Raw genomic sequence first — 87362 nt, forward strand, 5'->3', positions numbered from 1 at the left:
GGGGGGCGCCGCCACGAACATTCGATATGACCCAGCGCCGGTGGGGCCTACGGCGCCTTTGCGATGACGCCGCAGGTCTCGGGAGGCGCGGTCCAGGTCTTGTCCACCAGGTGGGCGAGGGTTCCGCAGGGCGAGGACGCGATGTGGTTGAGCGGCCAGCGCGTTTCGGGCAGCGCTCCTGGGACGTAGTTGGTGTAGTTGTCGTTGAGTACTTTCAGGAAGCTGTCGACGGTGAGGTTACGCCCGACCTTCCGCAGCGCGCTGATGACCAGGTCCGCTGACCAGTAGCCGGCCATGACGGGCGTGCTGAGCGCGACCCCGGGGGCGTAGGTGGCGAAGTCCTTGACCATCTGCGCGATGGCGGGGACGTCGGTGGAGATACCGGGCTGCCACCCCACGATGGCGTAGGTGCCGTCAAGCTCGGCCACGCCGGCGAGGCGGGGGTCGTAGATCGGGGTGATGAGAAGGCCCTTGTAACCGGCCGCCTTGAGCGCGGAGACCATTTTGACGGAGTCGGCGAACTGGAGGACGGTGAACACGGCGGCCGGCGGCTTTCCCCCGTCCGCCGTCATGATCGCACTGACGATGGGGGTCGGATCGGTGAGGCCGGACAGGGGTATCGGTGTCTTCTGGTAGACGACCCTGAATCCGGCGGACTCGAAGCCCTGGCCGATGGTGATGTTGCCCTGGCGGGCGGCCTCGATGTCATTCCCGACCACGGCGATGGTCTTCGCGGCGCCGGCGGGCAGCAGCTTCGCGACGCCGACGGGTGAGCCGGTGTTGACCGTGCGCTGGGCTTTCGGCGCCGGTGTCTGGCAGCCAGTGATGCCGAAGCCGATGACGTTGCCGCAGAAGGCGGTGTTCGTTCCCCAGCCGAAGAACGGGACGACCTGCTTGCAGAACGTGTCCAGGAAGTTCGGCGCCGAGACGGCTACCGGGGCCACGGCGAACACCTGCTCCTGCTCGACGAGGGCACGCGCCTGTTCGCCGTCCCGAGCCGCGTCGGAGCCGTCGTCGCGGACTCCGACGAAGTCGATCTGGCGGCCCGCGACACCGCCTTCCGCGTTCGCCCGCGCGAAACGCGCCTTCGCGCCCGCGTCAATGTCGCCGAACGCCGCGCCAGCCGGGCTGGTCAAGGACGCCAGTCCGCCGATCTTGATTGAGGTGTCCGTGACACCACGGCTCGGGTTCGGCGCCGCCCCCTGGCAGGCGAGCGTCTTCGGATCGAGCGCCACGTTCGTCTGGCTCCAGCCGTGGTCGGGCCCCTCCTTGCTGAAAGCGGGGTCCGCCGAGACCACCCCGGAGCCACCAGATCCTCCGTCCACCCCACCACCACCGCCGCCACAGCCGGCGATCCCGACCAAGGAGACGATGGATAAGACAAGGGCGGTTCGAATTCCACGCTGCATGAGCTTCTCCTTCGAGACTTGATCCGCTCCATCCGGACGCGGCCGGAAAACCCGCGACTGGGCCGGGCGGAGACAGTTGTTGGTCGATCCGCCCTGGTCTCGGCCGTCCTCGTGACCAGGACGGCTCAGGAGACCTCCTTCAGGTACTCGTCACGCAGCTGGCCCTTGGCCAGCTTGCCGGTCGCCATCCGGGGCAGCTCGTCGCGGAAGCTGAACACCCGCGGGACCTTGTAGTGGGCGAGGTTGTCGCGCGCGTAGCGGTGCAGCTCGTCCGCGAGTTCCTCGTTCGCCTCGACGCCGGGCGCCGGCGCGACGACGGCCTGCACGAACTCGCCCATCTCGGCGTCGGGTAGGCCGAAGACGGCTACGTCGGCGACCTTCGGGTGCATCACGAGGCAGGCCTCGACCTCGGCCGGGTAGATGTTGACGCCACCGGAGATGATCATGAAGCTCTTGCGGTCGGTGAGATAGAGGTAGCCCTCGTCGTCGAGGCGGCCGATGTCGCCGACCGCCGTCCAGTTCGGGTGGTCGGGATGCCTGCTCGCCGCGGTCTTCTCGGGATCGCCGTGGTAGCTGAACGGGGCGTCGGGCTGCTCGAAGTAGAGCAGGCCGGGCTGGCCGGCGGGCAGCTCGGCGCCCTCGTCGTCGCAGACGTGGGCGATGCCGTTCAGCATTTGCCCGACCGAGCCGGGGTGCTTCAACCAGTCCGCCGCGCTGATGTAGGAGATTCCCGCGCCCTCGGTGCTGGCGTAGTACTCGTCGACGATGGGTCCGAGCCAGTCGATCACCTGGCGCTTGACGTCGGGCGGGCACGGCCCCGCCGAATGGATCAGTCGCCGCAGGCTCGACAGGTCGTGGCGCAGCCGTCGTTCCCCAGGCAGCTTGAGGACCCGGACCAGCATCGTGGGCACGACCTGCGTGTGGGTCACCCTTTCCCGCTCGATGACCTCGAGCAGACCCTCGGCGTCGAATTTCTCCATGAGCACGAGGGTGGCGCCGAGCTCGTGGACACCGGTCGACCACTGGATGCCTGCCGAGTGGTAAAGCGGCGTGGGACACAGGTAGATCGAGGTCTCGTCCATCCCGAACAGGTGCCGGGCCAGGATCGACGTGCCGACGTCCTTCGGGTCGTCGACGGTCCGGCCGCTCAGGGGCCGACGCACCCCCTTGGGCCGACCCGTCGTACCGGACGAGTAGAGCATCAGGCCGCCGCGCGGCTGCTCGTCGAGTGGCGTCGCGGGCTGGGCCGCCACCGCGTCGTCGTAGGGCTCGAAGCCGTCGGCGGCGCCGTCGACCACGAACCGGTGGACGCAGCCGGGCGCGGCGGCCACCGCGGCGACGGCCGTGGGCGCCAGGGCCCCGGTGGTAACGATCGCCTTGGCGCCGGCGTCGTTGAGGATGTATGCCGCCTCGGCCGGTGACAGGTGTCGGTTGATCGCCGTCAGGTACAGTCCGGACCGCCTCGCCGCCCAGACCACCTCCATGAAGCGCAGGTGGTTCTCCGCCAGCAGAGCCACGGCGTCGCCGGGCCGCAGACCGTGTTCCCGTAACAGCCGTGCCAGCCGGGTCGACCCGGCGTCGAGTTCGGCGTAGGTCATCCGGGCTCCAGAGCCCGCCATGATGACGGCCGGCTTGTCCGGTGAGGTGCGCGCGTGCGCACCGGGATAAACCATGTCAGCCCTCCAGCAGAGGCAAGTGGCGTTCCTTCGCGGTCGCGCCGCGCAGGACGGTGTGCGTTCGGCGGCGAGCCCGCGGCCGGCACCGCGCGAGCGCCGCCGGCCTCGGTGAGGCGGTCAGCGACACCGAGGCCGACCAGGCTGAGCCCGGTTACGCCCGCGTGGACAGGCCGCCGGCGCCGACGTCCGCGAGTGCTCAGCCAAGGTGCGTGACGCCGTGGTGACTGTGCCCGCCCGAGGCGGCGGACATGAACGCTTCGAGTTCGTCGATGACGTCCGGGGCCGCGGGGGCGTAGACGATCTCGGTGATGCCTGATTCGCCCGCTTCGTGGATGCGGGTGGCTACCGTCGCGGCGTCGCCGGTCCAACCGGTGCTGAGGATGGCGGGGCCGGCCGCGGCGACGGCGGGGTGGTCCCGCTCGGTGATGACCGTGATGTGGCCCTCGTGGACGGCGAGGTGGCGCTGCTCCGGCGGGCGTGCGGCCAGCATCGCGTCACGCCAGACCGTGCCCCCCGGAACCTGCTCGATCAGATCAGGAGACATGTCCCAGAGCCCGTGGAACGAGAGCGTCGCGAACCACGGGCCCGCGGCGCCGACCAGGCGTGGGGTGGTGTGGTCCTCGCCCGGGCGGACGATCGTCCCATGGGTCAGCAGTGCCGTCGGTCTCCCGGCGCGCTGATGTGGCTCCGGCACCATGGGGACGATGACGCCGGCGACGTCCAGCTCCTGGGCTGTCACGTGGCCTTTGGGCCCGCTGGGGGCCAGCCACAGGGGGGTGGTGATGGGGCGCGGCGGCGCCCAGCCGGCCGCGTGCATCATCTGGCAGGGCACGCCCTCGATCTCGACGACCTCGCCGGCCAGCAGGCCGCGCAGCTGGCGGACGTACGTTGCCACGTCCGCCCACTTCATCGCGGGCTTGCCCATCGCCTTGCGGCCGGTGAAGCCGGTGCCGAAGGCGGCGACCAGCCGGCCGGGCGCGAGGTCCTCGACGGATGCGATCGCCGACGCGGACACCATGGGATGGCGCAGGCTCGGGATCGCGACGCCTGTGCCGACGCCGATGCGCTGGGTGGCTTCGGCGATGCGCGCGAGCGCGATCCAGATGTCGCCGTAGAGCGCCGGCGAGTCATACACCCACACGCGGTGGTATCCCAGTTGTTCCGCCGCCCGCGCGTACTCGACGATTCTCGTGCTCGGAGGTAAGGCGAGGGAGATTTCCGGTCGAACCATGGCTGTCTCGACGTGCCTTTCTCGTTGGCTGGACCGGCCGGCGTGGACCGCTCGGTGATCCTGAGAACAACGGCCGCCGGGCATGCGAAGGAAGATCATTTTTGCATGCCCTTTGGCCCGTTAGGGCCGGCCCGCTCCTGGCACTTCCACCCGCAGTTGGACGATCGATCCGGTCGGCTCGGCCCGTCGGTCGCGCTTGAAGGTCACCGTGTTCATGCAGACGAACAGAGTCCGCCGGTCGTCGCCGCCGAGCACGCAGGCGAGCGGAATGTCCTCGAAGGGAATCTGCTGGTCGACGCCGCCCGGGCCGACGCGCAGGACGCGCCGGCCCCAGGGGTCGGCGACCCACACGTCGCCCCGCTCGTCCAGGCAGATCCCGTCGGGGGCCACCAGTGCGTCGCCGCTTTTCGGCGTCAAGGGGACGTGGGTCCGGTCGACGAGCTCGCCGTTTTTGACCGAGAACCGGGACAGCCGGCGGCCGGCGGACTCGGCCACGACCAGGGTGTCGCCGGTCGCGGTGACGGCCGCCCCGTTGGGGCACAGCATCTGGTCGGCGGCGACCGACACCTCGCCGTCCGGGGAGACACGGACCAGGACCGTGGGCTGCCCGGTCGGGGTGCCGCCTATCGGGAATCCCATCTGGGTGACGTAGGCCGTCCCGTCCGTGGCGACGATCATGTCGTTGATCCCGTGCGGGGCGAGGTGGGAGACGTCCGCGTGCGGGTGGGCGGTGCCGTCCTCGATCCGGTAGACGACGCTGTGTTCCATTCCGGCGACCAGCATGCGGCCGTCGGGCAGCCAGCCGATGCCGCCAGGGTCCTCGTCGTCGGGGAAACGGTGCACGGCGGTACGGCCGCCGGCGTTGTCGAACCGGTAGACGGTGTGTGCCCACATGTCGGATAACCACAGCGCGCCGTCGTGCCAGCGAGGGCACTCGACAAACTCGAGGTCACGGGCAAAGAGCTCCATCTGGGACTCCCATTCAGGCTCCGGGCGCGGTGGGCGCGCGCTATGACAGCGGCACTAGGACAGACAGCGGCACTAGGACAGCAGGGGGTCTCGGGGCAGGCCGAGAATCCGTTCCGCGATCTGGTTCCGGGCGATCTCGGACGTGCCGCCAGCGATGGTGAGCGCACGGGTCGCCAACAGCGACCTTCCGGCGGTCCCACCGAAGCCGTCGTCGAGGGCGACGTCCTGGCCGGCGAACTCGGTCAGCAGGGTCGCGGCGCGCTGCCCGTTCTCGGCCGTGACGAGCTTGGTGACGTTGCCCTCGGGGCTGGGTCCGCTCCCGTCCAGGGCGCGGACCACTCGCCGCAGGTCAAGCAGCCGCGCGGCGATCGCCTCGGCGACGTGTTCACCCAACCGGGTCTCGGCTCCTGGCACCCGGTGCCCGTGCTGCCGGTACAGGGCGAACATCTGGTCGGCGGTGGTGCCACCGAGGTTACCGCTGAGGGTGATCCGTTCGTTGCCGAGCGTGGCGCGGGCGACGTTCCAGCCCTTGCCCGGTTCCCCCACCACGTCCGCGTCGGGGACGAACACGTCGGTGAGGACCACCTCGTTGAAGTAGTGGTCGCCGGTGAGATGGCGCAGCGGGCGCACCTGCACACCCTCGGCGGCCATGTCGACGGCCATCGTGGTGATACCGGCGTGCTTGCTCGCCGACGGGTCGGTACGCACGGTGGCAAGGCCGTACCGGCACCGGTGGGCGTCACTGGTCCAGACCTTCTGGCCGCTCAGCACCCAGCCGCCCTGGACCTGCTCGGCTCTGGTCCGCACGGCCGCGGCGTCGGACCCGGCGCCGGGCTCGCTGAACAACTGGCACCATTGCTCCTCGCCGTAGAGCGCGGGCCGGACCCAGCGCGCGACCTGGTCCTGGGTGCCGTGCTGAACAAGGGTCAGAACCACCCAACCGGTGATCATCAGGTTGGGGACCTTGAGGCCCGCGGCCCGGAACTCCTGCTCGATGACGAGCTGGAGGCCCGCGGAGGCGCCGAGCCCCCACGGACGCGGCCAGTGCGGCTGCAGGTAGCCGGTGTCGGCCAGCCGGCGGCGCCGCTCGTCATCGGGGAGCGCCGCCAGCTCGGCGGCGAGCGCCCGGATCTCGGGCCGCGCCGCCTCGGCCTGCGCGGGCAGGTCGAACGCGGGTGCCGTCCGGGAGACGCCCGCGCCGCCCAGACGGGTCACGTCCGCGGCGGCGGTCCCCGGCGGCACGATGGCCTTGCTGGTGATCGCCCGCCGGTAGAGCAGGTGGGCGTCGTGCTCCCAGGTGTAGCCAATTCCGCCGTGTACCTGGATGTTGAGTTCCGCGTTCCTGACGAAGGCCGGTACCGCGAGGGTGGCCGCCACGGCCGCGGACAGCTCGAACTCCTCGGCTGGTCCCGCCGCGGCGCGTGCCGCGTCCCACACCGCCGCGGTCGCGAGCTCGGCGGCGACCAGCATGTTCGCGAGGTGGTGCTTCACGGCCTGGAACGACCCGATGGTCCTGCCGAACTGTTCGCGCACCTTCGCGTAGGCCGCGGCGACCTCGACGCATTCGTGCGCGCCGCCGCTCGCCTCGGCCGCGACGAGTGTCCGCATGATCGCCTGGGCGTAGGCCAGTGCTCCCGGCAGCACGTCGCCTGGCGCCACCCGCGCCTCGGTGAGGCGGAGCCGGGCGGAGCGCCGCGACCGGTCCAACGATCCGAGGGCCTCGTCCGTCACGCCGGGGTCGGCCGTCGACACCACCACGAGGTCCTCGCCGACCGCGAGGAGCACGACGTCGGCGAGCGCGCCACCCGGGACGACACCGGACCGACCCGACATCCGTCCGTCGCCGTCCAGGCGCAGGTCCCCGCCGAGACCGACGGCGCCGACGGCCGTGCCCGCGGCGAGTCCTGGCAGCAGGCGGGCACGCGCCTCCGGTCCTCCCCTGGCCGCGATCACCGCCGACGCCAGGACCGTCGGGAGAATGGGCCCAGGCGCGACCGCCCTACCGGTCTCCTCGAGGATCACCACAAGCTCCGGCAGCCCGAAACCGCCGCCCCCGAACTCCTCCGGCAGATGCACCCCGAGCAGACCGAGATCGGCGAACTCCTTCCAGAAGCCCGGCAGATGTTCCTCGTCGGCGTCCAACAGGGCCCGGCCGGCCGCGCGTGCCTCGCGCGAGGACAGCAGTGATCGGGTAGTCCGGGCGAGCGCCCGGTGTTCCTCGCCGATTGCTATCCCCATGTCTCCTCCATCCGCTGACGGGCCAGTTCCGTGGGCAGGGGGGTCGGTCAGGCACGCGGCGGGCAACGCCGCCTGAGGTCGGCCCGCCGGCAAGGGTCCTGGGAGCTGCGCGCCCCGGCGCCAGGGAGCGGGATGGCCGGCCGCGTCGTCAACCTGTCGCCAGAGCCTGCGGCCGATGTTGACAGATCTCACCAAATGGCACAAGGTCCCAATTGGTACGTCGGTCCGGCAGGTGGGAGATGGTGGTGCTGGCCAACAGCGATCTGTACCTTCGGAGCACGCCGGAGGCGGGGCGGACCGTCCTGGCCGACACCCCTGCCCCGGGCGTCCGGTTGCTGACGCTCAACCGGCCGGAACGCCTCAACGCGATGTCCGGTGAGCTGGTCCGGGACCTGCACGCGGCGCTCGACGAGGTGGCGGCGGACGACGAGTGCCGCGTCGTCGTGCTGACCGGTGCTGGCCGGGGATTTTGCGCGGGGCTCGACCTGCACGAGCCGCCGAAGCCGAGCAAGGCAGGTTCCGGCCCGCAGACGGGGATGCGGGTCCAGCAGGCCATAGCGTCCCTGGTTCCCAAGCTGCGCAACCTGCGCCAGCCCGTGATCGCGGCGATCAACGGCCCGGCGTCCGGCGGTGGCTTCGCGCTGGCCCTCGCCAGCGACGTGCGGGTCGCCGCCACGTCGGCGAGGTTCAACGCCGCCTTTGTGCGCGTCGGGCTGTCGGGCTGCGACATCGGCGTCAGCTGGCTGCTCCCCCGGCTGATTGGGGCCAGCCGTTCCCACGAGCTGCTGCTCACCGGCCGTCTCGTCGACGCCGACGAGGCGCTCCGTATCGGTCTGGTCAACCGCGTCGTCGACGACGGCAAGGTGGTGGACGCGGCGCTGGAGACGGCCGCGCTGATCTGCGCCAACAGCCCCATGGGCGTATGGATGACCAAGGAGGTCAGCTGGAGCCAGCTGGAGGTCGGCAGCCTGCAGGCCGGCATTGACCTGGAGAACCGCACCCAGGTCCTCACGTCCTACACCCAGGACCGGCAGGAACAGGTCAGCGCGTTCCTGGGGCGACGTTCCCCGAACTACACCGATTCATGACGGCCGGGCCGACGTGACGCCCGATGTGAGAGTCTCCGGACCGATGGACGCGCCAAAAAGATCGCTTCGCGATCGGAAGAAGGAACGCACCTTCGAGCAGGTCGCCCGGACCGCGGTCAGGCTCGCCATGGAGCACGGTCTCGCGGCGGTCCGGGTCGAGGACATCTGCGAGCGAGCCGAGATCGGCCGGTCGACCTTCTTCCGCTATTTCGACTCGAAGGAGAGCTGCTTCGTCGCCGGCGTGCATCAGGGGCACCTCGAGACGGTCCTGGCCGCCATCGAGGCCCGCCCGGCGGACGAGGGACCGCTCACGGCGTTGTGCAACGCCTTCCTGGCGATCCAGGAGGACTGGCGCAGGCAGCGCGACGTCCTGATCCTCGACGCGCGGCTGCGGGCCGAGGTCCCGGCGGTGCGGGCGCACGCCAGCGCCAAACACCTGGACTGGGAAACCTCGATCGCGGCGGCGATCGCGCCGCGGTTCGCCACCCCGGACGTCGATCTCTTCCAGGCGCGCGTCATGGCCGGAAGCGTGCTGTGCGCCGTTCGGCTGGGGACGGAGAAGTGGCTCGCCGGGGAGGCGAACTATTCCCCGGCCGTGGAAATCGCGGCGGCCTTCACCGTTCTCCGCTCGTACGTGGCCGTCGAGGCCCCAGAGGCGGGCGAAACCGGAGAGGCGGGCGAGGCCGGCGGCGGTGAGCCGGGGAGTTCCGGCCACCGTTAGCTCTCTCGCCACGCTGGCCAGGAAAGCCTGACGCCTGAAGGAAGACAACATGAAGGTTGACGCGATCGTTCATGACGATCTGGCGTTGGTGGGGGAGCGGGCCCGGTTGGCGGAGGAGCTCGGGTTCGACGGGATGAACGTCGCCGAGGTCGCGCACGACCCATTCCCGCCACTGACGCTGGCCGCCGTGGCGACAGAGCGGATCAGGCTGGGTACCGGGATCGCCGTGGCGTTCGCGCGCAGCCCGATGACGCTCGCCGTGCTTGCCTCCGATCTGCAGCGGCTCTCGCGCGGCAGGTTCGTGCTGGGCATCGGCAGCCAGATCAAGCCGCACATCACCCGACGGTTCTCGATGCCATGGTCGCGTCCGGCGGCACGGATGCGGGAGTATGTCGCGGCCATGCGGGCGATCTGGGCGTCCTGGGCCATCGGCGAACCGCTGCGTTTCGAAGGCGAGTTCTACCAGCACACCCTGATGACGCCGATGTTCAGTCATGGCCCGTCCGAGTACGGGGACCCGGCGGTGTTCGTCGCCGCGGTCGGGCCGGCGATGACCGCGGTGGCCGGCGAGGTGGCCGACGGCCTGCTGGCGCATGCCTTCACCACCTCCGACTATCTGCGGGAGGTGACCCTGCGCCACCTGGAGCGGGGGCTGGCGGCCGCCGGCCGGACCCGGGCCGACCTCCAGGTCTCCGTCCCGGTTTTCGCGGTCACGGGCCGGGACGAGGCGGAGCTGGCGGCGAACCTGGGCGCGGTGCGCCATCAGCTCGCCTTCTACGGGTCCACCCCGGCCTACCGGCCCGTGCTGGAACACCACGGCTGGGGCGAGCTCGGCGACGAGCTGCATCTGCTGTCCAAACGGGGCGAGTGGGCGCGGATGGCGCAGGCAGTGCCCCGCGAGGTGGTGGAGGCGTTCGCGGTCGTCGCCGAGCCCGCCGCGCTCGCCGGCGAGATCGCCCGCCGCTGGAGCGGCCTGGTCGACCGGGTACAGATCGGTCTGCCAGACAACGACCCGGAGCGGATGGTGGCCAGCGCGGCCATGATCAAGGAGCTGGCCCAGAGGTAGCTCGTGCCCCTCGTGCCACCGACATTGCCCACGGGAGGACCATCATGACCACCGTCGAAGGCCGGCCATCAGTGCACCTGCCAGCGCGCGACATTCCCATCCCGTCGTCGGTCAGCCCCGAGGCGCGGGCAATCCTCGCCGCGCCACGGCAGGCGGAGGCCGGCTACCCGCCGCTCGGTGACGTGGCTGCCTGGAAGAAGATGATCGCCGGCCGGGATGAATCGCTGGCCGCGATGGTGGGCAGTCGGCCGGTCGACGCCGCGGTGACCGTCGAAGATGCCGACGTCGACGGCGTGCCGGTCTATGTGGTCACGCCTTCCGGCGCGCCCGACGGCCGGGTCTACCTGGACGTCCACGGCGGCGCGCTGATCGTCGGCGGTGGGGCGGTCTGCCGGGAGATGGCCGTGCGCACCGCGGCCCGGCTGGGCACGCGGGTCTGGGCGGTCGACTACCGGATGCCGCCCGACCACCCGTACCCGAGGCCGCTGGACGACTGCGTTTCCGTTTACCGGGCGCTGCTGGGGGACTACCGTCCCGAGCAGATCATCGTCGGTGGCGCGTCCGCCGGCGGCAACCTGGCGGCGGCGCTGCTGCTGCGGGCACGCGACGAGGGGCTGCCGCTGCCGGCCGCCGCGGTGCTGAACACCCCGGAGGTCGACCTCACCGAATCCGGCGACTCCTTCCAGACGAACCTGGGCCTCGACCCAGTGCTGCCGGGGAGCCTCATGCCGGTGAACCAGCTCTACGCCGCTGGCCACGACCTGGCCGCCCCCTACCTCTCCCCGCTGTTCGGCGACTTCGCCAAGGGCTTCCCGCCCACCCTGCTCACGACCGGCACCAGGGACCTGTTCCTGTCGAACACGGTGCGGATGCACCGCGCGCTGCGCGCCGCCGGTATCTCCGCCGAGTTGCACGTCATGGAGGCGGCCGGCCACGCCGGCTTCCTCGGCATGGCCCCGGAGGATGCCGATCTAAACCGTGAGGTCCGCCGCTTCGTCGACGCCCACTGGCCCGGCTGACGGCTCCCGGCCTCGGCTGAGCTGGCGCCGCGCGGTCGCACGGCGAGGTCAGCAGTACCCACCACGCCGACGCCGGACTTGCCGGCGAGACCGGTCCGCGCGGGATCGGGTAGCGGTTCGCATTGTGGTCACCCAAGTCCACAAGATTAAGTATATTCAAACCCCGCTACGGGAGCGGCGGGGGTTGTCGTCAGGGCGAGGTCGTACGCCGCCTTCCGACATTTCATGACTGGTCGCTCCGTCCGGAGCCGGTAATTGGGCAGGGTCGGCGTAAGCTCAGGTCGCTGGGAAGCAGCCGGCCTGCCGCGCGTCAGCGTCGTGGCTCTACGAGCCTCAGGCTCAGCCCGGGCACGTCGGTGATCTCCCTTGGAGAGGCACCCTATGTCCGCTGAGAATGGTTCCGCCTCCACGCCGTCCACGTCCGCGGGCGTGCTAGGTAGCCGGTACGGCACGTGCGATGGCAAGTCCGCGTTCGCCAGGGAGACCAGCCCTGGTAGCTGGCAGGTCAAGGTGCACGATCCCACCAGTCCGCGCGCGGGCCACGACGGTTGGGTGATGATCGGCTCCGGCTGGCCGACGTTGGCCGAGGCGGCCGCCGCTACCGGCCTGTCCTGAGCCCGCGCCGTGCCGCCCAACGACGGTGGCGGCGCGACGGTAGTGGGCGTGGCGGTCGGCCTATGACGCGTCTGGCTGTTCTGTCGGATATCCACGTCTGTCGGATATCCACGGCAACACCCGGGCGCTGGAGACCGTGCTGGCCGAGGTTGCCGACGTCGATCTGGTCCTCAATCTCGGGGACATTCTGTCCGGCGCGGTCGATCCTCGCGGGACGCTCGACCTGCTCGCGGCCCGGCCGGACATTCTGACTATCCGCGGCAACCACGAACGTCAGATCCTCACGTTCTCGGCGGAGCGGATGAGTACCTCTGACCGTCATGCGGCGGATGTGCTCACCACGGCGGACCGGGCCTGGCTGGCGGGCTTGCCGGAGACGGTCGAGCCGGCGCCCGGGGTGTTCGCCTTCCACGCGAGCCCCGGTGAAGATCTGCGCTATCTCAACGAGACGGTCACCGCGGCTGGCCTGCGCCCGGCGACCGTCGCGGAGATCGTGGAACGTCTCGGCGACGCCTGACGATGACCCGCCTCGCCCGGCGTCGGTCATCCGGATCCGGATGACCGACCCTCCCGTTGGTCAACCAGATCCCCCGACGCTGACCGTCCAGCCCGCGGGCCTGATCGGGGCCGGGACCGTTGCCCGGCGGCTCGGTTGGAGCCCTCGGTACGAGATCCCGATACCGGCCGCGCGCCCAGACCTCGACGCCACTAGTTGCGAAGATATCGCAACAACGACATAGTGGCATGGTGACTGTGCTGGCAGGGCTTCGAAGTCCTCCCGCTAGTGATCCTGGGGACAACGGCCGCCGGGTGTGCGAAGGAAGATCATTTTCGCACACCCTTTGGCCCGCTAGCCGGAGGTATCCCGCCCGGCCCGCTCGGTGACCGCGGGTGCCTGGCCGCCAACAAGCTCCAGCAAGATCAGAAGACCGTCTCGCGGACAGGTCCCAGCGGGGCCGGGTTCTTCGCCGGTCCGCTCCTGAGAGCCGCGCACCCGCGCCTGCTCCCCGTAGCAAGGAGACACCACGTGGCTCAAGCAGCTCCCAGCGCCAGCGAGCCCTCCCTGTCGGCACGGCTGACACAGTTCCGGCAGAGCCTCAGCAGTGCGGACAAACGGTCCCTGGCCGGGATGACCGCCTTCATCGTCCTGCTCCACGTGCTGGGCTTCGTCGTGCTGCTCACCCTGGTCACCCCGCGCGACTACCACCTCGGTGGCGATCACCCGATCTTCACCGCCGGCGTCGGCGTCCTCGCCTACACCTTCGGGCTGCGGCACGCCTTCGACGCCGACCACATCGCCGCCGTCGACAACGCCACCCGCAAGCTCATCGCCGACAACGTCGCCAAGGAAGCCGCCGGCGCCGGCCGCCAGCGCAGGCCCCTCTCCGTCGGGTTCTGGTTCTCCCTCGGCCACTCGACCATCGTCTTCGTGCTCGCCTTCCTGCTCTCCGTCGGCGTCAAGTCCCTCGTCGGCCCCGTCGAGGACGACTCCTCAAGGCTGCACACCATCACAAGCGTCATCGGCCCGTCCGTCTCAGGCGTCTTCCTCTGGGTCCTCGGAATCCTCAACCTCGCCGCCCTGATCGGCATCATCAAGGTCTTCCGCGAGATGCGGAACGGGCGGTACGACGAACAGGAACTTGAGCGCCGCCTCGACTCTCGCGGCTTCATGAACCGTTTCCTCGGCGGGCTGACCAAGGCCGTCACCAAGCCCTGGAAAATCTACCCGATCGGCGTCCTGTTCGGACTCGGCTTCGACACCGCCACCGAGGTCGGCCTCCTCGTCCTCGCCGGCGGCTCCGCCGCGTTCAACCTGCCCTTCTACTCGATCCTGGTCCTGCCGATCCTGTTCGCCGCCGGCATGTGCCTCATGGACACCATCGACGGCGTCTTCATGAACGCCGCCTACGGCTGGGCGTTCGCCCGCCCCGTCCGCAAGGTCTTCTACAACCTGACGATCACCACGATCTCCGTGATCGTCGCCCTCGTCATCGGCACCATCGAACTCGTCGGCGTCCTCGCCGACCGGTTCACGATCGAGTCCGGACCGCTCGCCTGGATCGCCGGCATCAATCTCGACTACACCGGCTACGCCATCGTCGGGCTCTTCTTCGTCGCCTGGGGCGTAGCCCTGGCCATCTGGTATTTCGGCCGCGTCGAGGAACGCTGGTCCGCCAACCTGACCTCCGAGCCCGCCCCCTCGACCGAATCGGTCTGACCGCACCGCCGGGCCGTCGTGAGGAGGATCTCGCCTGCTCGCCTGACGGACGGCCTCGCCTGGCCAGGCCTGGCCGCCTGACGAACGGGCTGGCCTGGTCCGGCCCGCGAACACGTGGATGGCGGCCGGCCGCGGCGGGGCTCCGGGCTCCGGCGTGTCGGGGATCTGACCAGTTGCTGCTGTCGGTGTCGCAGTTCATGATCTGGTGGGATTTTGGGAGCTATTGCTCCGGGGATTCCACCAGATCATGAGCGGTTCGCGCGTTTGAGTCCAAGGTGCGCGGCGCGGCGCAGACATCCGGCCGGTCGTACCGCATCAGGTGTGTGCTGACAGACTCCAGGTATGGAGTGGTCCTGGCTCACGGGCTCGTACCATGATCAGTTTGTCAGGACTGGCCGTCAGCCGTTGCTGCTTCTTCTCGTGGGTCTGGTCGGCGGGTTCCTGTTCATCAGAACCTCCGCCCGCCTCATCCGGGCGAATGTACGATGGTGGCCGGGAAACATCTCGGCCGGCGGAGTGCACGTGCACCATGAGTTCTTCGGTGTTCTCATGATGCTCACGGCCGGCACGATCAGCTTCGCTACCGGGGACGTCGACCCGTGGCGCGACATCCTTGCTCTCATCTTCGGGATCGGTGCCGGCCTCGTTCTCGATGAATTCGCTCTCCTGCTTCATCTGAAGGACGTCTACTGGACCAAGGAGGGCAGGTCCTCCGTTGATGCCGTGATCGTGGCCACGGCTCTGACCGGACTCCTCCTGGTACGTGCCGCACCCTTCGGCCTGGATGACATCAGTGACGACGAACGCTCCGCCCGCTGGACACTTGTGGCGGTTGTGCTGTTCAACCTCTCCCTTACCGTGCTGACCGCGATCAAGGGTAAACCCTGGGTGGCGATGGTCAGCGTCTTCGTGACCGTCGTCGGGATCTGGGGCGTCCTGCGGCTCGGCGCCCCCGGCAGCCCATGGGCGCGGCGCCGCTACGACCAGCGGAAGATGGCGCGAGCCAGGGAACGGGCCGCGCTCTGGGGCAGACGACGCGAGCGCGCGTTCTCGCTCATCGCCGGCGCCGACACCCGTGACTCCTCCTCGTAGCCAGGAACAGTCGCCGTAGCCAGGAACAGTCGCCCGGGCCCGGCGTCGACATCCGCCCGCGCTCGGCGGTGTGCCTCCCCCGCGGAGCCATGGCGGGCTAGTTTGGTCGTATGTCCACGAACCAGGGCATTCGGCCGGCTCGCAGCGGAGAACAGGCAACGACGCCGCCGGCCGGGAGGCGTCCGCGGCTGCCGGGCCGGGTGCGCGACGACGCCCGGTCGACCGTGTACTGGGGCGCGGCCCATGGGCTTCCCCGTGTCGCCGTGCGGACCGCGGCGCGGCGGGGGGACCTGCAGGGCAGACTGATCGTCGCGGGTGCCGGTGGGGGAGAGGTCTGGGACGCGGTCGAGCAGGTGCGCGCCGCCGGGCCGCTCTACCGCGGCCGGTTCGCGTTCCTGACCGTGGACCATGCCGTCACGCGGGAGGTTCTCGCCAGCGGTGACTTCCGGGCCGGCAGCCCGGTCAGGACCGGTGGCCTGCTCGGTGGCCTGATGGCCCGGACCGCGCCCGACCTGCTGCACCCCATGGAGCCGCCGTCGCTGCTGGTCACGGAACCACCCATGCATACCCGGCACCGCCAGCTGGTCAGCCGGGTGTTCACCGCGCGGGCGGTCCAGAACCTGCGGGCGCGCACCGAACAGATAGCGTCCGAGCTCCTCGACGGCCTCGTCACCGCCGAGCCCGTGGACCTTGTCGCCGCGTACTGCGCCCTGTTGCCGGTCACCGTGATTTCCGAGATTCTCGGGGTCCCGCCCGGTGAGCGGCCTCGAGTGCTGGCGCTGGGATCCGCCGTCGCGCCGAGCCTCGACTTCGGGCTGGGCTTCCGGCAGTTCCGGTCCGTCACCGCCGCCCTGCGTGACTTCGAGTCGTGGCTGACCGGGCACCTTGCCCGGCTGCGGCGTGAGCCGGGCGATGACCTGCTCAGCCAGCTCATCGTGGCCCGCGACCAGGACGGCGGGCTCGACGAGAGCGAGCTGAAGTCGATCGCCGGCCTGGTGCTCGCGGCCGGCTTCGAGACCACGGTGAACCTGCTCGGCAACGGCATCGCCCTGCTGAGCCGGTTCCCGGAGCAGCTCGGGCGGCTGCGCGGCCAGCCGGAGCTGTGGCCGGGCGCGGTCGAGGAGATCCTCCGGATCGATCCTCCGGTGCTCCTCACAGGGCGCATCAGCATCCGCGACCTCGACGTTCGCGGCGTCGCCGTTCCGGCGGGGTCCTACGTCGTGACCGTCCTCGCCGGCGCGAACCGGGACCCGAAGGTGTTCGCCGAGCCGGAGACGTTCGACGTCGCCCGCGCCAACGCCCGTGACCACGTCTCCTTCTCCGCCGGCCGGCACTTCTGCCTGGGAGCCTCGCTCGCCCGGATGGAGGGCGAGGTCGGTCTGCGCGCGTTTTTCGACCGGTACCCGGACGTGACGATGCTCCCGGGCGCCCGTCGCCGCGCCAACCGCGTCCTGCGCGGCTGGAGCCGCCTGCCTGCCCGCCTGTCCTGATCTCTCGCCCCCGGCGACCACCGCACTGGTCGAACGGTTCCTGGCCAGCTCCGCAGCCCATCTCGACGACGCGCAGGCAGGTGCCCTGGCAGCGCCGGTCACCCCCGCCGGCAACGACTTCGGACTAGCGGCGTCGGGCCGGGCTGGCCATGCCGGTGACCAGGTCCTGGCCGGGGATCCGGCCGCGGGCCCGGCGGTCCCGCCGGAAACACCGTCTACGGAACAGTCCGGCCTATGCCGACCCGGCGATCGCCACCCGCCGCGGTTTCGTGACCCGTCAGGCCGGCGGCCATTGGTCGACCGGGTTCGTCCGACTTGACACAATGTCGGTCCGTGTGCCCGATTCGGTCTGGGTGCTCGACTCGGTACGCCCGGTGCGGCATGGAGGTCCACGCATGAAGGTGCTGGCCAGCGGCCTACGGTTCCCCGAAGGGCCGATCGCGCTTGACGACGGCTCGGTGCTCGTGGTCGAGATCGAAGGCGGTGCGCTGACCCGCGTCGAGGCGGACGGCACGGTGTCGCCCATCCACTGCGGCGGCGGTCCCAACGGCGCGGCGCTCGGGCCCGACGGAGCCGTCTACGTCTGCAACAACGGCGGGCTGGCGTTCAAGACGGAGGACGGGATCCGGTTTCCCTACTGGATGGCCGAGGGCAACGAGGGCGGATACGTCCAGCGGGTCGACCTGTCCACGGGAGGCGTCGACGTCGTGTTCACGCACGTCGACGGCACGCCCATCGGCAATCTCAACGACATCGTGTTCGACGAGCAGGGCTCGTGCTACATCGTCGACACCACCCGTGGCGTGCTGTACTACGCCGACCCCGTGGCGGGAACGATCGGGATCGCTGAAGAAGGGCTTGAGTATCCCAACGGGATGGGACTGTCGCCGGACGGCACGAAGCTCTACGCCTCGGAGACCTACTCGGGGCGGGTGCTCGCCTGGGATGTGAAGGCGCCCGGCACCCTCGGCGCCAGGACCGAGCTGTACTCCACCGGCGGCGAGCATCACTGGGACGGCTTGGCGGTCGACGGGGCCGGCAACGTCTGCGTCGCGAACCTGGAGAAGTCGGGGATCACGGCGATCAGCCCGAATGGAGAGGTTCTCCAGGAGTTTGTGACGTCTGAGCACGACCCGTACGTCACCAACATCTGCTTCGGCGGCCCGGATGGCGACACCGCGTTCATCTGCTCGGCAGGACGCGGCATTCTCTACTCGCTTCAGTGGCCCTGGCCAGGCCTTCGGCTCAACTTCGCGCGCTAGAGGGCCAAAGGGTGTGCGAAAATGATCTTCCTTCGCACACCCGGCGGCCGTTGTCCCCAGGATCACTGAGCGGCCGAACGACTGAGTGGCTGAGCGGCTGGGCGATGGAGCCCGGCGAGGCGGTCAGACGACGCCGTGCTCGCGGAGGCTGCGGGCACAGTCGAGGACGGCGTCGGCCGCCGGGCGCGGCTGCCAGCCCAGGAGCTCGTGAGCCTTGGCGGTGCTGTGCCGGCCGCGGCGGCCGAGCGCCGGGGCGATCTCGCGCAGCGCCGGGTCGCTGCGGGCCGCCAGCCGGACGGCGAAGTCGGGAACACCCTTGGTCGACACCCGCGCGGCCACGGGGCCGAGGTTGGAACGCAACAGCTCCGCCATCTCGCGCATCCAGATGAACTCTCCGGTTCCGAGGAAGCGCTGCCCGGCCGCCGCCGGGCGCTCCAGGGCGCGCAGGTGCAGGTCGACGAGGTCGCGGACGTCGACGACCTCGAGACCGATCCTGGGGACGCGGGGCATCGCGCCGCTGAGCATGCGGGCGATGATCCCGACCGAGCCGATCGTCGCGGGGGACAGGATCGGGCCGAAGACGGCGCCGGGCAGGACCGTGACGAGCTCCGGAGCCGTGGCCCGCGAGGCGGTGAAGCCCCAGGCCGCCTTCTCCGCGAGCGTCTTGGCGCGCCGGTAGGGGATCAGGGTGGGGTCGTCGGGGTCGGTCCACAGCGTCTCGTCGGTGACGCCCTCGGTCGTGTAGGACGACGGGCTGGCCGCGTTCGCCGCCGAGGTCATCACCACTCGGCGCACGCCGGCGTCCGCGGCGGCGCGCAGGACCCGCAGGGTGCCGCCGACCGCCGGGCGGATGAGCGACTCGGGGCCCGCGTCCGAGCTGATCCCCATCGGGGACGCGACGTGCAGGACGCGCTCGGCCCCGGCCATCGCCTCGGCCCAGCCGGCGTCCGCGGACAGATCGGCCGTGGCGAAGGTGAGGCGGCCGGCCGAGCCGGTGGCGGGGGCCGTGGCCTTGGCGACCTCGGCCGCCCGGCCGGGGTCACGCAGGGTCGCGCGGACGTCGTGGCCGCGGCGCAGAAGCTCGGCGATGACCCAGCCGCCGATGTAGCCGCTGCCGCCGGTGACGAGGACAGGTCCAGTCATGTTCGGTTCCTTCGAAGTGATCTGGCGAGGTGGTGTGACAAGATAAGTGGAGGGGTCTCCGCTGACAGCTCGACTGTAGTGGAGGGCACTCCACTTTGTCAGGTCTGGAATTCGCCCTGCCTCGAAGGACCTCGCATGAGCTCGCAGCCGACCCGCGCCGACGCCCGCCACAACCGGGAGCTGATCCTGACCGCCGCGCGGGCGGCGCTCAGCGAGGACGGCTCGGCCTCGCTGAGCGCGATCGCCCGGCGCGCGGGCGTGGGGATCGCGACCCTGTACCGGCGCTTCCCGACCCGGGAGGCGCTGGTGATGGAGCTCTACCGCAACGACATCGGCGAGCTCATCGACCTGGCGCCCGCGCTGCTGGCGGAGCATCCGCCGCTGGAGGCGCTCGGGCGCTGGTTCGACGAGGTCGCCCGCTATGCCCGGCTCAAGTTCGGCGTCTCCGAGGTCGTCCACGCCGCCACGAACGGCGGGCTCGACGACCCGGCGTACGAGCCGTTCGTCGCCGCCATCGCGACCCTGCTGACGGCGGGCGAGAAGGCCGGCGCCCTCAAGCCCGGCCTCGACCCCGAGGATGTGCTCCTGCAGCTCAGCGTGCTGTGGCGGATCGACCCGAAGAGCGGTGACGCGCGCATCGACCGGATCCTGGCGCTCATCCTCGACGGTCTCCGCGCGCGATGACGACCGCCTGAGGAGCGACAACCTGACGGACGGCACTCCGAGGGGGCGATACCCGAGGCCGGCCCGCCCGCTTCGGTGACCAGGGCTCGGGCCGGCCTTCCACCGGTGCCCTCGTGGGTGTGTATATGCACGGTCATTTGGCCGGTAAGCGGCCTCCTGGCCGGCTCCGCCTATTGGTTGTCCGGGACGAGACACCGGTCGTATTCTTCCGGCACGGGTCGTCGACCAGCTTCAGGAAATGGGGGAACTCCTGGTCGCCACGCTCGTCGAGATCCCGTCGGTGGGTGGCCTGGGGGGTTGTTGAGGAGAGCAACAATGGCATCTGAGCCGTCTGACTGTGCCGAGGCTGACGAGTTTCTCGCCAAGGTGACGTCCCGGTTGAGGGAGCGTTTCGACGCCGATATCGCCCTTGCCGGGCGCGTCCATCCCCGCACCAGGATGCTGACCATACGATGCGCCGACGGTGCACGAACGGACCAATATCTGGGGGCGACCGCGGCGCCGGATCAGGGTATTGGCGGTCGGGTCGTCGCCCTGGGCCGGCACGTGGTGACCGCGAGCAGAGACGGGCGCGCACATGCCGATGCCGCCGGTCAGAGCCTGGCGGACTGCCACGAGGGCATCCGTTCCGTGCTCGCTGTTCCGCTGCGGTTGGACGGCCGCTTGATGTTTGTCTTCTACCTGGCCTGGCGCGCAGGCAGGCCAATGGAAGCTGTGGCGACGAACGCCGCTTTGTCGTTCGCGCGGCAGGTGGAGTCCTTCGCCGCCCAGGCCGCCAGGACGCACGGGATCGACGTCCCGCAGCGGTGGAACGTGGACTCGCGGGTGCTGCTCCAGATCGACAGCGAGCTGGAACGACTGACCCTCGAGGTCTCAGCCCCGCCCGCCCGAGCAAGGATCGCCGCTATCCGGAACCTGCTCGAGGACAGCGTCCTGGAGTCGATGGCTGGGGCGGAGGAGGCGACGGTCGCGCTTACCCGGCGCGAGCTGGACGTCCTGGGGCTGGTGGCCGAAGGGCTGTCCAACGCCGAGACCGCGGAGCGGCTGGTGGTGAGCCCGGAGACGGTCAAGGCCTACCTGCGCACCATCCGGAGCAAGCTCGGAGTGCGTAACCGGACCGCGGCCGTGGCCGTGGCCCGAAGGTCCGGCCTGTTGCAGTGACACGGCGCCGCCGCGCCGCCGCGCCGTCGTCGCCGTTCCCGCGCCCCGGTCGCCTGTTTGCCTGGCGTCTGGGCGGCGGTGGCCTTATGAAGGTGGAAAGGGCATCGTCCCCGCCCCGGGGGCTCATCAAGACCGGACGGGCGGCGAGCCGTCCTGGGCGACCTGATGGCGGTGAGCTGACATGACTGCGCGGCCCGATCCCGATCCCGATCTCTTAGCAACGGCCGAGGCGCCGGCTGGCCGTCCACTGGCCGGCCTTCGCGTGGCCGAATGGTCCCGCTCCATCGCCGGCGGTTATGCCGGCCGGACGCTCCACGATGCCGGCGCGCACGTGACCCGCCTCGGTGACCCGGGCGCGTCGTCGCTCAGGCCGGCGCTCAGCGGCTACCTGCATCTCGGCAAGGTCGACCAGCCCGGCACCCTGGCCGACGTCGCCGCGCTCGCCGCCGACATCGTCATCCTGGAGCTTCCCGACGCGCCCGACGAGGAGTTCCTCGCGGGATTCGGCGACGCGGCCGTCGTAGTGATCACCCCCTGGGGCCTGCGCGGGCCGTGGGCCGGTACCGGCCGGCCGTGGAGCGAACTGACGATCCAGGCCGAGTCCGGCTCGCTGTCCATGCGCGGGCTGCCGGGCCGGCCCCCGCTCATGACCGGCAGCTCCGAGGGCCTCTGGGTCACGGGCACGATGGCCGCGGCGGCCGCCGTCGCCGCCGTCCAGGGCGGCCGCGCCCACCGGCTGGTCGACGCCCCGCTGCTGGAGGTCACCGCATACGCCACCAACCTCTTCCAGGACGTCGGCGCCGCTATCACGGGTGCCTCGCCGGCGGCACCGCCGTACCGCAACCGGCTGAACCCCTCGGTGGAGCCGGCCTCGGACGGCTGGGTCGGCTTCAACCTGGCCTCCGCCCAGAACCACGAGGACTTCGTCGTCCTGATCGAGCGCGCCGACTGGCTCGGCGACCCGCAGATGACGACGCACTTCGGCCGTTACGAGCGGTATGAGGAGTTCACCGCCGCGGTGCGGGCCTGGACCACGCGGCACACCGTCGCCGAGGTGGTCGAGCAGGCATCCGCCTTCCGGATCCCGTGCGCGCCGGTGCACAACGGCCGGACGATCCTGGCGGACCCGCACGTCATCGACCGCGGCTTCTACCAGCCGAACGCGCACGACCCCGGCTTCCTGGAGCCGGCACCGCCGTTCCTGTTCGACGGCGTCCGGCCGCGGCGCGACAAGGAGTCACCGCCCGAGGCGCGGGTGGCGACGAAGACGGGGGCGGGGGCCGGCGTGCCGGACGACGCCCTCCCGTTCGCCGGCCTGCGCGTGCTCGACCTCGGCACCTGGTGGGTCGGTGGCTTCGTCGGTACCGCGCTCGGCGCGCTCGGCGCGGACGTGCTCAAGGTGGAGAGCACGCGGCGCGTCGACGGCGCCCGCCTGGTCGGCCCCGCCCCCGCGACCCAGGACCACTGGTGGGAGCAGGGCGCCTTCTACCTGGGCGGGAACAGCGACAAGCGCGGCATCACCGTCGACTTCTCCGTGCCCGCCGGCCGGGAGCTGCTGGCGCGGCTGATCGCCGGGGCCGACGTGCTGATCGAGAACTACTCGCCGCGGGTGCTCGAGTCGGCTGGGCTCGGCTGGGACGCCGTCCACGAGCTCAACCCGCGGCTGGTCATGCTCCGGATGCCCGCGTTCGGGCTGACGGGGCCGCGCCGGTCGATGATCGGCTACGCGCAGACCGTCGAACAGTTCTCCGGTCTGTGCTGGCGGACCGGCTACCCGGACGCCGCCCCGCACAACCCCAGCGGCCCCGCCGACCCGATGGCCGCGGCCAACTCGCTTCTCGCGCTCTCGTCGGCGCTGTTCACCGCCCGTCGGACGGGCAGGGGAACGCTCGTCGAGTCACCGTTGGCCGAGGCCGCGCTGGTGATGGCCAGCGAGCAGGTCCTCGCGTGGACCTCCGAGGGCGTTCTGCTGGAACGGCTCGGCAACCGGGACGCCGTCGCGGCCCCGCAGGGCGTGTTCCCGACGGCCGAACCCGACCGGTGGGTTGCCCTCACTGTCGCGGATGACGAGCAGTGGCAGGCGCTCGCCGGGCTGATGGACCCCGGCCGCCGGGCCACCGGGGACCCGGAGCTCGCGACCGCCGACGGGCGGCGGGCGCGGGCCGACGAGCTCGAGAAGCGGATCGCCGCGTGGACTGCCGGGCAGGAACGCGGGGCACTCGTCGAGCGGCTGCTCGCGGCGGGCATCCCGGCGGGCGAGGTCCGGGACGGCCGGTTCGTCCACGACCACCCGCACCTGGCGGCACGCGGCTTCTACCGGTTGGTCGAGCTGCCGTGGGCGGGAAGCATCCCGCTGCCGCTGCTGCCGGTCCGCGCCGTCTCCGGCGGCTGGGCGCACCGCCGCAGGCCGCCGACGCTCGGCGAGCACAACGCCGAGGTGCTCGGCACCGAGCTGGGCCTCGACGAGGCGCGGCTCGCTGAACTCGCGGCGGACGGCATCATCGGAACGGTGCCTCTAGGCGTCTGAGGCGGTCCCGTGACGGACGCTTCGCGCCCGCCACCGGGCACCGCCTGTCGGGCGCTGAGCCTAACCTCCCAGATCGCTTCGCGATCCGGCAGGAACCCTGCTCCTCGCGTGGTTCCGGGCTGAGGCATATGACGGTGGCCCAACCGGTGTCGGGCCGACGAAGTGGTTGCGTCGACACTGCGCCGAAGCGCCGTCACTATCAGTGGTCGGGTTGCGAGGATAGCTCGCGCAGCTCGCCGCCAGTGAGCGCAGGACGGTGGTCAGTGCTGTGGCGCCGGCTTCGCAGTCGGTTGGCTCGGCGCACTCCACCGGTGAGTGGGAGACACCAGTCGGGTTGCGCACGAACAGCATCCGCTCATCGGACCTGGCCTATCGCATCTCGCCGGCGCCCACGTACGGGTACTGGCTCCTCAGCGGGTTCCCTTCGGCGAAGCGCTCGAGGCGGAAGTCGGCCGCCGGGATGTCCCGGTCGTGGCTGTCACCGTCGAGGACCAGGTCGGCCATCAGGGTGCCGACCGCCGGGCTGATCTTGAAGCCGTGGCCGGAGAAGCCGGCCGCGAGGAACAGCCCGTCCGCGCCGGCCGGCGCGATGACCGGGTTCCAGTCGGGTGTGACGTCGTAGCAGCCGGCGTACGTATGGGCCACGGCCGGCTCTGGGAACTTGTCGAAGCGGTGCAGCACCTTCTCGGCCGCCCGCTCCAGCCCGGCCTCGCCGGCCTGGTTGGAGTAGTCGTCCGGGTCGGCGAACGTCGGCTGGCTGTGGTCGCTGTTGCCGACCAGCAGCTCGCCCGAGCCCTCGATGCGCGCGTACTGCAGGCTGACCAGGTCGGAGAGCACCGGCAGGTCCCGCAGCGGCTCGCCGGCGTCGACGACCAGCAGCTCCGAGCGCAGCGACTGGACGGGCAGGTCGACACCGACGCCGGCCATCAGCGTTCTCGACCACCAGCCCGCGGCCACGACGACGACGTCGGCGTCGACCACCTCGCCGACGGCGAGCTCGACGCCGGTCACCCTGTCCCCGCGGGTCAGGATGCGCGTCACGGGCGTGCCCTGCCGGATGCGGGCGCCGCCGTCGCGGGCCTCGAGGCCGAAATGGTTCGCGAGCTGCGAGGCGTCGGCGTACCCGCCGCGGGGCTCGTAGGCGAAGGCCGCGAGGTCGTCGAGGCGCAGGTACGGCCACAGCCCGGCCGCCCGGTCGTGGGAGATCATCTCCGCGTTGATCCCGAGCCCCTGGTGGGTCTCGGTGTTGGCGCGTAGCGGTTCCACGTTCTCGGTGCCCACGGCGACCAGGTAGCCGACCTGCCGGAACCCGACGGCCTCGCCGAGCTCCTCGAACACCGGCAGGCTGCGCCAGGCCATCGCGGCGATGGACGGCACGCCGTAGTGGCACCGCACGATGCCGCTGGACTTGCCGGTCCCGCCGCTGGCCAGCGTCGCCCGTTCGAGTACGAGCACGTCGCGCACCCCGCGCGCGATCAGGGCACGGGCGATCGCGAGACCGATCAGCCCCCCACCGACGATCACGATACGCCCGCCGGCCACGACACCCTCCGATCCACCGGGCCGCGAGGCCCGCCACGTCGACGCTAGCCAGTGGCATCCGGAGAGCCTGTGGCCGGTAGCGGAAGAGGGCCGAGGATCACGGGGCCGGTGCCCATTGCCGGCGTCGATGCGGTCCGCGCCGGCCGCCAGGTCCGCTGATCGGCACCGGCGGTGTCCACCGTCGTCCCGCCTGGTCCGCCGGCCCGGCCCACGCCCGGACACGTCACCGTGAGTGCCATCGGATTGCGGTGTCCGGATGGATGGGCGGGGCTGGTGGTGAGGCGTTCCCGGCGTCACTATGTGAAATCCTGACCGCCCGGATCTGGATGACCTTGATGGTGCGGCGGTCCGGCGGGGCGGAGGGCGACTGTGCCGAAGCGGTTCTCGCCCACGCGTTCTGCGCCCCAGGCCGCTCGCCGCGCGACTCGTCAGCTGCCGGCCGATTCCGGCGGGGGCGGAGCGCATCGCGGTGACCGGCGGTTTCCAGGCGACGCTGACCGGCCTTCTCGCCCGCCGGGGCCGAGGCCGGGGGAGAGGAACGAGAATGCTGCTGCGGAACAAGACCACTGTTGTCACCGGGGTAGGGAGTGGTCTGGGCCGGGAGATGGCCACGGCCATGCTCGCCGCCGGCGCGAACGTGGTCGTCGCCGCCCGGTCGGCCGACGGCTTACGCCAGACCGCGAAGGAGCTCGACCCGACGGGTGAGCGGATTCTCGCGCACCCGGCGGATATCTGCGACGAGGAGAGCTGCCAGTCGCTCGTCGCCGCGGCCGTGGACCGCTTCGGCTCGGTCGACGGCGTGGTCCAGGTCGCCGCCTTCGAGGACGCGTTCGGCGGGCTGTTCGACGCGGACCTCACCAAATGGAGCAGGGCCTTCGACACGAATGTCCTCGGCAGTCTCCGGCTGCTGCGAGCCGCCGTCCCGGTCATGAAGGAGCGGGGCGGCGGCTCGGTCGTCCTGGTCGGCAGCCAGTCGGCGTTCAAGGTGGCGATGCCCCAGGCGGGCTATGCGGCGTCGAAGGGCGCCCTGCTGTCGGCGATGTACTACCTCGCCGACGAGCTCGGCCCCGACGGGATCCGCGTGAACACCGTCGTGCCCAGCTGGATGTGGGGGCCCAACGTCCAGCTGTACGTCGACTTCCGTGCCCAGACGGAGGGGAAGACGACCGAGGAGATCCTCGCGGAGATCACCGGCCGTTTCCCCCTGCGCCGCATGACGGAGGACCGCGAGGTGGCCGACACCGCGGTGTTCTTCTGCTCGGACCTCTCCAGGGCTGTCACCGGCCAGTACCTCCTGGTCAACAGCGGCGAGCTGATGCGTTAGTGCCGTCTCCGGCCACGTTTACCCGCCCGGGGCACGGAAGATCGCCGGGACTGTATCCGGATCCGAACTCCAGGCCCTCGCCGGTTCGGATCCGGCTACAGAACCGCTGATCAGGCTCACGGCGTGGGCGATGCCGCGGGCCAGGAGGAGCTGGACAGCACCGCCGGACAGAGCCGCCGAACCGGCCGGGTGAGAGGCGGGCTGGGACGTGCCGGCGACGGCGGTCGGGTGGTGAGAGTGCGTAGGGTGGTGGCCAGGGCCGGTTCGGAGGGGTTCTGTAAGGTCTTGGCTACCTTGCGAGTAGGAGTGCCCCATGCGCCGGTTATTCGCGATGACGACATGTGCCCTGGTGGTGGCGAACGGGGTTCGGCTGCGAGGACGGCTGAAGGAGCTTGCCAGGGCCGCCGAGAGCAACGACCCGGTCGACGCGGCGCACGCCTTTCTCGTCGTGGACGGCGTCGGGCTGCCGGAGGACGCTCGCCGGGCCGCGAGCGCGCACGCGCGGCGCCACGGGCTCGACGTGCTTGACCTCGTGCCGGAGGACCTGGTGTCAGATCGGGTGCTCGACCTTGCCCGGCTGGTGGACACGTCCCGGTACCGCGCGAACCGCTTCGCGCCCGGCAGGGGAGCAGGCCAGGCGCTGCTCGTCGACCGGGAGGTTCTCGCCCGCGCGAACGTCGAGGAGCGAGACGACTACTCCGCGCTCGAGCTGGCGAAGCTGACGCGCCGGCTCAAGCAGTACGCGCCGTCGACGACCGATCTGGCGGTCGTGCCGGGCCTGACGGCCGCCCCTGACGGTGGCGCGGCGGAACGGGTCCAGCTGCGCGTAGCTGCCTGCCACCACCCCTACCAGGCGATGGCGGTCCTGCCAGCGGCACGCACCGCCGCGGTGGCGGCCTCGTGCCTGGCGAGCCCGGCGTGGGGCCTCGCGGCGCTGGTGGCGACCACCGCGCAGCCGGCCGCGGTCGCCGCCGGGCGGTTCTCCCCGGCGGCTGGCGACATGGTCGCCGTCTCGGCCCGCAGGCTCGCCGGATGGCCGGTGTTCGCCGTCCACACTGCGCGCGCGGCGGCCCAGAAGGCGGCCCTCGCGCGTCGGGAAGGAACGGTGCCCGACTCCGAGGAGCGCCGCCGCCGGGCGCTCTACCAGGAGGAGATCGCCACCGGAGTGGCGACGATGCTCGAGGAACGGCGCGAGTCCTGCCCGTGGTGCGGATCGGTGGCGCTCGTGTCGCGTGCCGAGACCGCCGATATCACCCTGCGCAAGCCCGGCCGCTTCCGGTACGACCAGTGCCGCGACTGCCAGCACGTCTTCCTGAACCCGCGGCTCGCGCCGGCCGGTCTCGACTTCTACTACCGGGACTTCTACGACGGGCTGCAGACGGAACAGATCGAGGGCATGTTCGCCGCGTCCGACCTCGGCTACCGGGCGCGGGCCAAGCTGCTGCCGCCGGAGGCCAAACCGGCCAGCTGGCTCGACGTGGGCGCCGGGTACGGGCACTTCTGCCTCGTCGCGGCCGGGCTGCTGCCCGGCGTCACGTTCGACGCGGTCGACATGGGCCACGGGATCGACGAGGCGGAACGGCGCGGCTGGGTGGGCCGCGCGTACCGGAAGATGTTTCCCGACCTCCTCGACGAGATCGCCGACCGCTACGACGTGATCAGCATGTTCCACTACCTGGAGCACACGCCCGACCCGCGCGCCGAGCTCGACACGGCGGCCGCGGCCCTGCCCGCCGGCGGGCACCTGATCATCGAGGTCCCGCACGCGCAGGGGCCGTCGTTCCGCCTTTTCCGCGGTTTCTGGGTCGGCCTGTGCCCGCCCCAGCACCTGCACCTCATCCCGCCCGACGAGCTCGTCAGGGCGCTCGCCGAACGCGGCCTGCGGACGGTGAAGGTCGATTTCGGCCCGGCGCACATGTTCGGCGACGCCGTCGGAGCGGTCTTCTACCTGGCCCAGAAGCTGCAGCCGGACCCCACCCTGCCCTGGCTGCCCTACGAGGCCACCGCCTGGCGGCGTGCCCGCCGGCTCGCCGCCCAGACGGTCACCGTGCCGCTCTTTCCCCTCGCCGCCGTCGTGGACGCGGTGATGCTGCCGTTCCTGCTGACCGGCCGGCGATCGAACGTCTACCGCGTCGTCGCCCGCAAGGAGCCCGCCGCCCAGCCAGCCGCGCGCGACAAGGCCGCCTGACCGACGCGAACCCGTCAACGCCGGCCTGCGCTGTAACGTCTGGCCGGTAGCGGCTGGCGGGCGGCACCCTTCACGGGTGGGTCGGCGCGGGTCGTGGGCGGCGGTAGTCACCCGGAGGGCCGTATGGCTGACCACGTAGTGATCGGCAAGTCGGGACGGGTGACGGGGAAAATCGCGCCGGGCATAGTCGGTGAGGTCATGCTGCCGGTGCGGGGCGGCTCGGAGGCCTTCCACGCCTATGCCGAGAACGGCGAGGCCACGATCACGGTCGGTTCGCGGGTGCTCGTCGTCGAGTATTTCCCGCCGAGGACCGTGGTGGTCGTACGGCTGTGACAGCCCGCCCCCGGTCTCGGGTTGGCGGCTGAAGACCCTTGTTTTCCGGCGGACATATGTAACAATTCCGCTCCGGAAGCGCCCGCGCGGCTCCTGGTCGGAAACGTCGGTAAGGCTCCGCCCAGTCAGTCCAGAAAGCACTTCCGTGTAGAAGAGGAAACCGGGCGGGCAGGCCGGCCGGCGAGCCCGGACTCGGCCGGCACGCGGGAAACCTGGAGGGGTCGTGCTGCTCATCACCATCGTTGCGGTCGCGGTTGGCGTCCTGTTGGCGGTGGGACTGTTCAAACTGATGTGGCGGGTCGCCGAGCCGAACGAGGCGCTGATTATCTCCGGCCTGCGTGCGCGCAGAGGCCCGGCCGACGCCGTGGCCGAAAGTCTCGGATTCAAGATCGTGACTGGTAAGGGTGTGCTCGTCCTGCCCGGGGTCCAGACGGTCCGCAAGATGTCCCTCGACCTGCGGGCCGCCCAGCTCGGCATCGACTGCGTCACCCAGCAGGGCATTCCGGTCGGCATCCGGGGCGTCGTCATCTTCAAGGTCGGCGACGACTACGTCTCGATCGCGAACGCGGCCCGTCGTTTCCTAGACCAGCAGGACAAGATGGACACCCGGGTGCACAACGTTTTCGCCGGCCACCTGCGGGCCATCGTCGGCCAGCTCACCATCGAGGACCTCATCCGCGACCGCGAGAAGCTGACCCAGCTGACCCGGGCGAGCTCAGGCACCGAGATGGAGAAGCTGGGACTGATCGTCGACTCGCTGCAGATCCAGGAGATCGACGACCCGACGGGCTACATCCACAACCTCGGCCGCCCGCATGTCGCGGCCGTGGCCGCCCAGGCCAGGATCGCCGAGGCCGAGGCCGACCGGCAGGCCGCCGAGCAGGAGCAGATCGCCCTCGCGCTCAAGGCGGAGGCGAGCCGGAACAGCTCGATCAAGCGGTCCGGCTTCCAGGCCGAGGTCGACGAGGCCGCCGCCCGGGCCACCCAGGCCGGCCCGCTGGCCGAAGCCGTCGCCAACCAGCAGGTTGTCGTCGAGCAGACCAAGGTCGCCGAGCTGGAGGCGAACAGGGAGGAGCAGCGGCTGCAGGCCATCGTCCGCAAGCCGGCCGACGCCCGCGCGTACGAGAAGGCCACCCTGGCCCGCGCCGACCGCGACGCCAAGATCAGCTCGGCCGAGGGGGACGCCCGCCAGATCCAGCTGGCCGCCGAGGCCAACGCGACGAGGGTCCGCGCCGAAGCGGGCGCGAAGGCGCAGCAGATCCAGGTTCTGGCGACGGCCGAGGCCGAGTCGACCCGTAAGGCCGGCGAGGCGAGTGCCCACGCCAAGCGGTCAGTCGGCGTGGCCGAGGCGGACGCGCTGCGCGCCCAGGGCCTGGCCGAGGCGGAGGCGATCAAGGCACGCGCCGACGCGCTCGCCGTCAACCAGGACGCCGTCATCGGCCAGGAGCTCGCCCAGCAGTGGCCGGCCATCGTGGAGGCCGCGGCGAAACCGTTCGGCGCGATCGACCAGCTGATCGTGCTGAACGGGGCGACCGGTCTCTCCGACGCCCTGGCCCAGGCGCTCTCCCAGGGCACGAGTGCCTTCCAGATGGCCCGCACCATGCTCGGCGGCGGCGGCGGTGGCGGCGGCACGCCAGGCCACGCCAGGCCCACCCCGCCGGACGGCGCCGCCGCGCCCCCGCCCGGCAAGCTGAACGGCACACCCGCCACCGGCGAACGCGACCGGTGACCCTACGCCGATCCGGGTGAGCTTCCCGGGACCGGTGGCCGTCCGGGTTCCTTGTCGCCTCCGGTCTCTGGTGGTGCCTGGCGGGTCGACGGGGCCGGGACGGGCGGGGCGGGCGATGGGCCGGGTCAGGCCGCCTCCAGTCGGGTGGCATTGGCCGCCTCGTCGGGCTCGGTCGCCGCGACGCCGGCGGGCAGCCGCAGCGCGAGCAGGACGGTCGCGACGGCGGCCCCGGCGGCGGCGATGAACGCCCACCGCATCCCGGCGACGAATGCGTCGGACTCCGCCACGCCCGCGTTCGTCAGCTGGTCGGACCTGGTCTCCAGGATGACGACCATCAGGGCCGTGCCGAGGGCGCCGGCCACCTGCATGATCGTGCCGAGCAGCGAGCTGCCGTGCGAGTAGAGCTGGGACGGCAGGGCGCCCAGACCGATGGAGAACACCGGCGTGAGCACCGCGGCCAGCGAGGCCATCAGCACGACGTGCGCCGCCAGCAGCAGCGCATACGGCGTGTCGGTGCCGGTCCGGCTGAGCACGCCCAGGGCGATGGCGGCACCGGTCGCGCCCGGGATGACGAGGGGCCGCGCCCCGAACTGGTCGAAGAGGCGGCCGACCACCGGGCCCAGCAGGCCCATGGCCAGGCCACCCGGCATCACCAGCAGCCCGGTCTTGAGCGAGCTGAGGTCGCGGACGTCCTGCAGGTACAGCGGCAGCAGGAACATCGAGCCGAGGAATGCCATGTGCACGGCCGCCATCAGCAGCAGCGACACCCCGAACGGGCGGTAGGTGAGCGTGCGCAGGTTCAGCAGCGGGCTGCCTGTCCGCGCCAGGCGCACCTGCAGCGCCGCGAAGGACGCGATCAGGGCGACGCCGCCACCGGCGATCAGCGCCACGACGATCCCGCTGCGGGCGCCGACCTCGCTGAGCCCGAAGAGCAGGCCGCCGAAGCCGAGCGCGGCCAGGGCGACGCTGGTCCAGCTCACCGAGCTCTGCTGGGTCTCGCCCACGTTCTCCAGCTGGCGCAGCCCGGCGACGGCGACGATGAGCGCCGCCGGGAGGACGAACACGAAGATCAGCCGCCACGACCCCAGCTGGAGGATGGCCCCGGAGACGGCGGGGCCGAGCGCCGGCGCGCACGACATCGCCATCGTCACGTTCCCCATCACCCGGCCGCGGTCCTGCTCGGGGACGACGGTCATCAGCGTCGTCATCAGCAGCGGCATCATCACGGCCGTCCCGGCGGCCTGCACGACCCGGCCGGCGAGCAGGACCGCGAAGACCGGTGCCACGGCGCCGATGAGCGTGCCGGTGCAGAAGGTCGCCATCGCGATCCCGTAGGCCGTCCGGGTGGTCACCCGCTGCAGGAACCAGCCGGTCACCGGGATCACCGCGGCCATCGTGAGCATGAAGACGGTCGAGAGCCACTGCGCGGTCCGCGGGGTGATGCCGAAGTCGGTCATCAGCCGCGGCACGGCATTGATCATGATGGTCTCGTTGAGGATCGCGACGAACGTCGCCCCCACCAGCAACTTGATCACCAGTGGGGTCCCGCGCCGTGTCGCGCCACCGGAGCCGGCAGCTGGTTCGCGCCCGACGCCGGTCTCGCGCTTGCCCAGGGAAGTGGTGGCGCTCGCGCCGTCCCAGGAGGACGTGTCGTCCGATTGGAGGGTCGCGGTCATCTCGATCCTTCGGGTCGCAGGTCTCGGGGCTCGGAGGTGCTGAGGCCCAGTGGGCTGTCGGCCGGCCCACCACGCGCCCGCTCGCGGCGGCCCGACCAGTACGACTGGTACGACCGGGCCTGGGCGAAGAACTCATCGGCGCGGCGGCGACGGACGACTCCGCCCGGGCCGTGGTGGATCCTGCCATCACTCTCGCGCGGACCACCGACAATTCCGAGCGGGCCCGCCGGACCTCCGACGCACGTGTCCCGGCGGCGACCATGGGCGGTCTGGGCCCGGTCGCGGTCGCCGAGCTGGGGGTTTGGGGCTGGGAAGGCGGCGGTTACGTGGCTACGGTGAGGTCATGGCGAGCTGGGAGGACGTGAGCAGGATCGCGCTCGCGCTGCCCGAGACCACCGAGGGCACGTCGCACGGCCAGCGTGCCTGGAAGGTGAAGACGAAGGGATTCGTCTGGGAACGGCCGCTGCGCCGCGGCGACCTGGAAGCGCTCGGGGATGCCGCGCCGGACGGACCGGTTCTCGGGGTCCGCGTCGCCGACGTCGGCGTGAAAGCGGCGCTGATCGCCGACAACCCGGACGTCTACTTCACCACTCCGCATTTCGACGGCTACCCGGCGGTCCTGGTCCGCCTTGACCGGATCGGCGTGACCGAGCTGGCGGAGCTCGCCGAGGAGGCGTGGCTCACCCGAGCGCCCAAGCGCCTCGCCCAGGGGTTCCTCGCGGACCGCGACTGACCTGTGCTGGCGGAAACGCCGTCAGGACGTCACGAGGCCAGGCCCGAGCAGCGTCGAGTTCGCCCACGCTTCCGGCCCGGTCAACGGAGATCGACTACAGGCTGAGACGCCAGGCTGACTAGCCGAGGTCGGCGTTGGGGACGTAGCGGTCGGCGTCGAGGGGGCTGCCGGGGGTGGCCATGAACGTGTCCTGGTCGGTGATACGGAACCCGGCGCCCACGAGGACGGCGGCGAGCGGGTGAGCGGCGAAGACGGCCAGGTGCACGGAGTGGCCGTCGTCGCCCGCGACATGGCGGGCGGCGGCGAGCACGGCCCGGACCGTGGCGTCGGCGTCGTGGCCGCCGGCCGGCCCGACGGCGCATGTGTCGCCGCGGACGCGGGTGACGGCGTATCCGCTGGGCGTCGTCCAGGCGGCCACGCCCGGCTGGCCGAGGTACCAGGCGAGGTGCTCGACGCGGTGGCCGCCGCTGACCTCGGCGTCGAGTTCGGCGATGTCGTCGGCGCTGGCGGGGCGGGGACGGATCTCGGCCGGTGCCTCGGGCAGCGCCGCGGCGAGGCCATGCAGGTACCAGAGCGGCTGCCTGGGGCGCAGGCCGTGGCGCATGTAGAGAGCCAGTGCCCGTGGATCGGCGGACGCGAACGTCACGACGGGGTGGCAGGGGCCCGGGAGCACGGCCGCCAGCAGCCGCCGGCCGAGCCCGGCGGACTGCGTGCCGGGGTCGATGAACAGGTCGCCCAGGTGGGTGAGGCCGCCGCGAGTCAGCGTGCCCGCGAACCCAACCACGCCGGCCAGGTCGGCCGTACCGGCCGAGTGCGCCGTACCGGCCGAGTGCGCCGTACCGGCCGGGTCGACCGTGCTGTCCGCGGCGGCCCGGCCGACCCCGCCGGACGAGCCAACCGCTTCGGCCAAGCCGTCGGCAGGGATATGGACGCGGGTCCTGCCCTTGACGGAACCGGAGGATTCGGCGCCGCGGTCCGCGACGACAAGCCGCCCGGTCTCCCGTTCCAGGTCCAGGAAGTCCGGCTGGCTCGGCCAGGTGCCCAACAGGTCGAAGCCGGCGGCGATGGCCCGGATCGCGGCCATGTCGGCCGGGCCTGCCACTCGTATCAGGGCCACGCCGCCATCCTCGCCCACGCCGGAACCGGCAGCGCTTCCGCCAGTAGCTGTGGGGGAGACGCCGGTCCTGTGGGCCCCACAGTGCCTGACTGAAATCCCCGTGGGCGCCTGCCCGGAGGAGAGCGTCGGCCAAATGGATTAGGGCAAGTACGCTCCGGGCCTCGACCGCCTGGGGGAGTCACCGTGCGCGGACGGATGTCGGCGTGAGGAGCCAACGCGCGAAACAGTTATCGCCCAGGTCGGTATACCAGCAGACCTTCAGCGAATAGCTGGTGTCGCTCTGGCGCGGCCCGTACCGCGACCGGTGTCACTCGTTCGGATCGTGGTGCTGGGCGATGTTGAGCACGGCCCCGCCCGGTGCTCGGACGAAGAATCGGCGGATGCCCCACGGCTCGGTGGTCAATGGGTGGACAATCTCGTAGCCAAGGCGTTGCGCGATGGCGTAGGCCTCGTCGACGTCATCGACCTTGACCGAGAGCAGCGGGTTCTCGGGTCCGGTAGCGTCCCGCGACAGCAGCTGGATGTGTTCGCCCGAGGAGGGCACGACGACGCGCGTGACCCAGTCCAGACCCATGTCCTGCGCGTCGAAGCCGAGGAAGTCGGTATAGAAGGCCTTTGCCTCGTCGAGGTCGGGCACCGTGAGGTCGGCCGTCACCCGGATGACTCGCATGAACAGCTCTCCGTCCGCATCGCCGAGAAGGTTCGTGTCTTTCGTAATGAGCGTCATCCGCTATGTCAACGGGTCTGGTCGACTCAACTTTCGTAGTTACCCGGCAATGTTGATCATGTCGAGGCTCCAGGCCAGTTGGAGGGCGTGGATTTCGGCGGTGGTCTGTGTGGAGGGCCGAGTCGGTCGGAAATGCGTGGCGATGAGGGCGCGGCGGAGCCGGGCGAGCAGGTCGGCGGCGGAGGGCCGGGTCTTGGTGGTGTACCAGGGGGCGCAGGTGGCGTGGTCGGCGGCGCCAGTGGCGGTGGTGGGCGGTTGGCGCTGGCCTCGCCTTGGCGGTATTGGTGTTCGTGGTCTTCTTGCTGGCGCGAGGCGGCAGGGTGGCTTGGCAGATCCAGCGGCCGGTTCCGGCTCGGCGGGCGGCATGTCGACGGCGGTGTCGAGCCCCCTTCCCGCCGAGGGAAACCAGTGCCCAGCGCGCCTGCCCGCCGCTCGACCGCGACCTTCGCGGCTGTCGTGGTCATGAGTCGCGCCCTCCCCGGCTGGTCGCGCATTTTGAATATTGGATATATGATCCGTAAGATGATCGCTAGAGGCGAACCCACCCAGAACCCGGCCGGTGGCACCGGTGCCACCGGCGGCGGCGTGGCGGTGGCGGGGAGCTGCGCCGGATTCCTGTTCGCGTCGAACGAGCTCGCGACGGCCGTCCAGCACGGCATCCACACCGCCACCGTGGTCTTCGACGACGGCGCGTACGGCAACTCCAACCGCTACCAGCGGGAGAACTTCGCCGGCCGCGAGCTCGGCACCGTTCTGCGCAACCCCGACTGGATGGCGCTCGCCCGCGCGTTCGGCGCCGAGGGCGTCCGGGTCGACGACGTCGCCGACCTGCCCGCCGCGCCGCGCGCCGCCTGCGCGGCCGACTGCTCGACCGTCATCGCCGTCCCGATGGACCGCCTGCCGTCCCTGTTCTGACCGTGGCGTTGCACCGCCTCGCCCAGCCGCCACAGCCAGCCGCTAACTCGTCACCAGGAGGTCACCAATGCCGGTCGACCTGGACCGCCACGCAGCCCTCGCGAAGGAGCTGCTGCCGCCGGGGCGGCTGCTCGTCGGCGACGACCGTCCCGACGGCGACGCCGGGACGTATGCGCACGTCAACCCGGCGACCGGCCGCGAGCAGGCGGCCGTCACCCTGGCCGGGCCCGGCCAGGTCAACGCGGCTGTCGACGCCGCGAGGACCGCGTTCGAGCGTTGGCGAACGCTTCGGCCGGACGAGCGACGCGGCGCGCTGCTGCGGCTCGCGGCCCTGGTGCGGCGGGACGCGGAGAAGATCGAAGGCATACTCACCCTGGAGTGCGCGGTCCCGGCAGCGACCACGGCCGCCCTGCCCCGCCGGGCCGCTGACTATCTGGAGTACTACGCCGGGTACGCGGACAAGATCGAGGGGCGGGTCATCCCGATCTTCCCGGAGAACGCGTTCGACTACACGCTCGCCGAGCCGTACGGCGTTATCGGGATCATCTCGACCTGGAACGGCGGTATCTCGTCGGTCGCCCGCAAGGCGGGCGCGGCGCTCGCCGCCGGGAACACGGTGGTCGTCAAGCCGATGGAGCTGGCGCCGTTCTCGTCCCTGTTGTTCGGCGAGCTGGCGCTGGAGGCTGGCCTGCCGGCTGGCGCGGTCAATGTCGTCCCCGGCGACGCGGCCGCCGGCGCGGCGCTCGTGCGCCATCCGGGCGTCGACAAGATCAGCTTTACCGGTGGCCACCGCACGGCCCGCGCGATCCTCGCGGACGCCGCCGAGACGATCAAGCCGGTCGTGCTCGAGCTCGGCGGCAAGTCGGGCAACATCATCTTCCCGGACGCCGACCTCGCCGCCGCCGGCCAGTTCGCCGGCACGGTGTGCATGGTGATGGCCGGACAGGGCTGCGTCTTCCCGACCCGGCTCATTGTCCACGAGTCGGTCCACGACCAGGTGGTCGCGACCGCCGTCGCCACCGCCGCCGCCCTGCCCATCGGTGACCCCCTCGACCCGGCGACCGTCGTCGGACCGGTGGTCAGCGCCGCCGCGCAGACCCGCATCCTCGGCATGCTCGAACGCGCCCTCGCCGCGCCGGCCGGCGAGTTGCTGCTCGGCGGGGGTCGGGTGGACGCGTCGGCGGACCCGGGGCTGGCGGGCGGCTTCTTCGTCGCCCCGACCATTCTCGACCGCGTCGACCCGGCGGCCGAGATCGCCCAGGAGGAGGTCTTCGGCCCGGTCCTGTCGGTGCTGACGTTCCGCGACGAGGACGAGGCGGTCGCGCTTGCCAACGGCACGCCCTACGGGCTCGCCGGCTACGTCCACACCGCGGACCTGCGCCGCGCCCACCGGGTCGCGGCCCGCCTTGACGCCGGTTACGTCTCCGTGGGCGGCTTCGCCGCCCTGCCGGCCAGCGCCCCGTTCGGCGGCTTCGGCCGCAGCGGCTACGGCAAGGAGGGCGGCCGCGCCGGCCTCGACGAGTTCATCCGCACCAAGAACGTCTACCTGCCGCTGTAGCGCCCCAAAGATCGCGACGTGATCGGCCTCGGCACGACGCTCGTGCTGTTCTGCGACATCGTCTGTCTTCAGTCAGCGGCCCAGGCCCGGTCCTCGGGGGCGATCCGGTAGCCGACGCGGGGGGTGGTGGTGATGACCGGGGGGTCGCCGAGCTTGCGCCGCAGGCGGCCGATCGTGACGAGGACGGTGTTGGTGAACGGGTCGGCGTGCTCGTCCCAGACCTGTTCGAGGAGGTCCTCGGCGCTCAGGTACGCGGGGCTCGCCCGCAGCAGCGCCTCCAGGACCGCGAACTCCTTGACGGACAGGTCCAGGGGCCGGCCGTCGCGGGCGACCGTCCGGCGAATCGTGTCGAGTTCGAGGCCGGCGGCCCGCAGCGTCGCCGGCCGGACGGCGGGCCGGCGGCGCGCGAGTGCGCGAATGCGCAGCACCAGTTCGGGGAAGTGGAACGGCTTGGTGAGGTAGTCGTCGGCACCGAGCGACAGGCCGCTGACCCGGTCGACGGGCGCGTCCGCGGCGGTGAGCATCAGCACCATCGCCCGCTCGTCACGCCGCAGGATCAGCTGGCAGAGGGTGTCGCCGTGGATGCCGGGCAGGTCCCGGTCGAGGACGACCACGTCGTAGCTTGTGGCGGCGAGCTTGGCGGCGGCCTCGAGGCCGTCGTGCGCGACGTCGGCGGCGATCGCCTGGTCGCGCAGCCCCTCGGCGAGCACGGCGGCGAGCCGGCGCGCGTCCTCGACGACCAGGACCCTCACGCCGCGACCGCCGGGCCCGGCGCGGTCACCCGTGGCAGCGTGACGGTGACCAGCAGGCCGCCCTCGGCCCGGGCGCGCAGCTCCAGCGTGCCGCCGTGCGCCTGGGCGATGGCGGCGACGATCGACAGGCCGAGCCCGGCGCCGGCCGCGTCCGACCCGGTCCGTTCGACGCCGAGCCGGCGGAACGGCCGGGCCAGCTCGGACACCTGTGCCTGGTCCAGCACGTCGCCGCCGTTCTCGACGACCAGCCGGACCGTCGCGCCGGACACGGCGGTGGCGACGCCGATCCAGCCCCCGTCATGGTTGTGCCGAACCGCGTTGTCAAGCAGGTTGTCGATCATCCTGCTGAGCAGCGGCTGGCTGGCGAGGACCCAGGTGTCGTCGAGGCTGTGCACGCGGTGCAGCACCAGGCCGGCGCCGCCGATCGCGTCCGTCCGCGTGGTGAGCCGCGCCGAGACGGCCGCGTCGAGGGAGACGGTCGCCCGGTCGGGCAGCCCCCCGTGCTGGCCGCGGGCGAGCGCGAGCAGTCCGTCGAGCAGCTCGTCGACCCGGTCGAGCTCGACGCGCACCCGGTCCGCGAGCAGGAGCGTCTCGCCCGGGATCGGGCCCGGCTTGGCCGCGGCGACGTCGACGAGCGCGCGGACGGTCGCCAGCGGGGTGCGCAGCTCGTGGGAGGCGTTGGCGACGAAGCGGCGCTGCGCGGCGAACGCACCGTCGAGGCGTTCCAGCAGGGCGTCGATGGTGTCGGAGAGGTCCTTGAGCTCGCCGTCCGGGCGGGTCATCGCGAGCCGCTCGTGCAGGCTGTCGGCGGAGATCCGCCGGGTGGCCGCCGTGATCACCCGCAGCGGGCGCAGCACCCGGCCGGCGGCGACCCAGCCGACCACGACCGACGCGACCGCCATCACCGCCAGGGCGACCGCCGACCCGAGCAGGTAGCCGTGGGAGGCGGCATGGACAGCGGCGTCCCGTGACGGCGGGACGGGTCTGCCAGCGGAGGTCGAGACGGCGACCGACACCGACGACGAGGACCCGACGCCGTTGGTGATCGCCAGCAGCACGATCGCCGAGACCACGAACAGCCCGCTGTACAGCGCCGTCAGCCGCATTCGCACGGTGCGGCGTACCCGGATCATCGTCGCCTCCCCAGCCATCGGCGGCCCCTGCCGCCCAGGATGGCCGGCCGGGCCTAACACCGAGATAACGGCCATCGTTCGGTCCGTGTCAGCGCCCGCTCCATAGAACTCCGTCATGCCCGCAACGACACGCGGAATGGGAGGGCTATCCGGATGGGAACGAGCATTGAGGTCGACGGCCTGCGCAAACGGTTCGGGTCGACGACAGCGCTGGACGGGATGACGTTCACGGTCTCGCCCGGCCGGGTCACCGGGTTCGTCGGCCCCAACGGGGCCGGCAAGTCCACGACGATGCGGGTGATCCTCGGCCTGGACGCACCCGACGCCGGCACCGCGCTGGTCGGCGGCCGGCGGTACGCGGCCCTGCCGCGCCCGCTGAGCCACGTCGGGTCGCTGCTGGATGCCGCGGCGCCGCAGCCGGGCCGCAGCGCCCGCAACCACCTGATGTGGCTGGCCCACTCGCAGGGCCTCACCGGCCGCCGCGTCGACGAGGTGCTTGACCTTGTCGGCCTGACCGGCGCGGCGCGGCGCAAGGCCGGCGGCTACTCGCTGGGGATGCGCCAGCGGCTCGGGATCGCCGCCGCGCTGCTCGGCGACCCACCCGTGCTGATGTTCGACGAGCCGTTCAACGGGATGGATCCCGAGGGGATCGTGTGGATGCGCGGCTTCCTGCGGGGGCTCGCCGACGACGGCCGGACCGTGCTGGTCTCCAGCCATCTGATGGGCGAGCTGCAGGACACCGCCGACCACCTGCTCATCGTCGGGCGTGGCCGGCTGATCGCGGACACCTCCACAGCGGCGCTGCTCGCGGCCGCGGCCGGAAACAGGGTCCGGCTACGCACGAGCGCCCCACCAGCGGCCGCGGCGGCGCTCGAACGCGCGGGCGCGTCGGTGATGCCCACGGGCGGAGAGACGCTGACCATCGCCGGCCTTCCCGCCGGGGAGGTCGTCGCGGTGCTGAGCGCGGCCGGCGTCCCGTTCGCCGAGGTCGCCGCCGAGCAGGCCAGCCTCGAACGGGCCTACCTGGACCTCACCCGCGGGTCCGTCGAGTACGCCGCGCGGCCCGCGCCCACCGCGTCCGCCGCCTTGGAGGACGCGACGCGAAAGGACCTGGCCCGATGACCAGCACGCTGTCGCCGCCCGTCGCCACGCCGGCCGAACCGCGTGGGCGATCCACCTTCGGCCGGATGCTGCGGGCCGAATGGACCAAGTTCCGGACGCTGCGCGGCTGGGTCCTCGCCGTGCTCATCGGCGCCGCGCTCATCGACGTGGTCGGGCTGTTCGCCGTCCACAGCACCATTTCCTGTGACCAGGGGTCCGGCAAGGCCTGCTACCAGCCACTGCCCACCGGGCCGGGCGGCCAGGCGGTCACCGACTCCTTCTACTTCGTGCGTCAGCCGCTCGCCGGCGACGGTGCCATCACCGTCCGGATGACGTCGCTGACCGGCCACTACTCGGCGGCACCTCCCGCCCCGGCGGAGCCTTCGGCCGGCTCGGCGGTGCCTCCCGCCACCCCGGCGGACCCGGGGCAGCAGGCCGGCGGCGTCGACGCGACCCAGCCCTGGTCCAAGGCCGGAATCATCATCAAGGCGAGCACGACCCCCGGGTCGGCCTACGCGGCGATGACGGCCACCGGCGGCCACGGCACCCGGATGCAGTGGAACTTCACCCACGACGTCGCCGGCCTGGCCGGCCCGGTCGCCGCCGCGTCGCCGCAATGGCTGCGGCTCACCCGCGCCGGCGACACGGTCACCGGCTACGACTCGGCCGATGGTGTCACCTGGACCAAGGTGGCCACCGCTCACCTGGCCGGCCTGCCGGCCACGGTCCAGGTCGGGCTGTTCGCCACCTCACCCGGCGTCCTGGTCGTCACCGAGTCCTTCGGCGGCTCGTCCGCGACCGGCACCTCGAGTACGGCGACGGGCACGTTCGACCATGTCCTGCTGTCCGGTGCGACGACGGGCGCGGGCTGGACCGGCGAGGCCATCGCCGGCGACGGTGCGCCAGGGGCGAGGCCGGGCGGCGACCAGCCGGGCTCCTACGAACGGGCCGGCGACCAGATCAGGGTCACCGGGTCCGGCGACATCGCGCCGGCGGTGCCCGGCATGAGCTCCAGCCCCGCCCCGACCGCGGCGATCGAGGACCATCTGCAGGGCGTCTTCCTCGGGCTGATCACGCTGGTCGTGGTCGCCGCGATGTTCGCGACCGCCGAGTACCGGCGCGGCCTGGTCCGCGTCACGCTGGCCGCGATGCCGGGCCGGGGCCGGGTGCTGGCCGCGAAGGCGGTCGTGATCGGCGCCGCCACGTTCGCCGCCGCGCTGGTAGCGGCGGCCATCGCGGTCCCGGTGGGTGCGCGGCTCTCCCGCGACGAGGGGTCGTACGTGCTGCCGGTGAGCGGACCGACCGAGGCACGGGTGATAGTCGGAACCGCGCTGCTGGTCGCCGTCTGCGCGGTGCTCGCCCTCGCCGTCGGGGTGATCCTGCGGCGCGGCGCCGCCGCGGTCGCCGCCGTCGTCGTCGGGATCGTGCTGCCCTACCTGCTGGGCGTGGTACCCGCGCTGCCGGTCGAGGCCCGCGAATGGGTGCTGCGGGTCACCCCGGCCGCCGGCTTCGCGATCGAGCAGAGCATCCCGCGCTACGCCCAGGTCACGGCCGAGTACTCGCCGCCGGCATACTTCCCGCTCTCGCCGTGGGCCGGCTTCGCCGTTCTGTGCGGCTACGCCGCGGCCGCGCTGGCCGTCGCGTACGTCCTGCTGCGCCGGCGCGACGCATGACGGCGACGGCACCGGCCCTGACGCGTCAGGACCAGCGGACGTCGCCGCGAGACGCCTGGCTCGCCGGCCGGCACGCGCTGCGCGCGGAGTGGACCAAGCAGCGGACCGTCGCCGGGCCTGGCTGGCTGCTCGTCGCCGCCGCCGTGCTGACCATCGCGGTCAGCGCGGCGGCGGCCGCCGCCACCCACTGCCGGCCGGGAGGCGAATGCCCCGTCGACACCGCGAAGCTGAGCCTCACGGGCGTCCAGCTCGGCCAGGCGGTGGTCGCCGTCCTCGCGACGACGGCCGTCGGCGCCGAGTACGGCACCGGCCTGATCCGGGTGACCCTGACGGCGGTCCCCGGCCGGCTGACGCTGCTGGCCGCGAAGGCCGTCACGGTGACGGTCCCGGTCCTGATCGCCTCGACCGCCGGGGTCCTCGGCTCGCTGCTGGCCGGCCGGCTGCTGCTGCCCGGCCACGGCCTCGGCCCGTCGCGCGGTTTCACGGCGCTGACCCTGACGGACGGGCCGGTCCTGCGGGCCGCCGGCGGATCGGTCCTCTACCTGGCGCTGATCGCCCTGCTGGCTCTGGGTATCGCCACGGCCGTCCGCGACACCGCCGCCGCCATCGGCATCGTCCTTGGCCTGCTGTACGTGTTACCGATCATCGCCGCGGCCACCGCCAACCCCCACTGGCAACGCCACCTCAACCAGCTCAGCCCCATGACCGCCGGCCTGGAGATCCAGGCCACCACCAACCTGGACACCCTGCCCATCGCGCCCTGGTCCGGCCTGGGGGTGCTCGCCGCCTGGGCCGCCGCCGCCCTCCTCACCGGCGCGCTGCTTCTCCGCTTCCGCGACGCGTGACCTTCCGTCCACGACCGGAGCGAGGGCCGCGACGCGGTGGCGTCGCGGCCCTGTCCGGTGATGCGATGAGGTTGGCGGCGGCTCAGCCGCGGGTCAGCCGCGGGTCAGCCGCGGGTCAGCCGCTCATGTGTCAGCGGGAGCCGGGGGTGGGCAGGGCGACGTAGGGGAACGCGGTGGCGAACGGCACGTTGTTGGCGTTCACGGCGTCCCCGAGTGCCTTCGCCGCCGCCGGCGGGTTCGGCAGCAGGACGCCCTGGACGGCCTGCAGCTCGATGTCGACGACGTCGTCGATCAGTCGCCGCCCGTTCGGGAACCCGGCGGTGTCACCGCCGACCACGCCGAGGCGGTGCGGGTGCGCCGCGGGCGGGACCGACATGTTCAGCCGTAGCGCCTCGTAGGGGACGATCCTGTTCGGGGCGGCGTCCTTGTTCAGCGTGTGCGCGTTCAGGTCGACGCCGAGGTTCGCCTTGCTCACCCCGGTCAGGAAGGCCGCCACCAGGTCATTGCGCGGTTCCTGAGGCGAGGGAATGTTGTAGATGGCCTGGATCAGCTTGGGAAGCTCCGGACTGGTGACGTAGCGCAGGAACTGGGCATCGCGGTCCGGGTTGGAGTTGTTGAACCGGTCCTTCTGCCCGACCGGAACGACCACCTCGTTGACCAGCGGCGAGCCGAGCCGGGACACCTGCGACCAGCCGCCACCGTTCGTCGGCTGGCCGTTCCCCCCAGTGCCGGGCAGAACGCGCAGGCTGCGCCGGTCGGTGGTGCTCCAGGCCCCGATCACCGGGTTACGGGCCGGGTCCCCCTTCAGCGCCAGGTCCTTCTTCGGCACCTGCAGCACGATCGAGTTCACGTTGTACCCGGCGAGAGTGTCCTTCCCGATCTCCGTCGCATTGCCGCCATAGAGCAGGTCGAACACCCGCAGGTCCAGGAAGAACGGGTCGTCGGCCTGGCCCGCGAAGGTCCTCAGGCCACCGGGCAGGGTGCGCACCGCGTCGGACCGCAGCTTCGCGTAGTCCGGCATCGAGGCGACGCCTACGTTCGACGGCGCCACCGGCACGTTGTCGGCCAGCACCGTGGTCCGCCCACCCCGGACCAGCTCCAGCTTGTACACCTGGGTGAAGTTCAGGTCAGGGTCGTTCAGCGCCGTGACCGCGCCGGTGTTGTAGAGGAACGTGTTCGGGTTCTTGTAGTGCGACGTGAACGTCCACCGGTAGGTCGAGTCCGCCTTCGCGTCGCCGTCCGCGTCGACGTGCAGGTTGTAGCGGGCGTCGGTCGCGAACGGGAAGAAGTTCGGGCCGCCGGCCGGCTCGGAGAACGGCGACCAGTTCGCCACCAGCGTCACTGTGTCCGGCGCGTCCGGGCTCACGAACGCATACGTGTCCGTGTTGTCCACCGTCGGGTCCGCGGCGATCAGCGGCGCCTCCCGGTGACTGGACGCATTGCCGGCGAGCGGCGTCGCGACGACGGCCGCGGCCGCGCCCAGGGCCAGTGCGGCAATCCCCGCCAGGCCGCGCCGAAGGTCCCGGCGCGGGCGAGAAGGCGGGCGGGGTTCCGGGGAAACCTTGCGGACGGTCAGTTGTTGGTTCACGGATCACCTCGGAGGGTCGCGCGGGCCGGCCCGTCGCCGGCCTCGCACGAGCTGTTCGGGGCCGGCCTCTGCGCGGATGGGTGCACGCCCGCGGACGCGCCCTGTCGCATACCTGACACGTCAAGTGACCGGTCCGAGTCCCTGGCGGCCTCGAAGAGAAGGCGGCAGATCGTCGAGGACCGTCGGTTGGCCGGCCGGGCCGACTCGCGCCCGGTGGCCACCGCGGCGGACGTCAAGGGGCGAACGATGAGACGACGAGCGAGCCGCGCCGCACTCGGCGCCATGCTCACAGTGGCTGTGCTGGCCGCGACGGCGACCGTCGCGGCGCTGGTGGGCGTGGGCCCGACCGGGGCCGGCGGCCGGCCGGCCGCCAGCGAGAGCGCCGCCGGCGGGCAGGGCGCCGGTCCGGTGGCCCAGGTCGGCCGCCAGATCGACACGCTGACCACGCGGCTGCGTGCCCTGCCCGGAGACTGGCCGGGCTGGGCGGCGCTCGGCGCGGCCTACGTCGCGCAGGCGAGGATCACCGGGGATCCGACCTCCTACCCGCGGGCCGAGAACGCCTTTGCCAGGTCGCTGCGGGTCCACCCCGACGGCAACGACCTGGCACTTGCCGGGCAGGCGTCGCTGGCCGCCGCCCGGCACGACTTCCCGGCGGCGCTGCGGCTCGCCGACGCCGCGATCGCCGTCAACGAGTTCAGCGCACCCGCCCAGGGCGTGCGCGCCGACGCGCTCATCGAGCTGGGCCGCTACCCCGAGGCCTGGCAGGCGGTGCAGCGGATGGTCGACCTTCGCCCGGACGTCTCGTCGCTGGCCAGGGCGTCCTACACCTTCGAGCTGCGCGGCGAGGTCGAACCGGCCAGGGAGACGCTGCGGCGGGTGCTGGCCGACGCCACCTCACCGGCCGACGCCGCCTTCGCCTGGCTGCAGCTCGGTGAGCTCGCCCGCGGCACCGGCGACCTGGCCGGTGCCGACGACGCCTACCGCCGAGGCCTGGCCGCCGACCCGGCGTCGGCCCCGCTGCTCGCGGGCCGGGCGCGCGTCGCCGCCGCTCGCGGGCAGACCGGCGCGGCGCTCGCCGACTACCGGACGGCCGTCGGCCGCTCGCCGCAACCGGCGCTGGTCATCGAGTACGGCGAGCTGCTCGAGTCGCTCGACCGGCTGCCCGAAGCCCAGCAGCAGTACACGCTCGCCCGGGCGACCGCGGCCCTGTTCCGCGCGCAGGGCGTCGACGTCGACGTGGAGCTCGCGTTGTTCGAGGCCGACCACGGCGACCCGGCCGCGGCGCTCGCGGCGCTCACCCCCGCCCAGCCGCGTCGCGCCGGCGTGTTCGTCGACGACGCGCACGCCTGGGCGCTGCACCGGCTCGGCCGCGACGACGAGGCGCTCGCCTACGCGCGCGCCGCCGTCGCGCTCGGCACGCCACGGGCACTGTTCCGTTACCACCTCGGCGTCATCGAGGCGGCCCTCGGCCAGCGTGACGCCGCCGCCGGCGACCTGCGGGCCGCGCTTGGCCTCGACCCGCACTTCTCCCCGCTGCACGCGCCGCGGGCCGTCGCTCTGCTCGCCTCCCTCGACGGCCAGCGCCCGACGGGCGGCGACCGATGACCGCCCGCCCGCTGCCCGCCGCCGGCTCGGTGCGGACCGACGCCCCGCGGTCGCGGTGGCGCTCCCGTCGTCGCCTGCGCCGTCCGGCCGTGCTCGTCTGCCTGGTGACCTTCTTCCTGGCGCTCGCGGCCGGCGCCGCCTCCGCCCACCCCCTCGGCAGCTTCACCGTGAACACCGCGAGCGTGCTGCGGGTGGCGCCGGACCGGGTCCGGGTCGACGTGGTCGTCGACTTCGCCGAGATCCCGGCGACCCAGCTGCGGCCCGACGTGGACGAGGCCGGGCCGGCGGCGTGGCGGGACCGGGAGTGCGCCAGAGTCGCGGGCGACCTTCGGGTGGCCGTGGCCGGCACACCGGCCCAGCTGGCCCCCACCGGGGGAGCGGTCACCTTCCCACCGGGCCAGGGCGGCCTGTCCACGATGCGGCTTGTCTGCCGGTACAGCACCGCCATCACGCCGGGGCTGCTGGACGCGGGCGGCACCGACGTCGTGTACGCGCTGCGCGCCTACACCGACCGGTCTGGCTGGCGGGAGACGATCGCGGTCGGCGACGCGGCCACGCTTGTCCGCAGCGACGTCCCGGACCGGTCCTCGAGCGCGCTGCTCACCGCCTACCCGACCGACCCGCTCGCCGGCCGGTCCGACGTCACGCGGGCGTCGCTGCGTGCCCGGCCCGGCGGCCCGGTGGCCGCCGACGCGTTCCCGGAGGTCGCGGACGATGGCGCCGCCGGCACGGTGGGCGAAGCGTCCAGCGGCGGTCAGTCCGTCTCCCGGCCCGGGAACGGCGGGCTGACCGCTCGGTTCACCGGACTCGTCGGCCCGGACTCGGCGCTGACCCTCGGCGCCGCCGCCCTCGCCCTCGTCGTGGCGCTCGGCCTCGGCGCGGCGCACGCGTTCGCGCCCGGCCACGGCAAGACCCTGATGGCGGCCATGATCGTCGGGCGGCGGGCGACCGGCAGGCAGCTCGCGGGAATGGCGGGCGCCGTCACGCTGACCCACACCCTCGGGGTGTTCCTGCTGGCCGTGACGCTGTCCGCGTCGGCAGGTCTTGCGCCCGAACGCCTCTACCCGTGGCTCGGCGCCGCCAGCGGCCTGCTCATGATCGGCCTTGGCCTCGGCCTGCTGCGATCCAGGCTCGGCCGCGGCGCCCCCCGACTGGCGGGCCTGCTAGGCCCCGACCACCGCGGCGATGACCACACGCATGGCCACAGCCATGGACATCACCACCGTGATCACGCGCATGGCCATGCCCATACGCACGGCGCGGACCACGACGGCGGCCATCCGTACGGCCAGCACGATCACGCCGACGACCATACGCACGACCATGGGCATGGGCATCACCACCATGATCACGCGTACGGCCGTGCCCATGCGCACGGCGACGACCACGGTGGCGGCCATGCGGACGGGAACCACGATCACGCCGACGACCACGGTCACGGTCATGGGCACGAGGGTGACCACGCCCACGACCAGGTACCTGGCGGCGGCCACGCCGGCCATGACCGCGCGCGCGGCGGTGAGGCTCACCGTCATCGGCACGGTGGCCGGTGGCACAGCCACGCGCCGCTGCTGGCGGCCGACGGGACCCCGCCGCGCCTTCGGTCGCTGCTGCTGACCGGCCTCGCCGGCGGCATGGTGCCGACGCCATCGGCGGTCGTGGTGCTGCTGGGCGCGATCAGCGTCGGGCGGGCGTCGTTCGGGGTCCTGCTGGTCATCGCCTACGGCCTCGGCATGGCCGCCACCCTCGTCGGCGTCGGGTACCTGCTCGACCGGTCGCTGCGCCCGCTGCTGCTCCGGCTGCGGCGCAGAGCGCCGCGGCTCGCCGCGTCCGCCTTGGCCGCGGGGCCGGTGGTGAGTGCTGTGATGGTCATCGGCGTCGGGGCGCTGCTCATGCTGCGCGCGGGCATGGCCCCGCCAGCCTGACCGCGCGACGGTGCCCGACAGCGCGGTTTCCCCGGGAAATTGCGTTGCGGACGGCAGGCTTATCCGGTGAAATTCTGGAGTGCTCGCATGGAGGAGGTGAAGCCATGACGAAGCGAATGAGATAGCCGCCAGTTGGCCAGTCGGGCCATACGGTGCCCGGCGCTGGCGGCCAGGAGGAGTGTGCGTCGTGCGCAACCACGGCGAGAAGACGAAGGATATGGCCGAGTCCGTGCTGCCCTCGACCGCGCGCCGGTCCGCCCGGCAGGAACGGCGCCGGATTCATCAGCGCCAGCGCGCCCGTGAGCGGAACCTTATGGTGGTCGTCCGTGGTAACGCGGAACACGACGACGGCAACGCCGACTTTCGTGAGGTAATCCGTCGTCGGGACATCACACAGATGGTGTGGGACCGCCGGGGCGCCGACAAGATCGGCTCGCTGGTCCGCTGGGCGGGTAGCCGGGTCGACCGCGACGACAGTCTGCGGGAGGCATCGGTCGACGAGCAGGTCCAGTACTTCGCCCGACTGCTGCCCGACAACCTGATCGGCCGGCACGCCGTCCAGCACATCGAGTCCGAGCTGGAGCACCGCGCGCGGTCCGGCGAGTGGCGCGAGCGGCGTGCAACGCTGGCGGACCGCCTGCGCCGGGAGCGTGCCCAGCTCGCCGACGACCTGCGGACCATCCTGGACGCGGGGCGCCACCGGGAGCTCAACCAGGCGCTGCGTGCGGGCTACCTCTGGGAGGCCCGCGGCGGATCCGTCGGGGCTCGGCCCCACGCGCTCGCCGCCGCGGTCGGCCGGCTCGTGCTGGGCGCACACGACGTCGACGACTTCGTGACGGATGTCGCCGGCCGCCATCCCTGGATTCCGGACCTCGCGCGGCGGCTCGCGTCCGAGGTGGGCTGAGCGAGACCGGCGCGGCGGCGGTCGACCGGTGGCCGTGGGCCCGACGGGGCGCGGGGAGTCGGGCGCACCGCCGGGTTCTTGCGGAACGCGCGCTCGACGAGCGGGCGAAGCGGTCCGGTAAGACCGGAGAGGTCCGGGTCCTCGTTGACGGCCCGGTACAGCAAGGAATCCGTTCGTGGGTGGCGGCGCTGGGGCAGGCCGCCCGGGGCATGACACGGCTCTGGCCTGGCCACCGGTGGTGACCAGGCCAGAGACCGTTTGGGGAACGTTCCCGGAAGGGCGGCCCGGATTGTTCGGCTAGGCGTTCTGGCTGGAGCGGACGCCGGCCTCGACGGCGTCGCCGAGGTTCTTGTCGACGTTGCGCCAGTACTCGAAGGCACGGACGAGGACCGGCTCGCTCACGGCCTTGAGCAGGTGGCCGACGATGTTGTTGGCCAGGCGCTCCCGGGCCGCGTCGTCCAGGACGTCGCGGACCATCGTGCCGGCCTGGCCCCAGTCGTCGTCATCCTCGCGCAGGGTGTAAGCGGTGCGCACCATGTCGCCGTCGGAGTACCAGAGGCCGTCGCCGCCGGCCAGCGCCGGGTCGGCCTTCGGGCCGCCGTAGGAGTTCGGCGCGTACACCGGGTCGGCGGCGTTCTGGATGCGCATCGCGCCTTCCTTGGCGTAGCTGTGGACGGGCACGTGCGGGGCGTTCACCGGGATCTGCTTGTAGTTGACGCCGAGGCGCGCCCGGTGGGCGTCGGAGTAGCTGAACCCGCGGGCGAGCAGCATCTTGTCCGGCGAGAGGCCCGTGCCGGGGACGAGGTTGTTCGGCTCGAACGCGAGCTGCTCGATCTCGGTGTGGTAGTCGGTGACGTTGCGGTTGAGCGTCAGCCGGCCGACCTCGTGCAGCGGGTAGTCGCCGTGCGGCCACACCTTGGTCAGGTCGAAGGGGTTGAACCGGTAGGTCTTGGCCTCCTCGAACGGCATGATCTGCATCTTCAGGGTCCAGCTCGGGAAGTTCCCGGCCTTGATCGACTCGTACAGGTCGCGCTGGTGGTAGTCGCCGTCCGACCCGGCGAGCTGGTCGGCCTCCTTCTGGGTGAGGAAGTCGACGCCCTGGTCGGTCTTGAAGTGGTACTTCACCCAGAACTTCTCACCGGCGGCGTTGATCCACATGTAGGTGTGGCTCGAGTAGCCGTTCATGTAGCGCCACGTCTTCGGGATGCCGCGGTCGCCCATCAGCCAGGTGACCTGGTGGGCGGATTCGGGGGACAGTGTCCAGAAATCCCACTGCATGTCGTTGTCGCGCATGTTGTTGTCGGCCCGCCGCTTCTGCGAGCGGATGAAGTGCTGGAACTTCATCGGGTCGCGCACGAAGAACACCGGCGTGTTGTTGCAGACGAGGTCAAAATTGCCCTCGGTCGTGTAGAACTTCAGCGCGAAGCCGCGCGGGTCGCGCCAGGTGTCCGGGCTGCCGCGCTCTCCGGCCACCGTGGAGAACCGCGCGATGGCCTCCGTCCTGGCGTCGGGCTGGAAAATCGCCGCCCGGGTGTAGGCGCTCACGTCCCGTGTGACCTCGAAGGTGCCGAACGCGCCACCACCCTTGGCGTGCGGCTGGCGCTCCGGGATGCGCTCCCGGTTGAAGTTCGCCATCTGCTCGATCAGGTAGTGGTCCTGCAGCAGGAGGGGACCATCCGTTCCGACGGACAGCGAGTGCTCGTCGCTGGGGGCCGGCGCGCCGGCGTCGGTCGTCGTCCAGTGACGTTCCTGTGTGGTCACGCGCGCGCTCCTTTGCGTATGTCGGGACGCCACTGCCCGAAATGTTCGTGGTGCCGGGACGCCGCCGGCCTCACGCCCGCGCGAGCTTGCCGGTATCGAGGATTGCCCGTTGCCGACAGGCCGCTGATGCGGGTCGGACGTTGAGTCCGCGTACCCGTCGTCGCCCCTTGCAAACGCCGGTGGTGATAGGGCCCTCGATCCCGCTCTGGCCGTTTTGGCCGCCCGGGACCGGTTTTGGCGCGTCCTCGCCGTCGCCACGGCGCACGGCCTGGCCCGGCCGGCGGGCCGGCCGGGTCAGCGGGCGCGCAGCGTGATCCGAGTCCAGGAACCGAGGTAGATGCGCGCACCGTCGGCGAGCTCGACCGCGACGCCGCGCTCCACCCGGCGCAGGTCGTCCCCGAGCCAGGTGCCGTTCGCGGAACCGAGGTCGATGACGGTGAGCGGCCCGCCCGGAGGGTGCTCGAGCAGGGCATGCGCGCGGGAGACGCCGATGTCCTCCGGGGGCAGCGACAGGTCGATCTCCGGGAAGATCCCGCGAGACCGGCTGCGCCGCCCGATCAGGGTCCGGCCGCCCAGCAACGCGACGAGCCGGGGTGGCGTGTCGGTCGGGAACGGCGCCGAGCCGTCGTCGCCGCGATCGAAGTAGGCCCGGTCGGGAACGACCTCGGCCAGCCACGCGGCCGGGGCGCCGACGGGCGGCTCCGGGCGTGACGGCGCGCGGGGTGGGGTGGAGGGCGTGGGGGGCGGTGCCGGCGGGGGAGTCGGCTGGGTGGTCAGGGGCGGTGCCGGGCGCTCCCGTTCCGCGGGCACGGTCCGGGTGAGGAAGTCATAGGCGCACTCCTCGCAGTAGCGCTGGCCGGGCTCGCGCGGCGTCTCGCACAGCGGACATACCGCCTCCCGCCCGGCGGGTCCCACAGCCCCCGTGGGCGTCGCGGCGGCCGGAGGCGGGCCGGCGGGGGAGGCGCCGGCACGCGGAACGCCGCCCAGGTGGAGGCTCGGCTGTCCGGCCGCGCCCGAGAGGTGCTCGTCGGCCGGCGGCTGGGTCACCGGCCACGGACCGGTGACCCAGCCGAGCGGTGGCCGCGCCGACGGAGCGGCGGTGCCGTCGGCCGGCATCGGCGCGGTCGCCACCTGCGCGGCGCCGCCCGCACCGCCCGCAGCGGTCGCGCCGGCCGCGTCCGCCGCGGCCTCGATCCGGGCACCGCACTCGTCGCACCAGTCGTCGGTGCTCGAAAGGTGGCCCAGCGGGCAGCGGACGCTCACCGCGGCGCTGGGACCGTCTTCGTCGACTGGGCGTCGAGATCCATCTCGTCCAGCTTGTCCACGTTCGCGCGCAGCTTCACCTTGCCCGTCGCGGCGTCCTCGATCTCGACCACCTTCTCCAGCAGCGTCAGCCTGGCGGTGTCCCGTGCCTTGGTGGCGAGCCGGGCCGCCTGCCCGAGCAGCGTCGCGGCGGTCTCCCCGTCGCCTTCGTTGCGGGCCTCGAGACCCTTCTGTATAGCGTCGGCGAGCTCGGCCTGTCCGGTGTAGTGCGCGACCGTGCCGTCGATCCGCGTGCTCAGCTCGACGTCGTCGGTCCAGGCGGCGAGCACCTTCGCCTCCGCGAGCGGCTCGCCGTCGACGACCAGACGCACCCGGGCCGACAGCTTCTCGACGCCGACCGGGCCGGGGAGGATCTTGATACCCAGGTGGTACACACGCTTTTCCTCGCCCCACGCGCCCGTCGGGTAGTCCCTGGTCAACGCGTCCACCGCGACGGCGCCGCCGGTCAGGTCCGTGACGTCCGGGAGCACCTGCCGCAGGAACAGCACGTCGGCGCCCCGCGGCGTCCAGACCCGCAGCGCCACCTTGTCGATCCCGCGGCCGAGGGCCGCCTCGACGATGGCACGGAAGTCGTCGGCCATCTCGTTTGGCTTGCGGATGAGGCCGACGTCGCCGAGCAGCCGCTTGGCGATCCGCCGCAGCTGGGCCACCTCCCAGTCCGCGCCGACGCCGCGGCAGTCGCACTGGAACACTCCCTCGCACTGGTTCAGCGCCCGGTCGAGCTCCGCCTCGGTCTGGCCGTTCTGGCCGTCGGTGAGCAGGATCGCGTGGTGGATCGCGTCCGGCCTGGTCAGCATCAGCTCGCGGGCGAGCAGCAGCCACTCGCCGATCGCGGTCCCGCCGCCCGCCTGCATCCGGCTCACCGCCGTCTTGGCCGCCTCTCGGGTGGCGGCGGAGGCGACGGCCAGGCTGTCCCGTTCCGGGAAGATCTTCTTGGCGAAGTGCTCGCCCTGCACGACCGCGAACAGCACCCCGTCGCTCAGCGTGTCGATCGCGGCCCTCGCGGCCCGGCGCGCTTCGATGATCTTGTTGCCGCCCATGGACCCGGAGCAGTCCAGCAGGATCACCTCCGCCGCCGTCCGCCCGCCCGGCTGGGACCGGGCCTGGCCCTGCTCCTGCCCGCCGCTCTTTGCGGTGACCGTGACCACCGCGTGCACATCCGTCCCGCCCGCGGGCAGGTACTTGTTCTGGTTGACCTCGGAGGTGAAGACGAGCATCAGCCTCTCCCCGGCATGTCGATGACGACGACGGTGATGTTGTCGCGGCCGCCCGCGTGTAGCGCGACCGCGGTCAGGTGGCGGGCGACCGCGAGCGCGGAGGCGTCGGGTGGCAGCGCCGCGACGTGCGCGGCCAGCTCCGTGACGCCGGAGGCGTAGTTCCACAGCCCGTCCGTGCAGACCACGACCCGCCCGGGGCCGGTGACCGGTACGACGGCGACCCGCGGCCGTGCCTCCCCGCGGTCGGGGCTGAGCCAGCGGGTGATGGTGTGCGCGCCGGGGGCCGTGTCGGCGGCCTCAGGCGGGATGAGGCCGGCACGCACGGCCTCGGCGGCGAGCGTGTCGTCGGCGGTCAGCCGCAGCGCCCCGCCGTCCGAGCCGAGCAGGTAGACCCGGCTGTCGCCCAGCCACCCGACCGTGACGTCGGTACCGGTGACGACGGCCGCGGCGAAGGTGCACGACGGCGCCGGGTCGCCGGGCGCGGCGGCGGGCATGGCCCGCTGGGCCCGCTCCGTCGCCACATGCAGCCCGCCGGGCACCGCAGGCGCGTGGGGGCTCGCCGCGGTGAGCCACTCCGCGAGCGTGGCCGTCGCCGTCTGGGCCGCGGTGGCGGCGGCCGGTCCCGAGCCGGGCACGGTGGAGACGCCGTCGCAGACGACGGCGACGACCGCCGTCCCGGTTCCGCCCGCTGTCGCGGGGTCCGGCCAGGCGACGAGGCGCAGGCCCATCGCGTCCTCGTTGTCCCGGTGGACGAGCCCGCGGTCGCTGACGCCGGCGAGCCGGCCGAGGTCCATCTCCAGGTGGTCGCCGGGGCGGGCCGAGCCCAGCCGCAGGCCGCAGTTGAGGCAGTAGCCGTCGTCGTCGACCGACGCGGAGGCGCACGCCGGGCACAGCCCGCCCGGCCCGGCGAACCTGGGCCCGGCGGCGGGTGCCGGGGCCTCCAGCGACACCGTCGACCCCTGGGAGGCGGTCGAGCCCAGCGAGACGGTCGGCTCCACGCCAGTCGCCTCCGCGCGTGCGTCCGACGTCTCCGGTACGACCGTGGCCCGTGAGCCGGCGGTCTCCGGCCGCGCGGTCGCCCCCGGCGCCGTCGGCGTCGGCGTCGGCGCCGACGGCCTCGGTCCCGGCGCTGTCGACCCCGGTGCGGACGCCGCGGTCGGCTTCGGCGCGCTGGCGGGGTCTGGCGGGCTGGCGGGGTCTGGTGGGCTGGCGGGGTCTGGTGGGCTGGCGGGGTCTGGTGGGCTGGCCGGGACGGCCGACGCCGGTTGGCCGGACGCACCAGGCGGGGCCGCCGCCGGGAGGACCGCCCCGCACTGCTCGCAGTAGACGTCCGAGTCGGCCGCCTCTGCCAGGCATGCCTGGCAGAGCCGCACCGCCGCGGTCCCCTCGTCCGCGCCGCCCTCGTCCACCGCGCCGCCCATGTCCACCGCGTCGGCCGCGTTCACCGGGCTGGCCGCGGCCGGCCCGTCCGCGAGGGCGGCCTCGGCCGACGCGGCCGGCGTGACGACCCCGGCCGCGTGGTCGCCGGCGCCGCTCGGCTCCCGCGCGCTGGCCTGCCCGGCGGGCGCCATCAGATCAGCGTCCTGGGACGGACGCTGTTCGCGAGGTCGACCAGCTCATACCGGATGGCGGCGTTCGGCGCCTGCTTGGCCATCTCGCGGTAGACCCGCTCGAGGGCGAACCGCAGGTCGGTCTCCCGCAGCCGGGCCCCCGCGACCTGGATGTCGTCGGCGTCCGCCAGCGCGCCCGAGGCGACCAGGCCGACCGCGGCGGCGAGCAGGTCGCGGGTGAGCGCCGCGCGCCGCACCTCGTCGAGCCGGAGCCCCTGGCCGGCGCCGAGCCGGTCGAGCACCCGGGACGCCTCGGCGATGTCGTCCCGGCCGGGCGTCCCCGCCGCCGTCACCGTGCCGAGCACCCGGGCCAGCCGGATCTGCGCGTCCAGGTGGGCCGCCGAGGACGGTGGGACCCGCTGGTAGGCCGCCACGGCCCCCGTCCGGTCGCCCCGGGCGGTGCGGACCCTGGCGAGCCCGAACGCCGCGCTGGTGAACCCGTCGTCGGTGCGCGAGACGATGTCGTACATCCTTTCGGCGTGCGCCAGGGCGCCGTCGACCTCGGCGGCGAGCGCGAGCGCGAGCTTGGGCGCGAGCTCGCCCGGCGCCTGAGAGTAGACCCGGTCGAAGGCGCCTCTGGCCGCCGCCGCGTCGCCGCCCGTGAGCGCGAGCAGCCCGCGGTAGTACTCGACCCGCCACTCCCAGAGGTCCTCGTCGGCGACCTCGTCGAGCAGCTGGCCGGCCTCGCCCGCCTCGCCCGCCTCCATCAGGGCGCGGGCCCGCCGCAGCCGCACCTCGACGGTCTGGGGGCTGATCGCGGCGAGCAGCTGGGCGAGCGCGGCGGGGTCGCTGTCCGGCAGGGCCGCCAGGGTGCTGGCCGCCTGGTCGGCGGGGTCGACCCGCAGCGCCGGCAGCACCGCCCACGGCGGCCCGGCCCTGGTGCCGTCCAGGTCCTCGCCCGTGAGGTGGCTGTCGCCGGCGAACAGCCGGCTCGGCGCCGGCACCGGCTTGCCGCCCTCGGCGGCGACGATCTCGCGCAGCACGCCCAGCAGCTCGTCGTACATCTCGTCGGCGCTGGTGAACCGGTCGTCGGGCAGGGGCGCGGTCGACTTGCGCAGGAACCGGTAGAGCGAGTCGTAGCGGACCAGCGGCGGGTGCTCCGAGGTCGGCGGGAGGCGGTACCGGTAGGTCGAGGTGTTGCCGCGGAAGTTCAGGATCAGCGCCGCGAGCGTCCGCCCGATCGTGTACAGGTCGGAGGCGACCGACGGCCCCTGCCTGGCCACCTCCGGGCCCTGGTAGCCGGGTGTGCCGTAGATCGCCCCGCCGACGGCGTCGAGCCGGCGGACGGCGCCGAGGTCGATGAGCTTCACCGCGTCCCTGGCGAGCATGACGTTGTCAGGCTTGAAGTCGCAGAACACCAGGCCACTGCGGTGCAGGTAGGCGAACGCGGGCAGCACCGCGAGGATGAAGGAGATCGCCTCGGCCACCGGCAGGGGGTCCGGGTTGCCGCCGGCCGCGTCGCGGCGGCGCTTGAGCAGCTCGCGCAGCGACGTCCCGCCGACGTACTCCATGACGATGTAGCTGTGGCCGGCGTGCTCCACGAACGTGTAGACCTTGACGATCGCGGAGTGGTCGACGGAGGCGAGGAACCGGCGCTCGGCGACGGCCGCGGCGTAGGCGTCGGCGTCACCCGCGTCGAGCATGCCCTTGAGCACGACCCAGAAGGTCTGGTCGACGCCGGTGTCGCGGGCCAGGTAGATCCAGCCCTGGCCGCCGTGCGCGATCGCGCCCTCGATCTCGTACTGGCCGGCCCGGTCTCCCTTGGAGAGCGCGGGCACGAACGAGAACGGCGTCCGGCACTTGCCGCAGAACCCCTTGGGCCTGGCCGCCCGCTTGGCGCTGCCGCGCCCGACCGGTTGCCTGCAGTCGGGGTTGGGGCAGATCCGGCGGCTCTCGGGAATCTGCGGGTCGACGAGCACCATCGAGGTCGGGTCGGGCGCGGGCAGCTCCGGCACCTCGACGAGACCGGCGCCGAGCCGGCTGCGCGGCCCGGTCGTGCGCGTCGACCGGCGGGAGCGGCCGGACCGGCTGCTTCCAGACCCGCTGGCGCTTCCGCTTCCGCTTCCGGTCCCACCGCCGACGCCGGCGGTGGCGCTCCCGGTCCCACCGGTGCCATTGCCGGCACCGGGCTGGGGGCTACCGCCGGCCGCCGAGCCCACGTGGGTCCCGCAGACGTCGCAGTAGCCGTCGTCGGTGATGCGCCCGTCACAGGCGGGGTCCACGCAGCCGTTCGGGCCCCTGGCGCTGGGCTGGCCGGGCGTGGACGCCTGGCCAGGCGCGGCCGGTGGCACGTAGAGAGTGCCGCACGTGTCGCAGTAGCCATCGGCGTCGATCGTGCCGCCCGGGCAGTCGCTCTGCGGGCAGGGGATGCCCTTGGATGTCATCCCGCCTCCTCCGTGTCCCACGCGGCGTTGCCCGTCGCGCGGTCGTCGTGCGCGGTGCCCCCGGCTCGCCCGCCGGAGCGGGCCGGCGGCGCGGCGGGCGGCATCCGGGCCGGCACCCCGCCGGTCCCGCTGGCCCCGCCGAGACTGGCGCGACCGGCGGTGACCGCCGCCGCGTACCTGTGGACGAGTTCGCCGGCGAGGTCCAGATCGCTGGGAGCGATGTAGAGCGCATCATGGGCCCGCCGGTGCAGCGCGATGAGATCCGGGTCCTCGGCGCTGCCGTCGGCGGCGGCCTTCGCGTGCAGCGCCCCGAGCAGCCCCCGCAGCTCGTCGCGCCGCCGCAGCGGCGTGGCGTTCTCCTCGGCGACCTCGCGGGCCCGCCGCAGCGTCGCCTCGGCGGTACCGCGCCAGGCCAGCAGCCCGCGGGCCGCGCCCGGCCAGTCGCCGCCGGCCGCCGCGTCAGCCAGCCGGCCCAGCCAGGGGCGCAGCCCGCGGCGTGGGTCGGACAGCCAGCCCTCGTCCAGCCGCCCCAGCGCCGCCCGCGCGCCCGCGACCCGTTCGACCGCCCTGCGCGCGTGGCGTTCGCCCTCGGCGGCGACGGCGAGGATCTCGGTCAGCAGCGCCTCGGCGGCGCGCAGGTCCCCGGCGAGCGAGCCGCGGGCCCGCCCGAGCGCGCCGAGGACCGCGTCGGCCTCGTCCACCGCCGCCGCGGCGGCGGCGAGGTCCGCCGCCTGGGCCGACAGCGGGTCGGCGGCGACGGCCGACCCGTGCGCGCGCACCGCCGCCCTGGCGTCGGCGAGCTCCGGCAGGTCGGCCAGGCCCAGCCGGGCGGCGTCGACGGTGAGCTCGGCCAGCCGCCGTTCGGCGGCCGAGAGCTGGCCGACGCTCGCCGCCCAGGCGGCGACGACCGCGTTCACGTCCGCCCGGACCGCGTCGACGACCTCGCTCGTCCCGTCCAGCAGGTCCTCGGGGTAGGCGGCGATGCCCGCGGCCGGACCAGCCGGCGGGTGGGCGGCGGGGGCGCCCGCGCTGGCTGGGCCCGCGCTGGCTGGGCCCGCGCTGGCTGGGCCCGCGCTGGCTGGGCCCGCGCTGGCTGGGCCCGCGCTGGCTGGGCCCGCGCTGGCTGGGCCCGCGCTGGCTGGGCCCGCGCTGGCGGTGCCCGCGCTGGCGGTGCCCGCGCTGGCGGTGCCCGCGCTGGCGGTGCCCGCGCTGGCGGTGCCCGCGCTGGCGGTGCCCGCGCTGGCGGCGTCACCGCCGACGGCCGGCGGTGCCGGCGGTCGTGGCTGCGACGCGCGGTGCAGGAGGACCTCCAGTTCCGCGATCCGGCGCGGGCCCAGCCAGGACCGGTCGCCGCGCAGCGTCTCCGCCTGGCGGATCACGCCGGACAGCAGCAGGTGGCGCTCCCACAGCCAGTCGAGCCGGGCGCGCACCGCCCTGGAGCGCTCGGCCGTGGCGCCGGTCCGCGCCGCCGGGTCGAGCAGGGCCCGGTTGGCGTCGGTGTCGAGCTCGAGCAGCGCGGTGGCCAGCCCGGCCGCGCCGGCGCGCAGCTGGTCGAGTGTCCTGTCCAGCGCGGACAGCGACCCGGGCGCCATCACGCCTCAGTCCCGGTAGAGCGCTGTGGGCGGCGAGGGCGGTGGGTTCAGCGGTGGGTCGACCGACCCCAGCCAGGTCTGCGCGATCTCGTCCCAGCGCCCGCTCGCCACGACCCGCGCGAGCACGCCGTTGACGAAGCGCGTCAGGTCGGGATGGTCGAGGCTTACCGCCACCGCGTCCGGCTCGGTGTCCAGGACGCCGCCGACGATCTCTGTCCGCGGGTCCTGTTGCACCATGCCGATGAGGATCGTGTCGTCGGTCGAGATCGCCTCCACGTCGCCGTTCTGCAGCGCGAGCAGGCAGTCGCCGTCGCCCGGCAGGCCGACCGGGATCGGGTGGGACGCGGCGTCGGCCACGTGCTGCAGCGAGGTGGTCCCCGCCGCCGAGCAGACCTTCTTGCCGCCGAGGTCCTCGATCCCGTGGTAGGGCGAGCCCTTCAGGACGAGCACCCGGGCATTGGCCTCGTAGTACGGCACCGAGAAGTCGACCTGGGTACGCCGCGCGCAGTTCGTCGTCATCGTCGCCACGATGATGTCGGCCTCGTTTTTCTGGATCACGGGGATGCGCTCGGAGTTGACGAGCGCCCGGAACTTCAGGTGCGCCTCGTCGGCGCCGTCCGGACCGAAGATGGCCTTCGCGATCTCCTTGGCGATGTCGATGTCGAAGCCCTCGAACTGCCCCCCGTCCGGCCCCGCGGCCAGGTTGATCGAGCCGAACGGCGGTGCGTCGGACAGGACGCCCGCGACGAGGTAGCCGCGCTTGGCGATTTCCTCCATGTAGCTGCCAGCGGGCATCGCGCCCGGCGCGGGCATGACCGCCGGCGGGCGCCGGCTGACCTTCGGATCGCCACAGTCCGGGGTGGGGGCCGGCGAGGACGTCGCGGCCGGGGCGCTGCCGGGGGCGGTCGTCAACGGCAGCGGGCGGCCGGCGTCGGCCAGCGGGCTCGTGACCGTCCCGCAGCCCGCGACCAGCATGGCGACCAGCGCCGAGCCGAGAGCCGTGCGCCCGCCCATGCCCACGCTCACGCGCCGCGGGTGACGGACGGGAAGGAGCTGACGGCCGCGCATCATGTGTCGCCGCCTCACCGGTACTCGTTGATCCGTGGCTGGATGCCGGCCAGCGCCGCCGCCGCGGCCAGCACCGACAGCACGATGACGACGGCCTCGAGGCCCCTGAGCCGGTCACCCGCGGCCGAGAGCCGGTCGTCGAAGCGCTGCTGGCTCGCCTTCAGCGCCGCCTCCGCCGCGTCGTCGAACCGTCCGAAGGCGGTCGTGCCGTCGCCCAGCGCGAGGTCACGCGCCTGGTTGAACTGGCCGGGTTTCGTCACCTGGTCGCGCACCGTGTTGCTGGTGGCCTGGTAGCCCCGCCACAGCGCGTCGAGGTCGCCGTCGGGGAAGCCTTCCCCGTTCAGGTAGGCGGTGATGGTCGGCAGCACCCCCGAGCCCGTCGGGCGGCCCTCCGGGGGGTAGCCGAGGCGCGTGGCGACGGCGTCCGCGTCCGCGTCGAGGGCCGCGCCGTCGCCGCGCGCGATCAGCGACAGGCTCTCGTCGCCCCAGGCGCGCAGGCCGAGCACTCTGGCCTGGGCGATCTCGGACATCGGGACGAAGCCGTGGTCGCGGCCTTCGAGCATCCGGGCGCGCTCGGCCGAGAAGGCGCCGAGCGTGACGGCGAAGGTCACCAGGACGCAGGCCGTCGCGACGAGCAGCCCAAGGTTGAGCCACCGGTGGGTCCGCCGGAAGAGCCACACCTGGACACCGGCCAGCGCGGCCAGGGTGACGACGCCCGCGACCGAGACCAGCACGAGGTGGGTCGAGGACGTCGCCCGCCGGTACCCGTCGTCGACCTGCTGGGCGCTGCTCGCGGCGAGACTGTCCGCGGCCGGCAGGATCGTCTGCTGCATGAGCTGGGACGCCTTCTGCAGGTACGCCCCGCCGACGACGTTTCCCTGCCGGTTGTTGGCGCGGGCCTGGCCGATCAGGCCGGTGTAGGCCGGGATCTCGCGGTGCAGCGTGTCCAGCGCGTCGCCCGCCGCGGGCGAGCCGCCCGCCCTGGCCAGCGCGAGCAGCTCGCCCTCGGCCGCGCCGATGCTCTCGTCGTAGGCCCTGCGCTGCTCGGGCGGTTCGACCGGGCCGGCGAGGACGGCGCTGGCGATCGTGGCGTCGGCCTCCGACAGGTCGGCGTGCAGGCGCTGGGCGGCGGCGAAGGCCGGGGCGGCGTCGGCGCTCACCGCGTGGACCGCGTCGTCGCGGACGAGGACCGCGGCGAAGGCGGCGGCCCACAGCAGGGTGATGGCCGCGACGAGCGCCACGGACACGATGCGCAGGAGGCCGGGAGTCGTCCTGGCCCTCGCCCGCAGCCAGACAGCCGCCTCCCGCGCCGGACCGGTCAGCCGGTCGGTGGCGCTGACGGGCGTCGGCGGAGACGCGGTGGCCAGGGTCACATTTGTGATCTTAGGTCGGCCGGGATGGACCGGTTCGAAACCTGACAACTAGCTGACAGTGCGTAACGCGTCGGAAACAGTTCCCTCCGTGGTCTTCCCACGTCGCGCCGTGTTTCCGGAGTGGCGCCGCGTGGCCGCCGCGGTCGGCGCCGGGCTCCTGGCACAACGCCGGCCTGGACGCACGCGTCGAGTGCGCATGTGGCGAGCCAGCGCCGAGCCGCGGCGGGTGCGCGACCGGGCTACCCCAGTTTCGGGGCCCCGGGGCCCCGCAGCGCGGCGAGGACGCCACCGTCGACGAGGACGTCGATGCCGGTGACGAAGCGCGCCTCATCGGAGAGCAGGAAGGCGACCACGGCGGCGATCTCGTCCGAGGTCCCCTCCCGCGCGCCGAGCGGGGTCGCCTTCACCATCTCGGCCATCGTCGTGTGCTCGGCGGCCTCCTGGCGGCCCTGCGGGGTGTCGATGAGGCCGGGAGAGAGCGAGACGATGCGCGCTCCCAGCGGGCCGAGCCGCACCGCCTCCCGCTGGACGAACCGGTGCACCCCGCGCTTGGCGAAGGTGTAGGCGACGCCGGTGTCCTCGGCCGCCGAGCCGAGAGCCTCCTGGACACGGTCGAGGAAACGCGGGTCGAGCGGCTCGTCGATCACCGGGTCGATGGCCGGGTGCGGGCCGGGGCCCGCGAGGTGCGCGGCCAGCGACGCGAAGCACACCATCGCGCTTCCCATGGTGAACAGCGGGCGCAGCGCCTCGGTCAGCAGGGCGGTGCCGACGAGGTCGACGGTGAAGATACGGCGCCAGTCCGCCATGGTCGGCGAGATGCCGGCCACGTGCGCGACCGACCGCAGCGTGCCGAGCTCGCCGACGCGCGCCGCGAGCCGGCCGAGGGCCTCGGCGTCGGTGACGTCGGCGACGAACGGCTCGACGCTGGCCCGGTGGCCCGCGGCCGCGAGGTCGGCGGCGGCCGCCGTGACGGTGGTCTCGTCGCGGTCGACGAGCACCAGCGCGTCCACCGTGTCCGCGAGCCGCCGCGCGCAGGCCAGACCCATGCCCCGGCCCGCGCCGGTGGCGATCCCAACAGTCGTCATTAGATCGTGCTATCGGAGTCTTGACGTCCCCGTCAAGAATTACGAGCCGTTCCGGCGCCATCGTCTGGCGCCATCGTCCCGACTCGCCCCGTCCCTCACGGCCCCCACCGCGCCGGGCCAGGTCGACCGGACCTGGGCTCCGTGGCCGCGGACGGATGTTCGCGCGGTGTCGGCTGGGCTAGGCTCGGCCTTCCGGAGGTGATAGGGGCGTGGCAGAACGACGCGCGGGGCCGAAGCGGTCGTTGCTGGTTCAGGAACGGTCACGCGACACCAGGCGGGCCATCGTCAAGGCGGCGCTCGACCTGTGGGCACAACGCGGGTACGAGACCGGTATCGACGAGACGACCGCCGAGGAGATAGCCGCCCGCGCCGGTATCTCGAAGGCCACCTTCTACTTTCATTTCGCGCGCAAGGAAGACATCCTCCTGGAAACAGGCTGGCTGACCGCGCGGGTCGCCTACGAGGACGCGCGGCGTGACCTCGCCGGGAATCACACCGTCGACGAAATCCTCGCCGGGCTGGTGACGGGCATCGGCCGGCGGGTCGAGAAGGTGCCGCGGGTCGCGGTGCGCCGGATGCTCGCCGCACAGAACGTGGGCAACGCCTGTTACCAGACGAAGGCCGGGGAGCGGTTCGGGTTCGAGCGGGCGTTCGAGGTCGTGTTCGTCCACGCCCGGGAGACCGGCGAGCTTCCCGAGCACGTCGCCGCGCGGTCGTTGGCGCTCATGCTGACCTCGCTCGTCATGGACGCGGTCCGGGACTGGGCGCTGGCCGACCCCGCCGACCTGTGCGACGTGCTGCGGGAACGCGCCGCCCTGCTGCTCGCCGGCGCCCGCAACCTGTCGGTCGCGCGGCGAGCGGCGGGATAGGCGAGCGGCGCGACAACCGTGCCGAAGGCGGCCGGTCACGGCGCGGCGGGCCACCACGCGCGAGGCCCCCGCGGCGGCCCCCGCCGGCGTCTGAGCACCTGTTCCCGAAACGGCGCGCGTCTCCCCGACGCACGCGCGTCCCCGACACAGAGGAGGAGCGGGATGACATCCACGCGGCTTGTGGACCTGAAGGCCGCCGTCGCGGCCGCGGATGGCGCCGAGGGATGGCACATCGCGGCGAGCGTCCACCTCCCGGCGGACGAGGCGCTGGCGGCGGGCCCGCCGGTGCTCGTCCTGATGCCGGGTGGCGGGTACAACCGGCACTACTTCGACCTGCCGGCCCCGGGATTCAGCCAGGCCGGACACCACGTCTCGCGCGGGACGGTCGTCGTCGCGATCGACCATCTCGGCGTGGGGGACAGTACCGAGCTGCCGGGGGAGATCACGACCCTGCCGACGGTCGCCGCGGCGAACCACGCCGCGGTCGTGACGATCCTCGACCGCATGCGGGCCGGCTCTCTGGCCGAGGGCATCCCGCCGTTCCAGCCGGGGGCGGTCGTCGGCGCGGGGCAGTCGCTGGGAGGCCATGCGCTCGCCGGCATGCAGGCCTACCACCGCACCTTCGACGCCGTCGCGATGCTCGGCAGCAGCATGGCGGGCACGAACCTGCCGCTGCGGCCGGGCCGCACCGTGCCCGTCCCGGACGGTGCGACCGCCGAGCAGGCGACGCTCGCCCGGATGGCCGGCGCCGACTGGGCCTGGATCTTCCACTGGGAGGACCCGGACGCCGCCACCGGGCCGCTCCCGCCGGACGGGGGCGATGACGAGCGCGCCGCCCTCGCCGCCCTCGTCGCGGCTGACATCGCCGCCGGGGTACCCGCCCGCCGCACGCCCCCGCCGTGGGGCACCGCCGCCTATCCCGGTTTCAGCATGGAGCTGATGATGCCCGGGGCGTTGGCCGAGCAGGTCGCCCTCATCGACGTCCCCGTCCTGCTCGCCTCGGGCGAGCGCGACGTCTGCCGCCCTCCCGCCGAGGAGATCGCCGGCTTCAAGGCCGCCACCGACCTCTCGGTCTTCGTCGTCCGCCGGATGGCCCACATGCACAACTTCGCCCCTACCCGCGCCACGCTGTGGGCCCGCCTCGACGAGTTCGTCAGCCACGCCGCGTGCGGCCTCACCGGCCTCACCGGTCGCGACTGACGCCCTGCCGATGACCGCGCCGCGCCGCGGTCATGACAGGGAGCTGTTACGCGGACGGTTTCCACGCCATGAGGAGCTCGGCCGGGCGGTAGACGGCGACGAGGCGATGCCTGGCGCGGCGTGACTACCAGGCGGCGGCCTGGAAGCCGGAGGCGAGGGTCGTCGGCCGGGCGCCGTCCTGGGAGATCTGGAGGTCGGCTCCGGACAGGTAGAGCAGCCAGTGCCCGTCGGCGCTGACGGACAGGCTGGTGTGCCCCCGGTCGGTCAGGCCGACCGCGACCTGGCGGATCTGCCGGCCGCTCGCCGGGTCGATCTCCGACATGTCCACCGACGTCGTCTTCGGGGGATACCCGTCGCAGCACTGCCGCACCGCGAACAGGTGCCCGTTCGGCAGGAAGACGGCCTCGCTGTAGTAGTAGTCGTGCGGGTCGACGCCGGCCAGCGGCACGTCGGTCGAGCCGTCCTCGCGGAAGTAGGTCGTGTCCGTCGACGGGTTCATGAGGGCCAGCCGCCAACCCTCGTTGTCCTGGACCGCGGTGATCGACACGGCCAGGCGGGCACCGTCCGGCGACCAGGACAGGTGGCTGATCGGCGCGGGCAGCCCTGACTCGGCGACCTCGGGCGGCATCGGGTACTGCCAGGTCTTGCGCGTCGCCAAGTCGAGGACCACGACCCGGAAGCCGGCGGCCACGTTGCCGCTCGGCGGAAGGCAGTCGCTCGTGGTGGCCATGATGTACTGCACGGCATAGGCGAGGCGGGTGCCATCAGGGTTCAGCGCGGGCGCGCTGCCCTTCGACGCGACCTTCGTCGGGGCCCCGCCGTCGGTGCCGGCCCGCCAGATCTCGTGCTCGCAGCCGGCGCCGACCTCGTAGTACACCGTCTTGCCGTCGGGGGTGAGCGCCACCGCGTCGCCGACGACGCCGGCCTGGCGCAGGGTACGTACCGTCTGGCCGGTCCCCGGGTCCAGCCGCACGAGCGCGCCCTGGGTGGTGACGGCCACGAGCGTGCCCGGCCGCGCGGGCGCGCCCGCCGTGCCCTGGGCCGTGCCAGCGGCGGCGGTCGTGGCGATGCCGGCCGACGGTGTGGGTGACGGTTGGTCCGCGCCGGAGCAGGCGGCCACGCCGGCCGTCGCCAACGCCGCGGCCAGGGCCAGGGCGGGCCGCGGGCGCGCGCCCGCGAGCCAGCGCCGCCGCCCGTACCCGGCAGGGATGACTCTCGGCGTCGTCGACCCCATGGTCTGTCCTTTCGCCACCGGCAGGCTCGCTTTCATGGCTGGCGGGCTCCGTCGTCCCCGACGACATTTTGCGACCGCCATGCCCTTTTTCTGGCCGATGGTTCTGTTTTCGCGGCCGACGGGCCAGAATGTATCGCCCGGAACGAGGCGGAGCCGCGGTGCCGGGTGCCTTATCGGCTTTCTGGCATCCCTGGACGCTCCTCGGGGGGTCCAAGGCCGGACTGGTAGGCGACGACGACGAGCTTGGCGCGGTCACGGGCTTCGAGCTTGGTCATGGTCCGCTGGACGTGGGTGCGCACGGTGAGCGGGCTGATCGAGAGGAGCCCGGCGATCTCACCGTTGGGATGACCGGGGCCGAGCCCGCGGGGCTCACCGCGGCAGCCACACCGGAGCGTGCGAGCCGAGCGGGCCGGCGGGCTCGGCCAGGTCGGGCGCCAGGCCGTCGATCGCTCCCGGGACGGGCACGCCCCGGCCGTCGCCCCAGGCGGTCCGGACCGGTTCTGTGTCGTCCGGCGAGAACCGCGGCGCCGGGACGGCCAGGCCGTCCGGGGCCGGCAGGGACATAAGGACGTTCGCTGTGCCGACGAGGGACGCCGTGACCAAGCTGGCCTCGCCTGTGCGCGCGAGGCGGTGCACAGCGCGTAGGACCGCGGCGGCCAGCAGGTAGCCGGTGCCGTGGTCGAGGGCCTGCGCGGGCAGCGGTCGTGGCGCGTCGTGACCGGCCGCGGCGGCGCCGGCCGCCGTGATGCCGCAGCTCATCTGGACCAGGCTGTCGAAGCCGCGCCGGGTCGCCCAGGGCCCCGACCACCCGTAGGCGTCGAGGCGGGCGACGACGAGGTCGGGGTTCGCGGCCAGCAGCTCCCGCGGCCCGAACCCGAGCCGGTCCAGCGCGTCGGAGCGCAGCCCGCACACCAGCACATCGGCGTCGGCCACCAGCGCGGCGAAGGCGGCCCGGCCATCGGCCGCACGCAGGTCGAGGGCGGCGCGTCGCTTGCCGGCCGTCATCACGGGCAGCAGTGCCGGTACCTCGGCGAACCCGACCGGGTCGATGCGGACGACGTCGGCCCCGTAGGCGGCGAGCCACCGGGTCGCGACCGGTCCCGCGATCACCCTGGTCAGGTCGAGGACCCGCAGGCCGGCGAGCGGGCGACGTGGGCCGGGCTCCCCGCCGGCGCCGCCGGAGCGGCCGGAGCGAGGCCCGCCCGAGTCGCCGGGCCGCCGCTGCGCCCAGTTCGGGGAGCCAGCACCGGTCGCGGGCCGCGGCTCGAGTCGGACGAGCGGCTCCGCGGCGCCGGCCGCTCCCGGTTCGGACGCGAGCCAGGCGATCCGGTCGCGCTGGACGGCCGCGCAGCCGCCAGCTCGCGCCACCGCCGTCTCGAGGTCGTCACCCGGCCACCCGGCCACGACCGCGGTGACGGTCGCGCGGTCGACGGCGCCGCCCCCGCGACCGGTCAGCCCGAGTACCCGCTCGACGGCCTCGCGGTGGTGGCGGTAGTTCGTGTGCAGGCGGATCCAGCCATCCGCCGTCCGGTAGTCGCCGGCGATGGGATCCCAGATGGCCTGGCGCTCCCAGCCGACCGGCGTGAACAGTGACTCGGCGAGGAACGCGGCGCTCGCCGCGCGCCGCTCGACCGTCACCGCGCGCGCGTCGCGGCCCTCGATCAGCGCGAGAAGGTCGGCGATGGCCAGCGCGGCCACGGCGACGGCCGCCGACGCGAATCCGGTGACGTCGAACACCGACGGCAGGAAGCCTTCCGGACCCTGGACGCGGATCTCGGCCGGCGGCGTCGACGGGTCGTCGCCGACGGCCTCCCACAGCCGACCGACCAGGGCGGCGAATCCGCCGGATCCGTCGAGGCCGGTGGGATCGAGACGGCCTCCACCCGTGTCAGCCCGCTCGCCGAGCCGGGGCCCGTCCGGGTTTGTCTCCGAGGTCGCCAGTTCGTTGGCAGGGTGCATGACGGAAGTCTGATCCGGTGAAGCGGTCCCAATCAACGTTGATTATCGTCAACCTATGGGCCGGCTCATGACCGCGCGCGCGGCCGCCGAACGACTCGGAGTGGATGTCCGGACGCTCTACGCGTACGTCAGCCGCGGCTCGCTGACCCGGGCGGGGATCGACGAGAAGCGGCGTAGCCTCTACGACGCGGACGAGGTCGAACTGCTCGCCCGGCACGGGCGGCCCCGCACGCACCGGCGCTCCCGCGCGGGGATCGACGTCGCGGTCGGCTCGGCGGTGAGCACGATCGAGCCGGGACGGATCTCCTACCGCGGGCATGATCTCGGCCGGCTGCTCGCCGACGAGACGCCGTTCGAGGACGTGGCCGAGCTGATCTGGTCCGGCGGGGCGGCCGACCGGGCGCCGTGGTCCCTGCCCGCCGACATCCGGGCGGCCGCCACCGTCGCTGTCGCGAGCCTGGGCGAACAGGTCGGCCCGCTGGCGCGGATGGCGGTCGCCGTGGCGGCGGCGGCGCCGCTGCTGCGGGGGCCGGTCGGTGACCTCGAGACCGGGCGGCGCCTCGTCGCGCTGCTTGCCGAGTCAGCTGGCGGCCCCGCGAGTGGGTCGGAAACGCCCGACGGATCGCCGGCGGCCGGGAGCGTGGGGCCGTTCCGCTGGGGCGGGCGAGCGCCAGGCGGCCGGCCGGGCGAGCGGGAACCGCCTTCCGGTGAGGCGCGGGTCGGGTCGGGGCTGTCCTCGGACGGCGCGCGGGCCGAACCGTTCCCGCTGGCCCGCGGGCTGTGGGCGCGGCTGTCGCCGCTGGCGTCGACGCCGCCACGGGTCCGCGCGCTCAACCGGGCGCTCGTCGTCCTGGCCGACCATGAACTGGCGACGTCCACCCTTGCCGCCCGCATCGCCGCGTCCGTCCGGTCCGACCTGCCCGCCTGCGTGCTGACGGCCCTGGGCACGCTCGACGGCGAGCTGCACGGGCGTGTCTCGGACCTCGTCCATCGGCTGCTGCTCGACCTCGCGGAGCCGGGTCTCGCGGCCCCCGACCTCGCGCCGCTGCGGCGGCTCGCCACCGTGCAGCCCAGCCACCTGGGTGACGATCCGCGCACCGCGCCGCTGCTGGAGGCGGTCCGGAGGATGGCCGGCGCGGCCGAGCGCGCGACGATGGACCAGTTCCTCGCCCACGCGCGCGACAGCGGCGCGCTCTCGTCCGTCGATGTCGCACTGGGAGTGCTGTGCTACGTGGGCCGGCTGCCGCCCGGCTCGGCCCCAGCGATCTTTGCCACGGCCAGGTGCGTCGGCTGGGTCGCGCACGTCCGGGAGGAGTTCGAAGAACGTCCGCTGCGCTTTCGCGGGCGGGCCGTCGCCCGCCCGGAGGGCTGACCGTGGCGCTCGTGCCGAGGATGCCATCCCGTGACGAGGAGATGGCGTCCGTTCGACCACCTCGGTGATACTGAATGAGCGGTTACTTTGCTGTTGGCCTGGCTGAGAGGGTTCGACCTTGCCTGATGTGGCTCCGCTGGCCGGAGTGCGGGTGCTCGAGGTCGCCACCCACGTGTTCGTGCCGATGGCCAGCGCGGTACTCGCAGAATGGGGCGCCCAGGTCGTCAAGGTGGAGCATCCGACGACGGGCGACCCGTACCGGGCGCTGACCACCGTCGGTCTGCACAACGTCTACCGCGGGGTGGACCCCTTCTTCCAGTCCGCCAACCGGAGCAAGCGGTCGGTGGGCATCGACCTTGGGCACCCCGACGGCCGCGCGCTGCTCGGGCGGCTCCTCGCCGACACCGATGTCTTCGTGACGAGCCTGCGCGCGGACGCCCGCCGCCGGCTGCGGGTCGACGTCGACGACGTGCGCCTCGATGCGCCATCGGTCATCTACGTGCGCGGCACCGCCTTCGGCGCCCGCGGGCCGGACGCCGACCGCGGCGGCTACGACACGGGCGCCTACTGGGCGCGCAGCGGGATGCAGCACCTGCACACCGCGCCGGACGAGTGGCCGGGGCCGCCGCGCCCCGCCTTCGGCGACCTCGTCGCGGGCCTGGCGCTCGCCGGCGCCGTGAGCACCGCCCTCTACCGGCGCGCGACGACGGGCGAGCCGTCGGTCATCGACTCGTCGCTGCTCGCCGCGGGGCTCTGGCAGATCCAGCCCGACGTCGTCAACGCCCGGCTGGACGCCGCGGGCCGCACCGGTACCCGGGTCGACCGGCACGCTGCCTGGAACCCGCTGATGCTCACCTACCGCACCGCCGACGACCGCTACGTCGCGTTGATGATGCTCTCACCCGACCGGCACTGGCCCGGCCTGTGCGCCGCGCTCGGGCGCCCGGAGCTCGCCGTCGACCCGCGGTTCGTGGACCTGGACGCCCGCCGCCGCAACGCAGCTGCCTGCGTCGAGGAGCTCGACGCCCTCTTCGCCGCGCGGCCGCTCGCGGCCTGGCGGGCGGCGCTGGCGGGGTTCGCGGGGGAGTGGGCGCCCGTGCAGACGCCGCGGGAGGTCCACGACGACCCGCAGGTGCTCGCCAACGGCTACGTCGCGGACGTCGAGATGGGCGCCGGGTTCGGCCTGCCGATGGTGACCACGCCCGTGCAGTTCGACGGCAGGCCCGGCCAGCCGACCCGCGCGCCCGAGCACGGCGAGCACACCGAGGCCGTGCTGCTCGAGCTCGGGCTGACCTGGCAGGAGATCACGGAGCTGAAGGAGCGCGGCGCCGTCCTCTAGCGCGTCCCCTGACGGCACGGTCGTGCAGGGGCGCTGCCCCGTGTGGGACGGCGGGCGCCCCGGGTTGGCCAGGCGCCCACCGCGCGTGGCTGGTTCAGCGGTTGCGGGCGCGGCGCGGGTCGAGCCGGCGCAGCAGCAGGGCTGTCACGATCAGGGCGACGAGGCCGATGGCCGCCACCCCGACCAGGTCGCCGAGGTAGGCCGACGCGGTGTGGTTCCACAGGGGGTCGGGTTTGACGTCCGGGTTCTGCTGGCTGCCGGCCATCTGGATGACGTTGAGATCGGACGTCGACGCCGCCGCGGCGTAGCCCCACCGCCCGGGGAACAGCCAGGACAGCTGCTCCAGGCCCTTCGCTCCGGGCAGCACCAGCAACGCCCCGGTGAACACCAGCTGCGAGATCGTCAGTACGACCAGGAAAGGCATGGTCTTGTCCGCGTTGTCCACCAGCGCGGAGACGATCAGGCCCACCATTGTCGAGGCGACCGCCGTGAGGCCGACGGCGATGAGCATCTCCGCCCACGCGGCGTGCTTGAACACCGCGCCCTCAGGTGGGAAACGGGTGACCAGCGCGATGCCCGTCAGCAGGACGCCCTGCAGCCCCGTGATCAGCGACAGCACGACGACCTTGGAGCCGAGGTAGGCGGTGGTGGACAGGCCGATCGACCGTTCTCGGCGGTAGATCTCCCGTTCCTTGACGAGCTCGCGGACCGAGTTGGACATGCCCATGAAGCAGGCCATCAGGATCAGTACGAGCAGCGCCCGCGGCGCGTCCAGGTTCGGTTTACCTGTGTCGGGCAGTGCGAAGCCGGCGGATGTCTTGATCGTCCACGGGATCACCCCGAGGACGATCGGATAGGCGATGAGCAGCCGCAGGTAGGACTTGTCGGAGGCGATGACCTTCATATATCGCCGGGACAGCGTGACCAGCTGGGACAGCACCGACTGCTGGCGGATGCTCGGCAGTGCCTGGGGCTCCGGCCGCGCGAACGGCACGACCGCCGAGCCCTTCATGAACAGGTCCGAGGACCGGAAACGGTTCGCGAGCGCCTTGGCGCCCTTGTTCGTCTGCAGAACGCGGAAGGCGTCGGCCCAGTCGGCCTCGTCGAAGAACTCCAGCGCGTGCTGCGGCGGGCCGAAGTAGGCGACGTGGCCGCCCTTGGCCAGCACCAGCAGGTAGTCGCACAGGTTCAGCTGGGCGACGCTGTGGGTGACGACGACGACCGTCCGCCCGCCGTCGGCGAGGCGGCGCAGCGTCTCCATGACCTCCTTGTCCAGGCCCGGGTCCAGGCCCGAGGTCGGCTCGTCGAGGAAGAGCAGCGTCGGCTGGGTGAGCAGCTCCAGGGCGACGCTCGTGCGCTTGCGCTGGCCGCCCGACAGCTTGGAGACCTGCCGGTCGGCGAGGTCACCGCCGCTCGTCGCGGACCCCGCCTCGTCGTCGTCGTCGATGAAGCGCAGCTGCGTCGCCTCGGCGGCCACGAGCCCGTTCGGCCCGCCGGCCCCGCCCGAGCCCCGGTTCGTGAGGCTGAGCTCGGCCAGCACCTCGTCGATCCGCCGGCGGCGCTCCTCGCTGGTCGTGTCCGCGGGGAAACGCAGCTTGGCGCCGTACTCGAGCGCCTGGCGCACGGTCAGCGAGGTGTGCAGGATGTCGTCCTGCGGCACGTAGCCGATCCGGCGGCGCAGCTCGTCGTACTCGGTGTAGAGGTCACGGCCGGCGTAGCGCACCGTGCCGACGTTCGCTGGGCGGAAGCCCGTCAGCGCACCCAGCAGTGTCGACTTGCCCGCGCCACTCGGGCCGATCACGCCCAGCAGGGACCGGGCCGGCAGCTTGAACGTCAGGTCGTGCAGCAGGCGGTTCCCGTCGCGGTCGACCGAGACGCCGTCGACCTCGAACTCGACGTCGCCGGTCTCGATGTGCTCGGCCAGGTGCTGGTCGGCCACATAGAACATGTGGTGGCCGATCGCGATCACGTCGCCGGGGCTGAGAACCGCCCGGTCGATGCGCTGGCCGTTGACGAACGTCCCGTTCGCCGAGCCGAGGTCGACGATCTGGGCGCCGCCGCGGCCGACCAGCAGCTCCGCGTGTTCCCGGGACGCCAGCAGGTCGTTGACCACGACGTCGTTGGAAAGGCCCCGGCCGATCGACATCCGGCCCATCCGCAGCGGGTGCGTGCGGCTCTGCCCGTCACGGTCGTCGGCGTCGTCCCAGCCGGCCGGCGGCAGGACCGGGCCCATCTGCTGGCCGCGGGGGAACAGCGTCGGCCGTTCGGACCAGGGATCGTCCTCGTCCGGCCGCTGGGGCTGGCGGGGAGCTCGCGGAGGCGCGGCGGGTGCGGCGGCTGCCCGCGGTGGCGGGGTGCCCGCCCGCGCGGCGGGAGCGGCCGGCGCGGCCGCGCTCCCGTTCGCCGGCCTGGCGGGGGCCGCGGGCGTCAGGCGCGGCGGGTTCTCGACCACCGCTGGCCGTGGCGCTGGCCTGTCCACGAGGACCTCGCCGCGCGCCGCGGGAGCGGCGCGCAGGTCGGTCGGGGCGGTCGGCGCGGACGCCAGGGCCACCACGACCTCCGGGCCGTCCACCGCGCCAAGCTGGAAGCGGCACTCCTCGTGGATGCGCACCCGGTGTACGCGCCGGCCGGTCACCCATGTCCCGTTCGTGCTGATGTCGACGGCGGCCCAGCCGTCCGGCGCGGGCTCCAGCAGCAGGTGACGGCGCGACACCTTGGTGTTCGCGACCACCAGGTCGCAGGCAGCCGCGCGGCCCACGACGAAGGGCCGGTCGGGCGGCACGGAGACGACCTGGCCGCCGACGCTGATCGTCAGTCCCTCGGCCATGGCGTTACGAGGCCACGGACCGGGCAACCGGGAACACGTCCGGCACCGCGACTGACCACCGCGTGGCGGGCGCGCCAGGCCCGCTTACGCCCGCGAACTGGTACCGGCCACCGGGCCAGCTTTTTGCATACGGCATTGCCGTCCCCCCTCACACCACCGACCCGGGGACCGTCGGGTCGCTCCCATGCTGGCGTGACAGGACCCCGAGCACCATCATTTTCAGGGTTTTCCCCGATCTGTCATACATGCGACAGCCGCGCCCTCGTCGACGAGCTCTTCTCTAGAGGGCCAAAGGGTGTGCGAAAATGATCTTCCTTCGCACGCCCGGCGGCCGTTGTCCCCAGGATCACTGACGGCGGGGTTCGATCCCGCGGCGCGCTTCCAACGCGGGACCGGGCCAGCGCAGCGCCCGGCGAGCCCGGCACCTCCGGCGGGCGGCTGTCGCACCCGGGATACGCCCGCCGGGGACCTTGATGCCAACCGTTATAACGACAGGGCCGTTATAACGACGGGGCCTCGCCGCCGACGGCCCGAAGGTGAAGCGGTTCGTCGTCCGCCGCGACAGCGGCGTCATGCCGCGCCCTGGCGACAGGAATACCGTCGGATTCCACCCGGGCGTGAGCGCGTCTTCGACGGGCCGTCGGAAATCGGACCCGTCGGCGGTGGCCGATGTTACCCCCGCTCCCGACCGGGATTTCCCGGATCCTGGTCGGGAGCGGGGCGTCAGAAATACCAGGTCGGCGCGGGTGCCGCCGTCCGGCACGCCCAGTGTAGGAGGTCAGATCGGCGTGCAGAGCCGTCTGCTCGCCCGCGGCGCCATGGCGCTCGCGGATATGGCGTTTCGCCCGTATTGAGGACCGCTGCTCCACGCCGACGAGCGCCACCAGCTCGGCCGAGCCGGCGGCCTGACGAGCCGGCCGGGACCTGGCGCCGGTCGTCTGGCCCGGTGCCCGGGCCGGCTGGCGGATTTCGGCCCACCCGAGGAGCGGTTGTCTGGCAGGGTGAACGGCATGTCGTCGGCAGCGGGCGAGCGGATGCGGGCGGGCCGGCCGGCCGGTCCGGTCAGGGTGCTCGGCGTGGACGCGTGCCCCGGCGGGTGGGTGGCCGTCGAGCTGGCCGGCGGCGCGTTCAGCGGCGCTCGCTTCGCCGGCGAGCTGCGCGCGCTCGTCGACACGACGACGGTCGCGGTGATCGGCGTCGACATGCCCCTCGGCCTGCTCGATGAGGGCTGGCGGGCCGCCGACCACGCCGCCCGAGCGGTGCTCGGGCCGCGCCGGGCGAGCGTTTTCCTGGTCCCGCCGCGCCCGGTGTGGGGGTACGCCGACTTCGGCGCCGCGAACGCGCGCTGCCGGGCGCTGACCGGCGCCGGCCTCACGCAGCAGACCTGGGGCCTACGGCACAAGCTCCTCGAGGCCGACGTGCTGCGCGAACGGATGCCCGGCCGGCTTTACGAGGTGCATCCGGAGGTGGCGTTCGCCGCGATGGCCGCCCGCCCGCGTACCGATCCCGCCGAGGCCTGGATGGCGATGGTCGCGGCGGGCCGGGAGACCGGCGACCTGATCCCCGGCGACATCCTGGGCAGTGACGTGCGCGCGGTCGTCGCTCGCGGCGGGGTTCCGGCCATGCCCGCGCACGCCCCGCTCGCCCACGCCAAGACGACCTGGGCGGGCGCGGCGCGGCGGCGGGCTCTGCTGCGCGCCGCCGGCGTCGTGCTGCCCGACGACCTCGGCGGCGCGAACCTCGTCCCGCCGGTCGACGTCCTCGACGCCGCGGCCGTCGCCTGGAGCGCGCACCGGATCGCCACCGGCCAGGCCGGCCGGCTTCCCGCCACCGAGCCCGCCCAACTCGACGACCGCGCGGAGCCGATCGTCATCTGGTACTGACCTCGTCACCTGTTGGCCGGGGCCGGATGGCCGGCGAGGCATGTGAGTACCGCCTGGACGGGTCCTATACTTTGCTCGATGTCCGATATAAGTGATATCAGAGCGGCGCTCGGATTTATTCGTTTAATGTTCGTCCTGAGTCCCGACGACATCGCGGCCGCGGCGGCGGCCCGGATCCGTGGACCGGTCGCCCGGCAACGGATCGTGATGACAGTGGTGATCGTCTTCTCGCTGCTGGTCGTGTATGCCAGTGAGGGCGGGCCGACCGTGTTTGCCGTCGTGTTCACGGTGATCCTGCTGGTGCCGCTGTGCCTCCTGCTGTTTGCGTGGCTTTCGCCGCGGCGGCTGGCCAGCTCGGCCGTGGGCAACCAGGTGCGCGACAACCCGTGGCTCGCGAGCCCCATTACCGTCGAACTCTGGCCGACGGGGGTGCGCACCCAGACGGTGACGGCGACCGCGTCGATGAGCTGGCAGCAGTACCCCTTCCGGATCGAGACCGACAGGTTCGTGCTGCTGCTCACCGGACCCGGCCGTTACGCCCAGGTGCAGATCCTTCCGCTCAAAGCGGTGGATGAGGCCGGCAGGCCCGCCCTCATGGCGCTGCTTGCCCAGCACACCCAGCTCATTCCTGATGGCCGTGCGGGGCGGTCACTGTAATGCGCCGATGGTGAAGGTGGTGGCGGGGCCGGGGGCTCCGGGCATGCGGCCCTTCATCGGGACGATGCGGTAGGCCACGGTGATGCCGGCGAGCAAAGGGTCGCTGGTCCAGCTGTAGCCGGTGACCGGCGCCGGCGCTCGGATGAAGTCCGGCTCGTGCCAGGAGACGACCTGGCGCTCGACGACGTACTCGGTTGCGCCTGGTGTGGCGGCCCAGGAGACGGTGGCGCGGCTCTCGCCGGGCCTGGTCAGGACCACGGTGGGTTTGCGGCCAGTCCCCGGCCACGGGATGTGGCCGGGGAGCGGGCCGTAGGGCGCGCCGATGCCCAGACCCGCGAGAGCGTCGGCGAAGCCGCGGGCGATGATCACCTCTCCGTCCGGAGTCGGGTGCGAGCCGTCCCAGGCGTCGCGCAGCGGATCCCAGTCGATGTCCGTGCGGGCGACGACCACCTTGGACGTCGGCGTCGACCAGCCGGGCGCCTGCGCGTCGAGGATCGCGTTGAACGGCGGCGCGCCCGGCAGGTTCATGCTGTTGTCGCGGAAGTCGGCCCTGGTGAGCACATGACCGACGACGAAGTTCATATTCGGGTTCACCCGGCGCGCGTTGTCGATGAGCTGCTTCATCAGCACGGCGGTGTCGGGTGGCTGAGTCCAGTAGGTCAGGTCGTTGGCGCCGATCGCGATAAGCATGACGTCGGCAGGGTGTGCGCGGACCGCGGCCTCGATCTGCGGCACCTCACTGCGCAGCGAGGTCCCCCAGCGGGCGTGGTGCTCGCTGTCGAAGGCGGGGTCGGCGTAGTCGTGCGAGCCGCCCTTGTCGGCGACATTGTCCCAGATGTCGTCGCGGTCGCCGACGAAGTCCACCCGCCCGGTCGCCGTACGGGTCAGGTGCTCGGCGAGCCGGTAGCGCCAGGTGTAGTCGCCGGCGGACTCGTGGGTGATCGAGTCCCCGACGATCATGACGCGCAGCTGGGGCGGGGGAGAAGTGGCCGTCGCGCGGCCTCCGGCCGCCGCGTCGCCGGAACAGCCGGCGACCAGCACGGCGGCGACGAGCGCGATGAGCGCGGCGAGCTGGACGCGGCGCGCGGCGCGGTGGCGCGTGGGGCGGCACCGCCCGGCTGTCCTGCGCAAGCACGTCTCCTCATGCCGACGTCGATATCCGCCTGAATCGGATGGATCGGACGATCGGTCGGCGCTGGCGCCGGAGGTCGCATGACGGCCGAAGGCCACATGACAATGGCGAAGCCAGCGCGGCCGAACGTCCGCCAACAGTCTCAGACCGGGCGACGACCGGCCCGGCAGGCTCATTCTGCCGTCTGACCGCCGCGGCGCCAGCGAGGGTGGCCAACCGCGTGCCGAGAGTGACCGGGGTCTCAGGCGCCCTAGAGGACGAGGGCGGCGATGAGCCAGGTGAGGGCCGCGAGGACGCCGGCGGCCAGCTCGAGGACGAGGCCGATGCCGATCGCGACAAGGGCGGCCCAGGTCGAGCCGAGGGCCGCCCGCCAGTCCTTGAGCCGGACCGCCTCCGCCAGGTAGATGCCGAGCAGACCGCCGATCAGCAGGCCGAGCACCGGGATCGCGAAGAAACCGATGATGGCGCCGACGACACCGAGAAGCAGCGTCGTCGGCGGCGCGCCCCGGCCCGCGGTGGCCTTGGCCGGCAGCACGTACTTGGCCCCCGTGCCAAGGGCGGCCAGCACCACCATCACCGCGAAGACCGCCCAGCGCGCTCCGCCGCCGTCGGCGATGGTCCACCACAGCCCAGCACCGAGGATGATCAGCAGTCCGGGCAGCACCGGCAGGACGACCCCGATCAGGCCGACGGCCATGAGCACGCCGACGACCACCTGCATGCCGACACTCAACGTGCGACCTCCGGGGCCAGGGACAGCCAGCGCATCGTCGGGCCGTCGTCCGCGGAACCTACCCATCCCAGCACGGATATCCCAGAACGGGTGGCGGCACTCAGACCGACGGGTAACCAGCCAAACTCCGCCCACCGCCGCCGTGCGGCCCACGATCCGTAACCGACGTGGGCGCGAGTTCGTCCTGGCGAGCTGTTCGCCCAACCCGGCCACCCGGTCTCAATTGTCCATGAGCCGACGTGGGCCGACATCATCCTGGCGAGTCACCCGCCCAACTCCGCCACACTGGGTGACGGCGCTTTGGCGCAGCGCCAAAGCAACCACGTCCCTGGGCTGGATCCAGACCGGCCACCGCCATATGCCTCGGCCCCGAACCACGTGGGGAGCAGGGTTCCTGCCGGATCGACGGAGCTTGCGGAGTCGATCTGGGAGGTTAGGCTCAGCGCCCGAAACGAGGCGAGCGCGTTCAGCGCCTCGCTCGCTAGAAGTCGTAGGCCCGCTCGCCGTGCAGGGCGATGTCCATGCCCTCGCGCTCCTCGTCGACGGACAGCCGTATCCGGACGAACATGCGGATCACATAGCCGATGATGAGGGTGGCGACGAACGAGTAGCTGACGACCGCGGCGACCGCGAGCCCCTGCTTTCCGAGCAGGTCGAACCCGCCTCCGTAGAAGGCGCCGTCTTCGCCGCCGGTGTCGGACGAGCCCCAGAAGCCGATCAGCAGCGCGCCGAGGCTGCCGCCGACGAGGTGGACCGCGCCGACGTCGAGTGCGTCGTCGATACCGACCTTGCCCTTGATCCCGGTGACCGACGCGCACACGATGCCGGCGATGAAGCCGATGAAGATCGAGCCGACAGGCGTCACGTAGCCGGCCGCCGGCGTGATCGCGACCAGGCCGGCGACCGCGCCGGAGGCGGCGCCCAGGGTGGTCGCGCGTCCGTCACGCAGCTTCTCGGTGAGGATCCAGCCGAGCAGCGCGCAGGCGGTGGCGGTGTTGGTGTTCATGAACGCGAAGCCGGCGAGGGTGTTCGCCTTCAGCGCGGAACCGGCGTTGAAGCCGAACCAGCCGAACCACAGCAGACCTGCGCCGAGCAGGACGAACGGCACGTTGTGCGGCCGGAAGTTGCCGTCCGGCCAGCCGCGCCGTTTGCCGATCACGATGGCGATGGCGATGGCCGCGGCGCCGGCGTTGGCGTGCACCACCGTCCCACCGGCGAAGTCCTCGGCACCGTGCTCGAACAGCCAGCCGGTCGGGGAGAAGACCCAGTGCGCGACCGGCGCGTACACCAGGGCGGACCACAGGACGATGAAGGTCGCGAACGGGCCGAAGCGGAACCGGTCCGCCGGTCCGCCGGTGATCAGCGCCGGGGTGACGATGGCGAACATCAGCTGGAACGCGGCGAAGACGATCGGCGGGATGCTCTGTGCGAGCGGGCCCGCGTACCCGGGTACCTGCTCGTTCATGTGCTGCAGCCCGGCGAAGTGCAGCCCGCCGAAGTAGGCGTTCTGGCCGCCGAAGGCGATGCTGTAGGTACAGGTCACCCACAGCAGGCTGACGATCCCCATACAGAAGAAGTTCTGCATCAGCATGCCGAGGACGTTCTCCACGCGGACCATTCCGCCGTAGAAGAACGCCAGACCGGGCGTCATCACGAGTACGAGCGCGGAGCTGGCCAGCAGCCACGCGGTATCTCCGGTGTCGAGCGCGCCGACGTCGAACGGCATGTCCCGCCTGTCCTGAGGCTTGAGGGGATTCGGTGGCGACCGGCCTCCTGGACGGCGCGGTACCGGATCATCACACCGGCAGGAGACCCAAGGGGGCAGGTTGCGCACCAGCCGTTCCGATGTGGTGTCGTATCTATTTCCGTGGTGTTACGACAGAGATTTGGGCTGGGTTTGTCTTGACCGTCGGTGGGTGGTGTGCATTGCGGGTGGCGTGGTTGCTCGTCCGGCCGTCTGGCGGTGAGGGGCGGTCACTGTCTGTGGTGCGTCGGGTGGGTGACCCACGTCACCGGGTGGGCGCCGCGGACGGCCCGTGGCTGGCTGGCGGCGCCGGTCGTGCCGGGCCGCGCACCCGCCACGCAGTGTCAGTGACGTACATATCGACGTACATATCACTGAGTATGTCTCAAGGGTGCCGTCGTTCCGGCCGGGTCAGCGCGCGACCGGCTGACCACAGCGCGGGAGCGGGTCGACCGGGGTGAACTGCGTCCCGTCCGGGTTGACCTGGACGAAGGCGAGGCAACGAGTGAGCTTGCCGAAATCGGCCCGGAAGTCGATCGGCTGCGTGAGCAGCCCGTCGGCGGTGTAGCCGCGTACCGCCCGCAGCGCAGCGATGAAGCCGGCACGAGTCGGGCAGTCGCCTGACACCTGCAGGCCGCGCAGCATGATGTCGGCCGAGATCCAACCGGACAGGGCCGCCTGCTGGGTGGCCGGCTGCGTCTCAGGGGCATAGCGCGACATCGCCTCCAGGAACTCGCGGTGTGCCGGACGGGCCGCCTCGAACGGCAGGAAGTCGGCGACGAAGTACGCCCCCGCGATGGTCGCCTTGAACACGTTGAGCATTCGCTGGTCGTAGCCCGCCGGCGAGAGGATCACCTGGAGGTTCGCCTGGGCGCCGCGGGCGGCCAGCACCGACTGCCCGAAAGATGTGCCGGTGACCGTGCCGACGAGGACGTCCGCGCCACTGTCCTTGATCTTGCGGCCGAGGCCCTCGAAGTTGATCGGCGCGGTCGCGTCCACCGTCGCGACCACCTCGATACCGGCCGCCTTCAGGCTGGCGGTGAGTTCCGCGGCGACGTCCAGCGATGTCTCGGTGTACTGGGAGACGACCATGACCGCGCTGTGCCCGCCATGGGCGGCGACGAAGTCGCCATAGGTGGACACCGATCCCGATTCCGACAGCAGGTTCGAGTAGCTGAACATGTTGTCGTAGATCGTCCAGGGCTCTTCCAGCGACGTCCCCGTCACCGGTATGCCCTTGCTGTGTAGGAACTCGGCAGATCCGCTGGAGGCCGAGGTGGACTCGAGGATGGCGAAGGCTCCTCGGTCGACCAGCGCCGTCGCGCCGGCGAGGTTTGTCCTCGGGTCGGACGCGTCATCCTCCCAGTCGTAGATCACCTGACGGCCGTGGACGCCGCCGGCGGCGTTGGCGACGCCCAGCCGGGCGTCCACCCCGGCGCGGAACGACCCGAACAGCGACTGGGCGCTGCCGGAATCCGGGAAGAGCAGGCCGAGCCGAACATTGCCGGCGGTGACGCCGGGTGACCCGCACGCGCCGCCGACCTGCGCGGAGCCGGTCTCGCCGGACGTCCCGCAGCCGACGAGGGCGCCCGCGGCGGCGAGAAGCAGGGCGGCGAGCGCGCAAGCCCGGAGCCGGCGGGTGGGCCGGCGGGCCGCGGCTGGGCGGCCCGGATGTCGATGGTCGGGAGGTCGACGGCCCGTGGGCTGGCGGTTCGAGGGCTGGCGGGTCAGGGATCGGGACGGGTGGTCCAGGCTCGTCCTCACATCCCTCACAATGGCCCGAATCGTGCCGCCGTGGTGCGGATCTGTAGGGATCGTGATGTCAGAGCGCCGTCAAGTGTGCCTCTGGTGGTAGTCCTTTGGCTTCTGTCAGCTTTCACGCTGTGGTTGAGGAGTGGAACTGGTCGACTAGGGGAGCCGCGATCGGAGCTTTCGATGGCGACCGTTCGCGGTCGCCGGCCCGCGGCCGTCGCGCCGCACTTGCCCGCCTTCGGCCGGCGAGCGGCGGCGGTCGCCGTGAGCGCCGCCCGCGCTCGTGCGGCCGCCATGGGTGGACCGGGCGCGTATGGTGGCGCAGCGTGGTCACGGGATGCTGCCGGCGACACGGGCGATATACCGGGAAATCGGCTCGTGACACGGCAGGATCCCAGCATGACAGTCGGCTTGGCGAAGGCCGCCCCGAGGATCGCTCCGTGAGGACAGCCCGGTGAGGATGGCATCGTGAGGACGGCACCATACGGCGCCATGAGGACGGGGTCGTGAGGGTAACGGTGCCGCGCGCGGAGTTCGCGGAGGCCGCCGGATGGGTGGCGCGCCACCTGCCGGCGCGGACGGTGCCAGGGCCGGCGGTGGGCGGCGGAGTGCTGATGGACGCCGCGGACAGGTTGACGCTGTCCGCGTTCGACTACCAGGCGGCCGTGACCGCGACCGTGGACGTGACGGCGACGGTGCCCGGCAGGGCGCTGCTGCCCGGTCGGCTGGTCGCCGAGATCATGCGTAGCCTGCCCGACGAGTCCGTGCGGTTCAGCGTCGACGAGGGCTGGCTGCTGGTGCGTGCCGCCGGCGCCCACTACCGGGTGCCGACCCTGCCGCTGGACGACTACCCGGCGCTGCCCGCGTTCCCGCCGCCGGTCGGCCAGGTGGACACGCTCGGCTTCGCCGCGGCCGTCAGCCAGGTCGTCCCGGCGGCGGCCAAGGACGAGACGTTTCCGGTGCTCACGGCGCTGCGGCTCGAGTTCACCGGCCGCGGCCTCACACTGGTCGCCACCGACCGCTACCGCCTCGCGGTGCGCACGATCCCGTGGCAGCCCTCGGTGCGGGCACCGGAGGCGGTGGCGCACGTGCCAGCCCGCATGCTTTCGGATCTCGCCCGGATCCCGACCGCCGCCTCCCGGCTCGCGCTCGGCCTCGGCGCGGACGACGACGGCGGCCCGCGGTTCGGGTTGTCGACCGGGTCGCGCCGGGTGGTGGTCCGGCTTGTCGACGGGACGTTCCCGCACTACCGGCGGCTGTTTCCCGAATCGGTGCCGCTGTTCGCGAGCGCCCAGGTCGCTCCGCTCGCGGCGGCGATCCGACGGGTGTCGGTGGTCGCGCCGCGCACAGGCCCTGTCGTGCGGGTCACGCTCGCGGCGGGCACCCTGACCGCGGACGTCGGCCCGGACACGGGCACCACGGCCGCGAGCGAGTCCGACCCGCTGGGTATCGCCTCGGCCACCGACTCGGTGCCGATCGACTACAACGGGCCCGACCTGGTCGCCTGGTACAACCCCAACTACCTGCTGGACGGGCTGGGCGCGGTCGACGGCGACGAGGTGACGATCGGCTTCGCCTCGACAGACCCGGACGAGGCCGCCAGCTCACCGGCCATCCTCACCGGCAAGGACGACCACGGCTACCGCTACGTCCTCATGCCGGTCGTGCGATCGGGTGGTTCCGCGGGACCGGAGTAGATGTTGGGGGCGGGGTGGACGCCAGGGGGGAGCATGTCGGCCGCCGCCGCGTTGGCGACGAAGTCGACGAGGGTGGCGCGCAGCTCGCGGGCCGCCCTAGGCGGCTCGACGTCGCGCCGGTGGGCCAGGCCGATCGTTCGGTGCAAGCCGGGAGGGGCGAACGGCGTCGTCCGCAGCGGCTGCCGGAAGGCCACCATGCTCGGGATCACGGCGATCCCGAGGCCCGCCATCACGAAGCCGCAGACGGCGTCCATCTCGCCGCCCTCGACGGCGAACGTCGGATCGAACCCGGCGGCCCGGCACGCGCCCACCGTGAACTCGCGCAGGTCGTAGCCCCGGCGGAACATCACCAGCGGGCGGTCGCGCAGGTCGCTCACCGCCATGCGGGTGGCGCGCACCGGCGGCGGGCCGTCGGGGGAGGAGATGACAACGAGGTCCTCGCGCAGTAGCGGCGTGGTGGCCAGCGCCGGGTCACTGCCCTGCAGCGGCAGGATGATCAGCGCCAGGTCGAGCGCGCCGACGGCGAGCTCGCCGACGAGGTCGCGCGAGCCGCCCTCCTCGACGAGCAGCCGGATGCCCGGGTAGCGCTGGCGGAACAGCCGCAGCACCTCGGGCAGCATCCCGGTGCACAGGCTCGGGGTGGCGCCGACACGGACCTTCCCGCGGCGCAGGTCCGTCAGCTCCTGGACCTCGCGGCGGGCGGTGTCGGTGTCCGCGAGGATCCGCCTGGCCAGCGGCAACAGCGCCTCACCGGCCGCGGTGAGTGTGATATTCCCCCTAGCCCGGTTGAACAGCGGGCTACCGAGCTCGGTCTCCAGCGCCCGGATCTGCGCGGACAGTGACGGCTGGGCTACGTGAACGCGTGTAGCGGCCCTGGTGAAGTGCTTTGTCTCGGCCACAGCGACGAAGTAGGCCAGCTGATGCAACTGCACACCCAGACGATAGTCCTGGGCTATTGACACGAGCACTTTCATGTCTTGGACCGGGGGCTTGACGGTCCGTACGTTGCTCACTCGTGGCAGTAGCGACCCCGGCGACCCGGGTAGGGCGCACCTCGGCCGTGGCGACCCTATGGCGATCGAACATCGGCAAGAAGGCAGTGATGGCCGTCACAGGCATCCTCATGCTGCTCTTCCTCATCCTCCATATGGCGGGCAATCTCAAGATTTTCTTTGGCAGGGATGACTTCGACTCGTATGCCCACTGGCTGCGCACGATCGGCAGCCCGGTTCTGCACAACGCCTGGTTCCTCTGGATCCAGCGGTTCGTGCTCCTGGTCGCCATCGCGCTGCACGCCGTCAGCGCCTACCAGCTGAGCAGGCGGGACCTGAAGGCACGCCCGGAGAAGTACGCCCACCGGCTGCGCCCGACCGCGAGCTACGCCACCAACACGATGCGCTTCGGCGGCATCATCATCGGCCTGTTCGTGATCTACCACATCCTTGACCTGACCGCGCTGGTCGCGAACCCGAACGGGGTCGAGGGCGCCGCCTACGACAACGTCGTCGCGGACTTCTCGCACTGGTACATCGCGCTCGCCTACATCGTCGCGATGCTCGCGCTGTGCCTGCACATCGCGCACGGCTTCTGGAGCGCGGCGCGCACCCTCGGGGCCGTCACCAGCGCCACCCGCGCGACCGCGTACAAGGCGACCGCCGGCGTGCTCGCCGTCGTGATCACGCTCGGCTTCCTGTCTGTCCCGATCGCCGTCATGGCCGGTTTGGTGGATTGAGCATGTCTGACACGTTCGGATACACGGTCGGCACGGATCTCGCCGACAAGGCCGCCCCGGACGGCCCGATCGAGACCCGCTGGAGCCGGCGCAAGTTCGAGGCGAAGCTGGTCAACCCGGCCAACCGCCGCAAGCACCGGGTCATCGTCGTCGGCACCGGTCTCGCCGGCGGCTCGGCCGGCGCGACGCTGGCCGAGCAGGGCTATCACGTCATCCAGTTCTGCTTCCAGGACTCGCCGCGCCGGGCCCACTCGATCGCCGCACAGGGCGGCATCAACGCGGCGAAGAACTACCGCAACGACGGCGACTCGGTCCGCCGGCTGTTCTACGACACGATCAAGGGCGGCGACTTTCGCGCCCGCGAGTCGAACGTGCACCGGCTCGCCGAGGCCTCGGTCCAGATCATCGACCAGTGCGTCGCCCAGGGCGTCCCGTTCGCCCGCGAGTACTCGGGCCTGCTCGACACCCGCTCGTTCGGTGGGGTCCAGGTACAGCGCACGTTCTACGCCCGGGGCCAGACGGGCCAGCAGCTGCTGCTCGGCGCGTACCAGGCGCTGTCGCGGCAGATCGACGCCGGCAACGTCGAGATGCACGCCCGCACCGAGATGCTCGACCTGGTCGTCATCGACGGCCGGGCCCGCGGCATCGTCGCCCGTGATCTGGTCACCGGCGAGGTCTCGACCTACATGGCCGACGCGGTCGTGCTCGCCACCGGTGGCTACGGCAACGTCTTCTACCTGTCGACGAACGCCAAGAACTCCAACGCGAGCGCGATCTGGCGGGCGCACAAGCGCGGCGCGTATCTCGCCAACCCGTGCTACACCCAGATCCACCCGACCTGCATCCCACGCTCCGGCGACTACCAGTCGAAGCTCACCCTGATGAGCGAGTCGCTGCGCAACGACGGCCGGATCTGGGTGCCGAAGAACCCGGGCGACACCCGCAGCCCCGACGTGATCCCCGAGGACGAGCGCGACTACTACCTCGAGCGGATCTACCCGGCGTTCGGCAACCTGGTCCCGCGCGACATCGCGTCGCGCGCGGCCAAGAACGTCTGCGACGAGGGCCGCGGCGTCGGCCCCGGCGGCCTCGGTGTGTACCTGGACTTCGGCGACGCGATCCGGCGCCTCGGCGAGGCCAGCGTCCGCGAGAAGTACGGCAACCTGTTCGACATGTACCAGCGGATCACCGGCGAGAACCCGTACAAGGTCCCGATGCGGATCTACCCGGCGATCCACTACACGATGGGCGGGCTGTGGGTCGACTACGACCTGCAGTCGACGATCCCCGGCATGTTCGTGATCGGCGAGGCGAACTTCTCCGACCACGGCGCGAACCGCCTCGGCGCCTCGGCGCTCATGCAGGGCCTCGCGGACGGCTACTTCGTGCTGCCCCCCATGCTGGGCAACTACCTGGCGTCCAACAAGCTGGCCCCCGTCGACGCGTCCGCTCCGGAGGCGGTCGCGGCGCACACCGAGAGCACCGAGCGGCTCGCGAAGCTGCTCGCGGCGGACGGCGACCGGACCCCGGACTCCTTCCACAAGGAGCTCGGCGAGCTGCTCTGGGACAACTGCGGCATGGCCCGCAGCGACGCCGGCCTGCGCAAGGCGCTGGGCCGGCTGACCGAGCTGCGCGAGGAGTTCTGGTCGCGGGTCAAGGTCCCGGGCACCGGCGCCGAGCTCAACCAGTCGCTGGAGAAGGCGAACCGGATCGCGGACTTCATCGAGTTCGGCGAGCTGATGTGCCTGGACGCGCTGCACCGCGCCGAGTCCTGCGGCGGGCACTTCCGGGAGGAGAGCCAGACCCCGGACGGCGAGGCGCTGCGCGACGACGACAACTTCGCCTACGCGGCCGCCTGGGAGTTCACCGGCGTCGGCAGCCCGCCCGTGCTGCACAAGGAAAACCTCGAGTTCGACGAAGTGCACCTCGCCCAGCGGAGCTACGCATGAAACTCACCCTGCGCATCTGGCGGCAGAGCGGTCCGAACGCCCAGGGCACGCTCGTCGACTACGTGCTGGACGACGTCAGCCCGGAGATGTCGTTCCTGGAGATGCTCGACGTCCTCAACGAGAAGCTCATCCTCGATGGGGACATCCCGGTCACCTTCGACCACGACTGCCGCGAGGGCATCTGCGGCGCCTGCGGCATGGTGGTCAACGGCGCGCCGCACGGCCCGCAGACCCTGACCACCACCTGCCAGCTGCACATGCGCACGTTCTCCGACGGCGACACCATCGTCATCGAGCCGTGGCGGTCGGCGGCGTTCCCGGTGGTCAAGGACCTGATGGTGGACCGGTCGGCGTTCGACCGGATCATCCAGGCCGGCGGCTACGTCAGCGTCACCACCGGCAGCGCGCCGGAGGCGAACACCCAGCTGGTGCCGAAGCCGGACGCGGACCTCGCGTTCGAGAACGCCGAGTGCATCGGCTGCGGCGCCTGCGTCGCGGCCTGCCCGAACGGCTCGTCGATGCTGTTCGTCTCGGCCAAGGTCTCGCACCTCAACGTGCTGCCGCAGGGCCAGCCGGAGCGCGAGTCCCGGGTGGTGGGCATGGTCGAGCAGATGGACGCCGAGGGCTTCGGCGGCTGCACCAACACCGGCGAGTGCACCAACGCCTGCCCGAAGGGCATCCCGCAGGCGAGCATCGCCCGGCTCAACAAGGAGTACCTGCGCGCGTCGCTGACGCACCGCCGGTAGTGCCCGCGCGAGGTCGCGCGGGCGGTCACCAGCCGTGCGACCCCGCCCGGCGGAATGGCCCGGTCATCCTCCGTGGAGTGGCGGGGGGGGGGGGGGGGGGCGCGCGCCCCCCCCCCCCCCCCGGCGGCGCACCGGGGGGGGGGCCGG

At 72.5% G+C, this 87362-nt stretch carries 66 protein-coding genes and 1 pseudogene; 36 read left to right on the forward strand and 31 right to left on the reverse strand.

Annotated elements, in window-relative coordinates; all coding sequences use genetic code 11:
• Window positions 1–47: 47 nt before the first annotated feature.
• The 5 genes from QOZ89_RS14285 to QOZ89_RS14305 all read right to left on the reverse strand — a co-directional run bounded on the left by QOZ89_RS14285 (window position 48) and on the right by QOZ89_RS14305 (window position 7523).
• Window positions 48–1409, reverse strand: coding sequence for an ABC transporter substrate-binding protein (locus tag QOZ89_RS14285; protein WP_071047735.1), 1362 nt, complete (start codon window positions 1407–1409; stop codon window positions 48–50).
• Window positions 1410–1534: 125 nt separating this feature from the next.
• Entirely contained in the window at window positions 1535–3082 is a 1548-nt protein-coding gene (locus QOZ89_RS14290; RefSeq protein WP_312623997.1) for an acyl-CoA synthetase, read from the reverse strand.
• Between the two features lie 199 nt (window positions 3083–3281).
• Entirely contained in the window at window positions 3282–4316 is a 1035-nt protein-coding gene (locus QOZ89_RS14295; protein ID WP_312623998.1) for an LLM class flavin-dependent oxidoreductase, read from the reverse strand.
• Between the two features lie 120 nt (window positions 4317–4436).
• Window positions 4437–5285, reverse strand: a complete 849-nt coding sequence (locus QOZ89_RS14300; RefSeq protein ID WP_071047737.1) for an SMP-30/gluconolactonase/LRE family protein — start codon at window positions 5283–5285, stop codon at window positions 4437–4439.
• A gap of 72 nt (window positions 5286–5357) precedes the next feature.
• A complete protein-coding gene (locus tag QOZ89_RS14305; protein WP_071047738.1) occupies window positions 5358–7523 on the reverse strand; it encodes an acyl-CoA dehydrogenase family protein in 2166 nt (721 codons plus the stop codon).
• A 245-nt stretch (window positions 7524–7768) separates the two neighbouring features.
• On the opposite strand from QOZ89_RS14305, the gene QOZ89_RS14310 reads away from it, so the two are divergent.
• The 10 genes from QOZ89_RS14310 to QOZ89_RS14355 all read left to right on the forward strand — a co-directional run bounded on the left by QOZ89_RS14310 (window position 7769) and on the right by QOZ89_RS14355 (window position 18094).
• The gene (locus QOZ89_RS14310; protein WP_083418331.1) at window positions 7769–8611 is read left to right on the forward strand and encodes an enoyl-CoA hydratase/isomerase family protein; all 843 of its coding nucleotides are present in this window, start codon (window positions 7769–7771) and stop codon (window positions 8609–8611) included.
• 25 nt (window positions 8612–8636) lie between these two features.
• Window positions 8637–9332 carry a TetR family transcriptional regulator gene (locus QOZ89_RS14315; RefSeq protein WP_241841591.1) on the forward strand — a complete coding sequence of 232 codons (696 nt, stop codon included), beginning with the start codon at window positions 8637–8639 and terminating at the stop codon, window positions 9330–9332.
• 49 nt (window positions 9333–9381) lie between these two features.
• The gene (locus QOZ89_RS14320) at window positions 9382–10398 is read left to right on the forward strand and encodes a TIGR03617 family F420-dependent LLM class oxidoreductase (RefSeq protein ID WP_071047740.1); all 1017 of its coding nucleotides are present in this window, start codon (window positions 9382–9384) and stop codon (window positions 10396–10398) included.
• A 44-nt stretch (window positions 10399–10442) separates the two neighbouring features.
• Window positions 10443–11417, forward strand: a complete 975-nt coding sequence (locus tag QOZ89_RS14325; RefSeq protein ID WP_071047741.1) for an alpha/beta hydrolase — start codon at window positions 10443–10445, stop codon at window positions 11415–11417.
• Window positions 11418–11798: 381 nt separating this feature from the next.
• The gene (locus QOZ89_RS14330) at window positions 11799–12032 is read left to right on the forward strand and encodes a hypothetical protein (protein ID WP_071047742.1); all 234 of its coding nucleotides are present in this window, start codon (window positions 11799–11801) and stop codon (window positions 12030–12032) included.
• 106 nt (window positions 12033–12138) lie between these two features.
• Window positions 12139–12549, forward strand: a complete 411-nt coding sequence (locus QOZ89_RS14335; protein ID WP_312624026.1) for a metallophosphoesterase family protein — start codon at window positions 12139–12141, stop codon at window positions 12547–12549.
• 510 nt (window positions 12550–13059) lie between these two features.
• Entirely contained in the window at window positions 13060–14250 is a 1191-nt protein-coding gene (gene nicT / locus QOZ89_RS14340; protein WP_071047744.1) for a Nickel transporter NicT, read from the forward strand.
• 522 nt (window positions 14251–14772) lie between these two features.
• Window positions 14773–15342: a hypothetical protein gene (locus QOZ89_RS14345; RefSeq protein WP_241841592.1), complete on the forward strand. Its 570-nt coding sequence runs from the start codon at window positions 14773–14775 to the stop codon at window positions 15340–15342.
• Between the two features lie 110 nt (window positions 15343–15452).
• Window positions 15453–16832 carry a cytochrome P450 gene (locus QOZ89_RS14350; protein ID WP_312624002.1) on the forward strand — a complete coding sequence of 460 codons (1380 nt, stop codon included), beginning with the start codon at window positions 15453–15455 and terminating at the stop codon, window positions 16830–16832.
• Window positions 16833–17227: 395 nt separating this feature from the next.
• Complete coding sequence (locus tag QOZ89_RS14355; RefSeq protein WP_312624003.1) at window positions 17228–18094, forward strand: SMP-30/gluconolactonase/LRE family protein; 867 nt, start codon at window positions 17228–17230, stop codon at window positions 18092–18094.
• 123 nt (window positions 18095–18217) lie between these two features.
• Here QOZ89_RS14355 and QOZ89_RS14360 read toward each other — a convergent pair whose 3' ends face one another.
• The gene (locus QOZ89_RS14360) at window positions 18218–19237 is read right to left on the reverse strand and encodes an NAD-dependent epimerase/dehydratase family protein (protein WP_071047746.1); all 1020 of its coding nucleotides are present in this window, start codon (window positions 19235–19237) and stop codon (window positions 18218–18220) included.
• Between the two features lie 135 nt (window positions 19238–19372).
• Here QOZ89_RS14360 and QOZ89_RS14365 point away from each other — a divergent pair, with 135 nt between their 5' ends.
• The 3 genes from QOZ89_RS14365 (at window position 19373) to QOZ89_RS14375 (ending at window position 23609) form a co-directional block, all read left to right on the forward strand.
• The gene (locus tag QOZ89_RS14365) at window positions 19373–19921 is read left to right on the forward strand and encodes a TetR/AcrR family transcriptional regulator (RefSeq protein ID WP_071047747.1); all 549 of its coding nucleotides are present in this window, start codon (window positions 19373–19375) and stop codon (window positions 19919–19921) included.
• Between the two features lie 315 nt (window positions 19922–20236).
• A complete protein-coding gene (locus QOZ89_RS14370) occupies window positions 20237–21082 on the forward strand; it encodes a LuxR C-terminal-related transcriptional regulator (protein WP_071047748.1) in 846 nt (281 codons plus the stop codon).
• 181 nt (window positions 21083–21263) lie between these two features.
• A complete protein-coding gene (locus QOZ89_RS14375; RefSeq protein WP_312624004.1) occupies window positions 21264–23609 on the forward strand; it encodes a CoA transferase in 2346 nt (781 codons plus the stop codon).
• 369 nt (window positions 23610–23978) lie between these two features.
• Here QOZ89_RS14375 and QOZ89_RS14380 read toward each other — a convergent pair whose 3' ends face one another.
• Window positions 23979–25151, reverse strand: coding sequence for an NAD(P)/FAD-dependent oxidoreductase (locus QOZ89_RS14380; RefSeq protein ID WP_312624005.1), 1173 nt, complete (start codon window positions 25149–25151; stop codon window positions 23979–23981).
• Window positions 25152–25695: 544 nt separating this feature from the next.
• On the opposite strand from QOZ89_RS14380, the gene QOZ89_RS14385 reads away from it, so the two are divergent.
• The 4 genes from QOZ89_RS14385 (at window position 25696) to QOZ89_RS14400 (ending at window position 30725) form a co-directional block, all read left to right on the forward strand.
• Window positions 25696–26475, forward strand: a complete 780-nt coding sequence (locus tag QOZ89_RS14385) for an SDR family oxidoreductase (protein WP_071047750.1) — start codon at window positions 25696–25698, stop codon at window positions 26473–26475.
• A gap of 313 nt (window positions 26476–26788) precedes the next feature.
• Complete coding sequence (locus QOZ89_RS14390) at window positions 26789–28663, forward strand: class I SAM-dependent methyltransferase (protein ID WP_312624006.1); 1875 nt, start codon at window positions 26789–26791, stop codon at window positions 28661–28663.
• A gap of 123 nt (window positions 28664–28786) precedes the next feature.
• Entirely contained in the window at window positions 28787–28996 is a 210-nt protein-coding gene (locus QOZ89_RS14395) for an NfeD C-terminal domain-containing protein (RefSeq protein WP_083418330.1), read from the forward strand.
• Between the two features lie 223 nt (window positions 28997–29219).
• The gene (locus QOZ89_RS14400; protein WP_312624007.1) at window positions 29220–30725 is read left to right on the forward strand and encodes an SPFH domain-containing protein; all 1506 of its coding nucleotides are present in this window, start codon (window positions 29220–29222) and stop codon (window positions 30723–30725) included.
• Between the two features lie 125 nt (window positions 30726–30850).
• Here the strand turns inward: QOZ89_RS14400 and QOZ89_RS14405 are convergent, their stop codons facing one another.
• The gene (locus QOZ89_RS14405; protein ID WP_083418575.1) at window positions 30851–32401 is read right to left on the reverse strand and encodes an MDR family MFS transporter; all 1551 of its coding nucleotides are present in this window, start codon (window positions 32399–32401) and stop codon (window positions 30851–30853) included.
• Window positions 32402–32744: 343 nt separating this feature from the next.
• On the opposite strand from QOZ89_RS14405, the gene QOZ89_RS14410 reads away from it, so the two are divergent.
• Window positions 32745–33134, forward strand: a complete 390-nt coding sequence (locus tag QOZ89_RS14410) for an MmcQ/YjbR family DNA-binding protein (protein ID WP_071048697.1) — start codon at window positions 32745–32747, stop codon at window positions 33132–33134.
• A gap of 118 nt (window positions 33135–33252) precedes the next feature.
• On the opposite strand, the gene QOZ89_RS14415 is transcribed toward QOZ89_RS14410, so the two are convergent.
• Both QOZ89_RS14415 and QOZ89_RS14420 read right to left on the reverse strand, forming a co-directional pair.
• Window positions 33253–34251, reverse strand: a complete 999-nt coding sequence (locus QOZ89_RS14415; RefSeq protein WP_312624008.1) for a GNAT family N-acetyltransferase — start codon at window positions 34249–34251, stop codon at window positions 33253–33255.
• A 307-nt stretch (window positions 34252–34558) separates the two neighbouring features.
• Window positions 34559–34978 (reverse strand): VOC family protein, encoded by a 420-nt coding sequence (locus QOZ89_RS14420; RefSeq protein ID WP_198543225.1) that lies wholly within the window; start codon window positions 34976–34978, stop codon window positions 34559–34561.
• A gap of 522 nt (window positions 34979–35500) precedes the next feature.
• On the opposite strand from QOZ89_RS14420, the gene QOZ89_RS14425 reads away from it, so the two are divergent.
• Entirely contained in the window at window positions 35501–35893 is a 393-nt protein-coding gene (locus tag QOZ89_RS14425; RefSeq protein WP_312624009.1) for a thiamine pyrophosphate-dependent enzyme, read from the forward strand.
• Window positions 35894–35960: 67 nt separating this feature from the next.
• On the forward strand, window positions 35961–37451 hold the full coding sequence (locus QOZ89_RS14430) for an aldehyde dehydrogenase family protein (protein WP_071048694.1): 1491 nt from the start codon (window positions 35961–35963) through the stop codon (window positions 37449–37451).
• A 68-nt stretch (window positions 37452–37519) separates the two neighbouring features.
• On the opposite strand, the gene QOZ89_RS14435 is transcribed toward QOZ89_RS14430, so the two are convergent.
• Window positions 37520–38203 (reverse strand): response regulator transcription factor, encoded by a 684-nt coding sequence (locus QOZ89_RS14435; protein WP_312624011.1) that lies wholly within the window; start codon window positions 38201–38203, stop codon window positions 37520–37522.
• Window positions 38200–39354 carry a sensor histidine kinase gene (locus QOZ89_RS14440; RefSeq protein WP_241841700.1) on the reverse strand — a complete coding sequence of 385 codons (1155 nt, stop codon included), beginning with the start codon at window positions 39352–39354 and terminating at the stop codon, window positions 38200–38202. Before QOZ89_RS14440 ends, QOZ89_RS14435 begins: the two co-directional genes overlap by 4 nt.
• Before the next feature lie 135 nt (window positions 39355–39489).
• On the opposite strand from QOZ89_RS14440, the gene QOZ89_RS14445 reads away from it, so the two are divergent.
• Genes QOZ89_RS14445 through QOZ89_RS14455 form a run of 3 tightly spaced genes read left to right on the forward strand, consistent with a single transcriptional unit; the run spans window position 39490 to window position 42955 of the window.
• Window positions 39490–40458, forward strand: coding sequence for an ABC transporter ATP-binding protein (locus tag QOZ89_RS14445; RefSeq protein WP_071048691.1), 969 nt, complete (start codon window positions 39490–39492; stop codon window positions 40456–40458).
• The gene (locus QOZ89_RS14450; RefSeq protein WP_312624012.1) at window positions 40455–42110 is read left to right on the forward strand and encodes a DUF1349 domain-containing protein; all 1656 of its coding nucleotides are present in this window, start codon (window positions 40455–40457) and stop codon (window positions 42108–42110) included. The genes QOZ89_RS14445 and QOZ89_RS14450 overlap by 4 nt, the downstream gene beginning before the upstream one ends.
• On the forward strand, window positions 42107–42955 hold the full coding sequence (locus QOZ89_RS14455; protein ID WP_083418572.1) for an ABC transporter permease: 849 nt from the start codon (window positions 42107–42109) through the stop codon (window positions 42953–42955). The genes QOZ89_RS14450 and QOZ89_RS14455 overlap by 4 nt, the downstream gene beginning before the upstream one ends.
• Window positions 42956–43085: 130 nt before the next feature.
• Here QOZ89_RS14455 and QOZ89_RS14460 read toward each other — a convergent pair whose 3' ends face one another.
• Complete coding sequence (locus QOZ89_RS14460) at window positions 43086–44543, reverse strand: DUF4331 domain-containing protein (protein WP_312624013.1); 1458 nt, start codon at window positions 44541–44543, stop codon at window positions 43086–43088.
• A gap of 246 nt (window positions 44544–44789) precedes the next feature.
• On the opposite strand from QOZ89_RS14460, the gene QOZ89_RS14465 reads away from it, so the two are divergent.
• The 3 genes from QOZ89_RS14465 to QOZ89_RS14475 all read left to right on the forward strand — a co-directional run bounded on the left by QOZ89_RS14465 (window position 44790) and on the right by QOZ89_RS14475 (window position 48977).
• Window positions 44790–46148, forward strand: a complete 1359-nt coding sequence (locus QOZ89_RS14465; RefSeq protein WP_071048702.1) for a tetratricopeptide repeat protein — start codon at window positions 44790–44792, stop codon at window positions 46146–46148.
• A complete protein-coding gene (locus QOZ89_RS14470) occupies window positions 46145–48073 on the forward strand; it encodes a high frequency lysogenization protein HflD (protein ID WP_312624014.1) in 1929 nt (642 codons plus the stop codon). The genes QOZ89_RS14465 and QOZ89_RS14470 overlap by 4 nt, the downstream gene beginning before the upstream one ends.
• A 187-nt stretch (window positions 48074–48260) precedes the next feature.
• Window positions 48261–48977, forward strand: a complete 717-nt coding sequence (locus QOZ89_RS14475) for a hypothetical protein (RefSeq protein ID WP_071048688.1) — start codon at window positions 48261–48263, stop codon at window positions 48975–48977.
• A 297-nt stretch (window positions 48978–49274) separates the two neighbouring features.
• Here the strand turns inward: QOZ89_RS14475 and QOZ89_RS14480 are convergent, their stop codons facing one another.
• From QOZ89_RS14480 to QOZ89_RS14520, 9 genes are all read right to left on the reverse strand, one after another.
• Entirely contained in the window at window positions 49275–50738 is a 1464-nt protein-coding gene (locus QOZ89_RS14480) for a catalase (protein WP_312624015.1), read from the reverse strand.
• A gap of 294 nt (window positions 50739–51032) precedes the next feature.
• Window positions 51033–52001 carry an FHA domain-containing protein gene (locus QOZ89_RS14485; protein ID WP_312624016.1) on the reverse strand — a complete coding sequence of 323 codons (969 nt, stop codon included), beginning with the start codon at window positions 51999–52001 and terminating at the stop codon, window positions 51033–51035.
• Complete coding sequence (locus tag QOZ89_RS14490) at window positions 51998–53278, reverse strand: VWA domain-containing protein (protein ID WP_312624017.1); 1281 nt, start codon at window positions 53276–53278, stop codon at window positions 51998–52000. The genes QOZ89_RS14485 and QOZ89_RS14490 overlap by 4 nt, the downstream gene beginning before the upstream one ends.
• Window positions 53278–54849 carry a protein phosphatase 2C domain-containing protein gene (locus QOZ89_RS14495; protein WP_312624018.1) on the reverse strand — a complete coding sequence of 524 codons (1572 nt, stop codon included), beginning with the start codon at window positions 54847–54849 and terminating at the stop codon, window positions 53278–53280. The genes QOZ89_RS14490 and QOZ89_RS14495 overlap by 1 nt, the downstream gene beginning before the upstream one ends.
• A complete protein-coding gene (locus QOZ89_RS14500) occupies window positions 54849–57272 on the reverse strand; it encodes a serine/threonine-protein kinase (protein WP_312624019.1) in 2424 nt (807 codons plus the stop codon). The genes QOZ89_RS14495 and QOZ89_RS14500 overlap by 1 nt, the downstream gene beginning before the upstream one ends.
• The gene (locus tag QOZ89_RS14505; RefSeq protein WP_312624020.1) at window positions 57269–58864 is read right to left on the reverse strand and encodes a hypothetical protein; all 1596 of its coding nucleotides are present in this window, start codon (window positions 58862–58864) and stop codon (window positions 57269–57271) included. Before QOZ89_RS14505 ends, QOZ89_RS14500 begins: the two co-directional genes overlap by 4 nt.
• A 6-nt stretch (window positions 58865–58870) precedes the next feature.
• Window positions 58871–59950, reverse strand: a complete 1080-nt coding sequence (locus QOZ89_RS14510) for a glutamate ABC transporter substrate-binding protein (RefSeq protein ID WP_312624021.1) — start codon at window positions 59948–59950, stop codon at window positions 58871–58873.
• Window positions 59947–61305, reverse strand: a complete 1359-nt coding sequence (locus tag QOZ89_RS14515; protein ID WP_312624022.1) for a GlnX family signal transduction membrane protein — start codon at window positions 61303–61305, stop codon at window positions 59947–59949. The genes QOZ89_RS14510 and QOZ89_RS14515 overlap by 4 nt, the downstream gene beginning before the upstream one ends.
• A 239-nt stretch (window positions 61306–61544) precedes the next feature.
• On the reverse strand, window positions 61545–62390 hold the full coding sequence (locus QOZ89_RS14520) for an SDR family oxidoreductase (RefSeq protein WP_312624023.1): 846 nt from the start codon (window positions 62388–62390) through the stop codon (window positions 61545–61547).
• 209 nt (window positions 62391–62599) lie between these two features.
• Here QOZ89_RS14520 and QOZ89_RS14525 point away from each other — a divergent pair, with 209 nt between their 5' ends.
• Together QOZ89_RS14525 and QOZ89_RS14530 are read left to right on the forward strand one after the other, a co-directional pair.
• Window positions 62600–63259 (forward strand): TetR family transcriptional regulator, encoded by a 660-nt coding sequence (locus tag QOZ89_RS14525; protein WP_071053729.1) that lies wholly within the window; start codon window positions 62600–62602, stop codon window positions 63257–63259.
• A gap of 162 nt (window positions 63260–63421) precedes the next feature.
• Entirely contained in the window at window positions 63422–64459 is a 1038-nt protein-coding gene (locus tag QOZ89_RS14530; RefSeq protein WP_071053730.1) for an alpha/beta fold hydrolase, read from the forward strand.
• A 124-nt stretch (window positions 64460–64583) separates the two neighbouring features.
• Here QOZ89_RS14530 and QOZ89_RS14535 read toward each other — a convergent pair whose 3' ends face one another.
• The 3 genes and pseudogenes from QOZ89_RS14535 to QOZ89_RS14545 all read right to left on the reverse strand — a co-directional run bounded on the left by QOZ89_RS14535 (window position 64584) and on the right by QOZ89_RS14545 (window position 67652).
• The gene (locus tag QOZ89_RS14535) at window positions 64584–65693 is read right to left on the reverse strand and encodes a TolB-like translocation protein (RefSeq protein WP_312624024.1); all 1110 of its coding nucleotides are present in this window, start codon (window positions 65691–65693) and stop codon (window positions 64584–64586) included.
• Between the two features lie 170 nt (window positions 65694–65863).
• Window positions 65864–66043: pseudogene (locus QOZ89_RS14540) on the reverse strand (response regulator transcription factor); the annotation flags it as partial.
• A gap of 19 nt (window positions 66044–66062) precedes the next feature.
• Window positions 66063–67652, reverse strand: coding sequence for a CoA transferase (locus QOZ89_RS14545; RefSeq protein WP_083419963.1), 1590 nt, complete (start codon window positions 67650–67652; stop codon window positions 66063–66065).
• 67 nt (window positions 67653–67719) lie between these two features.
• Between QOZ89_RS14545 and QOZ89_RS14550 the strand changes: the two genes are divergently transcribed.
• Window positions 67720–69024: a citrate synthase gene (locus QOZ89_RS14550; protein ID WP_131804213.1), complete on the forward strand. Its 1305-nt coding sequence runs from the start codon at window positions 67720–67722 to the stop codon at window positions 69022–69024.
• Between the two features lie 118 nt (window positions 69025–69142).
• A complete protein-coding gene (locus tag QOZ89_RS14555; RefSeq protein WP_083419964.1) occupies window positions 69143–70363 on the forward strand; it encodes a CaiB/BaiF CoA transferase family protein in 1221 nt (406 codons plus the stop codon).
• Window positions 70364–70457: 94 nt separating this feature from the next.
• On the opposite strand, the gene QOZ89_RS14560 is transcribed toward QOZ89_RS14555, so the two are convergent.
• Window positions 70458–73190: an FHA domain-containing protein gene (locus QOZ89_RS14560; RefSeq protein WP_071053733.1), complete on the reverse strand. Its 2733-nt coding sequence runs from the start codon at window positions 73188–73190 to the stop codon at window positions 70458–70460.
• Between the two features lie 1010 nt (window positions 73191–74200).
• Between QOZ89_RS14560 and QOZ89_RS14565 the strand changes: the two genes are divergently transcribed.
• Window positions 74201–75073 carry a DUF429 domain-containing protein gene (locus QOZ89_RS14565; RefSeq protein WP_241842372.1) on the forward strand — a complete coding sequence of 291 codons (873 nt, stop codon included), beginning with the start codon at window positions 74201–74203 and terminating at the stop codon, window positions 75071–75073.
• A 42-nt stretch (window positions 75074–75115) separates the two neighbouring features.
• Window positions 75116–75730 (forward strand): YcxB family protein, encoded by a 615-nt coding sequence (locus tag QOZ89_RS14570; RefSeq protein ID WP_312624025.1) that lies wholly within the window; start codon window positions 75116–75118, stop codon window positions 75728–75730.
• Here the strand turns inward: QOZ89_RS14570 and QOZ89_RS14575 are convergent.
• The 4 genes from QOZ89_RS14575 to QOZ89_RS14590 form a co-directional block, all read right to left on the reverse strand.
• Window positions 75722–76861, reverse strand: coding sequence for a GDSL-type esterase/lipase family protein (locus tag QOZ89_RS14575; protein ID WP_071053738.1), 1140 nt, complete (start codon window positions 76859–76861; stop codon window positions 75722–75724). The genes QOZ89_RS14570 and QOZ89_RS14575 overlap by 9 nt on opposite strands.
• A gap of 251 nt (window positions 76862–77112) precedes the next feature.
• Window positions 77113–77583, reverse strand: a complete 471-nt coding sequence (locus tag QOZ89_RS14580; RefSeq protein ID WP_083419965.1) for a DUF456 domain-containing protein — start codon at window positions 77581–77583, stop codon at window positions 77113–77115.
• Between the two features lie 493 nt (window positions 77584–78076).
• Window positions 78077–79321, reverse strand: a complete 1245-nt coding sequence (locus tag QOZ89_RS14585; protein ID WP_071053739.1) for an ammonium transporter — start codon at window positions 79319–79321, stop codon at window positions 78077–78079.
• A 429-nt stretch (window positions 79322–79750) separates the two neighbouring features.
• Window positions 79751–81103, reverse strand: coding sequence for an ABC transporter substrate-binding protein (locus QOZ89_RS14590; RefSeq protein ID WP_241842373.1), 1353 nt, complete (start codon window positions 81101–81103; stop codon window positions 79751–79753).
• 494 nt (window positions 81104–81597) lie between these two features.
• Between QOZ89_RS14590 and dnaN the strand changes: the two genes are divergently transcribed.
• Window positions 81598–82788 carry a DNA polymerase III subunit beta gene (dnaN, locus tag QOZ89_RS14595; protein WP_071053740.1) on the forward strand — a complete coding sequence of 397 codons (1191 nt, stop codon included), beginning with the start codon at window positions 81598–81600 and terminating at the stop codon, window positions 82786–82788.
• Here the strand turns inward: dnaN and QOZ89_RS14600 are convergent.
• A complete protein-coding gene (locus QOZ89_RS14600) occupies window positions 82737–83762 on the reverse strand; it encodes a LysR family transcriptional regulator (protein ID WP_198543593.1) in 1026 nt (341 codons plus the stop codon). The genes dnaN and QOZ89_RS14600 overlap by 52 nt on opposite strands.
• 86 nt (window positions 83763–83848) lie before the next feature.
• Here QOZ89_RS14600 and QOZ89_RS14605 point away from each other — a divergent pair, with 86 nt between their 5' ends.
• The 3 genes from QOZ89_RS14605 to QOZ89_RS14615 are packed head-to-tail and all read left to right on the forward strand — an operon-like array spanning window position 83849 to window position 87215.
• Window positions 83849–84520 carry a succinate dehydrogenase cytochrome b subunit gene (locus QOZ89_RS14605; RefSeq protein WP_312624027.1) on the forward strand — a complete coding sequence of 224 codons (672 nt, stop codon included), beginning with the start codon at window positions 83849–83851 and terminating at the stop codon, window positions 84518–84520.
• Between the two features lie 2 nt (window positions 84521–84522).
• Entirely contained in the window at window positions 84523–86469 is a 1947-nt protein-coding gene (locus QOZ89_RS14610) for a fumarate reductase/succinate dehydrogenase flavoprotein subunit (RefSeq protein WP_071053743.1), read from the forward strand.
• Complete coding sequence (locus tag QOZ89_RS14615; protein ID WP_071053744.1) at window positions 86466–87215, forward strand: succinate dehydrogenase/fumarate reductase iron-sulfur subunit; 750 nt, start codon at window positions 86466–86468, stop codon at window positions 87213–87215. The genes QOZ89_RS14610 and QOZ89_RS14615 overlap by 4 nt, the downstream gene beginning before the upstream one ends.
• Window positions 87216–87362: the final 147 nt, after the last annotated feature.

The organism is Pseudofrankia coriaricola, from assembly GCF_032027725.1.
In the GTDB taxonomy this organism is placed as follows: Bacteria; Actinomycetota; Actinomycetes; order Frankiales; family Frankiaceae; genus Pseudofrankia.

What these genes read in the sequence shown, in the direction of transcription:
- QOZ89_RS14285 (WP_071047735.1), bottom strand. Translation starts at nt 1,409, where the DNA reads ATGCAGCGTGGAATTCGAACCGCCCTTGTCTTATCCATCGTCTCCTTG.
- QOZ89_RS14290 (WP_312623997.1), bottom strand. Translation starts at nt 3,082, where the DNA reads ATGGTTTATCCCGGTGCGCACGCGCGCACCTCACCGGACAAGCCGGCC.
- QOZ89_RS14295 (WP_312623998.1), bottom strand. Translation starts at nt 4,316, where the DNA reads ATGGTTCGACCGGAAATCTCCCTCGCCTTACCTCCGAGCACGAGAATC.
- QOZ89_RS14300 (WP_071047737.1), bottom strand. Translation starts at nt 5,285, where the DNA reads ATGGAGCTCTTTGCCCGTGACCTCGAGTTTGTCGAGTGCCCTCGCTGG.
- QOZ89_RS14305 (WP_071047738.1), bottom strand. Translation starts at nt 7,523, where the DNA reads ATGGGGATAGCAATCGGCGAGGAACACCGGGCGCTCGCCCGGACTACC.
- QOZ89_RS14320 (WP_071047740.1), top strand. Translation starts at nt 9,382, where the DNA reads ATGAAGGTTGACGCGATCGTTCATGACGATCTGGCGTTGGTGGGGGAG.
- QOZ89_RS14325 (WP_071047741.1), top strand. Translation starts at nt 10,443, where the DNA reads ATGACCACCGTCGAAGGCCGGCCATCAGTGCACCTGCCAGCGCGCGAC.
- QOZ89_RS14330 (WP_071047742.1), top strand. Translation starts at nt 11,799, where the DNA reads ATGTCCGCTGAGAATGGTTCCGCCTCCACGCCGTCCACGTCCGCGGGC.
- QOZ89_RS14350 (WP_312624002.1), top strand. Translation starts at nt 15,453, where the DNA reads ATGTCCACGAACCAGGGCATTCGGCCGGCTCGCAGCGGAGAACAGGCA.
- QOZ89_RS14355 (WP_312624003.1), top strand. Translation starts at nt 17,228, where the DNA reads ATGAAGGTGCTGGCCAGCGGCCTACGGTTCCCCGAAGGGCCGATCGCG.
- QOZ89_RS14360 (WP_071047746.1), bottom strand. Translation starts at nt 19,237, where the DNA reads ATGACTGGACCTGTCCTCGTCACCGGCGGCAGCGGCTACATCGGCGGC.
- QOZ89_RS14365 (WP_071047747.1), top strand. Translation starts at nt 19,373, where the DNA reads ATGAGCTCGCAGCCGACCCGCGCCGACGCCCGCCACAACCGGGAGCTG.
- QOZ89_RS14370 (WP_071047748.1), top strand. Translation starts at nt 20,237, where the DNA reads ATGGCATCTGAGCCGTCTGACTGTGCCGAGGCTGACGAGTTTCTCGCC.
- QOZ89_RS14375 (WP_312624004.1), top strand. Translation starts at nt 21,264, where the DNA reads ATGACTGCGCGGCCCGATCCCGATCCCGATCTCTTAGCAACGGCCGAG.
- QOZ89_RS14385 (WP_071047750.1), top strand. Translation starts at nt 25,696, where the DNA reads ATGCTGCTGCGGAACAAGACCACTGTTGTCACCGGGGTAGGGAGTGGT.
- QOZ89_RS14390 (WP_312624006.1), top strand. Translation starts at nt 26,789, where the DNA reads ATGCGCCGGTTATTCGCGATGACGACATGTGCCCTGGTGGTGGCGAAC.
- QOZ89_RS14395 (WP_083418330.1), top strand. Translation starts at nt 28,787, where the DNA reads ATGGCTGACCACGTAGTGATCGGCAAGTCGGGACGGGTGACGGGGAAA.
- QOZ89_RS14405 (WP_083418575.1), bottom strand. Translation starts at nt 32,401, where the DNA reads ATGACCGCGACCCTCCAATCGGACGACACGTCCTCCTGGGACGGCGCG.
- QOZ89_RS14410 (WP_071048697.1), top strand. Translation starts at nt 32,745, where the DNA reads ATGGCGAGCTGGGAGGACGTGAGCAGGATCGCGCTCGCGCTGCCCGAG.
- QOZ89_RS14420 (WP_198543225.1), bottom strand. Translation starts at nt 34,978, where the DNA reads ATGACGCTCATTACGAAAGACACGAACCTTCTCGGCGATGCGGACGGA.
- QOZ89_RS14425 (WP_312624009.1), top strand. Translation starts at nt 35,501, where the DNA reads ATGATCGCTAGAGGCGAACCCACCCAGAACCCGGCCGGTGGCACCGGT.
- QOZ89_RS14430 (WP_071048694.1), top strand. Translation starts at nt 35,961, where the DNA reads ATGCCGGTCGACCTGGACCGCCACGCAGCCCTCGCGAAGGAGCTGCTG.
- QOZ89_RS14440 (WP_241841700.1), bottom strand. Translation starts at nt 39,354, where the DNA reads ATGGCTGGGGAGGCGACGATGATCCGGGTACGCCGCACCGTGCGAATG.
- QOZ89_RS14445 (WP_071048691.1), top strand. Translation starts at nt 39,490, where the DNA reads ATGGGAACGAGCATTGAGGTCGACGGCCTGCGCAAACGGTTCGGGTCG.
- QOZ89_RS14450 (WP_312624012.1), top strand. Translation starts at nt 40,455, where the DNA reads ATGACCAGCACGCTGTCGCCGCCCGTCGCCACGCCGGCCGAACCGCGT.
- QOZ89_RS14455 (WP_083418572.1), top strand. Translation starts at nt 42,107, where the DNA reads ATGACGGCGACGGCACCGGCCCTGACGCGTCAGGACCAGCGGACGTCG.
- QOZ89_RS14465 (WP_071048702.1), top strand. Translation starts at nt 44,790, where the DNA reads ATGAGACGACGAGCGAGCCGCGCCGCACTCGGCGCCATGCTCACAGTG.
- QOZ89_RS14470 (WP_312624014.1), top strand. Translation starts at nt 46,145, where the DNA reads ATGACCGCCCGCCCGCTGCCCGCCGCCGGCTCGGTGCGGACCGACGCC.
- QOZ89_RS14490 (WP_312624017.1), bottom strand. Translation starts at nt 53,278, where the DNA reads ATGCTCGTCTTCACCTCCGAGGTCAACCAGAACAAGTACCTGCCCGCG.
- QOZ89_RS14495 (WP_312624018.1), bottom strand. Translation starts at nt 54,849, where the DNA reads ATGGCGCCCGCCGGGCAGGCCAGCGCGCGGGAGCCGAGCGGCGCCGGC.
- QOZ89_RS14500 (WP_312624019.1), bottom strand. Translation starts at nt 57,272, where the DNA reads ATGACATCCAAGGGCATCCCCTGCCCGCAGAGCGACTGCCCGGGCGGC.
- QOZ89_RS14505 (WP_312624020.1), bottom strand. Translation starts at nt 58,864, where the DNA reads ATGGCGCCCGGGTCGCTGTCCGCGCTGGACAGGACACTCGACCAGCTG.
- QOZ89_RS14520 (WP_312624023.1), bottom strand. Translation starts at nt 62,390, where the DNA reads ATGACGACTGTTGGGATCGCCACCGGCGCGGGCCGGGGCATGGGTCTG.
- QOZ89_RS14530 (WP_071053730.1), top strand. Translation starts at nt 63,422, where the DNA reads ATGACATCCACGCGGCTTGTGGACCTGAAGGCCGCCGTCGCGGCCGCG.
- QOZ89_RS14535 (WP_312624024.1), bottom strand. Translation starts at nt 65,693, where the DNA reads ATGGGGTCGACGACGCCGAGAGTCATCCCTGCCGGGTACGGGCGGCGG.
- QOZ89_RS14545 (WP_083419963.1), bottom strand. Translation starts at nt 67,652, where the DNA reads ATGCACCCTGCCAACGAACTGGCGACCTCGGAGACAAACCCGGACGGG.
- QOZ89_RS14550 (WP_131804213.1), top strand. Translation starts at nt 67,720, where the DNA reads ATGACCGCGCGCGCGGCCGCCGAACGACTCGGAGTGGATGTCCGGACG.
- QOZ89_RS14560 (WP_071053733.1), bottom strand. Translation starts at nt 73,190, where the DNA reads ATGGCCGAGGGACTGACGATCAGCGTCGGCGGCCAGGTCGTCTCCGTG.
- QOZ89_RS14565 (WP_241842372.1), top strand. Translation starts at nt 74,201, where the DNA reads ATGTCGTCGGCAGCGGGCGAGCGGATGCGGGCGGGCCGGCCGGCCGGT.
- QOZ89_RS14580 (WP_083419965.1), bottom strand. Translation starts at nt 77,583, where the DNA reads ATGCAGGTGGTCGTCGGCGTGCTCATGGCCGTCGGCCTGATCGGGGTC.
- QOZ89_RS14585 (WP_071053739.1), bottom strand. Translation starts at nt 79,321, where the DNA reads ATGCCGTTCGACGTCGGCGCGCTCGACACCGGAGATACCGCGTGGCTG.
- QOZ89_RS14600 (WP_198543593.1), bottom strand. Translation starts at nt 83,762, where the DNA reads ATGAAAGTGCTCGTGTCAATAGCCCAGGACTATCGTCTGGGTGTGCAG.
- QOZ89_RS14610 (WP_071053743.1), top strand. Translation starts at nt 84,523, where the DNA reads ATGTCTGACACGTTCGGATACACGGTCGGCACGGATCTCGCCGACAAG.
- QOZ89_RS14615 (WP_071053744.1), top strand. Translation starts at nt 86,466, where the DNA reads ATGAAACTCACCCTGCGCATCTGGCGGCAGAGCGGTCCGAACGCCCAG.